Raw genomic sequence first — 113,457 nt, 5'->3', positions numbered from 1 at the left:
GCGCGGCCTCCTGCGCCAGGCCGGCCGTCCAGCCGGTGCCCAGGAAGGTGTACTGCTCGGCCGCGACCAGCTGCTCGGGCAGCTCCTCGGCGAGCGCCGCCTCGGCGTCGGCGACGGCCTGGGCCAGGTCCTCGCCCAGGCCGGCGCGCAGCATCGCGAGCTGCGTGGTGGCGAAGCGGGTCTGGACCACCGACTTCTCGTCGGCGTAGTCGAGCACGACGACCTGGTCGGCCAGCGTCATGATCGGCGTCTCGGGGTCGGCGGTGATCGCCGTTGTGCGCGCCGAGACCCCGCGCAGCAGGTCGAGCACCTCCGTCGTGGTGCCCGAGCGGCTGAGCGCCACGACCCGGTCGTAGGAGCGCGTGGCGAGCGGCGCCTCGGAGGCGGCGAAGGCGTCGGTCTCGCCCTGCCCGGCGCGTTCCCGCAGCACCGCGTACGCCTGGGCGACGAACCACGAGGTCCCGCAGCCGATCACGGCGACCCGCTCTCCTGGCTGGGGCAGCGCGTGGAGGGGCGGGTCGGCCGCGGCCCGGCGCCAGCAGTCGGGCTGGGACGCGATCTCGGCTTCGGTGTGCGTAGTCATGCAGCTTTTATATCAAAAATGAACAGTATTGGGCAGAGGGAGTTTCGCTAGGCTTGCCCCATGGGCCGCTACGACCGGTGGAACGCGATACTCGAACTGCTCGCGCGCGAAGGGCGGCTCACCGTCGAGCAGGCCGCCTCCGAGCTGGGCGTCTCCACCGCGACGATCAGGCGGGACTTCGACCAGCTCGCCCAGCAGCAGATGCTCATGCGCACCCGTGGCGGGGCCGTCGCGCAGAGCGTCAGCTACGACCTGCCGCTGCGGTACAAGCCCGCCCGCCACGCCGACGAGAAGCACCGGATCGCCGCCGCCGCGGCCGAGCTGGTCTCGCCCGGCATGGTGGTCGGCATGAACGGCGGGACCACCACCTCGGAGGTGGCGCGCGTGCTGGCCACCAGCCCCCGGCTGGAACCGGGCTTCACGATCGTCACCAACGCGCTCAACATCGCCGCGGAGCTGGTCGTGCGGCAGCACGTGAAGATCGTCGTGACCGGCGGCGTGGCCAGGCAGCAGTCCTACGAGCTGATCGGGCCGCTGGCGTCGGGCGTCCTGGAGCAGGTGACGCTCGACGTGGCCTTCCTGGGCGTCGACGCGCTCGACGTCGAGCTCGGCGCCTCCGCGCACCACGAAGGCGAGGCCGGCGTCAACCACCTGCTGATCGGCAGGGCCGGCCACGTCGTGGTGGTCGCCGACTCGTCCAAGGTGGGGCAGCGGGCCTTCGCCCGCATCTGTCCTGTCACCGAGATCGACACGCTGGTCACCGACGCGCGCCTGGCCGAGGAGACCGCGGCGCGCTTCGTCGAGGCGGGCGTCAAGGTCATCCGTGCCTAGGGCATGGCGCGGGCGAAACGGGCGGGCGCGGTTACCGGATCCGCGCGCCGGTAGAAAAGGGTAAGTAGTCCTAAGCAAGGCGACAGCCGTACCAGGGGGGATGATGACCGCGCGAACGGGCAGCCGGTTGGGGCCGACCGAGCGCACGGAGGCCCTCGCCGCGATGGCCGCACGCGAGCTCGACGTGGTGGTGGTCGGCGGCGGCGTGGTCGGGGCGGGCATCGCCCTCGACGCCGCGACCCGGGGGCTGGACGTGGGGCTCGTGGAGGCCAGGGACTTCGCCTCCGGCACCTCCTCCAGGTCCTCCAAGCTCATCCACGGCGGGCTGCGCTACCTGGAGCAGCTCAACTTCGAGCTGGTGCGCGAGGCGCTGCGGGAGCGGGCGCTGCTGTTGCAGCGGATCGCGCCGCACCTGGTGCGTCCCGTGCCGTTCCTGTTCCCGATGACCCACTACGGCTGGGAGCGTCCCTATGTGGGGGCGGGCGTGGCGCTGTACGACACGCTGGGCTTCACCGCCGGGCTGACCCGCGGCGTGCCTGGCCACCGGCACCTGTCGCGCCGCCGCGCCCTGCGGCTGGCCCCGGCGCTCAAGCGGACCGCCTTCACCGGCGCGATCCAGTACTGGGACTGCCAGGTCGACGACGCCCGCTACGTCATGACCATGCTCCGCACGGCCGCCGCGTACGGCGCGCACGTCGCCCCGCGGGCGCAGGTCGTCGGTTTCCTGCGCGAGGGCGAGCGCGTCACCGGGGTCCGGGTGCGCGACCTGGAGGGCGGCGAGGAGCTGGAGATCCGCGCCCAGCAGGTGGTCAACGCCACCGGCGTGTGGACCGACGACATCCAGGAGCTCGTGGGCGGGCGCGGCCAGATCCACGTGCGCGCCTCCAAGGGCATCCACCTGGTCGTGCCGCGCGACCGCATCCACTCCCTCACCGGGATCATCCTGCGCACCGAGAAGTCGGTGCTGTTCGTCATCCCGTGGGGCCGCCACTGGATCATCGGCACCACCGACACCGAGTGGACGCTGGACAAGGCCCACCCCGCGGCCTCGCGGGCGGACATCGACTACCTGCTGGACCACGTCAACGCCGTGCTGTCGGTGCCGCTGACCCGCGACGACGTGGAGGGCGTCTACGCCGGGCTCCGGCCGCTGCTGTGGGGCGAGTCGGAGGAGACCTCCCGGCTGTCGCGCGAGCACGTGGTCGCCCACCCGGTGCCGGGGCTGGTGATGATCGCCGGCGGCAAGTACACGACCTACCGGGTGATGGCCAAGGACGCCGTCGACGCCGTCGCCCACGGCCTGGACCAGCGCGTGCCGCCGTCGTGCACCGACCGCGTCCCGCTCGTGGGCGCCGAGGGCTACCAGGCGCTGTGGAACGCGCGCCACCGGCTGGCGCACGAGTCGGGCCTGCACGTGGCCCGCATCGAGCATCTGCTGCAGCGGTACGGCTCGCTCATCCACGAGATCCTGGAGCTGATCGCCGAGGACCCTTCGCTGGCGCGCCCGCTCGGCGGGGCCGACGACTACCTGCGCGCCGAGGTCGTCTACGCGGCCACCCACGAGGGGGCCAGGCACCTCAACGACGTGCTCACCCGGCGCACGCACATCTCCATCGAGACCTTCCACCGCGGCACGGCCGTCGCCCAGGAGGCGGCCGAGCTGCTCGCCGGCCCGCTGGAGTGGGACGACGAGCAGGTCAAGCGCGAGGTGGAGTACTTCACCAAGCGTGTGGAGGCCGAGCGGCGCTCCCAGGAGCAGGACACCGACCAGGAGGCCGACGCGATCCGGCTGGGCGCACCCGAGATCGTCCCCGTGGTGACGCCGGAGCCCAGCCGGGCCGGTGATCCCGGGAGCTAGCCGGGCCGATCAGCCCAGGTCGATCAGCCCAGCTCGACGAACGCCTGCTCGGCCAGCGTCGTGGCGTCGTTGACCTGCAGCCCCTTCTCCGACAGCGTCCACACCGACTCGCCGATGACCATCGAGCGCTGGATGGCCGGCTCGTAGGTGTACTGGTCCTGCCTGATCCGCGGGTGCTTGATCATCCCGACCTTGGTGACGGCCGAGTCGGTGACCTTCAGCACCAGCGCGCCGCTCTGTGCCAGGCCCCTGCCGTTGTCCCAGGTGTTCAGCGGGATCACCGTGAGCCCGGTCTTGGGCCAGTACAGGAAGGCGTGCGGGTCCCACTCGGCCTCGGAGCCGGAGTCCTTCTGGAACATCTGCGACAGCCGCCGCGGGCCGGCCGGGTCGCTGACGTCGAACAGCGAGATCTGTGTCCCCCTGGTCCTGCCCTCCTCGGTGGCCTCCTGGCCGACGCCGATCAGGCGGCCCTCCCCGGCCGGGTGGAGGTAGGCCGAGTAGCCGGTGATCTTGAGCTCGCCCACCGCCCTCGGCGCGGCCGGGTCGCGCAGGTCGAGCGTGTAGAGGGGGTCGACCTGGCGGAAGGTCACCACGTAGCCGACCGGGCCCATGAACCGCACCGAGTAGATGCGCTCGCCCTTGCCGAGCCCGGTGACCTCGCCCACCTTGGCCATGGTGTCGGCCCTGAACACGTAGACGCCGCTGGAGCTGCTGGTCGAGGTGGCCTGCGTGGTCGCCACGCGCAGGTGGCCGTCGTGCTCCGACAGCGAGTACTGGTTCAGCAGCCGCCCGGGCACCTTGCCTGAGGCCACGTAGCGGGGCGCGCCCGGCCGGCTGACGTCGAAGCGGTGCACCTCGGTCTCCTCCGGCGGCACGGCCGGGGTGGCCGAGGACTCCTGCGGCCGGACCACGTCGATCGGGACGGGGAACCACCAGCGCGGGTTGCTCGCCACGTAGAAGCCGGTGCCGTTGCTGTAGACCGTGTCGCCGTCCGCTGCCAGGCCGATCGGGTCGGTGCCGGCGGCGGCCACGTCGCCGGACAGGTCGATGGTGTGCATGGTCAGCATGGAGGTGCCGGTGTAGTCGGAGGGGTGGCTGATCCGCTCGCACTTGACCGTGTCGGTCCTGGAGGCGCCCGAAGCGTCGGTGATCTCGATCTTCGGCAGCCAGGCGTCGACGGGCGCCTGCCGTACCACGGTCTGGTTGATCTTCTTGCGCTCCTCCTCGGAGGCGTTCGTGGTGGTCTGCGGGAAGACGATGGAGGGCTGGCTGCGGGTCACCAGCCGTACGGTCGAGCCGATCAGGCGGGCGTCGACGTGCATGCCCTGGGGCTTGATCGTCGCCAGCACCCTGGGCTCGCCGGACAGGCCGACCACCACGTACACCGGTCGCGACGGCATGGGGGCGAAGTCGCGCTTGTCCTGGACGGGGACGCCGCCGCCGGAGCGGAACACCACCAGGGCCCGGTCGCCCTGCACCAGCAGCTCGCCCGCGCCGTAGTAGGGCGTCTCGCCGCCCATGAGCTTCAGCTGTACGGTGACCTTCCTGGTGGCGGTGTCGACCACCCGCAGGGTGCCGCCCGTGACGGTGAAGACCCGGTCGCCGTCGGTCTTGACGAGGTCCGGCTCGTCGGCGCCGGCCTCGTGAACGTTCGTCGTGGAGTGCTCGGGCGTGGTCTTGGCAGTGGAGTCCTGCGGGACCGCCATCGTGTCGGCGCGCTCCATGGCCATGACCGGGCCGCCGCCGAAGCCCCACGGGCCGACGTTCTGCGCCGCCTTCTCGCGCAGCCCCGCCAGCAGGTCCTCGCAGCTGTCGTAGGCGACGAGGCGGACGTCGGGCAGGCGGGCGGGGCGGCCCGCCGCCGAGGGCTGCTGGCTGGAGGACGTGCACGCGGAACAGGCCAGCGCCAGCGCGGCGACCGCGCCGATCAACGAGGACTTCATGCCCCCTACACGCATGGGGACGTCGGCCGGTTCATCGGGCCGGCGTGAAGACGGGGCTCACGCTCAGGCCCTTGCCGCTCTGCAGCAGCCTGCGCACCAGCCGGCCGTCGAAGCCGACCACCTGCACCTCGTAGCCCCGGCCGTTGTCGAGCTCCCAGCAGTACAGGTGCTGCTCGTCGAACCAGCCGATGACCTTGTCGCAGTCGGAGGCGAAGCGCCGCAGCCGGTCGCCGGAGCGGGTGTCCCAGATACAGGTGGCCCCGTCGTCGCAGGTGGTGGCGAACTGCCGGCCTGAAGGGGAGAACAGCCGGTCGGTGCCGGAAGGCAGCTCGCCCAGGCCCTTGAGCTCCCGGGTGGGCGTGCCGCGCAGGTCGAAGAACCGCAGCGCCCTCGCCCTGGCGTCCCAGCTCACGACGCCGTTCTGGCTGCCGTCCCAGCCGAAGGCGGACAGGCCGCGCGCGTCCTTGACCCTGACGACCGTGGCCTTCCTGGTCCTGACGTCGACGACGACGAAGCCCAGGTGGGACCAGACGCCGCCGACGTCGCGCTCGACGTTGAGGAGGATCCTCCTGCCGTCCCTGGACCAGGCGCGCACGCTGGCGCCGAGCGGCTTCCTGACGGTCTTGACGGTGAAGCGGGCGCCGGTCTCGCGGTCCGTGACGATCACGGGGTCGTAGCCGTCCGGCGTGTAGTTCCTGGCGCGTCCGGCCAGGTAGCGGCCGTCGGGAGAGACCAGGGACTCCCAGTGGCCGGGGTAGGCGGCGAACCGGCCGGTGAGCGAGGCGCGGGCGTAGTCGACCCACTCCTCGTCCTTGCGCACCTCGTAGGAGGTGAGCCTGACCGGGTCGGAGGGGGACTCGAACAGGGTGATCTCGCCGCCGGGCAGGCGCACGGGCGTGACGGCGGGGGTGGCGGTGTGGGTGGACTGCGGGCGGGTGGGCGTGGGGGCGGGGGTGGCGGCGCGCTGCCAGGGGAGGTGCTTCCACGGCGCGGTGATCACGATCAGGCCCGCGGCCAGGACGACCGCGAAGGCCGCCGCCGCGCCGACGACCAGCCCGGTCCTGCCCCGCTTCCCGCCGGGTCTCCGGTACGGCTGAGCCGGGGCGTGGGGCGGCCGGGCGGGAGGCCCCTGCGGCGGCTGGGTGGTAGGTGCAGGGGCGACGGGCGGTTGAGTGAAGGGCGGTTGTCCGGCCGCTGGCTGGGTGGTGGGCGGCGGGGCGGCCGGTTGGCCCGGCGGCGGCGCCAGGCCGGGCATCGGCGTCAGCGGCGGGCCGGTCGCGGCCGCGGCCGCCTCCTGCAGCGGGATCGGCGACCCCAGCGTGGGATGCCGCAGCAGCCGCATGATCACCTGCTCGGCGGTCGGCCGCGCCGCCGGATCCTTGGCCAGGCAGCTCTCCACCACCTCGCGCAGCGGCCCGTCGAGCCGCCCCAGGTCGGGCTCGTGGTTCAGCACCCGGTTGATCACGGCGTGCATGGTGTCGTTGCCGAAGGGCGCCTTGCCGGTCGCCGCGTACACCATGGTGTTCGCCCACGAGAACATGTCCGCCGCCGGCCCCACCAGCTCGCCCATGATCTGCTCGGGCGCCATGTACGACGGGGTCCCGACCGGCATGTTGGTGATGGTCGCGTTGGCGTTCAACGCCCGGGCGATGCCGAAGTCGATCACCCTGGGCCCGTCGGCCGCCAGCAGGACGTTGGCCGGCTTGAAGTCCCGGTGCACGATCCCGGCCTGGTGGATCGCGGCCAGCGCCGTGGCGGTGCCGACGGCCAGCCGGTGCAGCCCGTTGCCGGTGCGCGGCCCCTTCTCCTGCACGATCGCGTACAGCGACGGGCCCTCGATGTACTCGCTGACGATGTAGGGCCGCTCCTGCGCCACGCCCTTGGCCAGCACGGCGGCCGTGCAGAACGGCGCGACCCGCTCGGCGACCTGCACCTCGCGCAGGAACCGGCTGATGCTGACCTCGTCGCCGGCCAGCTCGGCGCGCAGCCACTTGACCGCCACCTTGCCGCCGCCGGGAGCAGTGGCCAGGTACACCACGCCCTGGCCGCCCTCCCCGAGCCGGCCGAGAAGCTCGTAGTCTCCGAGCCTCTCGGGATCCGCTTGCTTGAGGGGCGCGAACTGCGACATAGGCTCCCATTATGCTGCTGCGATGACCGACTTCGACGTGGTCGTCATCGGGTCCGGATTCGGGGGAAGCGTCTCCGCCCTGCGGCTGGCCGAGAAGGGCTACCGGGTCGCCGTCCTGGAGGCGGGACGCCGTTTCGACGAGTCCACGCTGCCCGCAACCTCCTGGGACGTCAAGAACTTCCTGTGGGCCCCGTGGCTCGGGCTGAAGGGCATCCAGCGCATCCACGTGCTGCGCGGCGCCACCGGAGGCAAGGTGATGGTGCTGGCCGGCGCGGGGGTGGGCGGCGGCTCCCTCGTCTACGCCAACACCCTGTACGAGCCGCTGGAGCCGTTCTTCCGCGACCCGCAGTGGGCCTCGATCACCGACTGGAAGGCCGAGCTCGCGCCGTACTACGACCAGGCCAGGCGCATGCTCGGCGTGGTGGTAAACCCCACGCTCACCCCGGCCGACGAGATCATGCGCAGGGTCGCCGCCAAGATGGGCTGCGAGGACACCTTCCACCTCGCCCCGGTCGGGGTCTACTTCGGGGACGACGGCGTCGACCCCTACTTCGGCGGCGCCGGGCCGCGCCGCCGGGGCTGCGTCGAATGCGGCGAGTGCATGACCGGCTGCCGCCACGGCGCCAAGAACATGCTCACCAAGAACTACCTCCACCTCGCCGAGAAGGCCGGGGTGCGGGTCTATGCCGAGGCCACGGTCACCTCGGTGCGCCCGCGGCCCGGCGGCGGCTACGTGGTCACGGCGCGCAGGACCGGCTCGCCGCTGCTCCGCCGTACCTTCGCCACGCGGCAGGTGGTCTTCGCGGCGGGCACGTACGGCACGCAGCGGCTGCTGCACAGGCTCAAGGCCGACGGCAGCCTGCCGCGGATCTCCGACCGGCTGGGCCGGCTGACGAGAACCAACTCGGAGGCGCTGCTGGGGTTCGAGCGGCTGACCTCCGGCGGGCCGCGGCTCAACGAGGGCGTCGCGATCACCTCCTCGATCCACCCCTCGCCGGACACCCACATCGAGCCGGTGCGCTACGGGACCGGGTCGAACGCCATGGGCCTGCTGCGCACCCTGCTGATCGACGGCGGGCAGGTGCGCTGGCGGGCGTTCCTGCGGGAGGCGGCGCGGCGGCCGCTGACCGCGCTGCGCCTGCTGAACCTGCGCAACTGGTCGGAGCGCACCGTCATCGCCCTGGTCATGCAGGCCAAGGACAACTCCATCACCGTGCGCGCCACGCGCTTCGGCCTGCGTGCCGAGCCGGGCCACGGCGAGCCGAACCCGACGTGGATCCCGGCCGGTCACGAGGCGGTACGGCACGCGGCCGAGGAGATCGGCGGGCTGCCGGGCGGGACCTGGCTGGATCTGTTCGACATCCCGGCCACCGCGCACTTCCTGGGCGGCTGCGCCATCGGCGACTCGCCGGACACCGGGGTGATCGACCCCTACCACCGCCTCTACGGGCATGAAGGGCTGCACGTCGTCGACGGCTCGGCGATCTCGGCCAACCTCGGGGTCAACCCGTCGCTCACCATCACCGCCCAGGCCGAGCGGGCCATGGCGTTCTGGCCCAACGCGGGCGAGCCCGACCCCCGGCCGCCGCTCGGCTCGCCGTACCGGAGGATCGAGCCGGTCGCGCCGCGCGCCCCGGTGGTGCCGCAGGCCGCTCCGGGCGCGCTCCGGCTGCCGATCGTGAAAGTGTCGTAGGGGGTGGCTACCGTGGCGGGCATGGCTTACGACGTGCAGATAGTCCAGGACTGCCGCGACCCCCACACCCTGGCCGACTGGTGGGCCGAGGCGCTCGGCTGGGAGGTCGAGCCCCAGGACGAGGCGTTCATCGAGCGCATGGTCGCGGAAGGGCACGCCTCCGAGGCCGACACCACGCGCCACCGGGGGCGGCTGGTGTGGAGGGAGGGCGCGGCCATCCGCCATCCGGAGGGGCTGGAGCGCGCTCCCCGGGTGCTGTTCCAGCTCGTTCCCGAGGGCAAGCAGGGGAAGAACCGCATGCACCTCGACGTGCGGGTGGGGGCCGACAAGCGGGAGGCCGAGGTGAAGCGGCTGGTGGAGATGGGGGCGAGCGTGCTCCACGAGGGACGGCAGGGGCCGCACACCTGGGTGACCATGGCCGACCCCGAGGGCAACGAGTTCTGCGTCGCGTGAGCCGCTGGACAGCCGAGGCGCTGGAGCTGCTGGGGCCGGGCGAGCCGACCCCGCTGCTGGAGGCGCCGCCACCCGAGCGTTTCCTGGAGGCCGGCGACGACGGCATCCGCCTGCTGCTCAAGGACGAATCCCGGCACCCGACCGGCACCATGCGGCACCGCCACGCCAGGGCGCTGTTCCGCCAGGCCATCCTCGACGGCCTGATCAGCGAGGGCACGACCGTGGTCGAGGCGGCCGGCGGCAACTCGGCCCTCGCGCAGGCCTGGTTCGCGCGCCGGCTCGGCCTGCCGTACATCGTCGTGATGCCCGGCGCCCGCACCGAGGAGCGCGCCCGGCCGCTGGAGGCGCTGGGCGCCGAGTGCAGGTTCGTCACGCCCCCGGTGGCCATCTACGACGCGGCGCAGAAGGCGGCGCGGCATCTGGGTGGCGGTCGCCGACCCGGAGAACTCTGCCTACTTCCCCGGCTGGACCCTCGACGCGCCCGACTACGCCACCGGCATGCCGTCCAGGATCGAGGGCATCGGCAGGCCGCGCGTCGAGCCGGGCTTCCGGCCCGAGCTGGTCGAGCTGGTGATCCCCGTGCCCGACGCGGAGAGCTTCGCGGCGGCGCGCTGGATCTGGGAGGCGACCGGGATCCCGGCGGGCCCGTCGTCGGGTACGGCGCTGCGGGCGGCGTGCCGGCTCATCGAGCGGATGCGGGCCCGCGGCGAGACGGGCGTGGTGGTCTCGATCATCGGTGACGCCCATCACCGGCACATCGCGAAATATCCAGACTCATCCGGCGGCTGAGCAAGGGCATGGAGATTCGCTACATCGGCGGCCCGACCGCGACCATCGACTTCGGCGGCGTGCGCTTCCTCACCGACCCGACCTTCGACGAGCCCGGCGACTATCCCCTGGGCGGCGGGCGCACGCTGACCAAGACGGCGGGGCCCGCGTTCGTGCCCGACGCGGCCGACGTGGTGCTGCTGTCGCACGACCAGCACCCCGACAACCTGGACAAGGCCGGGCGCGCCTTCCTGGAGCGGGCGCCGCTGACCCTGTCCACCAGGTCGGCCGCGGAGCGGATCGCCGCGGTGCGGGCGCTGCCCAGGTGGGAGGAGGTCGAGGTCGAGGGCGTGCGGATCACCGCCGTGCCCGCCCAGCACGGCCCCGACGGCACCGAGCACCTGACGGGCGAGGTCACCGGCTTCGTGCTGCGCGGCGAGGGCCTGCCCACCACCTACGTCAGCGGCGACAACGCCTCCCTGGACGTGGTGCGCGAGATCGCCGGGCGGATCGGCCGCGTCGACGTCGCGGTGCTGTTCGCCGGGGCCGCCCGCACCAAGCTGCTCGGGGAGGCGGACCTGACGCTGTCCAGCGCCGCCGCGGCCGAGGCGGCGCGGATCCTGGGCGCCCGCGACGTCGTCCCCCTGCATTTCGAGCACTGGAAGCACTTCACCCAGGGCCGGGAGACGCTGGCGCCGGCCTTCGCGGGGTTCGCCGGCTTCCACCTGCTGGAGCCGGGGGAGCGGATCAGCCTGTCGTGAGCGGGTGGCTCACCCACACGTTGGGCTCGACGTAGACGGCGTGGTCCTGATCGAGGTCCACGTGCACGGGGGAGAGCGCCCCGGGCACCTCGACCGGTCCCGGCGTGTCGAACGCCAGGCCGGTCCAGGACCGCCACTCCGCCAGCGACCCCGAGATCGTCATCGAGTGCGGCGCGACCTTGACCACCCGCCCGCCCGCGCGGACGTGCACCCGCAGCCAGGCGTCGTACGGCAGGCCGTCCTCGCGGGTGCGGAAGGCGTACTCCCCTATGGGCGTGCGCGGCTCCAGGTGCTTCTGGTTGGGCCGCACCGGGGCGACCAGCTCGGTGAAGCCCAGCCGTACGGCGTTGGCCCGCATGGCGGCGAGCATCTTCCCCGACAGCCCGGTGCCCAGCATGTCGGACCGGATGGTGATCTCCAGCGCGGAGATCCGGTCCATCCGCTCGCCGCGCTCGCGCGCCAGCCACGCCCGGCACAGCACGCCGTCCCAGCCGTCGTCGGGCAGCTCTTCGTCACGCATCGTGAACGGCACCGAGCAGGCCCTCGCGACCAGCTTGCCCGGCTCGTCGTCGTCGTCGGCGACCAGGACGTAGTCGGCGTAGTGCCGTGCGCAGACGGGGTAGTACAGGTCCGCCAGCGGGTCGTGCATCATGAACTCCGGCCAGCTGTGAGCCATGTCCCACAGGGCGTCGGCGAGCTCGGGGCGCTCGGCCAGCGTGGTGATGCGAAGTGCCATGGGGGGAGCGTGGCATGGTCGCCGAAGCCCGCTCAACCGGATATGCGAGGCGCCGTTCTGTCAGGCTTGTTTGATGGCGGCGATCAGCTGGGCGTAGTCGTCCAAGGTGAGTTTCAGGACAATGTCGGGTTTGGTGCTGTTGCGTAGGAGAATGACGCTGTGGTCAGGTCGCGTCATCACTTCGACGCAGTTGCCGTTCTGGGCGCACCTGCTGGACTTCTTCCAGAGGGTCGACGGCGGCAGGTTGGACGGCGGCTCGCTGTTTTGCACCCGAGATAGCGTGGCAGCTCAGTGCGGCTGGAGTCTAGCCCTCGATCGGTGACGGGGGAATCCTATCCACGGAGTGTGGAATTTCTATGCTTGAGTATAACGTCTCTTGACGCGGCTTCCGAGAGGGTGCCCTTGCTTAGTTCGTGGAACATCTGTTGATAGAGATGAGCCGGTTCGTCGTCCAGGAAGACCTGGGAGTTCGGCCCGTGCTCCAGGTAGACCACCCGCCGATCGCCCACGCCCAGTTTAAGCAGCATGAAGCTTTCCTCGGCAAGGACGTGACCATGGGCAAGGGGAAATATCCGAATTGATACGTTATTGTCTTCTTCTGATATTTTGAGAAGCTTGTCCAGTTGCTCGCTCATGATCCTGGCTCCGCCGTACGAGCGAAGAAGGACGCTCTCGTCAAGGATGATCGTGTACCAGGGCGGGGGTTGGCTCTTGACGAGTTCCTGGCGCTTCATCCGGGTGGCGAGGCGGTCCTCCACGACCCGGGGGGTGAGGGTGGGGTCGATCAGCCTCCAGCTCGTCAACAGGTGGCGGGCGTAGGCCTCGGTCTGGAGCAACCCGGGCACCACGTTGAGCGACCACTGGTTGACGGACTCGGCGATCGCCTCGGCGTCGAGAAAGGAGACGAAGCCGTCGGGGTGCACGCCAGGGCGCGAGCGCCGGCGCGGCCGCCTGGTCTGGTGCTGGGCGAGGGCCAGCAGGCGCCGGCGTTCGAGAGAGGAAGCCTGATAGGCGTCAAGGAGGCGGATGACATCCTCCTGGGACGCGACAACCCGGGCGGTTTCCACCCGGGAAAGCTTCGAGGTGCTCCATCCGAGGGGCTCGCACACCTCCTCGAGGGTCATGCCGCGGCGTTCTCGCAGGTGACGTAGCTCGGCACCGAGGAGTTGCACCAGGATTGGCGTAGCTTGCGGCTCCATTAGCGAGATGTCCCAATCCGTCTGTATACCCGGCCGTTCGGCGCTCCACTCCCCGACTGGAGCTAGAGAAGTAAGCCTGCATGCAATATTGCACGCAGGCTTTCTCCAGCTCACTATAAGGCTGGGAGGTCGCGATGACCACGAGCCGGCGAAATACGCAAGACAGCTCGGTGCGACGCCTTCCCTATCCCCATGACGGACTACAAGCCGGTGACTCGCGGCCTGGTTCGACACCCCTGAGCCCGCAGGCCGCGCAGAAGGGAGACCGCCATGTCCATCACCGAGACGACCTGTCTGGACGCCATGCCCAACCGGGTGCCGCCGCCACCGCCGCGTCGCCGCCAAGGCGCCGTTCTGTGGTGACCCCGAAGGGGACCTGGGTGGTGGAGTGGCGTGAGCTGCACGTCGGCTACATCCACGACGTGTACATAGCGTTGGTGCGCAGGGAGATCCGGCCGAGCGCGCACTGGATCACCGAGTTCCTGCCCAGGTCGGCCACCATCGTGCTGGCCGAGCCGTACCTGCCGGGCGGGATGGAGTACGCGCTGGCCTGGGACGAGGAGTGCGGTTGGCGCTTCGGGGTCTTCGTCCAGGGCGACGCACGCTGTCCCACGCTGCTGAAGTGGCAGACCTGCATGTGCGGCGATGTGCTGCCGGACCCCGGTGAGGTCGCGGACACGGTGCGCTTCCTCGCCGAGCGGTCGCACGGGCGGCGCCGGCTGCGCCGCCGTACCCGCCAGGCTTGGAGCATGCCGCCGCTCTACCGCTCCTACCGTGATGTCGACGACGGGTTCGACGAACGGCTGCGCGGCCACCTGCCGCCGGACGATCCCGAGTCGTCGATGTGATCATTCCGGCACGGGCCGCTGGACGGGCTGGTGCTCGGTCTTGAAGATCAGCGTGGTCGTCAGGTGCACGATCTCCGGCCGGACCAGGTACTTCTCCAGCGTCAGCCGGCGCAGGTGGTCGGCGTCCCGCACCGCGACGTGGACGAGGAAGTCCTCGGCTCCCGCGACGTGGAACATGGTGATCGTCTCCGGCAGGCCGAGGACGAAGGCGCGCAGCGGGTCGACGAGCTGGGTGGTGTGCGGGCGGACGCGCAGGGCCAGCAGCGCCTCCAGCGACCGCCCGAGCTTGGCCAGGTCCACCTGGGCGCGGAAGGCGGTGATCACGCCGCGGCGGCGCAGGGCGCGCACCCGTTCCAGGGCGGTGGAGGGCGCCACGCCGACCCGGTCGGCCAGCTCCTTGTTGGCCAGCCGTCCGTCGTTCTGCAACTCGGCCAGAATCGCCAGGTCGATCGAATCAAGTTCGGCGTTGTGCGGCATTTTCGCGGGTCCGATTCGGTCGATGTGGTCGCGCCGCTTACGCGGGCGGATATTGAGCCTATGTGGACCATTGAGGAGTTCGTCAAAGCGGCCGGGGTCACCGCCGCCGAGCTTGCCGGTTACGTGGACGACAGCCAGCGCGGCGAGGCGCCGGTGCTGCGGCGGCGACCGCCGCGCGAGCTGGCCGGCCGCTTGGACCTGCGGCGCTGGATCGCCGAGGGCGGCATGACGCCCGAGTCCTACCAGGACTTCCTGCATGCCTATCTGGAGGAGGGGACGCGGCTGCACCACCCCGCCTACCTGGGACACCAGTGCGCCGCGCCGGACTTCCCCGCCGCGCTGGCCGACTTCGTGCACGGGGCCGTCAACAACCCGATGGCGATCTACGAGATGGGCGCCGCCGCGGCGACCGTGGAGTTCGAGGTGCTCCGGTGGATGCTGGCCAAGGTCGGCTTCCCGGAGGGCGGGGGCGTGCTCACCCACGGCGGCTCGCTGGCCAACCTCACGGCGCTGCTGGCGGCGCGGGCGAGAGCCGTACCGGAGGCGTGGGACGACGGGGTGCCGGACGACCTGGTGATCCTGGCGCCGCCCTCGGCCCACTACTCGGTCGCGCGGGCCGCCGGGATCCTGGGCATGGGGCAGCGCTCCATCGTGCCGCTGGAGACCGACGAGCTGGGGCGCATCGACGTCACGCGGCTGCCGGACCTCACCGGCCTGCGGCCGGTCGCGCTCGTGGCCGGGGCGTGCGCCACGGCGACCGGCCTGCACGACGACCTGCGCGCGATCGGGGAGTGGTGCCGCGAGCGCGGCGTCTGGTTCCACGTCGACGGCGCGCACGGCGCCTCGGCGCTGCTCAGCCCCGAGCACCGGCACCTGCTCGACGGCATCGAGCTGGCCGACTCGGTGATCTGGGACGCCCACAAGATGCTGCGGACCTCCTCCCTGGCCGCCGCCGTGCTGGTGCGCCGCGAGGCCGACCTGGACGCCGCCTTCCAGCAGGAGGCCAGCTACCTCTTCTACGGCGACCAGGGGTTCGACCTGATCCACCGCACCGTGGAGTGCACGAAGGCCGCCCTGGGGCTGAAGATCTTCCTCAACCTGGCCTGGCGCGGCGAGCGCGGCCTGGGGGAGTACGTGGCCAGGCAGTACCGCGCCGCGCACCGGTTGTGGGAGCTGGGCAGGCAGCGGCCCGGCTTCGAGTTCCCCTACGAGCCGGAGAGCAACATCGTCTGCTTCCGGTACGGCACTGCCGACCAGGTCGCGATCCGCGAACGGCTGCTGGCCGCGGGCGCCTTCCACCTGACCTCGGCCGAGATCGGCGGCAGGCGCCACCTGCGGGTCGCGGTGATGGCCCCGGCCACGGACGACAAGACGCTGGAGGCCCTGCTGGACGCCGTGGCCGAGGCGGCCGCCTAGCGGGGATCAGATCCAGCCGTCGAGCCCGGCCATGAAGTCCTCGAACAGGTGCCGGTGGATCGTGTGCTCGGCCCCCGCGACGACGCGCACCTCGAACCCCTTCTGCTCCAGCTCCGCGGCGAAGGCGGGCGGCACCAGGAAGCTGGGCTCGGCCAGCTGGACCAGCGAGGGCACCACGGGCGCCGGCGTGAAGTCGGCGCCCGCCGCCTCGCTGAGCGACAGGGCGGTGCGCGGGTCCCACCGCTGGAGCATCTCCACCTCGACGGCCACCTCCTCGGCGGAGAAGCCCGGGTGCATGGCGGCGATCTGCTCGGCCGTCCACTGCGAGGCGGAGGCGAACGTGTCGGTCATGGGCGTGCCGCCCTCCAGCACGGGCAGGCGGAAGGCCGGGTCGGAGTAGATCGCCCGGCCGGGCAGGAGCCGGTCGACCGCGAGGGCGAGGGTGAGCCCGCCCAGCGAGTGGCCGATGGCCAGATCGGGCCGGGCCGGGACGGACTCCAGCACCGAGGAGGCGAACAGCTCGGGCGGGTAGGCCTCCGCCCGGGGGCTCTCGCCGTGCCCGGGCAGGTCGACGGCGATGACGCGGTAGCCGCGCTCGGCCAGCGCGGGACCCACACGCCACCAGCACCGGGAGTCGGCCATGATGCCGTGGATCAGGACGGCGAGCCTGTCGCCGGAGCCCCACTCGCGGGTGTGCAACTGCATGACGCCTCCGTTTATACGTATAACCGCTTGGTAGCATCTCACAGTGACCCGAGAAAGCCAACGCCGGCCGCCCACCAGCGTTGACGTGGCACGCGCGGCCGGAGTGTCGCAGGCCACGGTCTCCTACGTGCTCAACGACAACCCGAACGCCCGCGTCAGCGAGCAGACGCGGGAGCGGGTGCGCGAGGCGGCGGCCAGGCTGGGTTACGTCCCCGACGCCAGCGCCCGCACGCTGCGCACCGGCCGCAGCGGGCTGGTGCTCGTCCCCCTCGCGCCCGCCCGCACCGGCCGCCTGTTCCAGGACTTCCTCGACCGGTTCGGCGACGAGCTGGGCAGGCACGGGTTCACGCTGGTCCAGTACGGCGAGCGCCACCTCAAGGGGGTGCCGGCGGCCAAGAGCTGGGCGGCCCTGCGGCCCGCGGCCGTCCTGGTGGACGTCACCCGCCTGACCAAGGCGGCGGTGGACCTGCTGACCTCGTCGGGGACGCGGGTGGTGATCGGCCTGGCCGACAAGCCGTCGCCCCTGGTGCCGGTCGTCGTGCTGGACCACGAGGCGGTCGGCGCCTGCGCGGCGCGCCACCTCCTCGGCGGCGGCCGGTCCCGGCTGGGCGCGGTCGTCCCCCGCGAGGAGGGCATCGACCTCATGGGCGAGGCGCGGCTGCGCGGAGTCCGCCAGGTGGCGCCCGGCGCCGAGCGGATCGACCTGGCCTTCTCGGAGGAGGAGGCGGCCCGGGTGGCGGCCAGGGCCGACCTGCCCGAGGGGATCTTCGCCTACAACGACGAGTACGCGATGCTGCTGATCAGCGCGCTGCAGGACGCCGGCGTGCGGGTGCCGGACGACGTGGCCGTGGTGGGCGCCGACGACCTGCCGATCGCCACGCTCATGCGCCCGCGGCTGACCAGCGTCCACTTCGACCCCACGGCCACGCCGGGCGAGCTGGCGGCGTTGCTGGAGGAGATCGTGCGCGGCGAGCGCGAGGCCGGGCCGGGCGCGGTCGTCGACCTCTACCGGCCCCGCATCGTGGTCAGGGACAGCGCCTGACGACGCCGGATCGGTGAGCGCGGCCCGGTAACAACTTGGTCGCGCTTCTTGTCAGCCCCGTGGAGCCTGCCTACAGTCCAGAGCATTCATCGGTGATACGTATCACCAATCCGGAAAGGTCTGTTCCATGAGCGCTCCCCCCGGGGTCCTGCCCGCCGCCGGCTACCGGCTCGGCCCGCTCTACCTCACGCTGCCCCTGGCCAACGCCGCCGTCTTCTTCCTGTGGATGGGCGTGGGCGCGTTCGTCCTGCCCGTCCACGTCCAGCGCATCACCGGCATGAACGACGTCGCCGCGCTCGGGCTGGCCAACTCCATCGGCCCGCTGATGGCCACGATCGCCAACCCGATCTTCGGCCAGATCTCCGACCGCACCCGCTCGCGGTTCGGCCGCCGCAGCCCGTGGATCCTGGGGTGCGTCACCGCCGGCATCATCGCCCTGCTCGTGCAGGCCAACGCCGCCGGCGTCCTGATGCTCGGCCTGAGCTGGGCGGTCGTTCAGATGATCATGAACGACTACCAGGCCGCCGTCACCGCCATCCTCCCCGACCGCGTGCCGCCGCACCGCTACGGCACCTTCTCCGGACTGGTCGGCCTGGCCGTCCCGATCGCGACCGTCGCCGGCTCGCTCATGTTCATCGGCTTCCCCCAGCTCGCCGCCGGCGGCGCCTACTACGTCGTCATGGTCGTGCTCGCGGTCGCCGCGCTGCTCATCGTGTTCGCCACCCCGGACAGGTCGTCGCTGGAGATGCCGCGCGAGCCGTTCGACCTCGGCGAGTTCATGAGGGCCTTCATGCGCCCGCTGAGGAGCGCGGACTTCCGCTGGGCGTTCGTGGGGCGCTTCGGCATCATGCTCGGCTACATGGTGATCTTCACCTTCAACCTCTTCCTGCTCGAGGACTACATCAAGATCCCCCGGGAGGAGGTCATCGCCAAGATGGGCATCCTCTCCCTGATCGGGCAGGTCGCCACCCTCGCCGCCGTCCTGGTCATCGGCCCGCTGTCGGACCGCGTGGGCAGGTTCAAGCTCTTCGCGCTGATCTCCGGGGTCGCCTCCGCCGTGACGCTGGCCATCCCCCTGGTCATGCCGACCTTCGAGGGCATGCTCGTCTACAACGTGGTGCACGGCGTCGTCTTCGGCGTCTTCATGGCCGTGGACCTGGCCCTGGTGACCAAGGTGCTGCCGAACCGGCAGGAGGTCGGCAAGGACATGGGCGTGCTGAACATCGCCAACGCCGGTCCCCAGATCGCCGCGCCCGCCGTGGCCGCCTTCGTGGTCTCGCTCGGCGGCTACCCCGCCCTGTTCGCCGTCGGCATCGTCATCTCCCTGATCGCCGCCTTCGCCGTCGTCAAGATCAAGGGCGTGCGGTAGCCGTACCGGCCCGGCGGCCCGTCTGCCTGCATCGGAAGGCGCCGATAGACTGGACCCACCGCACTTCGCCTGCTTGGGGGTCCTCTCGGTGTCTGATTTCGACACAGTGCTCGTGGTCGACTTCGGTGCGCAGTACGCACAGCTCATCGCCAGGCGGGTGCGCGAGTGCCACGTCTACTCGGAGATCGTCCCCTCGACGATGAGCGTCGAGGAGATGCTGGCCAAGAAGCCCAAGGCGATCATCCTGTCCGGCGGCCCCTCCTCGGTGTACGCCGAAGGCGCCCCCGCGGTGCCCGAGGGGCTGTTCGACACGGGCGTGCCCACCTTCGGCATCTGCTACGGCTTCCAGGCCATGGCCCAGGCGCTGGGCGGCGAGGTCGCCCGCACCGGCCGGGCCGAGTACGGCGGCACCCAGCTGGAGGTCGTCCGCGAGGGCGTGCTGTTCGCCGGGCTGCCCACCAGGCAGAAGGTGTGGATGTCCCACGGCGACAGCGTCTCGGCCGCGCCGATCGGCTTCACCGTGACCGCCTCCACCGCCGAGACCCCCGTCGCCGCCTTCGAGCACCCCGAGATGGGCCTGTACGGCGTGCAGTTCCACCCCGAGGTGCTCCACTCCGACCACGGCCAGGCGGTCCTCAAGCACTTCCTCGACGCCGCCGGGTGCCGTCCGACCTGGACGATGCTCAACATCGTCGAAGACTCCGTCGAGGCCGTGCGCCGCCAGATCGGGCCCGAGGGGCGGGCGATCTGCGCGCTGTCCGGCGGCGTCGACTCGGCGGTGGCCGCCGCGATCGTGCAGCGCGCCATCGGCGACCGGCTGACGTGCGTCTTCGTCGACCACGGCCTGCTGCGCAAGGGCGAGGCCGAGCAGGTCGAGCGCGACTTCGTCGCCGCCACGGGCGTCAAACTGCGGGTCGTCGAGGCCGCCGACCGCTTCCTCAAGGCCCTCGACGGCGTCACCGACCCGGAGGAGAAGCGCAAGATCATCGGCCGGGAGTTCATCCGGGTCTTCGAGGACGAGCAGCGCGCCATCATGGCCGACGGCCCGGTGGAGTTCCTGGTCCAGGGCACGCTCTACCCCGACGTGGTGGAGTCCGGCGGCGGCACCGGCACGGCCAACATCAAGTCCCACCACAACGTCGGCGGCCTGCCGGAGGACCTGCGGTTCACGCTGGTCGAGCCGCTCCGGACCCTCTTCAAGGACGAGGTACGGCGCGCGGGCGAGGAGCTGGGCCTGCCCTCGGCCATGGTCTGGCGCCAGCCGTTCCCCGGCCCGGGCCTGGCCATCCGCATCGTCGGCGCGGTCACCCGCGAACGGCTCGACACCCTGCGGGAGGCCGACGCGATCGCCCGCGAGGAGCTGTCACGCGCCGGCCTCGACCGGGAGATCTGGCAGTGCCCGGTGGTGCTGCTGGCCGACGTGCGCTCGGTGGGCGTGCAGGGCGACGGGCGCACCTACGGGCATCCGGTGGTGCTGCGGCCGGTGACGTCGGAGGACGCGATGACGGCCGACTGGGCTCGCGTTCCGTACGACGTGTTGTCGCGCATCTCGACGCGCATCACGAACGAGGTGCCGGAGGTCAACCGGGTGGTGCTGGATGTCACCAGCAAGCCGCCGGGCACCATCGAATGGGAGTGATCCGACGCTACGTTGCGGAATAATGACGTTCCGTGACTTCGCGACCCCCCCACGCGCTTCGGCTACATCGACGAGTCGATTCACGTCCGGCATGGGCTCTACCTCATAGCTGTCGTGTCCGCTGAGCCGGCTTTGGAGCACTGTGTGCGGCGAGAGGTCTCCTCGTGCATACCCGCGCCTCGGCGCCCGCACTGGCACTCGGAGGATGCGGCGACTCGCGACGCCCTCGGTAGGGTGCTCGCCGACATGCCGATCGCGGCGCGAATCTACGGCTGTCGCTTTGAGTCGAGCAGACGGCAGGAGGCCGCACGGGCACGGGCGCTGAGCTGGGCCGCCTGCGAGCTGCCCGACGACACCCGCCACCTGGTGTTGGACCGTCGCCAGGAGCAGCAGAACCTGAAGGACAGGCGCGTGCTCGGCGGGCTGGCCGGGAGGCCGGCGAGGTTCACCTTCGAGCATGCCTCAGCCGACGCGCAGCCCTTGCTGTGGCTGCCGGACATCGTGGTCGGCGCCGCTGCGGCGCACCTGGTCTACGGAGACGACCGGCATCTCAAGACGCTGGAGAAGGTGGTCGAGGTGTGCCTCTGCGAGGATGCCGCCGTCTGACAACGCGAAGACCGGGTGCCCGTCATGCGGCGGGAAGCCCGGCCCCACTTCGCAGCCCTAGTGGGCTACGCGCTCTCCATGATAGTCGCCTCACTGCCTGGGTCAACTCGATTACGGTGAGCGATGCTTCGCCCCAATCGCCACAAGCTCACCACCAGCAACGGCAGCATCAGCATGCCGACGTAGATCGGCGACGCCATGTAGCGGAAGTCCTGCGCCGCGCTGTTGACCAGCACGCTGATCTGCTGACCCGCCACGACGGCCGCCGCGGCCAGCATGGCGCGGTCCCGGCGGGCCAGGGCCGCCAGCCCCAGTGCCGCGTAGGTCACGTAACACCACAGGGCGCCTCGCCACAGCAGCCAGTCCAGCGAGTACGTCCACACCACCCATGCGTCCGCCACGCCGTACAGCCAGGGCCACAGCGGCCGCAGGGTGAAGACCTCGGCCCGGCCGGGGAAGTCGGCGATCTTGCCGGGGCCGACATAGCTGTCGGCGGTGGGGCGGCGCGAGAAGTGGTAGGTCAGCCCGCTGGGCCCCTGGTCGGTGTAGGCCGAGATGCGCCACGCGATGGCCCCGCGGCAGAGCCGGGCGGAGATCAGCTCGCCGGGATGCGTGCGCAGCAGCCGCAGCCAGATGCCCATGAGCTCGCCCGAGAGCCGGTCCGAGGCCGTCCGGTCGAAGTCGGCGCGCCAGATCGTCTCGTTGACCGTGCCGCACTCCCCGGCCTTCCACCACCGGCTGAGCGGCGCCACCTGGGTCAGGACGGCCAGGTCGCGCTGGTCGAACCACAGCGGGTGGCGGCGGTAGACGTACCCGAGGTCGGCGAACGCGGTCTGGTAGGTGGTGGTCGGCGCGGGCGGCTGGATGCCGGCCTTCGGCAGCACCACGGCCGTCAGCAGGATCGGCAGCGCGGTGGCCGCCGCTCCGACGGCCGCCAGCCGTACCCGCCGCCCCCTGACCACGATCAGCAGCAACACCAGCGCGACCCCGGCCACCATGAAGCCGTTGGGCCGGAACAGGCCCACGCCCAGCAGCAGCGCGCCCAGGGCCAGGACGGTCCTGCCGGTCATGGGACGGCACGCGACCGCGCAGGCGGTCATGACGCACAGCGTGAACGGCACGTCCTTCCACAACGTGACCGTGAAGGCCCCCACGGGAGGCAGCAGGGGCAGCAGCACGGCCAGCGCGAGCGTGGCGCGCGGGGGAGCGCCGACGCGGCGCAGCGACACGGCCAGGAACACCAGCGCCGCCGCCATGGCCGTGGTCTGCAGCAACGTCACGGCCGCCAGGTCGCCGGTCACGGTGAAGCTGAGCCACAGCAGCGCGTCGTAGACCCACGAGTGGTCGCTGACCCACGGCCCGGCGACCGTGTGGCTGAGGTACAGCACCGAGTCGCGGCTGAACAGGCCGGGGTGGTAGGCGGCCCACCAGGCCAGCAGGATGGCCTGGATCGCCCCGAAGGCCGCCAGAGTCGCCTTCCTCATCGGCGCCCGGTTACGGGTAGGACTGGCCCGGCTCCAGCTTCCCCTTGCCCGCCAGTGTGGACACCGTCACCAGGTGGAAGCCGCGCTTGCGCAGCTCCTTGATCAGCCCCGGCACGGCCTTGACCGTCTGCGGGACGGTGTCGTGCATGAGGATCACGTCGTCGCGGCCGGACAGCTTCAGCACCGTCTTCTTGATCTTCTCGGTGTCGCGCAGGCTCCAGTCGAGCGTGGTGTCGGTCCACGTCACCTGCGCCAGGCCCGCCTCCCCGGCCAGTGCCAGGATCCGGTCGTCGGTCTTGCCGTACGGCGGGCGGAAGATCTTGGGCGCCGCGCCGGTGGCCTCCTCGATGGCCTGCTGCGCGGCCCGCAGCTCGTTGCTGACCTGGTAGTCGGCCAGCGCGGTCAGCTCCAGGTGGGAGTAGGTGTGATTGCCCAGCTCGTGGCCCTCGCGCAGGGCCCGCCTGGCGAGCTCCGGCCGCTGCTCGACCTGCTTGCCGACGAGGAAGAAGGTCGCCTTGACCTTGGCCTTGGCGAGCGTGTCGAGCAGCTCGGCCGTCTGCCGGCCCGGCCCGTCGTCGAAGGTCAGCGCCAGGCACTTGACCTTCGCGCAGTCGATCTTCGCGGGAGCGGCCGCCTGGAGGGGGGAGGCCGCGAGGAGGAGCGCCATCAAGCCGTGTGCAATCACGGCCATATTGTTTCAATGTTTGCGAGCGCGTAGGAACAAGGTCACTCCGGGCAGGGCGCGGACCGGCAGGCGGCGCTCGACGGCCACGACGGCCGACAGGGCCGAGTTGACCACGCGCGGCAGCCGGTCCAGGTCGCTGCCGGCGGACCGCCGCCTGCGCAGGGCGACGACGGGCCGCAGCAGCACGTTCCAGCTCCAGACCCGCTCCACCGTCAGGCCCGTCTTGGCGATCGTCTGGACCAGGCCGTCACGGCTGTAGCGGCGGACGTGGCCGACCGCCTCGTCGTGGGCCGACCACAGCGCCATGTCGCACGGCACGGCCACCAGCGCCCGCCCGCCGGGCCTGAGCACCCTGGCCAGCTCCTCGGCGACGAGGTGGTCCTCCTCGATGTGCTCCAGCACGTCGAAGGCCGTCACCAGGTCGACGCGGCCGTCGGGGAAGGGCAGCTCGCGGGCGTCGGCCCGGACGGCGGGCAGGCCGCGGTCGCGCGCCACCCGGACGGCCGCCTCGGAGTGGTCGACCGCGGTCGCGCGCCAGCCGTGCCGGAGCAGCACCCGGGTGTTGCCCCCGCCCGCCGCGCCGACGTCGACGGCCCGGCCGGGCGGAAGGCCCCTCAGCTCGCGGGCGAGGATGGCACGCCGCTCGCGGTACCACCAGTGGTCGTCCTCGAGCTGGACAAGACGGTGAATCTCCGATGACTCCATGCGGGGCGCTTCCTCACGATCGGCTGGGCAACCGTATCCTTCCAGGTTCCGGGACGCGGCCGGGAACGAACCCTCCGTTTTCGGCAAAGGCTTGGTTTTCCGCCGGCGGGGCCGACAGACTGCTGTGCTGCCGCACGAGGAGGAGGTTTCGCGATGGCGGAAACGATGGCGGAAACGATGGCGGAAACGCAGTTCTCAGCGCAGATCGCAGTGCAGTTCTCAGCGCAGGTCGCAGTGCAGGTCGCAGCGTCGGCGGTCGTCGGGGAGGGCACCACGGCCTGGGAGCTCTCACAAATCCGGGAAAATGTCGAAATAGGGAAAGGCTGTGTCATCGGACGGGGGGCCTATATCGGCCCCGGGGTAAAAATCGGCAACAACGTAAAAATCCAGAATTATGCGCTGGTCTACGAACCGGCCAGGCTCGCCGACGGCGTCTTCGTCGGGCCGGCCGTCGTGCTGACCAACGACCACCACCCCCGCGCCGTCCAGCCCGACGGCACCCGCAAGCAGGCCGCCGACTGGACGCCGGTGGGCGTGGTGGCCGAGGAGGGCGCCTCGATCGGCGCCCGCGCCGTCTGCGTCGCGCCCGTGGTCCTGGGCCGCTGGTCCATGGTCGCCGCCGGCGCGGTGGTCACCCGCGACGTGCCCGCGTTCGCCCTCGTCGCCGGCGTGCCCGCGCGGCGGGTCGGCTGGGTGGGACGCGCGGGCGTACGGCTGAGCGAGAAGAGCCCCGGCGTGTGGGAGTGCCCCAAGACCGGCGAGCTCTACCGCGAGATCCGGCCGGGCGAGCTCGCCGAACACGACCTACACGACCTACACGACCTACAGGCCTGAGCCGATCACGACCCGCTCGACGCCCTCCCAGCGGGCCGGGTCGGTGACGCGCCGCCCGTCCACGAGCGCGCGCACGCCGGGCAGGTCCGCCGCGCCCAGCGTCTGGTACTCGGGGTGGTCCGCCTGCACGACCGCCGCCGCGACCGGCTCGCCGCGGTGCGGCGGCAGCCCGAGCGCCGCCAGCTCCTCGGCGCTGTAGAGGGGATCGGAGACGTACGGCTCGGCCCCCCGCGCCCGCAGCTCCTCCACCAGCGGGAAGACCCCCGAGAACGCGGTCTCCCGCACCCCGCCGCGGTAGGCGGCCCCCAGCACCAGCACGCCCGCGCCCGCCAGGCTCCCGAAGACGGAGGCCAGCAGGTCGACGGCGTAGCCCGGCATGGCCTCGTTGGCCTCGCGGGCGGCGCGGACCACGGTGGCCGCGGGGTCGTTCCACAGGTACAGGCGCGGGTAGACCGGGATGCAGTGCCCGCCGACCGCGATGCCCGGCTGGTGGATGTGGCTGTACGGCTGGCTGTTGCACGCCTCGATGACCCTCGCGACGTCCACGCCGAGAGCGTGGGCGTGCCGGGCGAACTGGTTGGCCAGCCCGATGTTGACATCCCGGTAGGTGGTCTCGGCCAGCTTGGCCAGCTCGGCCGCCTCCGCCGAGCCCATGTCCCACACGCCGTTGGGCCTGGGCAGGTCCTCGCGCGGGTCGAAGTCCAGCACCGACTCGTAGAAGGCGACCGCCCGCCTGGTGGACCACTCGTCGACGCCGCCGACGAGCTTGGGGTAGCGGCGCAGGTCGGCGAAGACCCGCCCGGTCAGCACCCGCTCGGGGCTGAAGGCCAGGTGGAAGTGCCGCCCGGTCGTCAGGCCCGAGCCCTCTTCCAGCATGGGCGCCCAGCGGTGCCTGGTGGTGCCGACGGGCAGGGTCGTCTCGTAGCAGACCAGCGCGCCGGGCCGCAGCCCTGCGGCGACGGCGCGGGTCGCGGCGTCCAGCGAGCCGAAGTCGGGCCGCCCATCGGCGTCCACGTACAGCGGGACGACCAGCACCACGACCTCGGAGGCGGCCACCGCCGCCGTGGTGTCGGCCGTGGCGGTCAGCAGCCCGGCCTCCACGACGCTCTTGAGCACCACGTCCAGGTCGCGCTCGCCCGGGAACGGCTCGATGCCCTGGTTCACCAGGCCCACGACACGAGGGTCGATGTCCGTGCCGACGACGCGGTGGCCCTTGGAGGCGAACTGCGCGGCCAGGGGAAGACCGATCTTGCCCAGGCCGACCACACAGATTGTCATGGATGTTCCTTCAGGTCGTTCCGTTGGGGGAGGCGGCGAGGCGGCCGAGATCCGCCTCGCCGCACGCCGGCCGCTCCGCCGCCGCGGGCAGCAGGCGCCGGTAGAGCCGGTCGAGCTTGGCGGCCTGCGCCTCCCACGTCCATTCGTCGAGCAGGCCGGGAGCGTCGTAGGCGGCCCGGTACCGCCGCGGGTCGGACAGCACCGCGAGCACGGCCCGGACGAAGCCCTCCAGGTCGCCCACGGGGAAGACCTCGCCGTGGCCGACGCGCCGCACGGTCTCGGCCATCGTCTTCACGTCGCTGACGACCAGCGGCAGCCGGGCGTGCGCGTACTCGAAGAACTTGGTGATCAGCGCGATCTCGTGGTTCTGCCAGCGGTGGATCGGGATCACGCCGGCGTCGGCCCCCGACAGGAAGGCGACGACCTCGTCGTATGCCACGTACGGCAGGACGTGCAGCCGCCCGGCCACGCCGAGCTCCTCGGCACGCCTTTCCAGCCCCACGACGTACGCGGCGGCCGGGCGCGGCACGACGAGGGCCGCGTGGACGTCCGGCAGGTACGGCAGGGCCTCGACCATGATGTCCAGCCCCCGCTGGGGCGCCGCCGCCCCGCTGTAGACGATCAGCGGCGTCCCGGCGTCGACGCCGCACATCTCGCGCAGGCCGGGACCGGTGCGCGCGGTCGGCGTCTCGGGGGCGTTGAGCACCACGGCCGGCCGCTCCCTCAGCCCGTGGCGCCGCACCAGCAGGTCGGCGAGCGTCTCGGAGACCGTCACGACGGCGTCCGCGCAGGCGGCGAACTCGCGTTCGTGCGCGCACTGGGCCGGGTGCCAGCGGGGGCTGTCGTTCCACGGCTTGATGCCGGGCAGGTACTCGTGGACGTCCCACACCAGCTTGACGTCGCGCGCCTTGGCCTGGGCCCGGAGCTTGGCCCGCGCCCCGACTCCGATCATCCGGAAGTCGTGCGCGTGGATGAGGTCGGGCCGGAGCCTGTCGACGACCGGGCCGAAGGCCACCTCGTAGGCCGACAGCTGGGGATCCAGCCGCCGCCAGCAGCGCTCGCCCATCGCCCGCCGCCAGAACGACAGCGCCATGCGGTCCAGCGGCCGGTTCAGCCGCTTGCGCGCCGCCATCAGCGACGCCGTCTGGCTCAGCCGTACCGACACCCAGCGTCGGAAGGCGGCGAAGGCGGTGCGGGCGGCCAGGAGCCGGCCCTGCCGGATCAGCAGCGAGGCGGCCGAGGCGCCCCGCCGGCGTTCCAGCCGCAGCAGCGCCCGCCGGTTGCGCAGCTCGGCACGCCAGGCCTTGAGCTGCTGGCGCCGGTAGCCGGCTATGGGGCCGGGGCGGTAGGCGAGCGGGCGGCGCAGCGGCGCCCACCGGACCTGGTGGGCGCTGACGGCGGTGGGCACCGGCAGCAGGCGCACCCGCGCGTCGCCCAGCCGCCAGGAGCGCCTCCTGCGGTCCGGCGAGCGGCCCAGCAGGATCACCTCCCAGCCGGCCTCGGCCGCCGACCGCGCCGCCTTCTGCACCCGCGAGTCGCCCTCGACGCGGTTGTCGACCAGCATCACCACGCGCCGGTGGGTGGGCTTACGCAACGCTGAGCACCTCTCTCGCGTGGTCGATCGTCATGGCCCGGCCGGTCGCGGCCGACTCCAGGACCGCGGCCGACACCTCGACGGTCCGCACGCCCTGGCGCAGGGTGACGATCTCGCTGGGTTTGCCGAGCAGCGCGTCGCGGAAGTGCTCGTGCTCCACGAGCAGGGGTTCCCGCTTGGCGATGGCGTAGCGGACCATGTCACCCTCCGAGACGCCGCGGAAGGTCCGCAGCGCCTCCCACTCGGTGTCGGCGGCGCCGTTGGCGTAGAAGGTGAGGTCCGCGGTGAGGGTGTCGGCCACGAAGCAGCCGCGCTCGCCGGTGACGATCGTGGAGCGCTCCTTCAGCGGGCTGAGCCAGTTCACCAGGTGGCTGCACATGGTGCCGTCCGACAGGCGGCCGATCACCGCCACCATGTCCTCGTGCGGCCGCCCGCTCTTGGACACCGTATGGGCCGACACGGAGGAGTACTCCCGTCCGGTCACCCAGCTGGTCAGGTCGATGTCGTGGGTGGCCAGGTCCTTGACCACGCCGACGTCGGCGATGCGGTGCGGGAAGGGGCCCTGGCGGCGGGTGGAGACCTGGAACACCTCGCCCAGTTCGCCCAGTGCCAGCCGCGCCCGCAGGTTCTGCAGCGCCGGGTTGTAGCGCTCGATGTGCCCGACCCCGGCCACCAGGTCGCCGGCCGCGAAGGCGGCGACCAGCCGGTGCGCCGCCTCCACCGAGTGCGCCAGCGGCTTCTCGATCAGCGCCGAGACGCCGCGCCTGGCCAGCTCCAGGCCGACCTCCTCGTGCAGCGCCGTGGGGCAGGCGACGACGGCGTAGTCCAGGCCGAGGGCCAGCAGCGCCTCCAGGTCGGGCACCACCGGCGCGCCGTGGACCACGCGCCCCCGGTCGACCGCCGGGTCGGCGATGCCGACGAGCGTGACGCCCTGCAGGTTCTCCAGGACGCGGGCGTGGTTGCGGCCCATCGCGCCCAGGCCGATCAGGCCCGCTCGCAGCTGTCTCACGGCGAGGTCACCGCCTCGGCGACGCGGGCGATCTCGGTGTCGGTCAGCGACGGGTGGACGGGCAGGGACAGCACCTCGGCCGCGGCCCTGTCGGTGTGCGGCAGGTCCCAGGAGCCGCGGTTGAGGTAGGGGCGCAGGCGGTGGATCGGCGTGGGGTAGTAGACGGCGCTGCCGACGCCCCGCCCCGCCAGCCGCGTCTGGAGACTGTCCCTGCCTTCCGGCACGCGGATCGTGTACTGGTGGTAGACGTGCTGGGCGCCGTCGGCGACCCGGGGCGTGCTCACGCCGGTCAGCAGCGAGTCGAGCGTCTTGGCGTTGCGGCGGCGCTGCTCGGTCCATTCCGGCAGCCGCCTGAGCTGCTCGCGTGCGATGGCCGCCGACACGTCGGTCATCCGCATGTTCGCGCCGACGATCTCGTTGGCGTAGCGCTGTTCCATTCCCTGGTTGCGCAGCAGCCGGAGCGTCCTGGCCAGGGCCGGATCGGCGGTGCTGACCATGCCGCCCTCCAGGGCGTGCATGTTCTTGGTGGGGTAGAAGCTGAAGCAGCCCGCCACGCCGAACGTGCCGGCCTGCCGCCCGTGCAGGCTCGCCCCGTGGGCCTGGCAGGCGTCCTCGACGACGGCCAGGCCGTGCCGCTCGGCCAGCGCGCACAGGCGGTCCATGGCGGCGGGGTGACCGTACAGGTGGACGGGCATGATCGCGGCGGTGCGGGGGCCGATCGCGGCGGCCACGGCGTCGGGGTCCAGACAGAAGGAGACGGGGTCGATGTCGGCGAAGACCGGCTCGGCGCCGACCAGCCGCACGGCGTTGGCGGTGGCGGCGAAGGAGAAGGACGGCACGATGACCTCATCCAGCGGCCCGATGCCCAGCGCCAGCAGCGTGAGCTGCAGCGCGGAGGTCCCCGAGTTGACGGCCACGCAGTGCCGGCCGCCCACCCAGGCGGAGAACTCCTCCTCGAAGGCCGCGACCTCCGGACCCTGCACGACCTGGCCGCTTCGCAATACGCGGACCGCGGCTGCGATCTCGGCGTCACCGATGACCGGTTTGGCCAGCGGTATCATCTGGTCCATCAACTGACTCCCTCGCCTCCTGTTCAGCGTTCGGTCCATTACGGACTGTAGACGGCCGTCACTGAACGCAGCCGAGCCATTCGCGGGGGCTTGGGGGAACGTTTACCTCGCTCCGCTTCGCCCCATCAGCCGCCCCAGCACCCCGGCCCGCGGCTTCGGATCGCGCGCCACCGTGAGCATCAGGTGGCCGCGGCTGTTGGCCTTGGTACGCATCAGCCACTTGCGCAGGCCCCGCCGTACCCGGAGGCGCGGCAAGAGGTCCACGGCCGGCACGCCGAAGTCGTACGGCACGCCGGCGATCTCGGTGGACAGGCGCACGGCGTACCGGCCGGGGCGGAACGGCAGCGGCAGCTCGAAGCGGAAGGCCGAGGCCGGCTGGCTGTCCGGCCGCCCGGTGACAGGCTTGTTCTCGTCCGACAACGGGGCCAGCCGGACCGACACGGTGGCCTCGCCCCTCAGGCCGGTCTCGCCGGCCAGCTCCAGGACCTGCCCGCGCCACCGCATTGACGTGACGCGCAGCCCGTCCGCGATCCTCCTGGTCAGGTCGCCGCTCAGCAGCGTGCAGTCGCCCGGGAGATACTCGTGCCCGGGCAGGCATGTGTACGGCAGGCCGTCCCGGACCAGGACGGGCGGCGGCTCGGTCGCCTTGAGCGCCTGGCACAGGGTGTCGATCTCACCGCGCGCGGCCAGCGTGAGCCGGTAGCGATGCAGCCGCGTGAGCTGGGCCCGCAGGTTGTCGGTCAGGTACGCCTCCGCCAGCCGGGCGATCGTCCGGCACACCTGCTCCTGCGTCAGCCGGTCGTAGCCGAGGAAGTTGTCGGGGCGCAGGTGCCTGGCCAGTTCCCAGCTGAAGTGCCTGCGCAGCACCAGGTCCCGGTCCTGCCCGGGCGGGATCAGCCCGGCCGCGAACTCGAAGATGTGCTCGGTGGCGCGCAACTGCTCCAGCGGCGTGGCGCTCTTGGTGATGTTGCTGCCGTCGTCGCGCCCCACCGCGTAATAGAAGGTGTAGTCCGCCAGCACCGACACGCGGCGGGCGTGGAACAGCGCGGCCATGGTGAACGGCTGGTCGCTGTAGAGCGGCATGTGCTCGGGGAAGCGCAGCCGGTGCGCGTCGATGAGCTCGCGCCGGAACAGCTTCGCGTTCGACAGCGCCAGCGGCATCGGCCACTCGAACAGATGCGTGTCGGTACGGCTGGCCGCATAGATCTGCTGGGGGATGTGCCGCCCGTTGACCCCGATCATCTTGCCGAGCACCACGTCGGAGCCGTAGGCGTCGGCCGCGGCCACCAGCCGCTCCAACGCCTCGTCGGCCAGGTGGTCGTCGGCGCCCACGAAGTAGACGTAGCGGCCGGTGGCCAGCTCGAGCCCGAGGTTGGAGGGCGCCGCGGGCCCGCCGGAGTTGGCCTGGTGGACCACGCGGACCGCGCCGGGGTGGCGCTCGGCGAATCGGTCGAGCTCCTCGGCGCTGCCGTCGGTCGAGCCGTCGTCGACCGCGACGATCTCCATGCGGCCCGCCCCGATGCTCTGCCCGGCCAGCGAGGACAGGCATTCACGCAGGTACGGCATCGTGTTGTACACGGCGACGATGACGCTCACATCGGGACGGGCCAGGCCCATGCGCGGACTCCTTCACTGTCGATCTGCGCTTGTCCGTCACGGACTGTAGAGGAGGCTCGCCGTCCGTAGCCGAAGCCTTCAGCGTCGCTTGGGGCAACGTTTGCCAGCCGCAGGACTTCCGCGAATGGTCAAGAAGAGGCATGGACATCTCCTGTTAGTTCCAGAGAGTGCCCACGCAACCTCGCTCCGTCGCCATGCTGGATCCCCATGGGGACCTATTCGCTCGCCGACGTGCAAGCCACACGGAAGCGGCAGGACGCCTGGTGGACCGTGTACATGGTCGACCCGATCGCGTGCCGCCTGGCACTGGTCGCGGCCAACCGCACCCGGCTCACGCCGAACGCCATCACGGCGGCGTCGATGGTCCTCGGCCTGCTGGCGGCCGTCTGCTTCGCCGCAGGCCAGCTGGCTGCCGGGGCGATCGTGTTCTATTTCAGCTTCCTGGTCGACTGCGTGGACGGGAAGATCGCCCGCCTGAAGGGGACCGGGACGCCGTTCGGCGTCTGGCTCGACTTCATCGGCGACCGGGTCAGGGAGATGTGCTGCGCCGCGGGCCTGGCCTACGGGCAGTACGCCGCCACGGGGAACGACGGCTACATCCTGCTCGGCACCGCGATAGCCGTTCTGGACCTGTTCCGCTACGTCAACGCGCCGCAGGTGGCGCGGGTACGGGAGCAGGTGCGCGAGCGGGGCGGGCGGCGGCTCCGGCGCTCCAGGAGCCGGTGGGAGCGGCGGCTGCGGCGGCGGCGGGTGCGCAGCAGGCTGTTCAGCGGCATCGAGTTCCACGCCGCCGTCTTCGTCGTGGCGCCGCTGCTGGGAGCGTGGGCGCTCGCGCCGGCCACGGTGGCCGCCGCCGTGCTGCTGCTGGGCTACGAGGCGCGTCTCGTCTACCGGATGTGGCTCTTCACCAGGCAGGTCGCTCTACGTGTGTGAATCAACGGGGGTCAATCACATGTCCGACAGGCCAGTGTTCGTCGTCGGCTGTCCGCGCTCGGGCACGACGATGCTGCAGCTGATGTTGCACGCGCATCCGCGGATGGCCGTGCCGCCGGAGACGCGGTTCGTCGAGTACGCCTATTACCGTCGCCGCAACCTGGGGGACATGCGCGACCCCGCCAACCGGCGCGCTCTCGCCAAGCGCATCACCGTCGGCAAGGGCACCAGGTTCCACGACCTCGGCATCGACGCCGATGAGTACATCAGGCGCGCCGTGACCGGCCCCGGCTCGCTCGGCTCGGTCATCGGCCTGGCCTTCCAGATGTACGCCGAGCGGTTCGGCAAGGACCGATGGGGCGACAAGCGGCCCAGCTACGTGCGCAAGGTACACCTGCTCAGACGCCTGTTCCCCGACGCCCAGTTCGTCCACCTCATCAGGGACGGCCGCGACTGCGTCGCGAGCCTGAAGGAGATGCCCTGGTACCGCCTCGACTCCTTCCACGCCGCCTCGGCCTGGGCCGAGGCGATGGACGCGGGCAAGCGGCTGCGGCGCAGCCTGCCCGAGGACAGCTACTACGAGCTGCGCTACGAGGACCTGACCGGCGATCCGGCGCTGGAGCTGAAGAAGCTGTGCCACTTCCTGGGCGAGGAGTTCGACCCGGCCATGTGCAAGCCGTACACCGTGGCCGGCGTCGCGGTGCCCACGCACAAGACCTGGCACAGCAACACCCACAGTGAGGTCACCCGCGCCCGCGTCGGCAGCTGGGCGACGCGGCTGGAGGACTGGGAGATCGCACTGTGCGAGGGGGTGCTGGGCGAGTTGCTCAGGGAGCAGGGCTACGAGCTGTCCGGCGCGCCCAGGCCCGCCAAGGAGCACGTGGAGGCCTTCCGCCAGACGCTGAGCAAGCGCAGGAAGCACCGGCTGCGCAAAAGGCTCAAGGACCGGTGGGACCAGCTGCGCGAGCCGGGTCCGGTGGCCTGCCTGCTGACCAGCGGGCAGCACGAGCTTGCGCGGGTGAGCTGAATGGCCGGCCGCTACACGCTCGCCGACGTCCTGGCCACGCGCAAGAGCAGGGACTCCTGGTGGACGGTCTACCTGGTGGACCCGCTGGCCTGCCCGGTGGCGCTGGTCGTGGCCAACCACACCCGCTGGACGCCCAACGGCCTGACGGCCGGCTCCCTGGTCCTCGGCATGGCCTCCGCGGTGTGCTTCGGTCTGGACCAGCTGGTGGCCGGGGCGGCGCTGTTCTACGTGAGCTTCCTCCTCGACTGCGTGGACGGGAAAATCGCGCGGCTGAAGGGCACCGGCACGCCGTTCGGCCTGTGGCTGGACTACGTGGGCGACCGCATCCGGGTGGTGTGCTGCGCGACCGGGCTGGCTTACGGGCAGTTCACGCTCACCCACGACGTGATCTACGTCGTGCTCGGGGCGGTCGTGGCGGTGCTCGACCTGTTCCGGTACGTCAACGCGCCCCAGATGAAGCGGGTGCGCGGGGCCATCCTCGGGCCGCCCGTGCCCGGCCGTCCCGCCAGCCCGCCCGAGGGGCCGCGGTTCATGCCGGGGCTGAACGGCTTCCTGGCCCGCCACCGCGTGCGCGCCCACCTGATCAGCGGCATCGAGTTCCACGCCGCCGTCTTCGTGGTCGCGCCGCTGACGGGGGTGCTGCTGCCCATCGCGGCCGTGGCCAGCGTCCTGCTGCTCGCCAACGAGGTCTTCATCGTGTACCGGATGTGGCTCTTCACCCGCCGTGTCCCGGCGGTTCCCCAGGAGAGCCGCCAACATGCGCTAATCGGGGGTTAGTACCAGATGTCCGATCGACCTATCTTCGTCGTCGGGTGCCCGCGCAGCGGCACCACGATGCTCCAGCTGATGCTCCATTCGCACCCGCGGGTCGCGGTGGCGCCGGAGACCCGGTTCGTCCTGCCCGCCTACCAGAAGCGGCGCGCCTTCGGCGACATGCGCCGGCCCGAGCGCAGGCGCGCGCTGGCCGAGTGGATCGCCACCGACCGCAGCGCCAAGTTCAAGGAGCTCGGCATCGGCAAGGACTCCTTCATCCGGCAGGCCGAGGCGGCGCCCGGGTCCCTGGGCTCGGTGCTGGGCACGGCGTTCGAGATGTACGCCGAGCGGTTCGGCAAGGCCCGCTGGGGCGACAAGCGGCCCAGCTACGTCAAGCACGTCGACACCCTCCGGCGGCTGTTCCCCGACGCCCAGTTCGTGCACCTGATCAGGGACGGGCGCGACTGCGTGGCGAGCCTGAAGGAGATGCCGTGGTTCACGCACAGCAGCTACCACGCGATCTCCACGTGGGCCGAGGCGATCGACTACGGGCGCAGGCTGCGCCGTACCCTGCCCGCCGACACCTACTACGAGCTGCGCTACGAGGACCTGACGGCCGACCCGGCGGGGGAGATGCGCAAGCTGTGCGCCTTCCTGGGGGAGGAGTTCGACCCGTCGGTGGTCTCGCCCAAGGAGGCGGCCGACGAGGTCGTGCCGCTGCACAAGGTGTGGCACGGCAACACCCACAGCGAGGTCACCCGGGCGCGGGTGGGCAGCTGGGCGACGCGGCTGGAGGACTGGGAGATCGCCCTGTGCGAGGAGGAGCTGGGGGAGCGGCTGCAGGCCAACGGCTATGAGCTGTCCGGCGCGCCCAAGCCGGCCAAGGAGCAGCTCGCCCGGCTGCACAAGGTGATGCAGAAGCGGCACCGGTCCAGGACGCGCAAGGCGATGCTGGACCGGCTGGCCCGCCTGCGCGAGCCCGGCCCCGTGGCGGCGATGCTCACCGGCGGGCAGCGGGCGCTGGCCGGGTTCCCGCAGCAGCGCAGCGGGGTCGCGCCGGCCGCCCAGCGCGCGCTCTGACCGGGGCGGCGGGCCTCGGCGTCTCCCTCAGCGCTCGGCGCGCCCTCAGCGTCCTCAGGGACCTCCGCGTCTTCAGGGACCTCCGCGTCTTCAGGGACCTCCGCGTCTTCAGGGTCCTCAGCGCTCGATGTGCGCGAACAGCTCCTCCCAGCGGTCCAGGATCCGCTCCAGCCGGAAGTCCGCGGCCCGCTCCCGGGCGGCGGCGCCCAGGCGGCGCCGTTCCTCGTGCTCCCGCATGAGCAGACGGAGACGGTCGGCGAAGGCCGCCACGTCGCCGGGAGGGACGAGCACCGGCCCGGCCGAGCGGACCCCGCCGGAGACGTCGAAGGCCACCGACGGCACGCCGTGCGCGGCGGCCTCCAGCAGCACCAGCCCCAGTCCCTCGTGGTCGCTGGTCAGCCCGAGGAGGGCGGCCTGGCGGTACTCGGCCGTCATCTGCGAGACCGGCACGCGCCCACGGAACCGCACGCGGTCGGCCACCCCCTCCCGCTCGGCGTGGGCGCGCAGCCAGCCGGCCTCCGGCCCGTCGCCGATCAGGTGCAGCTCCCACGGCGGCTCCGAGGCCATGGCGAAGGCGCTGATGAGCCGGTCGAACCGCTTGACGCCCTCCAGGCGGCCCACGCCGAGCACCCGGGGGGTCTCCAGCGTCGAGGTCTCCTCCGGCCACATGGTGAGCGGGTTCGGCAGCGCCCAGGCGTTGGGCAGCAGCGCCTGCTCGGAGAACCGCCAGGCGTCCTCCTCGCTGAGGAAGACGGCCTGGTCCAGCGCGCCGTAGTTGCGGCGGATCGAGGCCAGGTGCCAGGAGCCGCGCGCGTGCTCGAAGGAGCCGTGGTACTGCCCGATCCGCCGCAGGCCGCGCCCGAGCTCCGCCATCCTGGCCACCACGCTGGGCGAGGTCATCACCAGGTAGCCGGCGTCGGGCAGCGCCCTGCGCAGCCGCCGGTCCGCGACGCGGCGGCGCTCGGCGCCCAGGGGCGCGCGGTTGATCACGTGCCTGCGGTACAGCGGCCGCTCGACGTAGCGGAACGGCTTGTCGGCCGCGTACAGCCCGATGACGTCGACCTCGTGGCCACGCTCGGCCAGCCCCTGGGCGAGGGTGTGGGTGATCTGCTGGATGCCGCCCAGCGTGTCGGCGTCCAGGCAGGCGAAGGCGATCCTCACGGCTGCCTCCCCATGGTCACGGCTGCTTCCCCAGGAAGAACGCATCCACGACTCTGCGGGAGGCGTCGCCGCGTTCCTCGGCGCACCACAGCTCGCGCCAGGCCGCGTACCTGGCCGCGTAGGAGGCGTGGACGGCGGGCAGGTCGCGCAGGCAGGCGACGAGCTCGGCGACGGTCCGCACGCAGGGGCCGGGCGCGATGGCGGGCAGGTCGTGGTAGACGCCCCGCTGGGCGCGCCGGTACTCCTCCCAGTCGTCGATGTAGAAGATCATCGGCTTGCCGGTGATGGCGTAGTCGCTGCTGACCGAGGAGTAGTCCGTCAGCAGGGCGTCCGACAGCAGCATCAGGTCGTTGATCTCCGGGTAGGACCCGGCGGGCGTGACGAAGTGCCGCACGTGCTCGGGCACGCGGTAGCGGTCGGCCGGGTGGGTGCGCAGGATGAGCGCCCACTCCCCGGCCACCTCCTCGGCGAGCGCCTCCAGGTCGACCCGCACCGACTGGCCGGTGTACATGGCCGCGTCCCGGTAGGTGGGCGCGTACAGGAGGATCTTGCGGCCTTCGGGGATCTCCAGCCGCTCGCGCAGCCCCTCGGGCGCGACGCCCCGGACCAGCGCGTCGCAGCGCGGCGTGCCGTACCGCAGGACGGGGCCGGTGTAGCGGTTGGCCGGGAGGAAGACGCGCTCGAACTCCGCGCCGGGCGAGACGAGCGCGTCCCACCGCGCGACCGCCCGCTCCCACCGCTCGCGCGGCTTGGCGAAGTCCGCCCGCAGGTCGGGCGCGTCGAAGCCGATGGACTTGATGCCCTGCCCGTGCCAGGTCTGCAGGTAGCGGGTGCCGGGCGGCTTGGGGAAGTCCAGCGGGAGGCCGTGGCTGTCGATCCAGTAGGCGGCCCTGGCCATGGTCCAGACGTAGCGCCAGCTCATGCGCCGCACGAGCGCGGCGTCCGGAGGGAAGGCGGAGCGGCCGCGCGCCACCGACCAGACCGCGGTGACCGGCAGTCCGCGCCGCCGCACCTCCTCGTAGACGGCGCGCGGGCTGCCGGTGTACCCCTTACCGCAGTCGGCCTCGAACAGCGCGAGGTCCCTCCGGCGGGGCACTACCCGGATGAGGGCCTTGTAGACCTTGAGCTTGACCTCGGGCGTGCTCACCCTGCGCAGCGCCTTCCTGGTCAGCCTGCGCCTGAGCGCGCGCAGCCGGGAGCGCGGCGCCCGCAGGCGCAGGTAGCCCCCGTATCCCTCCGCACTCGCCGTGTAGCCGGAGGCCACGAGGGGCTCCATGGCGGGGTCGACGATGAGCCGGTCCCGGGTGACGCGGCCGTCGGACAGGCGGACGAAGGCGAGGTAGGCGGCGCCTCCGGAGGCGGGGGTGAAGGAGACCTTGCCGACCAGGGTTCCCTCGCCGGTACGGCGGGGCCGCAGCGGCACGCGGGTGCGGCCGATCTCCAGGTAGGCCTTCCACTCCAGCGGCAGCGCGCCGAACGGGTCGTAGGTGCGCACGGTCACGGTGAGGCGGCGGCCGTCGGAGTCGAGCTCGGCGACCTCGTGGCGCAGGCGCGAGGCCGAGAACGGCAGCTCGGCCAGCCGCAGGCGGGTGATGTCCATGCCCGGGCTGACCGTGGTGCCCCAGTACGTGCGGCCGTCCCGCTGGGTGGCGACGCGCGGCGGCGGTTTGGGCCCGGTGAGGGCCTGGCAGGCCACCCGCAGGTCGTCGACCCGGTCCTCCAGGATGAGCTGGACGCAGACCCTCGGCATGGGATCGGAGCGTTCCACGACCTCCTCGGGGATCTCCGCCAGGTACGGCCGGACCACGGCGGCGAACTCCTTGACCCACACGCGGTCGCGCATCGGCAGCGGGTTGAGGTAGACGCGCAGGTCCTGGCGGAGGAAGCGGTGCTGGCGGGCCGGCACGAGGTCGGCCATGCCACGCCGGCGCAGGACCTCGTCGCTGCGCCTGGCGGCCTCGACGCGGTGCCGTACGTTGGCCATCTCCCGGATGTTGGAGGAGATCGAGGCGCGGTGCTCCGCGCGGTGCCAGTGGTAGACCACCCACGGCACGATCGCGAAGCGGCGGGCGCAGGCGTACAGCTCGGCGGAGAAGACGTGGTCCTCGTAGTGGATGTCCTCGGGGAAGCGCAGGCCGTGGGAGCGCAGGAAGCCGGTGCGGTAGAGCTTGTTGGTGGAGAAGCCGTCGAGGAACAGCTGGGGCTCCTGCCGGATGCCCTCGACCGTGCGGCGCCTGGCGAACAGCGAGGGGTAATAGTGTGCGAGGCGGCCGCCGGGTTCGATGTAGCGGGCGATCTGGCCGGAGACGAAGTCCGCGCCGGTCCGCTCGATCTCGGTCAGCAGGCTCTTGCAGGCGTGCCTGGGCAGCTCGTCGTCGCTGTCGAGGAACATGACGTACGGCGAGAGCGCCGCGTCGACGCCGTCGTTGCGCGGCGCCCCGCATCCTCCGCTGTTGGCCGGCCGCCGCAGGTAGCGGACGCGGCCGTCGGCCCGCATGAGCTCCTGGGCGACCTGGGCGGTCCCGTCGGTGCTGGCGTCGTCGACGATGACGACTTCGAGGTCGCGCAGCGACTGGTCCAGGACGGAACGCACGGCCCTGGGCAGGCGGGCCGCGTCGTTGTAGGTGATGACGACGACGGTGCAGTCCGGCATGCCGTCCCCCCGTGTCTCATGGCCGCTTGGGATGAGGCATTCCCGCCTACTTAGGCGAAGTGTCCGGACTTGCCGGTGTTTTTACCGGATTACACGCCTGATCAGCCAAATGATGACCAGGAGAACGGCCAGCGCGCCGACCACGGGCGCCACCCGCTTCAGCAACGGCGCTCCGGCGATCTCCAACAGGTCCAGCGCCTCCTCATCGGCGGTCCGCGAGGTGCGCAGCGGGGTGGCGGGCCGGTCCTCCTGGGGCTCGGGGACCGCGACCAGGCGCCGTTCCCCCTCCTCCGGCGCCTCCTCGCGCCGCACGGCCTCCTCGGTCTTCCCGGCCTCCTCGGCCCGCTCCTCGCCGTGGCCGGTCAGCATGTCCGCCAGGTTCTCCGCGAACCGGTCGAGCAGCCTGCCGCCCACCTCCTGCATGACGCCCCGGCCGAACTGAGCGGGCCGCCCGGTGACGTTGAAGGTCGTCTCCACCTTGACCGCGGTGCGGTCGCCGGCCGGCGTCAGCCGCGCGTCCACCGTCGCGTCCGCGGTGCCCGAGCCCCTCGCCTCGCGCCCGCCCGCCTTCAGCCGCAGGCTGTAGGAGTCCTTGTCGATCTCCTCGAACCTGGCCGAGCCGCGATAGGTCACCGTGATCGGCCCGACCTTCACCTTCATCCTGCCGGTGAACTCCTCGCCCTCGACCGTGTCGAGGGTCGCGCCCGGCAGGCACGGCGCCACCCGCTCCACGTCGAGCAGCACCGCCCAGGCCTGCTCGATGGGGACGGGAACCGAGAACTCGTGCTCGAACCGCATCGCCATGGGGACCGCTTCCCTCCTCGTGACACGTGGGATCGGACAAACCGGGAGAGCCGGGGGCACGGCGCCGCGCCCCCGGCCTTCCCGGATCAGTGGGCTCCGGCCGCGGCGAGCACCGCCCGCCGGGTGAGCACCTGAGCCAGGTGCCTGCGGTAGTCGGCCTGGCCGTGCAGGTCGGACGGCGGCGAGGTGCCCTCGGCCGCCTGCTCGCACGCCTGCCGTACCGCGTCGCCGAGTTCGGCGCCGGCCAGCGCCGCCTCGGTCGCGCTCGCGCGCAGCGGCGTCGGCCCCATGTTCGTCAGGCCGATCCTCGCCTCGGCGACGGCCCCGTCGGAGCGCCGTACGGCTGCCGCCACCCCCACGATCGCCCAGGCCTGGGCGGTGCGGTGGAACTTCTCGTAGTGGTAGCCCCATCCCTCGCCCAGCTTCGGAATGCGCACGCCGGTGAGGATCTCGTCCGGCTCCATCGCGGACTCCAGGTAGTCCACGAAGAACTCGGCCGCCGGGATCTCCCGCCTGGTGGTGACCATGACGCCGTCCAGCGCCAGGATCACGGCCGGCAGGTCGCCGGCGGGGTCGGCGTGGGCGAGCGAGCCGCCGAAGGTGCCGCGGTGCCGTACCGCGGGGTCGGCCACCGTGGCGGCGCCCATCGCCACCAGCGGGCACTCGGCGGCCAGCACCGGGTCCCGCATGACCTCGTCGTGGGTGGTCAGCGCGCCGATGAACACGTGGTCGCCCCGGTCCTGCACGCCGCGCAGCTCGGGCAGGCGGCCGATGTCCACCAGCGTGGAGGGGTAGGCCAGGCGCAGGCGCAGCAGCGGCAGCAGCGACTGCCCGCCCGCGATGACCTTGGCGTCCTCGTCGGCGGCCAGCGCCTGGGTGGCCTCCTCCAGCGAGGAGGCGCGCACGTAGTCGAACTGTGCCGGGATCATGCCTGTGCCCTTTCCCTGAGCGCCCGCCAGATCCGTTCCGGCGTGCAGGGCATCTGGATGTCGTGCACGCCGTGCGGGCGCAGCGCGTCCACGATGGCGTTGACGACGGCCGGGGTGGAGGCGATCGTGCCCGCCTCGCCCACGCCCTTGACTCCCAGCGGGTTGCTCGTAGCGGGCGTCTCCGTCCGGTCGGTGACGAAGTCCGGCAGGTCGGCCGCCGACGGCAGCAGGTAGTCGGCCATCGTCGAGGTGAGCAGGTTGCCCTCCGCGTCGTAGACGGCCTCCTCGTACAACGCCTGGGCGATGCCCTGCGCGATGCCGCCGTGCACCTGGCCCTCGACGATCAGCGGGTTGACGACCCGGCCGACGTCGTCGACCGCCACGTACGAGCGGATCTTCACGTGGCCGGTCTCGGTGTCCACCTCGACCGCGCACAGGTGGGTGCCGTGCGGGAAGGAGAAGTTCTCCGGGTCCAGCGTGGCGTCGGCGTCGAGCCTGGGCTCCATGCCCTCGGGCAGGTCGTGGGCGGCGAAGGCGGCCAGCGCCAGCTCCTGGATCGTCTTCTGGGCGCCCGTCCCCTTGACGCGGAAGACGCCCTGGCTGAACTCCACGTCCTCCGGCGAGCACTCCAGCGTGTGCGCGGCGATCTTCCTGGCCTTCTCCTTGACCTTCTCGCAGGCCGACAGGACGGCCATGCCGCCGACGACCAGCGAGCGCGAGCCGTAGGTGTCCATGCCCCGGTGCGAGATCGCGGTGTCGCCGTGCAGCACCGAGACGTCCTCGAACGGCACGCCGAGCGCGTCGGCGACGAGCTGGCTCCAGGCGGTCTCGTGGCCCTGGCCGTGCGCCGAGCTGCCGGTGACCACCTCGACCTTGCCGGTCGGCAGCACGCGCACCGAGCCGTGCTCCCAGCCGCCCGCGCCGTAGCTCAGGCTGCCCAGCACCCGGCTGGGCGCCAGGCCGCACATCTCGGTGTAGGTGGACACGCCGATGCCCAGCTGGACGGGGTCGCGGCGGTCCCGCCGGTCGGCCTGCTCGGCCCGCAGCTTGTCGTAGCCGAACAGCGCCAGGGCCTTGTCGGTCGCGGCCTCGTAGTTGCCGGAGTCGTAGGTGAGCCCGGCGATCGTGGTGTACGGGAACTCCTCGTGCTTGATCCAGTTGCGCCGCCGTACCTCGACGGGGTCCATGTTGAGCTCCGCGGCCAGCTCGTCCATGGCCCGCTCGATGGCGTAGGTGGCCTCGGGACGGCCCGCGCCGCGGTAGGCGTCGGTCGGCATCTTGGTGGTGAACACGCCCGTGCACGTGAAGTCGTAGGCGTCCATCTTGTAGATGCCGTTGTACATGAACGCGCCCAGCAGCGGGATGCCCGGCGTGACCAGCATCAGGTAGGCGCCCATGTCGACCAGCAGCTCCACCCGCACGCCGCGGATGCGCCCGTCGGACTCGGCCGCGATCGTGATGTGCTGGATCTGGTCGCGGCCGTGGTGCACGGTGAGGTTGCCCTCGCTGCGCGACTCGGTCCACTTGACCGGCTTGCCCAGGCGCTTGGTGAGCAGCAGGCAGACGACCTCCTCGGCGGTGACCTGGAGCTTGGAGCCGAAGCCGCCGCCCACGTCGGGCGCGATGACGCGCAGCTTGTGCTCCGGGATGCCCGTCGTCAGCGCGAGCATGACGCGCAGGATGTGCGGGATCTGCGTCGCGCTCCACATCGTGAAGGTCTCGCCGTCGGTGGTCGCCACCACGGCCCGCGGCTCCATGGCCGACGGGATGAGCCGTTGCTGGATGTAGGTGCGGTCGATGCGCACCGGCGCGTCGCGCAGCGCCGCCTCCATGTCGCCCTGCGCGAACTTCCAGGTGTAGGCCTTGTTGCCGGTCTCGTGGACCTTCGGCGCGCCCTCGGCCAGCGCGTCGTTCATGTCCAGGACGGGCGGCAGGGGCTCGTAGTCGACCTCGATGGCCTCCAGCGCGTCGGCCGCGCGGTAGCGGTCCGTGGCGACCACGCACGCCACCGCCTCGCCGACGTAGCGGACCTCGGAGACGGCCATCGGCGGGTGCTCGGGGATCGCGATGTCCTCGGTCACCGGCCAGGCGCACGGCAGCGAGCCCTGCTCGGAGGCGAGGTCCTGGCCGCTGAAGGCGGCCACGACGCCCGGCAGCTCCCGCGCGGCGGACACGTCCACGCGGGTGATGCGGGCGTGCGCCATCGGGCTGCGCAGAAACTGCACGTACAGCATGCCAGGCAGCTGGATGTTGTCGGTCCACTGCGTCCGCCCGGTGAGCAGGCGCGCGTCCTCCTTGCGGCGGCGTCTCCTGCCGACCTCCCCGTTCGGCGAGGGCTCGGAGACCTGGTCGCTCTCGGCGATCCGCTGGGCGACCATGCCGGCGTCGAGTTCCTCCGTCACGGCGTCCTCACCTCCTGACCGGCCTCCTGGGCCTGGCCCATCTCCTGGGCGCCCCGCCGTACCGCTCTGACGATGTTGCAGTATCCGGTGCACCGGCAGAGGTTGCCCTCCAGCCCGTGCCTGATCTCCTCCTCCGACGGATCGGGGTTCTCCCTCAACAGGTCGAGGGCGGCCATGACCATGCCGGGCGTGCAGTAGCCGCATTGCAGCGCGTGCTCTTCGTGGAAGGCCCGCTGCAAGGGATGCATCTGGCCGTTGCCTGGAGCCAGGCCCTCGATGGTGACGACGTCGCAGCCGTCGGCCTGGACGGCCAGGACCGAGCAGCTCTTGACGCTCTTGCCGTCGAGCAGGACCGTGCAGGCGCCGCAGTTGCTGGTGTCGCAACCGATGGGAGTGCCGGTCTTGCCCAGGCGGTCGCGTAGGAAGTGCACGAGGAGGAGGCGTGGCTCCACGTCCTCCTCGTACCTGATGCCGTCGACGGTGACGGTGATCCGGGGCATTCGTCCTCCCTTGCAGGGATAAGGCGGACAAATGCCAAGCTACGCCCCTGTTACCCAGGGTCAAGGGGTCGCTATCGTCCGCGGAACACCCGCGCGACGATCGCCACCAGCCCCGCCAGTCCCAGACCGGCCACCGTGGCCGACAGCAGGACCACCCAGTCGTGGAGCCGGCCGTTGAGCATCAGGACGCCGAGGGTCAGGAACAGCAGCCCGCTGAGCAGGGCCATCCAGTCGGTGCGGTGCAGGCGGCCGGGCCGCTCCAGGTCACGCGGCACGCTTCACCTCCACGTCGCCCACGCCGCCCCTGATGTGCAGGACGATCGTCGCCGGCGCGCCCTCCGGCGGCACCTCGGGCGGGAAGACCTTGTCCACCTCGACCCCGGTGCCGCCCGACAGCCAGTGGCCGACCTTGATGTCGCCCACCTTGTTGGTGGCGTGCACCTCCAGCGCGACCGTCGGCGGGACCTCCACGACCAGCTCGCCGACCGAGACCGAGGCGCGGACGGTGACCGTCGAGCCGGGCTCCAGCTTGAGCCCGGTGAGGTCGAGGAGGCCCTCGCCGATGCCCACCGCGTACTCCTCGCGCGCCTCCGCCGCGCTCGTCGGCTGCCACGTCACGTCGGAGATCTTCGTCGGCAGGCCGCGGAACAGCAGGCCGAGCGAAGCGGCGACCGCCACGACCGTGCCCAGCGCGACCAGACCGGCGCCCCTGCCCCACCAGGCCGCCACCAGCAGCCCGGCGCCGATGGTGACGAGCATCGCGCCGCCGACGGCGGTCAGGCTCGGTCCGGTTCCCGACGTGGACTGGACGGCCACGACGATCCCTCCCATGATCAAAGCGAGCAGCGTGGTGATCGCCCCGATGAAGGACCTGGGGCGCCTGGGCGCCGCCGCCCGCCCGCGGCGGGACGGGGCGGGGTGGGGCAGCGGCTCGTACGGGCCGGGGTAGCCGTAGGGGCTGTGCTCGTAGGGCTGCTCGTAGGGCTGCTCGTAGGGCTCCGGCGCTCCGTAGCCGGAGCGCTTGCGCGGGTCGAGCGGCCGGTAGGGGCCGTGCGGGGCGAACGGCTCGCCGTACGGCAGGCGCGGTACCGAGGGCGGCGGGCCCTCGGGCGCCTCGAAGACCTCGGTGTGGGGTTCGGGCGCCTGGGGCTCGGGCATCTGGGGCTCGGGCGCGACGGGCTCGAAGGCCTCGGTCTTCGGCTCGGTCTCGGGTGCGGACGTCTCGGCCCGGTGCCCGGCGGGCTCGAAGATCTCCGTGCGGGGCTCGGGGACCTGGGGAGCGTCGGGAACCCGGGGAGCGTCCGCGGCCTGGGCGGCATCTGGTCGCCCGCCCGGCGCCTCCGGCGTACGGACCTGGGTCGTGGGCGGCACGTCGGCGGGTTCGGCGCGGGGCGGCGGGAAGCCGTCGAAGCGGGGCGCGGGAGGGGCGACGTGCGGCAGGTCCGCCGTCCTCCTGCGGTTGAGCCGCTCGGGCATCGACCGGGCCAGCCCCAGCAGATCCACCCCTCTGGCGTGCGCCGTGAGCAGTGCCACGGCCAGCAGCGTGGCGACCACCAGCGTCCCCGTGCCGACCCAGACGGTGGCCAGGTTCACCGTGAGCCCGAAGCCGAGCACCGCCGTCAGCAGCGCCATGACCGTCTGCCCATCGAAGTCGCGGCGCGTCCACTGCTCCACGTACCCGGGGCCGCCCGAGGGTGCCTTCATCAGCAGCCAGGCCGCGACGTACAGGTACACCCCGACGCCGGAGGCGACGACGAGCACCGCGAACGCCAGGCGGAAGACGACGGGGTCGATCCCCGTGTACCTGCCCATACCCGCGCACACGCCCGTCAGGATGCGGCCCTCGCCGCTGCGCGCCAGCGGGCGCGGCGGCGCGGGAGGGGGCGGTGCCTGGTCGGTACGGCCGGGCGGTGCTTCGCTCATGCCACCATCGTGGCCCGGCGCGACCCCGATCGCATCCGGGAGCACCCTGACCCGACCCCGGGGCCGTCCCCTGATGTGCGCGGACCCCGATTCGTGTGACGATTTGCGTGTTATGGCAGACCAGAAGACGAGCACCGAGCCCGTCCCCTTCCCGCGCCTGATGCGGCCGATGGAGGGGCGCCTCGTGGGCGGCGTCGCCCAGGGGCTCGCGCGGCAGCTGCGGCTGGATCCCGTGGTGATCCGGCTGGCCTTCGTGCTGCTCAGCGTGGTGGACGGGGTCGGCGCGGTCGCCTACGCCGTGCTGTGGATGATCACGCCGCGGGAGCCGTACCAGGGGCAGCAGCCGCCCTCGCGCGACTGGAGCCAGCTGGCGGCGTTCACCGCGATCGGCGTGGCGCTGTTCGCCTTCGGCTGGCTGACGGGGGCGTCACGGGGCGGCATCGCCATGCTGCCGTTCGCGGTGGGCGGGATCGGCGCGCTGATCCTGTGGCAGCAGGCCGACCCCGACCGGCGCAAGACCTGGATGAGCGGGGCCACCAAGGGCATCCGCGCGAACCGGGTGCGCACGCTGCTGGGCGTCGTCCTGGTGGTCGGCGGCGCGATCGGGTTCCTGATCTCCGAGGGCCAGCTGGCGGCGGCCCGGCCGGGGCTGCTGTTCACCGCGGTGGTCGTCGGCGGGCTGCTGGTCATCGCCGCCCCGTGGCTGGCCGGGCTGTGGAAGGAACTGCAGCAGGAGCGCAGGGAGCGCATCAGGCAGGAGGAGCGCGCCGAGGTCGCGGCCATGGTCCACGACTCGGTGCTGCACACGCTGACGCTGATCCAGCGGGTCGCGCACGATCCGCGCGAGGTGACGCGCCTGGCCCGCGCCCAGGAGCGCGAGCTGCGCAACTGGCTCTACCAGCCCAAGCAGGACGCCGACGCCACGCTGGCCGCGGCGGTGCGCAGGATCGCGGCCGAGGAGGAGGACGCGCACGGCGTGCCCGTGGAGATCGTCTGCGTCGGCGACGTCCAGCTGGACCAGCGGCTCGACGCGATGCTCAAGGCCCTCCGGCAGGCGCTGGTCAATGCGGCCAAATATTCTGAAAGTCCGGTTATTTCGGTGTATGCCGAAGTAGAGGGGGACGAAGTCTTCATTTCCGTGAAAGATCGCGGCAAGGGATTCGACCTCGACGCGGTCCCGCCGGACAGGATGGGCATCAGAGAGTCCATCGTCGGCAGGATGGAGCGCCACGGCGGCACGGCCAGGGTGCGCAGCGAGCCCGGTGAAGGCACGGAAGTGATGCTGACCATGAAGGTGGAGAAGAAATGATCCGCGTGCTGATCGTCGATGATCACCGCTTGTTCCGCTCAGGCGTGCGGGCCGAGCTGGGGGACAGCATCCAGGTGGTGGGCGAGGCGGAGGACGTCGACAGCGCGGTCAAGGCGATCGCCGAGCTGGAGCCCGACGTGGTGCTGCTGGACGTCCACATGCCCGGCGGGGGCGGGCAGGAGGTGCTCCGGCGGGTGCTCGGCACCGGGTCGCAGGTGCGCTTCCTGGCGCTGTCGGTCTCCGACGCCGCCGAGGACGTGATCGGGGTCATCAGGGGCGGCGCGCGCGGCTACGTCACCAAGAACATCAGCGGGCGCGAGCTCACCGACGCCATCCGGCGCGTGGCCGAGGGCGACGCGGTCTTCTCGCCGCGGCTGGCCGGGTTCGTCCTGGACGCCTTCGCCTCCACCGAGGCGCCGCCGATCGACCCCGAGCTCGACTCGTTGACCCAGCGCGAGCGCGAGGTGCTGCGGCTGATCGCCCGCGGCTACGCCTACAAGGAGATCGCCAAGGAGCTGTTCATCTCCGTCAAGACCGTGGAGACCCACGTGTCCAGCGTCCTGCGCAAGCTCCAGCTGTCCAACCGGCACGAGCTGTCCCGCTGGGCCACGGCGCGGCGGCTGGTCTGACGTCCGGTTCCGCCGGCGCTCTGGCGGGATGCGCGGCTACGTGCGACATTTCAAAATATGGGCAGAGATGTGCCGCAGCTCGTGTTCAGCCGCGAGGACCGCCGGCGGTACCGCGACAAAGTACGGCTCTGCCTCGACGTGTTCGCCCGCATGCTGCGCGAGTCCTACTTCGAGTTCGACCGGCCCCAGGCCGGGCTGGAGATCGAGCTCAACATCACCGACGGCCGCGGCGAGCCCGCGATGTGCAACGCCGCCGTGCTGGAGGCCATCGCCCGGCCCGACTGGGCCACCGAGCTCGGCCAGTTCAACGTCGAGATCAACGTCACTCCCCAGAGCCTCGCGGGCGACGGCGCGCTGCGGCTGGAAAGCGACGTGCGGGCCAGGCTCAACCACGCCGAGGAGCGGGCTAGGTCGGTGGGCGGCCACCTGGCGCTGATCGGCATCCTCCCCACGATCCGCGAGCAGGACCTGGTCGAGGCCAACCTGTCGGCCAACCCGCGCTACAAGCTGCTCAACGAGCAGATCTTCGCCGCCCGCGGCGAGGACCTGCACATCCGCATCGACGGCGTCGAGCGCCTGGACACCTACGCCGACAGCGTCGCGCCCGAGGCCGCGTGCACGAGCGTGCAGCTGCACCTGCAGATCAGCCCGGAGCAGTTCGCCGCGCACTGGAACGCCGCCCAGGCCATCGCCGGGCCGCAGGTGGCGCTGGCCGCCAACGCGCCCTTCCTGTTCGGCAAGGAGCTGCACCGCGAAACCAGGATCGAGCTGTTCCAGCAGGCCACCGACACGCGGCCGATGGAGCTGAAGGAGCAGGGCGTACGGCCCCGCGTCTGGTTCGGCGAACGCTGGATCACCAGCGTCTTCGACCTGTTCGAGGAGAACGTCCGCTACTTCTCCGCGCTGCTGCCCGTCTGCGAGGAGGAGGATCCGCGCGAGGTGCTGGAGCGGGGCGAGATCCCCGAGCTGCACGAGCTGACCCTGCACAACGGCACCATCTACCGCTGGAACCGCCCCGTCTACGCCGTCGTCGAAGGCACGCCGCACCTGCGCATAGAGAACAGGGTGCTGCCCGCCGGCCCCACGGTGGCCGACATCGCCGCCAACGCCGCCTTCTACTACGGCCTCATGCGTGTCCTGCCGCACGCCGAGCGTCCCGTCTGGAGCCAGATGTCCTTCTCCGCCGCCGAGGACAACCTGGCCGCGGCCGCCCGGATGGGCATCGAGGCGCGGCTGTACTGGCCCGGCATCGGCGAGGTCCCGGCCTCCGAGCTGGTGCTGCGCCGCCTGCTCCCGCTCGCCTACCAGGGGCTGGAGCTGTGGGACGTCGACTCGGCGGTGGCCGCCCGCCTGCTCGGCATCATCGAGGCGCGCTGCGTGGAGCAGCGGACCGGCGCCACATGGCAGGTCGAGCGCACGCACGCGGAGACCGGCGTGGACCGGCACGAGGCGCTGCGCCGCATGACCGTGGACTACATCGAACGCATGCACACCAACGAGCCGGTGCACACTTGGGAAGTATGAGACCCCTTGCGCTGCTGCTGGCCGTGGTCCTGCTCGCCGCGTGCGGGGTGGTGCGGCCGCCGTCGCGCAACGCCCAGGCCGACGACTTCCAGGACGACCTCGCCGCGGCCCGCAGCCTCACCGAGGAGTTCTGGAAGCAGCAGTTCCAGGCGATGGGACGCACCTACCGGCCGGTGCGGGGCTTCATCGGCTACTCCGGCGGCGACGGGCCCTCCTGCGCCGGCCAGCGGGCCGTGCCGAACAATGCGTTCTACTGCCCCTACGGGCACTTCATCGCCTACGACCGCGACTGGCTCGAGGCGCTGTGGAACGAGCTGGGCGACGGGTCCACGTTCGTGATCATCCCGCACGAGTTCGGCCATGCGGTCCAGGCCCAGCTGGAGACGTCCTTCTCCTACAACATCGAGATCGAGCTGCAGGCCGACTGCTACGCCGGCGGCACCCTGTCCGGGCTGGTCCAGGCCGGGGCGCTGCGGGCGGAGCCGGGCGACGACGACGAGCTGATGATCAGTCTGGCCGCCGCCGGCGACCCGGAGGAGGACTGGTTCGACCCCCAGGCCCACGGGACGGCCGAGCAGCGCCAGCAGGCCTTCGCACGCGGCTACCGGCAGGGGGTGGGCGCCTGCTGATGTGCTCGGTGTATCCGCGTGTCCGCCCAGAGGATGATGCGGGCCGGGCCGCACGCCTCTAGCGTGGCTGTCATGGGTATCGCCGACGAGGCCGGCTGGCTGCGCAGGGGCGCCTGCCGCAGCAGCGATCCGGAGCTGTTCTTCCCCCTGGCGCCCTCGCGGGCGCAGGAGGCACGGGCCAAGGCGGTGTGCGCGCGCTGCCAGGTGCAGGCCGAGTGCCGCGACTACGCCCTGCGCTCGGGCGAGAGCGAGGGCATCTGGGGCGGGCTGACCCCCGACGAACGCCGCCGCCTGCGCTTCCCGGCGGGCTGGCGCGCTCCCGCGGCGTCGTAGCCTGTCAAGGTGCTGGGCCGATCGATCGCCGTGCTCGCCGCGGCCAACGTGCTGAACAACCGCCTCGCCAAGCGCTGGGCGCCGCTCACCTCGGCCGTGGCCGCCGGGGCCCTCGTGGCCATGGCGCGCCGTGCGGGGGTGTCGTGGCGCGAGATGGGCTTCGAGCGCGGGCGCAGGGGCGCCGCAGTGGGCGGGGCGCTGGCGGCCGGGGTGGCCGCCGCCTACACGGCGGGGATCCTGATCCCGCGCACCCGGGAGCTGTTCCGCGACGAGCGCGCGCTGTCGCTGTCACGGGCGCGGGCGCTGGAGGAGGCGCTGATCCAGGTGCCCTTCGGCACGGTGCTGCTGGAGGAGGTGGGTTTCCGTGGCGCGCTGTACGGCATGCTCCGCCGTACGAGGGGGACGGCCTATGCCACGGCGGTGTCCTCGGCGTTGTTCGGGCTCTGGCACATCCTGCCGGCCGTGGACATGGCGCGCGCCAACCCGGCGCTGGGGGAGCTGACGGCGGGGGACTCCCACCTGGACGTGCCCCGCGTGGTGGCGGGCAGCGTGGTGTCGACCGCCGCGGCCGGGGTGCTGTTCTGCGAGCTGCGCCGCCACGGCGGGCTGCTCACCCCGGCGATGCTGCATCTGGCGACCAACTCGCTGGGTTACCTGTTCGCCCGAATCGCCCCCGGCACACGAGCTCGATCGTGACGAGCACGGCCACCGCCTCGGCGGCCAGCAGCGACACCAGTACCACGAGCTGGACGATCCCGGCCTGGACCGGCTCGGCGCCGCCCAGGAGCATCCCCACGAACGCGCCCGGGAGCGTGACCAGGCCGACGGTCCTGGTCTGATCGAGGGCGGGCAGGAGCGCCTGCGCCGCCCTGTCGCGGCAGACCTCCATGCGGGCGTCCCGGTCAGGGAACCCCAGGGCCAGCGCCGCCTCCACCTCGCCGTGCCGGGTCTGGAGCTCGTCCATCGCCCGCCGCCCCGCCTGCGCGGTGGCCGTCAGGCAGCCGCCGAGGAGGATGCCGGTGATCGGGATGAGGACGACGCCCTGGGCGGGGGCCACTCCGGTGAGCGTGAGGAGGGCCAGGACGGGGAGGGTTCCGGCGGCTATGGGGATCGCGGCCGCCCACGGGCGCCGCCTGGAGACGCGCCTGCCCGCGGTGAGGCCGGCCACGGCGTACATGGCCAGCAGGAAGGCGACCGTCCAGGGGAGGGCCTTCAGGACGGCGGCGATGATCAGGGAGACCGCGGCCAGCTGGAGCGTGGCGCGGAGGCCGGCGGTGAGGACGGCCCGGGCGTGGCCGAGGGAGCGCGCGACCGCGGCCCCGCCCAGGGCGAGGAGGGCGATCACCACCGGTAGGGCGGGGGTGACGGTGAGCATGGGAGAGATTCTCCGGCAGGGGTGAGAGATCTTCACCTCCGGGGTGTGGATCATCCCCCGCGCATTTCTTATCAAGCCTTAAATGGTCGGAATTTCGGATTTGTGAATCGTCTACGCCGGTTTTTCGGCGGCTGTATATCAAAGTCGCTGTTCTTGATATACACTGGGAGGTGCGGAGGTGGAGTGTCATGCGCACAGTGATCGACATCGACAAGGAGCTGCTCCAGGCAGCACAGCAGGAGCTCGGCACGTCGACGATGAGGGAGACCGTCCACGCGGCGCTTCAGGTGGTGGTAGGCCGCGCGGAGGAAAGGGCAAGCGCAATAGAGGCGTTCGAGTTCTGGCGCACGGAGGGGAGCCCGGACCTGCTGGATCCGGAGGTGATGAAGCGCGCGTGGGAGTGACGGGGGTGATCTACCTCGCCGACAAGAGCGCGCTGGCGCGCGTGCGCACCAGCGACCTCGTGGCGGGGGCCCTGTACCCCCTCTTCCGCACGCAGGTGATCGCGACCTGCCCGGTCATCGATCTCGAGGTCTTCTACAGTGCCCGCGACCAAGGGCACTACGAGCGGCTGCTCAAGGCGCAGCGGCAGCTGATCGTCTTGCCGATGACGCCGGAGGTCCATGACCGGGCGCTGGAAGTGCAGCAAGTGCTCATCGCGAAATCCCAGCACCGCGGCATCGGCCCCGCCGATCTCCTGATCGCGGCCTGCGCCGAGGTCCACGGCGCCACGGTCCTCCACTACGACCGCGACTTCGACGTCATCGCCGAGGTCACCGGCCAGCCCGCCCTCTGGGTCGCGCCCCCGGGCTCCATCCCCTGACGCCCCCGGCTCCCGAACCCGGCGGGAGCCGTACCCCTCACTCGGTCGACATCACCTGGAACGCCTCGGCGTACCGGCCCTCGCCGAAGCCCGCGCGTACGGCCAGCTCTCCCCACCGCCCGCGCACGAACTCCTCGAACCCCTCGCGGTGCGCCACCTGGCTCACGTGGCACAGCAGAGCGGCGATCTTGCGGTCCACGGTGTCGGTGATGTCCACGAAGTGGTTCGGCGTCGAGCCTCCGGTCAGCCAGACCTCGCGCACGGTCCACGCCTCCAGCCCCTCCTGCGCCAGCAACTCGGGGAAGGCGTACGGGTTGCGCGCGTCGGGATAGACGGCGTCGAGCGTGGCGCCGCCGACCGCGCGATGGTCGGGGTGGGAGGGCGCGACGAACTGGTAGTTGCGGTCCGGGTGGTGGGTGATCACGAGATCGGGGCGCACCTGGCGGATCACGCGGGCGATGTCGCGGCGCAGCTCCAGGGAGGGCACCACGGTGCCGTCGGCGTAGCCCAGGAAACGCACGTCCGTGACGCCCACGGCCTTGGCCGCCGCGATCTGCTCGGCGCGGCGCAGCTCGGCCATGCCGCCGTTGTCCACCGTGCGCTCGTTGCCCCCGGCGTCGCCGTCCGTCACCAGCAGGTAGGTCACCTCGACCCCGCGGTCGACGAACTTCGCGACCGTGCCGGCGGCGCCGAAGTCCACGTCGTCGGGGTGGGCGGTCACGGTGAGCACTCTGGTGATCTCGTTGTCCGGAAGCATGCCCGTTCCAACCCTTCCCGTACGGCGCGCATTCCGTCGGTGGCGAGCCTTAACCTAGGTGGGTGCCCACCCGAGTCCCAGTCGACCATCCCTTGCTCGAAGGCCTCAACGCCCAGCAGCGCGAGGCCGTGCTTCACCACGGCAGCCCGCTGCTCATCGTCGCGGGAGCGGGGTCGGGCAAGACGAGGGTGCTGACCCACCGGATCGCGTATCTGCTGGCCGTTCGCGACGTGCATCCGGGTGAGATCCTGGCGATCACCTTCACCAACAAGGCCGCCAAGGAGATGAAGGAGCGCATCGACAGGCTCGTCGGCCCGCGCTCCAAGGCGATGTGGATCATGACGTTCCACAGCGCCTGCATGCGCATCCTGCGCCGGGAGGCCAAGCGGCTGGGGTTCCCCTCCAGCTTCTCCATCTACGACCAGGCCGACTCCCAGCGGCTGATGGCCATGGTGTGCCGGGAGATGGACCTCGACCCCAAGCGCTATCCGCCGCGGTCGTTCTCCGCGCAGGTGAGCAACTTCAAGAACGAGCTGATCGACTACGAGACCGCGCTGGGGAAGGCCGGCTCGCACCTGGAGAAGACCCTCGCCGAGGCCTACAAGTCCTACCAGCTGAAGCTGACCGAGGCCGGGGCGATGGACTTCGACGACATCATCATGAACACGGTGACGTTGTTCCAGCTCTTCCCCGAGGTCGCCGAGCACTACCGGCGCCGCTTCCGCCACGTGCTGGTGGACGAGTACCAAGACACCAACCACGCGCAGTACATCCTCATCAGGGAGCTGGTGGGCCGCCCCGAGCTGCGCACCGTCGACGGCGAGCTGATCAGGTCCGGCGACGACCAGTCCGAGCTGTGCGTCGTGGGCGACGCCGACCAGTCGATCTACGCCTTCCGCGGCGCGAGCATCCGCAACATCCTGGAGTTCGAGCGCGACTACCCCGACGCGCGGACCATCCTGCTGGAGCAAAACTACCGCTCGACGCAGAACATCCTGGCCGCCGCCAACGCGGTCATCTCGCGCAACGAGGGCCGCAAGCCCAAGAACCTGTGGTCCGACCAGGGCGACGGCCCCAAGATCGTGGGCTACGTGGCCGACAACGAGCACGACGAGGCCGTCTTCGTGGCCCAGGAGGTCGACCGGCTGCACGACGAGGAGGGCGTACGGCCCGGCGACGTGGCCGTCTTCTACCGCACCAACGCCGCCTCCCGGGTGTTCGAGGAGATCTTCATCCGCACCGGCCTGCCGTACAAGGTGGTCGGGGGCGTGCGCTTCTACGAGCGCAAGGAGGTCAAGGACCTGCTGGCCTACCTGCGGGTGCTGGCCAACCCCAACGACGTGGTGTCGCTGCGGCGCATCCTCAACGTGCCCAAGCGCGGCATCGGCGAGCGGGCCGAGGCGACGGTCGAGGCGTTCGCGTCCAAGGAGCGGATCCCGTTCTGGGAGGCGCTGCGCCGCGCGGACGAGGCGTACGGCCTGGCCCCGCGGTCGCTGAACGCGATCAGGGAGTTCGTCGCGCTCATCGAGGAGCTGATCGCCAAGGCCGAGGGCATGCCGCCGTCGGCGCTGGCGGAGGAGGTCCTGGTGGCCACCGGCTACCGGGCCGAGCTGGAGGGCTCGCAGGACCCGCAGGACGAGTCGCGGCTGGAGAATCTCAACGAGCTCGTCTCGGTGGCCTCGGAGTTCGAGGAGGCCAACCCCGAGGGGACGCTCGTGGAGTTCCTTGAGCAGATCTCGCTGGTGGCCGACGCCGACCAGATCCCCGAGTCCGACGGCGGCCAGGGTGTGGTCACGCTCATGACCCTCCACACCGCCAAGGGCCTGGAGTTCCCGGTCGTCTTCCTCACGGCGATGGAGGACGGCGTCTTCCCGCACATCAGGTCGCTGAGCGAGCCGAAGGAGCTGGAGGAGGAGCGGCGGCTGGCCTACGTCGGCATCACGCGGGCGCAGAAGCGGCTCTACCTCACCCGGGCCGCCGTCCGCAGCTCGTGGGGCGCGCCCTCCTTCAACCCGGCCTCCCGCTTCATCAGCGAGGTGCCGGGACATCTGGTGGAGTGGCGCAGCAGCCCGGAGAAGACCGCCTGGACCGCGGCCACCCGGCGGGAGCCCGCGCCCGCGCCCGCGGCCAAGAAGGGCGGCGGCGGCAAGCAGTTGCCCTCCCTGGCGCCGGGCGACCGCGTGTCGCACGACGCCTTCGGCCTGGGCACGGTGGTGTCGGTCGACGGTGTCGCGGAGAAGACCAAGGTGAAGATCGACTTCGGGAGCGGAGGCGAGAAGACGCTGCTGCTCGCCTACGCGCCGCTGGAGAAGCTTTAGGCGGGCGCCCTCGCCGTCACCGCGACGACGATCGCACGATCTCGGGGTAATCTGCGCCAGGTGAACGTACTCATCAGCGGGGGAGCAGGCTACATCGGCAGCACGATCGCCTCGGCGTGCCTCGACGCGGGCATCACGCCGGTGATCCTCGACAGCCTGGTGACGGGCCGGCGCGAGTTCGCCGACGGGAGGATCTTCTACGAGGGCGACATCGCCGACGGGGCGCTGGTGGACCGGATCTTCGCCGAGCACCCCGGCATCGAGGCCGTCATCCACTGCGCGGCGTTGATCGTGGTGCCCGACTCCGTGGCCGACCCCATCGGGTACTACCGCGCCAACGTCGCCAAGAGCCTGGACTTCATCGACCACCTCATCCGGAACGGCTGCCGCCGCATGATCTTCAGCTCGTCGGCGGCCATCTACGGCGCGGGCGCGGACCTCACGGTCGACGAGGACTCGCCGATCGACCCGCAGAGCCCCTACGCGCGCACGAAGGCGGTCTGCGAGGCCATGTTCGCCGACATCGCGGCGACAGGGAAGATCAGGGTGCTGTCGCTGCGCTACTTCAACCCGATCGGCGCCGACCCGAAGATGCGCACCGGCCTGCAGCTCCCGCGGCCGACCCACGCGCTGGGCAAGATGATCGAGGCATACGAGCGTGGCGTGCCGTTCCACATCACCGGGACCGACTATCCCACCCGCGACGGTTCGGGCATCCGCGACTACATCCACGTCTGGGACCTCGCGGAGGCGCACGTCGCGGCGCTGCGCCGCTTCGACGCGCTGGACGTCTCGGCCGTCAACCTCGGCACCGGTTCGGGCACGACGGTCCGGGAGCTGGCGGAGGCGTTCAACCAGGTGGTGGACCGGCCCATCGAGGTCGTGGAGGCGCCACGCCGGCCGGGCGACGTGGCGGGGGCCTACACGCGCACCGACCGGGCGGAGCGTCTGCTGGGCTGGCGGGCTCGCTACTCGCTTGTGGACGGCATTCGCCACTCGCTGGAGTGGTCGGCGCTGCGGGAGTCGCGGCTGAGTTCCTGAGCCGGTACGGCCCAGCCGTACCGGAAGAGCAGCAGGGGCGGTGCGACGCGCCACCGTCGACCGCCCCGCGACGTACCGTCGACCGACCCGCGACGTCAGGAGCCGACGGAGACGTGGCCGGGGAACGGGACCGGGGGGATGCCGTCGGCGATGTCTCTCAGTTCCTCGATCGTGATGGCCTGGTCCGCGGGAGGCGGGGTGATCTTCACCGTGGCGCCCCAGCCGGTGTAGCGGGTGTCGTAGATCGTGGTGCGGCCGAGGTACGTGTCGACCACCTGGGTGACCAGGCGTGCCGGGAGCCCGCGAGAGTCCAGCGTGAGCCGCCAGGTCAGGATCTCCTGCAGCTGCTCGCGGTCGGGCTTGCCCGGGAAGGACGCGCGAGTCCACGCCGAAGCCTTGCGGAGCTGACCCATGGTGATCTCGCCCTGGTAGCCCGAGGCGGTCTTCGTGCCGATCTTGAGCAACGCCTTGAGCGTGGCCGGTTCGGCGACGTTGATGGGCTGCGCGAACTGGCCGAGGATGCCACCGGCCGGCCTGTCGGCGATCTTGACCCAGCTCTTGTCGTGGGGCAGGACCGTGCTGGTCATGCCGCCCGAGATGTACGCCGTCGACCCGACATAGATCGTGCGCTCCGGCGTTGCCATGGTCTTGCCGAGCTCCGTGGCGTCTTCTGGCAGGTCGCTCGCCTTGATGTTGAGCTTGGCGGTGATGTCGGAGGCGGCGATGCCGCCCTTGCGGAACGCCAGCCTGCCCTCGCGCCGCAGCTGGACATCACGGGTCTTGCCTTCCACGTAGGTGACCCGCTCGGTGAACGACACGCCCTTGCCCGCGGTCTGGATCTTGGCGAGCGCCTCAACGGGGTCGGCGGGGGCGGCGGCCCGGGCGGGCCCGGCCGTGAGGAGTGCGGCGACCATGACGGCGACGCCGGCGAGGATTCGCTTCATCGTGATCCTTGAACAACGAAGGGGGCCACGATCATGCAGGGCCCGGATCACGGAGAGGTCTCGGAGACACGACAGGAGGGCGGCGCCGACGCGGCGCCGCCCTCCCGCATGGCGCGTCAGTTGGTGATGGTGACGTGACCCTGGAACGGGGTCGGCAGCTCGTCGATGTCCTCGTCGAGCTCCTCGGGACGCGCCACCTGGTCGGCCGGAGGAGCGGTGATCTTCACCGTGGCGCCCCAGCCGGTGTAGCGCGTGTCGTAGACGAACGTCGTCTTGCCGTCGGTCCGCTGGCTGACCAGGCGCGCGGGAAGGCCACGCGAGTCGAACGCGAGCTTCCAGGTGAGCACCGACTTCGCCTCCTTGCTGTCCGGCTTGGACGACAGCGAGGCGCGGGTCCACGCCGACGCCTTGTACAGCTGGCCGAGGGTGATCTTGCCCTGGTAGCCCGAGGCGGTCTTGGTGCCGGTCTTGAGCAGCGTCTTGAGCGTGGCGGGCTCGGCCGCGTTGATGGGCTGAGCCGCGATGCCGAAGAACCCGCCCGCGGGCCCGTCGGGGATCTTGACCCAGCTCTTGTCCTGGGGCAGGACCGTGCCGATCATGCCGCCCGAGATGTACGCCGTCGACCCGACGCGAATGGTCCGCTCGGGCGTCGCCAGACCCTTGAGCAGGTCGGGGGCGTCCTCCGGGATGTCGCTGCTCTTGATGTTGAACTTGGCGGTGATGTCGGAGGCGGCGATGCCGCCCTTCTTGAACGCCAGCGTTCCTTCGCGCCGCAGCATGACTTCGCGGGTGCGTCCTTCCACGAAGGTGACCCGCTCGGTGAACGACACGCCCTTGCCCGCGGTCTGGACCTTGGCGAGCGCCTTCGCCGGGTCGGCCGGGGCGGTGGCCTGGGCGGGCCCGGCCGTGAGGAGGGTGGCGGCGACCGTGACGGCGACGCCGACGAGAATTCGCTTCATCGTCATCCTTGAGTGATTGGAGGGGGACGACGATCCTGCAGGATGCGGATCACGAAACGATCTCGGCATGCAGGAGCTAATACGAGACCTTTGTGAAGGTCTCGTGCAACCGGCCCCGTCCACGAAGTGAGATCAGCGTCACATCGTGGAATATCTCCGCCCCGGTGAGCAGGTGGGGTCTTGACAAAGGCTAGGCTTCACTGGCGGAAACGCCCGGTGCGCGGGGTGGGCCGGGCCGTCGAACATCAGTCGGACTAGCAGGAAGTGAACCCGACGCCGCCGAGCCGAGGGTGAGCGACCAGAGGAACAAGGACGGACCCTCGTGGACCTGTTCGAACATCAGGCGAAGGAGCTCTTCGCGGATTACGGCATCCCGGTGCCGCGCGGCATCGTCGCGCACACCGTGGAGGAGGTGCGAGCGGCGGCCGAGCAGCTGACCGGCCGCGTGGTGGTCAAGGCCCAGGTCAAGACCGGCGGCCGGGGCAAGGCGGGCGGCGTCAAGGTCGCCGACGACGCCGACGACGCCGTCAAGAAGGCCACCGACATCCTGGGAATGGACATCAAGGGCCACACGGTCCGCAAGGTGCTCGTGGAGGAGGCCAGCTCGATCGCGGAGGAGTACTACTTCTCCTTCCTGCTCGACCGGGCCAACCGTACCTTCCTCGCGATCTGCTCGGCCGCGGGCGGCATGGACATCGAAGAGGTCGCCCACAACACCCCCGAGAAGGTCGCCAAGGTGCCGGTCTCTCCGCTGACCGGCGTCGACCGCGCCAAGGCCCGTGAGATCGCCGCTGCCGGGCAGCTGCCCGAGAAGGCCCTCGACGGCGCCGCCGAGCTGATCGAGAAGCTGTGGTGCGTCTTCGTCGACGAGGATGCCACGCTGGTCGAGGTCAACCCCATGATCCTCACCACCGACGGCGAGGTGAAGGCGCTCGACGGCAAGGTCACCCTCGACGACAACGCCGAGTTCCGCCAGCAGGACCACGAGAAGTTCGCCGACAAGGCGGCCGAGGACCCGCTGGAGGCCCGCGCCAAGGAGAAGGACCTCAACTACGTCAAGCTCGACGGCAGCGTCGGCATCATCGGCAACGGCGCGGGCCTGGTCATGTCCACGCTCGACGTCGTCGCCTACGCCGGCGAGTCCTTCCCCGGCAAGCCCCGGCCCGCGAACTTCCTCGACATCGGCGGCGGCGCGAGCGCCGAGGTCATGGCCGCGGGCCTGGAGATCATCATGTCCGACCCGAGCGTGAAGTCGATCTTCGTGAACGTCTTCGGCGGCATCACCGCCTGCGACGCGGTGGCCAACGGCATCGTGTCGGCGTTCAAGCTGCTGGAGAGCCGTGGCGAGGAGGTCACCCACCCGCTGGTGGTCCGCCTCGACGGCAACAACGCCCAGCTCGGGCGGCAGATCCTCGCCGACGCGAACCTGCCCAGGGTCGAGCTGGTTGACACGATGGACGACGCGGCCAAGCGGGCCGCCGAGCTCGCCGCGGTAGGTGCGTGACACATGGCTATCTGGCTGACCGAAAACAGCAAGATCATCGTTCAGGGCATGACCGGCTCGGAGGGAACCAAGCACGCCAAGCGCATGCTGGCCTCCGGGGCCAAGGTCGTCGGCGGCGTCAACGCCCGCAAGGCCGGCACCACCCACCTCGACCTGCCGGTGTTCGGCACGGTCAAGGAGGCCATGGACAAGACCGGCGCGGACGTGTCCGTCGTCTTCGTGCCCCCGGCGTTCACCAAGGACGCCGTCAAGGAGGCCATCGACGCCGAGATCCCGCTCTGCGTGGTGATCACCGAGGGCGTCCCGGTGCACGACACGACCGAGTTCTGGGCGTACTGCGTCGCCAAGGGCAACAAGACCCGCATCATCGGCCCCAACTGCCCGGGCATCGCGTCGCCCGGCGCGTCCAACGCGGGCATCATCCCGGCGGACATCACCACGGCCGGGCGTATCGGCCTGGTGTCCAAGTCCGGCACGCTGACCTACCAGCTCATGTACGAGCTGCGTGACCTCGGCTTCTCCACCTGCGTCGGCATCGGCGGCGACCCGGTCATCGGGACCACGCACATCGACGCGCTGGAGGCGTTCCAGGCGGACCCGGGCACCGACGCGATCGTGATGATCGGCGAGATCGGCGGCGACGCCGAGGAGCGGGCCGCGGCCTACATCGAGCAGCACGTCACCAAGCCGGTGGTCGCCTACGTCGCGGGCTTCACGGCCCCGGAGGGCAAGACCATGGGGCACGCGGGCGCGATCGTATCCGGGTCGGCGGGCACGGCGCAGGCGAAGAAGGAGGCGCTGGAGAAGGTGGGCGTCCGCGTCGGCAAGACGCCGTCGGAGACGGCGCGCCTGATGCGGGAGATCATGCAGTCCCGCTGACTCCTACTCTCCTTGAGAGGTCCCGTCCACACGGGGCCTCTCTTTTCTTTCCTCCTGTACGGCGGAGCCGGGTTTCGCCCACCTGCCGCGTTTGTCTTCTTTCCTGTACGGCGAAGCCGGATTTTGCCCACCCGCCGCGTTTGTCTTCTTTCCTGTACGGCGGGGCCGGGTTTCGCCCACCCGCCGCGTTTGTCTTCTTTCCTGTACGGCGGGGCCGGGTTTCGCCCACCCGCCGCGTTTGTCTTCTTTCCTGTACGGCGGGGCCGGATTTCGCCCACCCGCCGCACGGGGCTGGGCCCTGTCCAGGGTGACGCTCACCGGGTGTGCGTGGTCGGCCGCCGTTACGGCGTCTTCTTGGGCGATCGCCGTGGTTCCCACCCTGGGCGCCGTCCTCGTTGCGCCGGGCTCCGCCGTACCCCTTCCCGCCGACCCGGCGCGGGAGAGGGCGGGGAAGAGGGCGGGAGAGTGTCGGCAAGGTGGCGCGGGGGTGCCGGGAAGGTGGCGCGGGGGCGCCGGGAAGACAGCGGGGGCGCCGGGGAGGCGGCGGGGGAGTGTGGGGCGTGAGCGCGTTCGCGGCGCGTCGCCGCAGCCCCGAGCCCGCACCGCGGGCGCGCAGCGACACGCCCGGCGGTTCCCACCCACGAGAGGCCCGATGGCTGCGGAAAGCCGGGAGAATAGGCGGGGACGGGGTGTCGGCACGGGTTCTTGACGGAAAACTTGAGAACATCGAAGACTGTGACGGCCCCGACCCTTCTCGACCAGCTACGGACGGCCCCCCGAACAGTGCTCGCCAGGATTCCCGGGATCACGGGCGACGATGACGAGAGCCGGCGGCCGCTTCCCGTGTCAGGGATGCTCGCCGCCGCGATGACGCTCGGCGTCGGGCTGGCCGCGCTCACGACCCTGACGCTGATCGGGTGGATCGCGGCGCCCAAGGGCACGCTCGGCTCCGGGCTGCCGGGGGTGTTCCGGACGGCCGCGCAGGTGTGGCTGGCCGCGCACCACACCGGGTTCGCGATTCCCGGCGGGCGGGTGGGGCTGTTGCCGCTCGGCCTGATGGCCCTTCCCGCCTTGCTGCTCTACAGGGCCGGCCGGTGGATGGCGCGGGACGCCGACCTGCGGGTGCGGCTGCCGGCGAGGCTGCCGAAGAACAGCCCGCGCCGGCAGGCGACGCTCCGCCGCAGGGCGCAGCTGGTGCTCGTCGCGCAGGCCGGGGTGTCGCTGGCCGCGCCGTACTCGCTGCTGGCCGGGCTCATCGCGCTCGTGGCGCGCAACGACGTCACCCAGCCGTTCATCGGCGAGGCGCTGCTGAGCCACTTCACGCTCGCGTTCGTGTGCGGGGTGCTGGCCACGGCGCGGACCATCGGGCCTTTCCGGTCGATGCTCATGCTGCTGCCCGAGCGGGTGCGCGCGGTGACGGCCGGCACGGCGGTGGCCACGGCCCTGCTGCTGGCCGCCGGGCTGCTCGTCGTGCTCGCGGCCGTCGCGGTCAACTTCGGCCAGGTCAGGGACCTGACGCAGGCGCTGTCGCCCGGCCTGGTGGGCGGGGCGCTGCTGCTGCTGGTCCAGCTGCTGTATCTGGCGAACGCCGTGATCTGGGCGAGCGCCTACATCGCGGGGCCCGGGTTCGCGGTCGGCTCCGACACGCTCGTCGCGCCCACGGGGGTGGACCTCCACGCCGTGCCGATCCTGCCGATCCTCGGCGCGCTTCCGGACAGCGGCCCCGCGCCCGCGTGGGCGATGGCCGTGATCGCCCTGCCGTTCGCGGCCGGGGCGGTGGCTGGGGTGGTCTTGGTGCGGATCGCGCCGTCGCCGTCGTACGAGGGCGCGCCGCTGTGGGGGCTGGCCACGGGCGTGACGACGGGGCTGGCGGCGGGGGCGCTGGCGGCGCTGTCGGGTGGCCCGCTGCGGGGCGGCAGGCTGGCGGTCGTGGGGCCGTCGCCCTGGGAAGTCGTGCTGTCGGTCGCCCTGGAGGTGGGCGTGGCGGCGGGCATCTCCGCCGGGCTGGCCAACTGGCTGCTGCTCAACCGCAAGGCCGGACGGCCGCCGGGCCGGGTGCGCAGGGTCGGCGCGGCCGGTCTGGGCGTGCTGGCGAGGATGGCCGGCAAGGTGGGCCTGGCCGAGACGGACTCCCGGCCGCTGCCGGGACACTGGCTGGACGCGACGGAGGCCGACACGCAGCCCATCCCGGTCATCCGCGACGACTGGATGGACGAGCACGCCTCGGCCGCCGCGGAGGTGCGCGCCCAGTCCAGGCGGCGGGACATCGTCGACGAGACCGACGACCGGGGCGGCCACGTGATCTACATGGACCCCTACGCCTGGGACCGCGACTGACCGCGGACGCCCGGCCGGCCGGAGCGCTCCTCGGGGACGGGCGTAAGCCTGTGGGAAGGAGATCGTAAGGGCCTTCCGCCACAGTGGGGTCATCGAAGCGACCGAGTGACAACCCGGAAGGACGAACCCATGCGCAAGCTCAAGCTCCAGGTCCAGACCACCGTCGACGGCTACATGGCCGGACCGAACGGCGAGCTGGACTGGGCGCTGCATTCGTGGACCGACGACATCAACACCTACATCGACGCGCTCAGCAAGTCGGTCGACACCATCGTGCTGGGCCGCAAGCTCGCCGAAGGCTTCATCCCGGCCTGGGAGTCCGGGCCCGAGGGCGAGACCCAGGAGTCCATCGACTGGATGAACAACACGCCCAAGGTCGTCATCTCCAACAGCCTGACCGAGTCGCCCTGGAAGAACGCCGTCGTGGCCGGCGGCGACCTGGAGGAGACCGTGAACCGACTCAAGGCCCAGCCGGGCGGGGATCTGATCGTGTACGGCGGCGGCACGCTCGTGACGAGCCTGATCGCCAAGAACCTGATCGACGAGCTCTACCTGTTCGTCAACCCGACGGCGATCGGCGCCGGGATGCCCGTGTTCCCCGACGCCGGCGCCTACCACCGCCTCACCCTCGTCTCGGCCCAGCCGTTCGACTGCGGGATCACCGCGCTGCACTACCGGCCCAAGCGCTAGGCCGGGTCGCCGAACCGGGGAGGACGGAACCGGGGAGGACAAGGGCATTGGGCACGCTCGGGAGCCGTAAAACGACGCGGAACCGATGACGGACCCTCTGCTGAGAATGGTGCGGGGCCCGGGGGACTGAACAGGGGTACCGCAGATGATCTTCAATCGACGCTTAGCCGGGCTCGGCGTGGCCGGGGCGATGCTGGCATGGTCGCTGTCGGCCACGCTGTCCGGGCCGGCGCAGGCCCTCGCGAGCAGGGCGATCGCCGACTTCAACTTCGACGGATACGACGATCTGGTCGTCGCCTCGCCGCTGGAGGACGTGGGGGGCGTCCAGGAGGCCGGGGTGGTCCGGATCTTCTACGGAGGCAACGACGGGCCTGGCTCCGGCGGGCTCCAGACGATCACCCAGAGCTCGGGGAACCTGGGCAGCGACCCCGAGCCGGGCGACCACTTCGGCGCGGCGATCGCGGTCGGCGACTTCCTGTTCGGCTCCGGCTCCGAGCTGGTGATCGGAGTGCCCGACGAGGACGACGACGAGATCGCCGGAAACCGGACGGACTCGGGGCTCGTCCACATCCTGACGGGCGGCACGGGGGTGCAGCTCAACGTCAACGCCGCGCTCACGCTGAACCAGGCGGGCGCCCAGCTCGGACTGGCCGAGGTCGAGGCCGGGGACCGGTGGGGCGCGGCGCTGGCGGTGGGCCGGGTCGGGCGGTCCGGGTCGGACCTCGCGGTCGGCGCGCCCGGCGAGGACATCCAGGTCGTGGACGCCGGCGCGGTCGACCTGCTGCACTTCGAGAGCAGCCGGTTCGACGGCGTCCGCAGGCTGCACCAGGACGAGACCTTCGTCGAGGGGGAGGCCGCGGCCGGGGACGGCTTCGGCGCGGCCGTCGCCATGGGGAACTTCGACAACGACGCCTTCGACGACGTGGCCGTCGGGGTGCCCGCGAACCAGGCCAACAGCCTCGACCCGGGCGGCGAGGTCAACGTCTTCTACGGCGGCAACCCCCTGGGGTTCGGCGACGACCAGCTCTGGCGGCAGAACATGCTGGCCGGCGGTCGCGAGGCCGAGGACGACTTCGGGGCGAGCCTGGCCGTCGGCAGCTTCGACGGCGGCTCGAGCGACGACCTGGCGATCGGCGTGCCGGGCGAGAACGGCGACGCGGGCGCGGTCGCGGTGGTGTACGGCACGTCGGCCGGGCTGTCGCCGGCCCGCAACCAGCTCTGGCGGCAGGGCGCGGGCGGTCTTTCCGACATGGCGGAGAGCGGCGACCGGTTCGGCGAGGCCCTCGCGGCCGGCAACTACAACGGCGACGGCCAGGACGACCTGGCGATCGGGGTGCCGCGCGAGTCGAACGCCGGCGCCGTCCACGCCATCTACGGCGAGAGCGACGGCCCGCAGTCGCCCGGCCAGCCCGCGCTCGGCTCCGACCACGAGGACTTCTTCGTGCAGGCCTCGGTGGGCGCGACCGGCGAGCAGGGCGACCGGTTCGGGGCGGCGCTGGCCGCCGGGGACTACGACGACAACAACGAGGCCGACCTGAGCATCGGGAACCCGGCCGAGGACGTGGACGGCGCGACGGGCGCCGACCACGGCCAGGTCATCGTCGTCTTCGGCAAGAACCCGCTGATCGGGTTCGGCGGGCTGGACAAGAACGATCACCGCCTCTTCCAGCGCCCGGCGTTCCCGCAGGCCGGCGGCCAGTTCGGCGCCGTGCTCCACTGATGACGGTGGAGTGAGGGGAAGAGAACACGAGGCCTCGTCCATCCACGGGCGAGGCCTTCGCCCTGCCCGGGCACCCACTCCGCCTAGGGCTGGCCCTCGCCGAGGAACCTGAGCACGCCCTCTGGCAGCTTGCGCTCGGTCGCCTTACGGAACTCGGCGAAGCACTCGCCCTGCGAGGAGACCGTGCCGGCGCCCTTCATGCACTCGGAGTAGGCGGAGTACTCGTCCATCAGGTACAGCTGCAGCGCGGAGGCCGTGGCCGAGATGAGCAGGGCCACCGACGACACCGCGATGCCCGCGACGGCCGTGCCGACCGGCCTGCCGTCGGCCTTGAGCTGCGGCACCGCGCGGATCCCCGCGACGACGGCGAACACCGCCAGCACGAGTGCGGCCGGCGGCAGCATGAACGCCATGACGAGCGCCGCGATCGCCAGCCAGATCGCCCTGCGCCCGGCGATCTCGGCGGGCGCGCGGACCGGGATGGTCACTGAGCCTCCTTTTCGTCGCCGGTGACGATAACCGATACCCTGGCTACCCAACCCCACTCACCCATGGAGCGCTGCGTGTCCAAGGCTGGGCGGCTCGTCGTCCTCGTCTCCGGCTCTGGAACCAACCTACAGGCCCTGCTGGATGCGACGGCCGATCCGTCGTACGGCGCAGCCGTCGTGGCCGTGGGCGCCGACCGCGAGGGTATCGAGGGGCTGGCCCGTGCCGAGCGGGCGGGCGTGCCCACGTTCGTGGAGCGGCTGAAGGACCACCCCACCCGCGCCGGCTGGGACGCGGCGCTCGCGGCGCGGATCGCCGAGCACAAGCCCGACCTCGTGGTGTGCGCGGGCTTCATGAAGATCCTGGGCGCCCCGACGCTGGAGGCGTTCCCCGTGGTCAACACCCATCCGGCGCTGCTGCCGTCCTTCCCCGGCGCGCACGGGGTGCGTGACGCGCTCGCCCACGGGGTCAAGGTGACCGGCTGCACGGTGATGCTGGCCGACGCCGGGGTCGACACCGGGCCCATCATCGCCCAGGAGGCCGTGCGGGTCTTCGACGGCGACGACGAGGCGTCCCTGCACGAGCGCATCAAGACCGTCGAGCGAGGACTGCTCGTCGACACCGTGGGCCGCATGGTTCGCGAAGGCTGGACCGTCACCGGGCGCACCGTCCGGATCGGCAAGTGAACACCAGGAGGGCAAGTCAAGTGACCGAGGGTCTTGGCCGCGTCGCCATCCGGCGTGCGCTGATCGCGGTGTACGACAAGACGGGGCTGGAAGAGCTGGCCCGGGCGCTGGAGGCGGCGGGGGTGGAGATCGTCTCCACGGGCGGCACGGCAGCCGCCATCGCCTCCTACGGCGTCCGCGTCACCAAGGTCGAGCAGCTCACCGGGTTCCCGGAGTGCCTCGACGGCCGGGTCAAGACCCTGCACCCGCGCGTGCACGCGGGCCTGCTGGCCGACATGGCCAACCCCGCCCACGTGGCCCAGCTGGAGGAGCTGGAGGTCGAGCCGTTCCAGCTGGTGGCGGTCAACCTCTACCCGTTCAGGGAGACGGTGGCCTCCGGGGCGGCCGCGGCCGAGTGCGTGGAGAAGATCGACATCGGCGGCCCGGCGATGATCCGCGCCGCGGCGAAGAACCACAGCACGTGCGCGGTCGTCGTCGACCCCGCCGACTACTCCCAGGTGATCAAGGCGCTCAACGAAGGCGGCTTCACGCAGGCCGAGCGCCGCCGCCTGGCGGGCCGGGCCTACGCCCACACGGCCGCCTACGACGTGGCGGTGGCGGAGTGGTTCTCGTCTGTCTACACGCGGGAGGAGGACGCCTGGCCCGAGTTCGCGGGCGAGACGTGGACTCTCAAGACCCCGCTGCGTTACGGCGAGAACCCCCACCAGGAGGCGGCCCTCTACACCCAGGGCGAGGGCGGGCTGGCCAACGCCGAGCAGCTGCACGGCAAGGAGATGTCCTACAACAACTACCTCGACGCCGACGCCGCCTGGCGCGCCGCGTGGGACTTCGAGCGGCCCGCCGTCGCGATCATCAAGCACCAGAACCCCTGCGGCATCGCGGTGGGCGCCGACGTGGCCGAGGCGCACCGCAAGGCGCACGAGTGCGACCCGGTCTCCGCCTTCGGCGGCGTGATCGCGGTCAACCGCGAGGTGACCGAGGAGCTGGCCCGGCAGATCGCCGAGGTGTTCACCGAGGTCGTGATCGCCCCGGCGTTCGCCGAGGAGGCGCTGGCCGTTCTCACCCAGAAGAAGAACATCCGGCTGCTGCGCTGCCCGCAGGGCCCGTCGCGGCCGGTGGAGCTCCGCGAGATCGACGGCGGCCTGCTGGTCCAGACCGTCGACAGGGTCGACGCGCCCGGCGACTCGCCGCTGAACTGGGAGCTCAAGGCCGGGGCGCCCGCCTCCCCCGAGGTGCTGGCGGACCTGGGGTTCGCCTGGCGGGCCTGCCGGTCGGTCAAGTCCAACGCCATCCTGCTGGCCTCCGGCGGGGCGACCGTCGGCGTCGGGATGGGCCAGGTCAACCGCGTCGACTCCTGCCGCCTGGCGGTGACCAGGGCGGGCGAGCGGGCCGCCGGGTCGGTGGCCGCCTCCGACGCCTTCTTCCCCTTCGACGACGGGCCCGAGGTGCTCATCGCGGCCGGGGTCAGGGCCATCGTGGAGCCCGGCGGGTCGGTGCGCGACCAGGACGTCATCGCGGCTTGCGAGAAGGCCGGGGTGACGCTCTACTTCACGGGCACCCGGCACTTCTTCCACTGAGCCGCGTGTCAAGTCACACATTCGTGGCGTTTAGGCAAGCTCCCGAAGCTGGCCAAGCACGGTCCGCAGTCCGCTAACCTGTGCCGACGGCCATGACCGCCAGCTTCGGGAGTCCCCTTGCTCGATCAGATCCTGCACGCCTTCGTGACCGTGTCCGCCCTGTCTTCCCACCCGATCATCCTGGTGATCCTGGGCTTCGTGGGAGCCTACCTCGGTGGGAAGCTCGTCGAGATCATCCCGGCCACGCGGAGGATCATCGAGCGTCGTGAGGCGCAGGCGGCCGAGCGGCAGTAGCCGGGGACGAGTCCCAGGCCAGCTTCGCCGCCCCGGCGAGCCCGGCGCGCACCCCCAGCGCGGTCGGGCGCACCTGGACGGCACGGACGAAGCCGAGTCCCGCGAGGTCGTCGATCGCGCGGGACAACGGCCCGAACAGCACCTCGCCCGCTCCGGCGACACCGCCGCCGATGACCACCGTGGTCAGGTCGACGGCCGCCGTGGCGGAGACCACCATCGCGGCCAGCGCCCGCGCGCCCCGCTCGAACGCGGCCACGGCGACCGGATCCCCCGCCCCGGCGTCCCGCGCGAGCGCCCTGCCGTCCGGCACGCCACCGCCCCCAGCGGCCCGCGAAGCGGACGCGGTGTCCCCCGCGCCGGAAGCGGCGGGGGAGCCGGGGCGCCAGCCGTTCTCCAGCGCCCAGCGCACCATGTTCGGCCCGCTGGCATAGCGCTCGACACAGCCGCGCCCGCCGCACGGGCACCGCTCGCCGTACGGGTCGACGCTCATGTGCCCGACGTGCCCCGCGTTGCCGCTCGGGCCGAGGAGCGGGACACCGTCGATGACGAGCCCGCCCCCGATCCCCGTGGACACCACCACGCCGAGCAGCGCCGCGCTGCCGCGTCCCGCGCCCAGCCAGTGCTCGCCCAGCGCGAAGCACTGCGCGTCGCCGGCCAGCACGGTCGGCAGCCCGGTCAGCTCCCGCACGTGGTCACGCAGCGGGAAGTCCCGCCAGGAGGCGATGTTCACCGGGCTCACCGTGCCCGCCGCCACGTCCAGCGGCCCCGCGCAGCCGATGCCCACCGCCTGCGGCCTGTTCCCCTCGGCGACCCGGCCCACCAGACCGGCGAGCGCGCCGAAGACCTCCCGCTCCGGCGTGGGCGCGGTGCCCGAGCGCAGGATCGCGCCGGATGCGTCGACGAGCGCGGCGGCGAGCTTGGTGCCGCCGATGTCGATGGCCAGAACCGTGCTCGTTGGCGTGCTCATCAGTGCTTGTGGTGGTTGTCGGGCTGACGGGGATCGCCGGGATGCTCCAGTCCCGGCACGAGGTCCACGCGCTCGGCCCGCAGCCGGTCCAGCCACCGCGCGAACCGCCTGCGCCTGGCCGCCTCCACCAGCCCGGCCTCCTCGCCGCCCGGGTGGTCAGCCTCCGGGGCCGGCCGGGCGACCGCGACGTGCCACCCGAGCGCGTCGCGCACCGGCCCCACCAGCCTCCCGTACGGCCCTCGCCGCACCTGTCCGGCGAGGGCCGCGGGCAGCGTGTCGAGTGCGACGGCCCCCAGGTCCTCAAGGTCGTCCTCGTCCACCTCGCCCGGAGGGGAGGCGAACAGCCGATGCCGCACCAGGAACCTCTCCCCGCCCCGGGACGCCGCCGGGACACGCCAGGCCGGCGGCACCTCGGCGTCGGCCGTGACGTGCTCGTACAGCGCCCGCACCCACGGACTGCCGTTGAGCGCGGCGGCGTTGATGGACCCCAGCTCGACGGCCGCGAGCCGGTCCAGCGGCGGCCGTTCGACGGGGGCGAGCCCCAGCGCCCGCGCCTCCTCCTCGCACAGCACCTCGGTCAGGATGACCTGGGTGAGCCAGCGGGCCAGCTGGCGGTCCTCGGCGCTGCCCGGCACGGGGAGCGCGGCGCTCATAGGCCCGTCGCGCAGCTCCCGCAGGCGGCGGTCGAGCGGCGCGCGGGGCACCGGCCGCCCGTTCACCCAGCCGATGACCGGCCCCACGCCGGGCGCGGCGGCCGCCCCGGTCGCGGGCGGGCGCGTGCGCACCGGCTCATGCCCATGCCCATGGCTGTGCCCGTGCCCATGCCCGTGCGTGTGGCTCATCGCGACACCTCCAGCCGGACGACGGGCGCGTACTGACAGCGGCCGAACCACATGACCTTCGCCAGCGCCCACGAGTGCCCGGCGGGCGCGTCGGAGGGCACCTCCACCGGGAAGGACACCTCGGCGGTCTCCCCGGCGCCCACCGTGAAGCCCTGGACGACCGACGGCAGCATCTCCCAGGTGCCCCACGGCGAGGCCAGCTGCGCCTCGCCGCGGATCTCGCCGGAGGTGGTGTTCGCCAGCCGTACGACCAGGCGGGAGCGCTCGCCAGGACGCAGGGACAGCGTGTCGGCGGCGGTCTCCACCACCAGGCCGGTGGCGCGGCCCTCGGCCGCCTTGGTGCCCTGGGCCGCCACGCCGTCCTCGGGCACCGGGCCAGGCACGGGCAGCTCGGGCGCCTCGCCCAGCGCCACGGTCAGCACGTCCTCGACGACCTGGCCGCCCACGGCGGTCCTGGCGGCGACGAAGTGCAGCCCCTGGCCGGGGGTCGGGGTGACGGCGACGGGGAAGCGCACGTGGCCGCCGGGCTCCAGGCGGAAGACCCGCCGCGAGGGGGAGACGGTCCACCCGGCGGGCGCCTCGATCTCGACCACGCCCTCGTGCGGCGCGTCGACCAGGTGCGAGGCCACGACCACCGAGGCCTCGAACGGCTCGCCGGAGGCGACCAGGCCGGGGGAGATCGCGACAGAGACCGGCAGGTACCCCAGCGGAGCCGGGCCCTTGTTGTGGAGCCAGTAGCGGCTGTAGACCGGCTGGGCGGGCTCGCGGGTCGCGCCCAGCTCCTCGCCGGAGCCGGGCAGCGCGGCGGGCGCGAGGTAGGTGGCCACCTGGAAGCCGGACAGCTCCAGGCTGGCCGGGCCGTGCCGCCGCTCCAGCAGGTCGGACGCGACCAGCTCGGCCACCGGCAGCACCGACGAGCGGAGCGAGGCGCGCACGCCCAGCCCCGTGGACTCCACCAGGCGGATCGTCACGCCGTCGCCCGGATCGGCCGACCGGCCGTGCGCGTGCGGGTTGCCGGTGGCCTTGACCGTGCCGAGCAGCACGTCCCGCGCGGGATCCACGCGCAGCAGGGAGTGCGTGGCCGGCAGGTCGCCGCCCGGGCCCTCGACCACGCGGGGCAGCAGCGGGGTGACGTACTCCTGGCCCAGCGCCGGCAGGTTCAGCTCGCGCCAGTCGCCCTCGCCGCCGACCAGGCAATAGCCGAACTCGTGCGTCCAGTGCTGCAGCTGGAAGGCCGACCCGTCGGGGGTGGTACGGCGGGGCGGGTCCAGCCACACCCCGGACGGCCAGCCGGTGCACGAGCGCATGAGCGACAGGTGCAGCGCGCCGGAGGGGTCGACGGCGAAGCCGGGCAGGCCGTAGGTCAGCAGGGCGACCGTGCGGTCCTCCAGCGTCTCCTCGCCCAGCGGGCAGGTGGCCTCGATGCGCGCGTCCGCCAGGTCGGCCACGAGGTCCGCCATCGGCCCCGCCACGACGAGCGCGGGGAGCGCCCGCACGTCGCGCAGGTCGGCGCCGGGCTGCCAGACCTCCTCCAGCGGCTTCTCGGCGGGCACCCACACGCGCCCGGAGGCGGCCAGTTCCTCGGTGAAGGCGTGGTCGACGCGCTCCAGCAGCTCGGCGGCCAGCGGGTTGACCTCGGGGCCGCCGAGGATGATGCGCACGTCGGGCAGGTTGGAGTCGACGTCGAGCCAGCCGTACCGGGAGCCGGGGGCGGAGGAGGTGGTGGCGGTGACGCCGGCCCTGGCCAGCGCCACGACGAGGTCGCGGGCGGCGGGCGCGTCCTGGAGCGTGGGGACGATCACCTCGGCGACGCCGATCGCCCGGCTGCCCGCCTCGCCCAGGTCGACGCGGGCGGTGGCGGACAGGCCGAACCAGGTGTTGGCGGGGTTGTCGAGGGTCCAGGGGTGCTCGGCGGAGTCCACGTCGGGCAGCGCGAAGCCGCGGCCGATCACCGCGCCCGCGACGTCGGAGACGGGCAGCGCGCCGGGGACGCGGGCGGGGAAGCGCACGCGCAGCAGCCGGTCGGCGCCGGTGTAGTCGAGGATCCGGGTGGTGAAGTCGATCCGGTCCGAGCCGGCCCACAGGGTCACGACCTGCTCGTAGGCGACCTCGCCCAGCTCGCCGGTGATGATCAACCGCTGGCCGAGGGGCGAGGTCTCGGCGCGGACCGTCGCGCCGGTCTGGCTGGAGCCGGTCACGTCGCCGTTGGGCATGAGGTGCCAGGGGCCCTCGCCCATGTCGGGGTGCTGGGGGTACTCGCCGTAGAGGCGCAGCTCGTTGCCGGGGCCGGTGAGCAGCTCCCGGCCGGAGGCGAGGTCGAGGACGGAGGCCAGCGTGCCGCCCCTGGCCGGGTCGGCGGTGACGCGCCAGCGCTCGTTCTCGACGGTCAGGCCCTCGGCCGGGGTCCAGCCGGGGGCCTCGCCGTCGACGACGCGGTAGGTGCGCCAGCCCATCGACGGCACCTCGCGGGCCATGAACACCGTGACGCCGTCCTCGGCCAGGCAGGGCACTCCCTCGACGGTCTGGCCGGGGGCCAGCCGTACCCGGACCAGGCCGTCGCGGGCGAAGGACAGCGTGTTGACGACCACGACGCCGCGGCCGTCGGCCGAGACCTGGGCCGTCAGCGCGTCGAGGGCGCGGTCGCGGGCGTCGGCGGCCAGGTCGTAGGCCTCGCGCCAGCCGGTCAGCAGGTCGATGTAGACCTGGTCGGACTCCGAGCCGGTGATCGCGTCGTGGTGGGCGCCGTAGGCCAGCTGCCGCCACACCTTGTCCAGCGCGGCGTGCGGGTAGCGGCCCAGGCCGAGCAGCGCGGCGAAGGCGGCCAGCTTCTCGGCGTCCGTGGCGGCCACCTCGGCGGCCCGCTGGGCCTGCTTGGTGTCGATGTAGGAGACGTCCTTGCCGGTGTAGACGGGGTTCATGTCCCGGGTCTGCGGGCTGAACGCCGAAATCTCGGATCTGACGGCATCGAGAAAGTCTCGCGGCGTTCCGCACACGAATTTCGGCCAGACGTAACGCTCGGCGAAAGTCCGGTGGATGTCGGTGACCCACTTGTTCGGCGGGGTGTAGTCGGTGCCGACCGGCAGCAGGATGCTCTTGGCGGCGGCCACGGGCTTGAGCGCCCGGTAGAGCTCGTAGACGGCCTCGATCGCCTCCTCCAGCGACGCCGAGGAGTCCATCCACCAGCCCGCCGAGTAGTGCGCGGGCATGTAGTGCGTCAGCACGCCCAGCCCCGAGGGCGAGATCCACTCGAACTCGCTGGGGAACTGCATGAGCGTGGCGTCGTTCTTGGCCTGCCTGAAGTTCTTGCTGATCGGGCCCCACTGGTGGAACGGCCCGCGGGCCCAGGCGCTGCCGGTCAGCCCGGCGGCGGCGAGATACCCGGGGAACTGCGGGTCGTGGCCGAAGGCGTCGAGCTGCCAGGCCGTGCGCGGGTCGCCGCCGAGGATGTCGCGCTGGTAGCCGATGCCGTAGACGATGTTGCGTATGGTCGTCTCGGCCCCGGTCAGGTTGGTGTTGGGCTCGTTGTAGGTGCCGCCCATCAGCTCCACGCGGCCCTCGGCCATGAGGCGGCGCAGGTCGGCGCGGCGCTCGGGGTGGGTGTCGAAGAACGGCTTGAGGTAGTCGATCTCGGCGAGCACGAACTTGTAGTCCGGGTCGCGCAGCGCCAGGTCGATGTGCGCCTCGACCAGGGCGAAGGCGTTGCGCTCCCACAGCGGCCGGGTCGTGGCGTCGCCGGAGAGGAACTCCCACGGGCTGGTGTAGGCGGCCTGCGTGTTCCACCACACCGGGTCGTAGTGGAAGTGCGAGACCAGGTACATCGTCCAGCCCGGCTCCTCGGCCGTCACGGTGGTCTCCAGCACCTCGTCGCCCGCGATGACAACGCAGGACACGGCGGTGCCGTACGGCACGCCCACCCGCAGCGGCGCCTCCAGCGTCACGGTCCCCTTCCCGGCCGGCACGGTCACGGGCGCCGCCAATTCCACGCCCTCGCCGCGCACCCGGAGAGGAACCTCCTGCTCGCCCCGCTCGGCGACTACCTTCAGAATCTGGTACGGCTCCGCCTCCGAGCCGGTGAACAGGTCGGTCGACTCGGCGGACAACAGGCGAACGGGCACGGGGACTCCTGACGACGCGGTGACGGCCACCGCAACAGTAGGCCCTCCACCCGCCGATGGCAACGTTGTCATAGACGGTTCAAGGTCATCTGACAGCGGTGTCGCGGTTTCCCGTCCCGGCGCCCGCCATGCCGGGATAACGTTGTCACGTGAACCGTGATCGCCGGCCGACCATGAAGGACGTGGCCGAGGCCGCCGGGGTGGCGCTCAAGACGGTCTCGCGCGTGGTCAACGGCGAGGCCACCGTCGCCCCCGAGACGCTGGACCGCGTCCAGCAGGCCATCCGCACGCTCGGCTACCGGCGCGACGAGGGCGCCCGCCAGCTGCGCCACGGCAGGTCGCAGGCCATCGCCCTGGTCGTGCGCGACATCGCCGACCCGTTCTTCGCCGCCATCGGCCGGGCGGTGGAGACCAGGGCCGAGGAGGACGACCTGGTCGTCATGATCGGCTCCAGCCACGACGACCCCGCCCGCGAGCGCGAGGTCGCCCTCGGCTTCTGCGCCCGCCGCCCCACCGGGCTCATCATCGCGCCCATCGCCAAGCGGCAGGACTACCTGCTGCCCGACATCTCGGCGGGCCTCGCGGTCTGCGCGGTGGACCGCCCGGCCCAGGGCATCCCCTGCGACGCCGTGCTGAGCGACAACGCCGCCGGCGTCAGGATGGCCGTGGAGCACCTGCTCCGGCACGGCCACCGCCGCATCGGCTACCTCGGCGACGACCCGGCCGTCTTCACCGCCCGCGAGCGCGTGGCCGCCTTCCGCGCCACCATGGCCGAGCACGGCGTCCCGGTCGACGAGCACGAGGTACGGCTCGGCGCGCCCGGCCGGGAGTTCGTCGCCGCCGCCCTGCGGACCATGTTCGACCCCTCCGACCCGGTCACCGCGCTGGTCACCGGCAACAACCGGATCACCGCCGAGGTGCTCAGGCACCTGGCCGACGCCCCGCACCGCCCCGCCCTGGTCGCCTTCGACGACCTGGAGCTGGCCGAGCTGCTGCGCCCCGGCCTCACGGTCGTCGCCCAGGACCCCGTGGCCATGGGCGAGGCGGTGATGCGGCTGCTGTCGTCCCGCCTGGCCGACCCCGCCCGCGAGCCGGCCGAGGTGCGCATCCCCGTCCGGCTCATCCCGCGCGGCTCGGGCGAGCTGCGCCCGCGCTGACCCGCCGGCCTCAGTACGGCAGTCCCTTGTCGGCGAAGGCCTTGCGCAGGTACGGCATCTTGAACTTGGGGTAGGCCACCGTCGTCGCGTCGCCGTCGGACGTGTAGCGCATGTCCGGGTTCTTCTGCAGCCAGTCCAGCCAGGCGTGCGAGCAGAACTGCGCGCAGTCGCCCTTGCGTTCCATGGCCTTGATCCGCGGGATGTTCATCGGGTCGAAGGTCACGCTGAACGGCGACTGGCCCGGAGTGTACCCGGCGAGGAAGAGGCCCTTGTGCTCGTAGGAGCCGGCCTTCTGCGCCCACGCCTTCTTGCTGGGGTGGTTGCCGTACGGCAGCGCCAGCGTCACCGGGTCGACGCCGGCCAGCTTCTTGACCTTCCGCTGGATGGAGTCGATCTGCTTGACGACCTCGCGCTGCGGCCTGCCGCGCAGGTTGAGGTGGTCGTGGGTGTGGTTGCCGATGTCGAACCCGTTGTCCTTCAGCCACCTGAGCATCTGGGCCTGCTCCTCGACGGTGGTCTTGCCGAACATGTCGCGGGTGACGTAGAAGGTCGCGACCGGCCGGAAGCCCGGGTTCTGCGCCGCGACCTCACGGAGGATGGCCACGGCGGTGTTCGGCTTGACGGTGCCCAGCTCGTCCAGCGTGAGCTGTGAGGGCGAGGAGTCGTCGAAGGTCAGGACGACGGGATGCTTCCCGGCCGGAATGTCGATCTTGCCGGTGACGTACTCGGCCGCGGTGATCGGGACGTAGCCCTCCCTGGCCAGCCGTTCGAGGTCGGCACGGAACTTCGCCGGCGTGCGGTCGTCGTCCGTATCCGGCTTGTCCACGATCCGGTGGTACATCAGGACCGGGATCTGGCCCAGCTCGTTGGCCTTGACCTTGGCGGCGGCGGCCGCCTTGGCCAGCTTCGCCTGCCGCACCTTCGCCGCCTCGTCCTGCTGGGCGACCGGCTTGACGGCCGGCTGCTGCGAGCCGCATCCGGCCAGCAGAGCGAGCGCTATGACAACCCGCACACGCATGGAAACCCCCCGATTACTCCACGTGCTCGAAGGTGTACCCAACGATGTGCGCTGCCGTACCCAAGAAAACGCAAAAGGGCCGCCCGCGCGGGCGGCCCTTCTCGGGGTGGCGCTCAGGCCATCTTCTTCCTGAGGTTCTCGTCGATCGCGCCGAGGAACTCCTGCGTGGTCAGCCACTTGGTGTCGCCGCCGACCAGCAGCGCGAGGTCCTTGGTCATCTGGCCGCTCTCGACGGTCTCGATGCAGACCTGCTCCAGCTTCTCGGCGAAGTCGACGACCGCCGGGGTGTTGTCGAGCTTGCCGCGGTGGGCCAGGCCGCGCGTCCACGCGAAGATCGAGGCGATCGGGTTGGTGGAGGTCGGCTTGCCCTGCTGGTGCTGGCGGTAGTGGCGGGTCACGGTGCCGTGGGCGGCCTCGGCCTCGACCGTGCGGCCGTCGGGCGTCATGAGCACGGAGGTCATCAGGCCGAGCGAGCCGAAGCCCTGCGCGACGGTGTCGGACTGGACGTCGCCGTCGTAGTTCTTGCACGCCCAGACGTAGCCGCCCTCCCACTTCAGCGCGGCGGCGACCATGTCGTCGATCAGGCGGTGCTCGTAGGTCAGCCCGGCCTTCTCGAAGTCGGCCTTGAACTCGGTCTCGTAGACCTCGGCGAAGATGTCCTTGAAGCGGCCGTCGTAGGCCTTGAGGATGGTGTTCTTCGTCGACATGTACACCGGGTAGTTGCGCGCCAGGCCGTAGCGGAAGGACGCGCGGGCGAAGTCGCGGATCGACTCGTCCAGGTTGTACATGGCCAGGGCCACACCCGGGCCGGGGAACTCGTAGACCTCCAGCTCCATCGGCTCCGAGCCGTCCTTCGGGGTGAAGGTCAGCGTCAGCGTGCCCTCGCCCGGCACCTTGACGTCGGTGGCGCGGTACTGGTCGCCGAAGGCGTGACGGCCGACCACGATGGGCTTGGTCCAGCCGGGCACCAGGCGCGGGATGTTGGAGATGATGATCGGCTCACGGAAGATCACACCGCCGAGGATGTTGCGGATCGTCCCGTTGGGGGACTTCCACATCTTCTTCAGGCCGAACTCCTGGACACGCGCCTCGTCAGGGGTGATGGTGGCGCACTTGACGCCCACGCCGTACTTCCTGATGGCGTTGGCGGCGTCGATGGTGACCTGGTCGTCGGTGGCGTCACGGTGCTCGATGCCGAGGTCGTAGTACTTCAGGTCGACGTCGAGGTAGGGAAGGATCAGCTGGTCCTTGATGAACTGCCAGATGATCCGGGTCATCTCGTCGCCGTCGAGTTCGACGACGGGGCCCTCTACCTTGATCTTGGGCATGCGTGTGGTTCCCCTTCAACGAAATTGTGCAATGAGGCTATCGGACTAGCCGAAGAGCCCGAGAAGGCGCTCCTTGAGCTCGGGGTACTCCAGGAACAGGGCCACCGCCACGAGGCCCAGGCCGAAACCGCCCAAGGTGGCGATGTCGGTCCTGGGCTTGCGGGGGGCCAACAGCCCGCCGTACCCGGCGAAGCGCAGCGCGGCGGCGACGAGCAACACCGACCCCAGGGCGAACGCACCCCACTCCACGTCCACCCAGAAGATCGAGAGCATGGCGAGGGCCGCGCCCGCCAGGATCAGCGGGTACGGCCCCCAGCGCTCATCGTTCGTCAATAGGCTTCCACTTCTGGTCGCGCTCGCCGATGTACTCGCTGTCCGGCCGGATCAGCCTGTTGTCGGCGTGCTGCTCGATGACGTGGGCCGTCCACCCCGACATGCGGCTGACCGAGAACACGGCGGTGAACAGGTCGGTCGGGATGCCGAGGTAGTGGTAGACCGTCGCGGCGTAGAAGTCGACGTTCGGGTACAGGTCCTTGGCCTCGAAGACGACCTCCTCCATTTCCTTGGACATGCGGTAGTAGGTGTCGTCGCCGGAGGCCTCGGCCAGCTCGGCCGACATCTTGCGCAGGTGCGTGGCGCGCGGGTCCTCGGTCTTGTAGACGCGGTGGCCGAAGCCCATGATCTTCTCGCCCGCGGCGAGCTTGTCCCTGACGGTCTGGGCGACCTTGCCGGGCTCGATCGACTCCAGCGTCTTCATGACCTGCTCGTTGGCGCCGCCGTGCAGCGGGCCCTTGAGCGTGCCGATGGCCGCCACGATGGCCGAGTGCATGTCCGACAGCGTCGCGGCGCAGACCCTCGCGGCGAAGGTCGAGGCGTTCATCGTGTGGTCGGCGTGCAGTACCAGGCACTCGTCGAAGATCTCGATGTGGCGCCGCGGCGGCCTGCGGCCGGTGATCTGGAGCAGGAAGTTGCCGGCGATGCTCAGCTCCGGGTCCGGATCCGGTACGGCCGAGCCGGTGCGGGCGTGGTGGTAGCGCGCGACCAGGACGGGTTGCTGGGCGACCAGGCGCGCGGCCTTGCGCAGGTTGGCCTCGGGCGCGATGGAGTCCTTGTCGGGGTCGTCGGCGCCGGCCAGGGAGACCAGCGAGCGCAGCGCCTCCATGGGCTTCTGCTTCTCCGCGATCTCCTCGACGTTCTGGGCGACCAGGGCGCCGAGCTCGCGCCCGTCGTGCAGCTCGGTGTTGTAGTCCGCCAGTTCCTGGCGCGTCGGCAGCTTGCCGCGCTGCAGGAGGTAGGCGGTTTCTTCGAACGTCGCGCGGCCGGCCAGATCGTGGATGTCGTATCCGCGGTAGAAGAGGCGACCGGCCTTTCCGTCGATGTCGCTCAGCGCTGTGGACGCGGCTACGACATCGGCGAGGCCTTTCGTGGGCTTGTCCGCCATGAGTGTTTCCTCCGCTTATCTTCGTCCGAAGTCTACCCGTGAGCAGGGAAAAGGGGTCGCAGAGGTCCAGACCAATTTCAGGCGGGATTCTCCTTACGGCAAAGGCGATTCCCCATCCCTTCGTCTGGGTAAGCCGGAGCTGTAGCAACAGTAACGGCGGGCTACCTGGGGAGGAACTGTCGTGGAGGGGCCCTTCATCCGCATCGAGGACACTGGCGAGGTGGTCCCGTTGCGCCCCGAGGTCACGACGGTCGGCAGGGGCCGGGGTGTGGACATCCGGCTGACCGATCCGAGCGTGTCTCGGCTCCACGCTGAGTTCGTACGCCGCGGACCCTACGTGTACGTCGTTGACCTGGGCCTGTCCCGCAACGGCACGCGCGTGAACGGCAGGCCGATCGCCCGGAGGGTGCTCGACGACGGCGATGTCGTGTCCTTCGGCGCCGCCCGCTGCCGCATCGGCGGCATCCCGCGCGAGGACTTCGTCCCCGAGGTCGAACTCCGCAGGGCCGCGGCTCCCGAGCTCACCAGGCGCGAGGTGGACGTGCTCACCTCGCTGTGCCGTCCGGCGCTGTCGGACGAGGCGTTCGTCGCGCCGGCCACCGCGCGCGAGATCGCCGACGACCTGGTGGTCACCGAGGCCGCCGTCAAGCAGCACCTGCTGCGGCTGTACCAGAAGTTCCGCATCCCGGAGGGCACCAACCGGCGCACCCGCCTGGCCAACGAGGTCGTGGCGCTGGGCCTGGTCAGGCCCACCCCGGTGGTGCCGCCGCAGCGGTCGGCCGGGTCGAGCCAGCAGGAGAGCCAGCCGGCGGGTCGCCGGGCGTCCTGAGGACGACGCGCTCCGGTCCGGCCTCCAGCGGCGCGGGGAGCCGGAGCGGGCCCGCGCCGGGAGTGATCGTGCCCAGCACGCGCGGGCCTGCGGCGCCGGTGCAGCCGGGCACGGTGGCCGGCAGGCCGTGCGCGGTCAGCCAGCCCAGCAACGAGAAGGCGACGGCCTCCTTGACGTCGCGGATCTCGCTGACGACCACCTCGGCGCTCACGCGCTCGCGTAGCATGCGCAGCAACGTGGGGTTGCGCGCGCCGCCGCCCGACACCACGACCAGCTCCAGGTCGTGCCGCCGGATCTCGGCGGCGGCCGTCTCGGCGGTCAGCGCGGTCAGGGTCGCGACCAGGTCTTCCAGCGGGAGATCGGCCTTGACCCGGCCGGCGACGTAGCCGGGCGTGAACAGTTCCTTGCCGGTGGTCTTGGGCGGCTCCCTGCGGTAGTACGGCTCCTTGAGGAGCTCGGCGAGCAGGCCCTCGTCGACCTTCCCCGCCGCCGCGAGCCTGCCGTCCGCGTCGTACGGCGGAGCCGCCGCGTCGATGAGCGCGCATCCCGGGCCGGTGTCGTAGGCGAGGCCGGCGTCGCGCACCGTGAGGTTGGCGATGCCGCCCAGGTTGAGCGCGCCCGCCCGCTCGGGCAGCGTCATCAGGTCGAGGTAGGACACCAACGGCGCGCCCTGCCCGCCCGCCGCCACGTCGCGCGCCCGCAGGTCCGAGACCACCGGCACGCCGGTCCGCTCCGCGATCCAGGCCGGCTGGCCCAGCTGGAGCGTGCCGCGCACCCGGCCGTCCGCCACCCAGTGGTACAGCGTCTGGCCGTGGGAGCAGATCAGGTCCACTGTGCCCGCCGTGGCCGCCGCGCCTGCCACCTCGGCGAAGACCTGGCCGATGAGCGTGTCGAGGGCGCAGACCTCGGCCATGTCGAGCCTGCCGGGCGGGAGCGCCCTGACGATGCGCTCCCGCAGGTCCGGCGGGTAGGGGGTCTCCCCGGCCCGCTCGACCACCCCGGTCAGCACGCCGTCCGCGAGCCGCCAGTCGACGACCGCGTGGTCGACGCCGTCGTGGGAGGTGCCCGAGATCAGGCCGAGGACCCGCATCTAGACGATCACCCGGTGGCCGTTGCTCGGGCGGCTCACGCGGTTGGCCCTGTCCACGGCCAGCGCGTAGTAGTACTGCCCGCGCCTGCCCTCGGGGTCGACCCAGGTGACGTGCCGGTCGCCGGGCACCACGGCCACGAGGTTGGCGGCGTTCTCGAACTGGGCGGCCCGGGCACGCTCGTCGAAGCGGAAGATCGCGAACAGGAAGGGCTCCTTCGGGCCGGTCGCGACCAGCCGTACCCGCACGCCCTCGTCGGTCGTCCTGGCGAGGGCGACCACCGGGCGGTGCGGCTTGGGTCCGGAGGCCAGCCGGGGGAGCACGGGCGCCAGCGCGGGCCTGCCGTAGTGGTCGGCGACGACCGTCGTGACCGAGCCGATCCGGTCGGCGCGCACGTCGCCCGCGCTGAACCAGATGTCGCCGCTCACCTGGGGGTAGTCGCGGTTGAGCGTGAGGTGCTTGGACAGCTCCTTCGGGTCCTGCCACTGCGGCGCGGTCTGCGCGGGGTCGCCCGCCTTGTAGGCCGCCTGGCCGATCCACAGCAGCGTGCCGGTGCCCTGCGCCACGTCCGACCACCAGGGCACGAGCTTGGCGTAGTCGGCGTTGGACTGGCCGATGTACCAGTACAGCTGCGGCGCGATGTAGTCCAGCCAGCCCTTCTTGACCCAGCCGCGGGTGTCGGCGTGCAGGTTGTCGTAGGACTGCCCGCCGGAGGTGTCCGAGCCGAGCGGGTCGGTGGCCTTGTTGCGCCAGATGCCGCTCGGGCTGATGCCCCAGGCGATCTCCGGCTTGGTCTCCAGCACCCGCTGCTGCATCTCCGAGACCATCAGGTCGACGTTGTTGCGCCGCCAGGCGGCCAGGTCGGGGAAGCCCGCGCCGTACTTGGCGAACGCCGCGGCGTCGTCGAAGGCCGTGGTGTTGGTCGGGTAGAAGTAGTCGTCGAAGTGCAGGCCGTCGATGTCGTAGCGGGCGATCGCGTCGAGCATCGCGTCCTGGCAGAACTTGCGCACCTCCGGCAGGCCCGGGTTGTAGTAGAGCCGCCCGCCGAACGCGACGATCCACTCGGGGTGCTTGCGCCCGGGGTGGTCGGGGTGGAGCTTGGCCGGGTCGCCCTGCATCGACACGCGGTAGGGGTTGAACCACGCGTGCAGCGCCAGGCCGCGCTTGTGGGTCTCCTCCACCGCGAAGCCGAGCGGGTCGTAGCCGGGGTCCTGCCCTTGGACGCCGGTGATCCACTGCGACCACGGCTCGTACGGCGAGGGCCAGAAGGCGTCGGCCGTGGGGCGGATCTGCAGGAAGATCGAGTTCAGCTTGCGCTGCTGGGCCAGGTCGAGCCAGGCGAGGTACTCCGCCTTCTGCTGGTCGACCGTGAGGCCGGGCTTGGACGGCCAGTTGATGTTGAGGACCGAGGCGATCCACATGCCGCGCATCTGGTGCAGCGGCGGGACCCACTCGGCGGCCGACGCGGCCGTGGACGCTAACGCGGGGAACGGGACGGCGGTGGCCGCCGCCGTGAGGGCCAGACCGCGCAGGACGGTCCTTCGGGAGGGAGCGCTCATTGCGGGACTCCAGGGGGTGTTGTCATCCAGGGCGACGATGGCAGAAAATTACCTTCCGATCAATATCTGTGAAGGAAACCGTCATGCTCACTGAGGCCCTGACCGTCCTCCAGCCGGGTTTCGACGGCACGACCGCTCCCGACTGGTTGCGCAGGGCCCTGGGCTCGGGACTGGGCGGGGCCGTGCTGTTCGCCAGGAACCTGCCGGGCCCGGCCATCGTGCGCGAGCTGCGGGCGGAGAACCCCGACGTGGTGATCGCCATCGACGAGGAGGGCGGGGTCGTCACCCGCCTGGAGGCCCGGGCCGGCAGCTCCTTCCCCGGCAACTGGGCGCTGGGCGTGGCCGACGACGTCCGCCTGACCGAGCGGGTGGGGCGGCAGATCGGCCAGCTGGTGGGCGAGTCGGACATCACGCTGAACTACGCCCCGACCGTCGACGTCAACGCCGACCCCGCCAACCCGGTCATCGGGATCAGGTCGTTCGGGGCCGACCCGGAGCTGGTCGCGCGGCATGCCGCCGCCTGGGTGCGCGGGCACCAGAGCGCCGGGGTGGCGGCGTGCGCCAAGCACTTCCCCGGGCACGGGGACACCGTCACCGACTCGCACCTGGCCCTGCCGACCGTCCACGCCTCGCTCGACCTGCTGGACGAGCGAGACCTGCGCCCGTTCCGGGCGGCGATCGAGGCCGGGGTGCGGGCCGTCATGGCCGGGCACCTGCTGGTCCCGGCGCTCGACGAGACCATGCCCGCCTCGCTCAGCGCGGCGGCCTACGACCTGCTGCGCACGTCGATGAGGTTCGACGGGCTCGTGGTGACCGACGCCATCGAGATGAAGGCGGTGGCCGCGCAGTACCCCCTCGGCGAGATCGCGGTGCGCGCCCTGGCCGCCGGGGCGGACGCGGTGTGCGTGGGCATCGTCGACGAGGCGGGGCTGTACGGGCTGCGAGACGCCGTCGTCGAGGCCGTCCGCTCGGGACGGCTGCCCGAGGAGCGGCTGGCGGAGGCCGCCGCCCGGGTGCGGACCCTGGCCGAGTGGTACGGCAAGCAGGACCGCACGCGCGTGGCGGACCCGGACGCCGGGACGGAGGCGGCCCGGGCGGCGCTCACGGTCGTGGGCGACGCGCGGCTCACCGCGCCCCCGCTGGTCGTGGAGCTCAACCCGCGGCTGAACGCGGCCGTCGACCCGGCCACGCCGACCGGGCTGACCGCGGTGCTGTCGGACCGGCTGCCCGGCACCTCCCACGTGCGCGTCGCCATGGGGGAGGAGCTGCCGGCCTTCGGCGAGCGGCCCGTGGTGCTGGTCGTGCACGACGCCTCGCGGCACGCCTGGGTACGGCAGGCGCTGGAGCAGGCCGTGTCCCGGCGGCCGGACGTCATCGTCGTGGAGACCGGGATCCCGGACCGGCCCATGGGCGCCGCCTACGTCGCGACGCACGGGATCTCGCGGGTGTCGGCGCAGGCGGCGGTCGACCGGCTGCTCGCCGCATGAAGGCCCTGGGCGACGGCACCAACCCGATCGCCGCGGCGCGCGCCGTCCTGCCCTCGCTGACGCCCGCCGCGCAGGCCATCGTGAAGATCATCATCGCGGACCCGGGCGTCGTGGTGCGCAGCACCATCACCGAGTTCAGCGCCCTGGCCGGGACGAGCGAGGCGACGATCGTCCGCACCGCCCGGGCGCTGGGCTACTCCGGCTACTCGCAGCTGCGCTTCGCGCTCGCCGCCGCCGTCGCGCGCGAGCAGCCCGAGCGGCTCGTCCCCGGCGACCTCGGCCCCGACGACCCGCTCACCGACGTCATCGCCAAGGTCACGCGCGCCGAGTCCGACGCCATCGCCGACACCGCCGCCCAGCTGGACCCCGGCCTGCTGGGCTCGGTCGTCGCCGCGCTCGCCGCCGCGCGCCGGGTCGAGGTGTACGGCGTGGGCACCTCCGGCCTGGTCTCGGCCGACCTGGCGCAGAAGCTCATGCGCATCGGGCTGTCCAGCCGCGCCTACAGCGACGCCCACCTGGCCTCCACGAGCGCGGCGCTGCTGGGCGCCGGCGACGTCGTCGTGGCGGTCAGCTACAGCGGCGAGACGCCCGACGTGCTCTTCCCCGCCGCCACCGCCAAGGAAGCCGGCGCGCTGGTGGTGGCCATCACCAACAACCCGCGCTCCTCCCTCGCCGTCCTGTCGCACCACGCGCTCATCTCGGCGGGCCGCGAGACGTCCTTCCGCCCGGGCGCGCTGGCCAGCCGCATCAGCCAGCTGCTCATCGTGGACTGCCTGTTCGTGGGGCTGGCGCAACGCACCTACGCCACCGCCGAGGCCGCCCTCCGCGCCACCCGCGAGGCCCTGGACTCCTTCCGCACCCGCTAGCGAGGGCCGGGCCCGCTCTTCGCCGACCTCGACCGGCGGGTGTCACCTCAGGGTGGCGAACCTGATGCCAGCCGCGTGGAGGCGCCTGATCAGCGGCTCGCCCATGGCTGAGGCGGTGGTCAGCTGGCCGGCGGCCCGCGGGGTGTCGTCCAGGGCGAGGCACAGCGCCGACTCCGCGAGCATCTTGGCCGTCTCGTCGTAGCCGGGGTCGCCGCCCGACACCCGCGTGATCACGCGCCTGCCGCCGCCCTCGCCGACGAAGGTGGCCTGGAACCAGTTGCGCGCCCGCCGCTGCGGCGAGGGGCCCTCGCCGGGCGGGAGGCGGTTCATGAGCATGCGGCGCGCGGGCGGTACCTGGGCCAGGACCGTCACGGCCGCGGCGGCGGACGCCGCGGCGACGGCGGCGGGCAGGGGACCGGCCGCGTAGTACTGGCGGTAGGCGAAGTCGGGGCCGTAGCGGTCGAGCAGCCGCGCCGACCGGCCCACCACCAGGCAGTCGATGCTCGGCATCGGCAGCGCCCAGCCGCCGGCGTACCGCAGCACGCCGGGCCGGGAGCTGACCCGCCTGCCCGGCGGCCGCGGCTCGGCGCGCCGCCGCCGGAGGGCCGCCTCCACCAGTTGCCGGGGCCGCGACAGGATCGTCAGCGCCGAGGCCAGCGTGCCACCGGAGGCCCGCATGTCGCCGCGCAGGAACCCGCTCACGCGCAGCGGCACGCCCTCGGGCAGCTGGTTGACGGTGTGGAGGACGCCCAGGTCCCAGGGGATGGAGTCGAAGCCGCAGGCATGCACGATCTTGGCGCCCGACCGCCGGGCGACCGCGTCGTAGCGGACGTACACGCGGTCGAAGAACTCCGGCTCGCCGGTCAGGTCGAGGTAGTGCGTCCCGGTCTCGGCGCAGGCCCTCACCAGCGGCTCGCCGTAGGTGACGTACGGCCCGACGGTGGTGGCCACGATCCGCGCCTGCTCGGCCAGCGCGCGCGGCCGCTCGGCGTCGGCCACGAGGACCGGCGCGTCCAGCCCGAGCGCCTCCAGCTTGGCCGGGTCGCGCCCGGCGAGCGCCCAGCTCACGCCGGGCGGGGCCGCCTTGGCGAGGTACTCGGCGACCAGCCTGCCGGTGAACCCGGTGGCGCCGAAGAGCACGATGTCGTACACCCTGCCAGAATGTCATTCTGCCGGCGCGAAAGGAAACGGGGGCGTCCCGGCGGGCACGTGTCCCCGCCCGTGGGCGGATGCGGCGGGGAAGTATGATCGGGGAATTGGCTCGGGGCGGGGACGCCGGCGTTTCAACTCGCTTCTGAACTGTGACGTCACGAGGAGTTAACGGATGCCTGGAGGGAATCTCGGCGTCGTAAAGTTTGGCTCGTCAGGCTTGTGCTTACGTGGGGATGACGAATGCCGCATATCGCGCCTTTGGCGGGGAGCGATCCTCGGCAGCTGGGATCGTTCCGGCTGACGGGGCGCATCGGGGAGGGCGGTCAGGGCGTCGTCTACCTGGGGGAGAACGAGCAGGGCGAGAAGGCGGCGATCAAGCTCCTGCACATCAAGTTCAGCGGCGATTCCATCGCCAGGTCGCGCTTCGCCCGCGAGCTCAAGGCCGCCCAACGGGTGGCGTCGTTTTGCACGGCGCGCGTGCTCGAAGCCGACCTCGAAGGGGACACGCCGTACATCGCGAGCGAATACATCGAAGGCCGCTCGTTGCGCGAGATCGTCGACACCGACGGGCCGCTGCGGGGGACGGCGCTCGACAGGCTGGCCATCGGGACGGCGACCGCGCTCACGGCCATCCACCACGCCTCGATCGTGCACCGCGACTTCAAGCCCGACAACGTGCTGATAGCGGCCGACGGGCCGAGGGTGGTGGACTTCGGCATCGCCAGGATCATCGACTCCACCGGGACGATCACCAGCCGCGCGATCGGCACGCCGGCCTACATGGCGCCCGAGCAGATCTCCGGCGACGAGGTGGGGCCGTACACCGACGTGTTCGCGTGGGGCGCGACCATCGCGTTCGCGGCCACCGGCAAGACCGTCTTCGAGGGCACCTCGATCGCGGTCGTGCTGAACCGCATCCTCAACCACGAGGTCGACGTCAGCGTGATGCACGAGCCGCTGCGCGGCACGGTGCAGGCGGCGCTGTCCAAGGAGCCCGACAGGCGGCCCACGGCCGACCAGATCCTGCTGCGGCTGCTCGGCCAGCCGGATTCGGCGGGGGCGTCCACGGCGCTGCTGAGCCAGGGAGCCGAGCTGGCCGGCGACGACACCTCGCCGATCCCCCGGCAGCGGGTGACGGTGGCCGGGCGGACCGGGCAGCAGCCGTCCGGGCCGCTCACCCAGCCGGCCGTCCACCACGGCCAGCCGGGGGCCGGCCAGTCAGGGATCACCCAGCAGGGAGCCGGCGAGCCGGGAGGCGGCCAGCAGGGGGTCAGCCAGACCCTTCAGGCGGCTCCCGGGCGAGCCCAGGCGCCTTCCTCCGGTTCCTCCGGCCCGGTCCGGGCGCCTTCCGGGCCGTTCCAGGCGCCCCCCGCACCCCCCGCGCCTCCCGCCGAGCCGCCGCGCCGCCGTACCGGACCCTGGATCGGCCTCGGCCTGGCGGTGGTGCTGATCGTGGCGGCGGTGGCCGCGCTCGCCTGGCGGGGCGTGCTGCCGCTCCCGTGGGGCGCCGATCCGTCGGTGGATCCCACGCCGGAGGAGTCGCCCGGGACGTTCACCTCGCTGGTGGACAAGGTGGCCAAGACCGGCAAGATCGTGATCGGCGTGAAGGGCGACCTGCCCAACATCGGCCTGGAGAGCCCCGCCAACCGGTTCACCGGCTTCGAGGTGGAGCTCGGCCGCCGGATCGCCCGCGGCCTCGGCGCGGACCCCGACGGGATCACCTTCGTGCGCGTCTACCGCGACACCCGCGACGACGTGCTGATCAATGGTGAGGTGGACCTGGTCCTGGCGACCTACACGATGGACGACGGCGACGTGCAGTTCGCCGGGCCGTACTACCTCGCCCACCAGGACGTGCTGGTGCGCGAGGGGGAGGGCATCGAGAAGCTGGCCGACCTCGCGGGCAAGAGCCTGTGCGCGCCCCAGAGCCCGTCGGTGGGCAACGTGCAGCGCCGGGTGCCGGAGGTCAAGCTGGTGCGCGCCTCCGACTACGGCGAGTGCATGAACATGCTGAGCGCCGGCACGGTCGACGCGATCCCGGGCGAGGACCTCATCCTGGCCGGCTTCGCCCAGCGTGCGCTCGCCCTCCACCGCGTGCTGGGCGCCAAGCTCACCAACGAGCGGTACGCCGTGGGCATCAAGAAGGGCGACGTGCGGGCGTGCAAGGCGGTCACCGGGATCCTGGCCGAGCTGTGGCGCGACCGGACGATGGCCAAGCTGCTCAAGCAGTACTTCGGCAAGGTGAGCTTCAAGCCCGAGCTGAAGCAGCCCGCCGCCGCGGCGTGCGGCTGACCCCTCCGGGCGGGGCGCAACGGGGAGCGGTAACATCCACAGGTCGTCACCAACGAATCGATCCGCGAGTGAGGGGAAGGCCATGGCCCCCGTCAAGGTAACCGTCACCGGAGCCGCCGGGCAGATCGGCTATGCGCTCCTGTTCCGCATCGCCTCGGGGCAGCTGCTCGGTGCCGACGTCCCGGTCAAGCTGAGCCTCCTGGAGATCCCGCAGGCCGTGAAGGCCGCCGAGGGCACGGCCATGGAGCTGGAAGACTGTGCCTTCCCGCTGCTGTCCGGCATCGAGATCACCGACGACCCCAACGTCGCCTTCAACGGCGCCAACGTCGCCCTGCTGGTCGGCGCGATGCCGCGCAAGGCCGGCATGGAGCGCGGCGACCTGCTGTCGGCCAACGGCGGCATCTTCAAGCCGCAGGGCAGGGCGATCAACGACCACGCGGCCGACGACATCCGCGTGCTGGTCGTGGGCAACCCGGCCAACACCAACGCGCTCATCGCGCAGCGCAACGCGCCCGACGTCCCGGCCGACCGCTTCACCGCGATGACCCGCCTCGACCACAACCGGGCGATCTCCCAGCTGGCCGCCAAGCTGCAGGTGCCGGTCACCGACATCAAGCACATGACCATCTGGGGCAACCACTCCTCGACGCAGTACCCCGACCTGTACCACTGCGAGGTGGGCGGCAAGGTCGCGGCCGAGCTGGTCGACGAGGCGTGGCTGCGCGAGACCTTCATCCCGACCGTCGCCAAGCGGGGCGCGGCCATCATCGAGGCCCGCGGCGCCTCCTCGGCGGCCTCCGCGGCGAACGCGGCGATCGACCACGTCTACGACTGGGTCAACGGCACGGAGTGGACCTCGGTGGCGCTGCCGTCCGACGGCTCGTACGGCGTGCCGGAGGGGCTGGTGTCGTCGTTCCCGTGCCGGTCGGTCAACGGCAAGTGGGAGATCATCCAGGGCCTGGAGATCGACGCCTTCTCGCGGGAGCGCATCGACGCCTCCGTCGCCGAACTCATGGAGGAGCGCGACGCGGTTCGCGAGCTGGGGCTCATCTGACGGTCGCCCCATCGGGGCTCGTCGGGCGCGTTTCGCCGACGTCCCCTCTTGCCGTCGCGCGGCTCCCCGCCTCTGGGGTGCGGGACCAGGGGGAGAAAAATGGTCGTGGTGCGGGGCCGGGGAGTGCCCGGGCGGGTGGTTCCCCGGTTTTGGGGATGTCAAACAGGTTTTGATCGTCGGGCGAAGCGTGTCGAGTGGGCATCAGGCCAGGTCACCGCGTTGAATAGGGGCCCATGGGGTCGTTCCCGGCGAGGGTGTTCGCCGGTCTGCTTGGTGTCGTTGTCTGTACGGTTCCCCCGGCGGTGTGTGCCGACGTGTGGGGTGCGGCGGACCTGTCCGTGAGGGTGGTTCCCCGCCCCGCGATCGCGCAGCCGGGGCAGCGCATCGTCTACCGCGTGCGGGTGACCAACGCCGGGCCCGGTGACGCGGTGCTGCCGGTGTTGAGGGTCAGGATGCCCGCCGAGGTGAAGGTCGTCTACGTCGACGTGGCCGACTGCCGTCCGGGCGGGTCGGCCTCCGAGATCGTGTGCGCCTCGCCGACGGACGTGCTCGCCGGCGGCACGGGCCGGGTGACCATCGTGGGGATCGTCCGCCCGGGCGCCCGCGGCCCGCTGCGGGCGACCGCGAACCTGACGTCCGAGGTCGTCGACGGCGACGAGGCCGACAACACCGACGTGGTGACGACGCGCGTCGACGAGGGTGCCGACCTGGGCGTACGGCTGCGCGCCGCCGGGCGGCACGCCCTGTCCGCGCACGTGCGCAACCGGGGGCCGCGTGCCGTACGGGACGCGGTCCTGTCCTTCACCAGCGGGGCGGCGCGCAGGCTGTCGGTGCACGGGGCGCACTGCCGGCGGCGGGCCGGGCAGCTGGTGTGCCGGCTGGGCGCGGTGCGGTCAGGGGAGCGGGTACGGCTGGACGTGGCCCTGCGGCGCGGGGCGGTCGCGAGCGCGCTGAAGGCCGAGGTGCACTCCGCCAGGCTCGGCGACCGCCACCCGGCCGACAACGTCGCCCGGCTGCGTTAGCGAGCGCGGGACGTCGGGCAGGGCGACGGGGCGGGGGCGGCCGGGGCGGTCGTGGTCGTCGCGAACACCACCCCGGCGGCGGCCAGCAGGCTGCCGATCACGATGAGAACACCGAAGATCAGCTTCGTGACCCTAGGTGAAAAGCTCCTCACGTTTCGGTATCAAACCATACCCAGGCCGGTCATTTCCCGGAAAGCGCGGCGAAGGCGTCCTCGACCATGTCCCTGAGCGCCGCGCGCTCGGGCTTCCAGCCGAGCTCCCGCTGGATCCTCTCCGAGGAGGCCACGAGGATCGCGGGGTCGCCGGGGCGGCGCGGTCCGACCTTGACCGGGATCGGGTGGCCGGTGACCTCCCGGCACACCTCGATGACCTCCTTGACCGAGAAGCCCGCCCCGTTGCCCAGGTTGTAGACCTTGTGCTCGCCGGGCGCGCACGCCTCCAGCGCCAGCAGGTGGGCCCGGGCCAGGTCGGCCACGTGGATGTAGTCGCGCACGCAGGTGCCGTCGGGCGTGGGGTAGTCGGTGCCGAAGACGCTCACCTCGTCGCGCTCGCCGGTGGCCACCTTCAGCACGTTGGGGATCAGGTGCGTCTCGATCGCGTGCCGCTCGCGGTAGGGGCCGTAGGCGCCCGCGACGTTGAAGTAGCGCAGGCTCACCGCTCCCAGGCCGTGCAGGCCGGCGTAGGCGGTCAGGGCGGTGTCGACGGCCAGCTTGGAGGCGCCGTAGGGGTTGGTGGGGCGGGTGGGCGCGTCCTCGGTGATCGGGGTGCGCTCCGGCTCGCCGTACGTCGCGGCGGTGGAGGAGAACACGATCTTGTTGACGCCCTCCCTGCGCATCGCGTCGAGCAGCGCCAGCGTGCCGCCGAGATTGTGCGACCAGTACAGGCCGGGCTTCTCGACCGACTCGCCCACCAGCGACTTGGCGGCGAAGTGCAGGACCGCCTCGACGCCGTCGAGCGGCGGGTCGGCGATGGAGCCCTCGACGAAGCGGGCGCCCGGCGGGACGGCGTCGCGGTGCCCGGTGGACAGGTCGTCGAGCACGGTCACCTCGTGACCCGCCTCGAGTAGCTGGGCGGCCACGACGCTGCCGATGTACCCGGCGCCTCCGGTGACCAGAAGTCTCATGTTCACCTCTGTTGGAATAAGTTTGAATTTGTAGGGCTGCCTTCAGCATACGCCGCCCGAGTACGCTGGCAGCGCCGTGAACGAGCTCGTCGCCAACATCGCCATCGTCCTGCTGTTCATTCTGGTGGGCGGATACTTCGCCGCGGCCGAGATGGCGATGGTGTCGCTGAGGGAGAGCCAGGTCCGCAAGCTGAGCGGGCACGGCCGGCGTGGCGGGCGTGTCGCCAAGCTCGCGCGCGACCCCAACCGGTTCCTGTCCGCCGTGCAGATCGGCGTGACGGTCGCCACGATGCTGTCGGCCGCCTTCGGCGCGGACCGGCTGGCCCGCCAGCTGGTGCCGGTGCTCGAGGGGTGGAACGTCCCGGTGGCCGTCGCGCCGCCGCTGGCCCTGGTGCTCGTCACGCTGGCGATCTCCTACGTCTCGCTCGTGCTCGGCGAGCTCGCGCCCAAGCGGCTGGCCAGGCAGCGGGCGGAGGGGTTCGCGCTGTTCGTCGCGCCGTTCCTGGACTGGATCGCGACGCTGTCGCGTCCGGTCATCTGGGCGCTGTCGAAGTCGACCGACGGGGTGGTGCGGCTGCTGGGCGGCAACCCCGATGCCGACCGGGAGCAGATGACCACCGAGGAGCTGCGCGACATGGTGGTCGGGCACGCCGAGCTCACCGCCGACGAGCGGAACCTGATCGCGGAGGTCTTCGCGGCGGGCAAGCGGCAGGTGCGCGAGGTCATGCTGCCGCGGACCGAGGTGGAGTTCATGGAGGCCGACACGCCGCTGGCCGAGGCCGCCGTGCTGGCCGCCGCGATGCCGCATTCCCGCTTCCCGGTGTACCGGGAGTCCTACGATGAGATCTTGGGATTCGTCCATGTCCGCGACCTCCTGGACCCGGTGCTGACCGGGCGGCTGGAGCCCATCCACGAGGTGGTGCCGATCCGGCCGGTCAAGTTCGTCCCGGCCTCCAAACGGATCCTCACCACGCTGTCGGAGATGCGCGACGAGGGGCACCACCTGGCGATCGTGGTCGACGAGTACGGCGGGACCGCGGGGATCGTGACCCTGGAGGACCTCGTCGAGGAGCTGATCGGCGACATCAGGGACGAGTACGACGTCGAGGGCGACACCGTCGTCCTGCCGGCCGGGGAGATCGAGGTCGACGGGCTGACCAACCTCACCGACTTCCACGCCGAGACCGGGATCCGGCTGCCGGACGGGCCCTACGAGACCGTGGGCGGCTTCGTCATGGCGCGGCTGGGGCACGTCGCGTCGGTGGGGGAGCGGGTGGAGATCCCCGGCTTCGAGATGACCGTGACCGAGATGGACGGACGCCGGATCGCCCGCGTCCACGTGAAGCGACGCGCGGTGATCGAGTCGCACCCCGAGCCGGATTCCTGACACAATCTTCAGCTATGGCCAGACCTCGTGTTCTCTCCGGCATCCAGCCCACCGCGGACTCCTTCCACCTGGGCAACTACCTGGGTGCCGTCCGTCAGTGGGTGGCCTTGCAGGAGACGCACGACGCCTTCTACTGCGTGGTCGACCTGCACGCCATCACCGTGCCCACCGATCCGGCCGACCTGCGCCGCCGCACCCGGGTGGCCGCCGCGCAGCTGTTCGCGTGCGGGCTGGACCCGGAGCGGTCCACCGTCTTCGTCCAGTCGCACGTGCGCGAGCACACCGAGCTGGCCTGGGTGCTCATCTGCCAGACGGGCATGGGCGAGGCCGCGCGCATGACGCAGTTCAAGGACAAGGCGGCCAAGTACGGCGAGAGCTCGGCCAGCGTCGGGCTGTTCACCTATCCGATCCTGCAGGCCGCCGACATCCTGCTCTACCAGGCCAACCGGGTGCCGGTGGGGGCCGACCAGAAGCAGCACCTGGAGCTCACGCGCGACCTGGCCCAGCGGTTCAACCACCGCTTCGGCGAGACCTTCACGCTGCCCGAGCCGTACATCCCCAAGGACGTCGAGAAGATCACCGACTTGCAGGACCCGACGGCCAAGATGTCGAAGTCCTCGTCGTCTCCGGCGGGCATCCTCGACGTGCTGGAGCAGCCCGCGGCGCTGCGGAAGAAGATCATGCGGGCGGTCACCGACACGGGCGCCGAGGTGCTCTTCGACGAGGAGAACAAGCCCGGCATCTCCAACCTCCTGCGCATCCAGTCGGCGCTGACCGGCGTGCCGATCCCCGAGCTCGTCGCCCGCTACGAGGGGCAGGGGTACGGGACGTTCAAGAAGGACGTCGCCGAGGTCGTCATCGAGGCGTTCGCACCCATCCGCGAGCGGACCGAGAAGCTGCTGGCCAACGAGGCGGAGCTGGACCGCCTGCTGGCCGTGGGCGCCGCCCGCGCCCGTGCGGTGGCGCAGGAGACCATGGCCCAGGTCCGCGACCGGGTCGGCTTCCTGGGCGTCTGACGCTTCCTGGCGTCTGACTTTTCCCGAGCGTCAGCGGAACCGCCGCCTGCCCAGCGCCGCGAGCACGGGGCGCAGGGCGTCGGCGGCCTGCCGTACCGTCTCCTCGGGGATCCCCGCGACCACCGCGTCGTGCGCGCGCACGGACACGTCGAGGGCCTTGACCGCCACGCGGCGGCCCTCGTCGGTGAGCTGCACCCAGCGGCTGCGGGCGTCCTCGGGGTTGTCCTCGCGCTCGACGTAGCCCGCGGCCGCCAGGCGCTGCAGGACGTTGCTGGTGCCCCCGGAGGTGAGGAACAGCGACTTGCTCAGCTCGCTGGGCTTCATCCGGTACGGCGGGCCGGACCGGTGCAGCGCCGCGAGCACGTCGAACTCGGCATACGTCAGCCCCAGGTCGGCCAGCCCGGCGCGGAGGGCGTCGTGGAAGACGGCGCCGATCCGGGAGATCCGCTTGCTGAGCTCCAGGGCCGCGATCGTGGGAGCGGGCAGCCCGCTCCACCCCGTCACCAGCGCGTCGACCTCGTCTCGCTCCTCCACGGCTCCAGGGTAATCGCCCGCACATTGCTTTAGGAAAAGCTTTCTCTTAAGCTTGCTGCCATGTTGATCAGAAACGGCATCGTCGTGGATGTGGAAAGCGGCGCGAGCGAGCGGGCCGACGTGCTCGTCGAGGACGGCGTCATCGCGGCGGTGGGGGCCGGCCTCGACGCGCCCCGGACGGGAGAGGTCGTCGACGCGACCGGGATGATCGTGCTGCCCGGGTTCGTCGACACGCACCGGCACACCTGGCAGGCGGACCTGCGCGGCATCCTGCCCACCGGCACCCTGGAGGAGTACGTCCGGCGCGTGCTGGGCGAGGCGGCCTCCCGCTACGGCCCGCAGGAGGTGCACTCCGGCACGCTGAGCGGCGCCCGGGAGTGCCTGGAGTCCGGCATCACCACGCTCCTGGACTGGACGCAGCTGCACCCCACGCCCGAGCACAGCGACGCGGCCCTCGACGCGCTGGGGCAGTCCGGGATCCGCGCGGTCTTCGCCTACCCGCCCGGCGACGCGGCCGAGGCCGCACGGCTCCGCGACCGGACGGGCGGGCTGGTCACCATGGCGGCCGCGGCCCTCGGACCGGACTTCGCCGGAGAGGAGGAGGCGGCGCGCGAGGTGCGGGTCGCCCTCGACCTCGACCTGCCGGTCAGCGTGCACCTGCGCGGCGACGCGGGCCTGGAGCTGTTCGAGCCGGTCGCCTCACGCACCACCTACATCCACGGCGTGCGGATGACCGAGGACGGCTTCAAGCGGATCGCCGACACCGGCGGAGCCCTGTCCCTGTCGCCCTTCAGCGAGGTCAAGCTGCGCATGGGCACCCCTCCGGTGGCCCGCGCGCGTGCCGCCGGAGTGCGCACGGCGCTCGGCGGCGACTCCGTCACCTGCGGACCGGGCGACATGTTCAGCCTGATGCGCGGCCTGTACCTCATGGATCCGGCGCTCACGCCGATCGACGTGCTGCGGATGGCCACGATCGAGGGCGCGCGGACGGTGGGCCTGGGGGAGGTCGCCGGTTCCGTACGGCAAGGCAAGCAGGCCGACCTCGTCCTGCTCAGGATCGACCGCCCGGGCGAGGACCCCGTCACCACGGTCGTGCTGGACGCCGACCGCCGCGCGGTGGACACCGTGCTGGTCGCGGGAGAGGTGGTCAAGCGCGCGGGCGCGGCATAGCAGGCCGCCGACCTGGGCAGTGGTGAACGCATGACGAGCCTGACGGAGCGCGTGGCCGCGATGCGGGCACGCGGGCGCGCCCTGGTGGAGGCCTGGCGGGTGCGGTGGCCGTGGCTCGACCACCTCATCAGGACCGTCCAGCGCTACCAGCTCGTCTTCGGCGACCGGCTCGCGGGCGCGGTGACGTACTTCGCCTTCCTGTCGTTCTTCCCGCTGATCGTGCTGGCCTTCTCCGTGTTCGGGTTCGTCCTGACCGGCAACGCCCAGCTGGAGCACGCGCTCGACACGGCGATCAAGGAACAGCTGCCCGGCCTGGCCGACAAGCTCAACATCGACGCCATCAAGCAGGCCAGGACCGGGGCCGGGATCATCGGCCTGGCCGGTCTGCTCTACGCCGGGCTGGGCGCGCTCGACGCGCTGCGCGGGGCGCTGCGCCAGATCGCCATGACCACCACGCCGCCGCTGAACTTCCTGCTGGCCAAGCTGCGCGACCTGGCCGCCCTGCTGCTGATCGGCGTCACGCTGCTGTTCTCCTCGCTGGCCAGCGGGTTCGCCACGGCCGCCTCCCGGACGGTGGCGGACTTCCTCGGCCTGAGCGCCATCCCGGTGTGGCTGGTCGGCGTGCTGGTCAGCGGGCTGGCCGACTGGGTGATGTTCATGATCGTACTGGGCTGGGAAGGCAAGATCGAGCAGCCCTTCCGCGTCGTGGCCAGGGGCGCGCTGCTCGGCGCGATCGGCTTCCAGGCGCTCAAGCAGCTGGCCACGCTGCTGCTGAGCGGCACGCTGAACAACCCGGTCTACGGCGCCTTCGCCGTCATCGTCGGCCTGCTGGTGTGGATCAACTTCTCGGCCCGGCTCACGCTCTACGTCGCCGCGTGGACGGCCACGGCCGGGCTGTCCCCGCCGCCCGCGCCCACCCCGATGCCGTCGTCCGGCGGGACGGGCCGGCTCGGCGCGGTCCCGGAACCGAAGTCAGAGGCGTGAGCCCGACCGGCGGCGCCGGCGCATGCCGTACAGCAGCCATACCATCCCGAACAGCAGCCCGCCGCCGATGACGACGCCGCCCACCAGCCGGGCGTCGGGGCCGCCGGAGCCCGCGGCGGAGTCCCGGAGCGGCGCCTGCGCGACCGGAGCGACCGGCTGCGCGGAGGAGGATGCGGACGACTGGGGGAACGGCGATGCGGCGGGCTGGTCGGGAAGCGGGTCGACCAGCCGGCCGACGGGAGCGGCCTTGCCGCTGACGGCGAAGCCCCAGTCGAGCAGGTCGGCGACCTCGTCCCAGAAGTAGCCGTCGTGCCGCATGATGGTCACGATGATCGTCTTGCCGTTCCTGGTGGCCGCGCCCACGAAGCTGCCCTGGGCCTTGGAGGTCCAGCCGTTCTTGACGCCGATCATGCCCTTGTAGCGCCACAGCAGCTTGTTGTGGTTGGCGATCTCGTACCACTTCTTGGGCGCGGGGAAGCGGGCGGTCTTCGTGCTGATATAGCGGCGGAAATCGGGATTTTTCAGACCCTCGCGGGCGATGAGGGCCAAATCGTAGGCCGAGCTGCTCTGCCCGGGCTTGTCCAGCCCGCTGGGCGTCTTGGCCACGGTGTCGTACGCCTGCAGCCGCCTGGCCACGGCGTTCATGTCCCGCAGGGTCGTCGCGAGGCCGCCGTTGGTCTCCGCCAGCGCCATCGCCGCGTCGTTGCCCGAGGACATCATCAGCGCGCGGAACAGGTCCTCGACCTTGTAGCTCGTCTTGGTGGACAGGCCCACGGCCGAGCCCTCCTGGTTGACGGCGTTGGCGCTGGGCTTGACCTTGAGGCCGGGATCGAGCTTGGGGATGAGCGTGATCGCCGTCAGCGCCTTGAGCGTGCTCGCCGGCAGGAAGCGCCCGTGGGCGTTCTTCGCGGCCAGCACGTTGCCGGTCTCGGCCTCGGCGACGAGGAAGGACGCCGCGCCGGTCTTGGGCGGCGCCTTGACGCCGCCGGGGACGACCAGTCCCTTCCTGCCCAGCAGCTCCCCGCCGACCGGGGTGGAGACGGGATCGGCCCGGCCCGCCGTGGCGAGGGCCGGGGTCGTGACCGCGAGCGCGGCCAGGCAGGCCGCGGGAACCACCCATGTCATCGGAGCGATCCTAGCTTCGTGCATTCCCCCATGTGGCGACAGATCCCCTGAACCTTCGCCCTCGATACTTGAAGCATGGTGATGACACGAAAGATCGCCGGATTCCTGGTCGCGCTGGCCGCGTTCATGGTCCTCGAGTGGATCAACCTTGGGTTTAACCTGGCCGACGGGCATCCGACCGGCTTCTACGTGGTGCACGGGATCCTGATCGCGGTCAACCTCGTGCTGGCGCTCGTCCTGGGGGCCATCGGCCTGCGGGGGCTCCGGCACGCCCGGTCCGGCCGGAAAGCCCCGCTGCGGTGAGCGCGGCTCAGCAGGCGCACACTCAGCAGGAGCACAGCGCCCGGCGCGTGGCCGCGTGCAGCTCGTCGGCCTCCTCCCGGCTGTCGCCGATGCTCGTGAAGCCCAGCTTGCCGTACTCCGGGACCGCCCCGAGCAGGTGCAACACGTTGCCGGTACGGCGGGCCGGGTCGAAGCCGAGCCCCAGGTCCTCCACGGCCCTGATGACGTCGGCGGGCCGCTTGCCGCGCATGCCGGTGGCGTAGCAGTTGTCCGTGGCCGTGTAGTACTTCGGCTTGCCGCCGGACACCAGCAGCCCCGTGGCCGCGTCGTAGCGGGCGCCGGTGGCCAGCAACGTGGCGCCGAACGGGTGCGTCGTCCCGCCGATGCGCAGGTTGATCTCGCACAGCAGCGCCGCGTATCCCGCGTCGGTCTTCATCGCGAAGAAGTCCATGCCGAAGATGCCCACGACGCCGCGCTCGGCCAGCACCCGGGCGATCTTGCGCGCCGAGGCCGCCACCTCCGCGCGGTACTCCGGCCGGGCCGGGAACCTGCACCCCTGGTAGACGTGCCCGTTGAGCACCTGGTCGTGGGTGGCCACGACGTCGAAGTGGCCGCCGGGGGTGATGCGCGCCAGCGCGCTGGGGCAGTACAGCGGCCGGTGCTCGATGAACTCCTCCACCACGCCGCCCCGGTCGGCGAACTTCTCCATGAACGTGGACCACGTCTCGCCCTCGGCGGAGAAGGTGGCCGCGCTCCAGTCGGCCTTGGGCAGGACCGCGTTGCCCAGGCCGGAGTAGCTGTCGTTGAGCTTGACGATGACCCGCTCGCCGGGCAGCGAGAAGACGGCGTCCTCCAGCTCGGCCTGGGTGCGCAGGTCGCCGAAGCCGCGGGCCATGGGCACCCCGGCCCGCCTGCCGATCTCGCGCGAGCCGCTCTTGGAGCCGTAGTAGGACAGGGCGGTGGCCGGGCCGTAGATGGGCACGTCGAGGTAGGCCGCCAGGCGTTCCTCCAGCTCGCTCATCACGAACGGCACGAGCCAGGCGTCGTCCCCCATCTCGGCCCTGATCCGGTCGACCATCTCGCGGCGCCGCAGGATGGTGCGGGTGAGCGGCTGGGAGTCTGGCTCGTCCATGCTGATCATGCGCAGCCGCGACCTGGCGCCCTCGGGATCGGGGAGGAAGCCGAAGTAGTAGTCGACGACGGCCGGGTCCACGGGCGCGGAGGAGAGGTAGATCACCTTGACCCCGGGCCTGCGGAGCGTCAGCAGCAGGAACAGCAGCCGCTCCTCGTAGTGCCTGGCCCCCGTGATCCGGCGCAGCTCGTCCTGCGGCAGGGAGAGCGAGGGCACGACCACCAGGGTCCCCTCACTCGGCTCGAAGATGCTCAAGCGCGCATGCTTCTCCCCGAACGGGATATTAGTGATCATACGGCGAGTTAAGCACGCAATTTACTCACACACATGGCTCGCCGGAGTGTGATGGCCAGGACGGAAGGTGACAGCATTCGCCTCGGGCCTCTAGTTTGAGGATGGCCACGACGGGTCATGATCTAATGATTCGTTGTGACTATTTCCGGCGTCACCCACGGTGACGACCTGCGGTTACGGTCAGACCAGAGGTCAACTTTCGGTGTAGTTGTCCACGGGAGCACCGCCGGGAGCGATAAAGTCGATGTCATCGCCATCGGGGCTCACAGTCAACCTGCTGACGATCTCACGCACCGAAACGGCAGGTGCGACATGCGAATCTTCGGGAAGTTGCCCTGATCGGGCGGCTGACGCAGTGGTATGGTCTGACTTTTTCGTGGGACGGTGAAAGATGCAGGGACGTGAGCTGCGGGGGGAACTCGACACGTTCCTGGCCGAGCGTGAGCAGGAGCTGAGGGCTTTCCGCCGCGACCTCCACATGCACCCGGAGCTGGCGTTCGCCGAGTTCCGCACGACGCGGCGCATCGCCGAGCGGCTGACGGTAGCCGGCCTGTTCCCCTCCGTGCTGCCCCGCGGCACCGGCCTGATCTGCGAGGTGGGCACGGGCGACGGTCCCACCGTGGCGCTGCGCGCCGACATCGACGCCCTGCCGCTGATCGACGAGAAGGACGTGCCCTACCGGTCGACCGTGTCCGGCGCCTGCCACGCCTGCGGCCACGACGTCCACACGACCATCCTGCTGGGCACCGCGCTGTTCCTGGCGCAGCAGGCCGACGCCGGGCTCCTGCCCGGCCGGGTCCGGCTGATCTTCCAGCCCGCCGAGGAGCTGCCGGGCGGGGCGCTGGAGGTCATGGCGCACGGCGGCATCACCGGCGTCGACCGCGTCTTCGGCCTGCACTGCGACCCGCGCGTCGACGTCGGCCAGGTCGGGCTCAAGACCGGCCCGATCACCTCCGCCTGCGACAAGGTCGCGATCCGCGTCAGCGGCCCCGGCGGCCACACCTCCCGCCCCCACCTGACCGCCGACCTCGTCTTCGCCCTCGCCAAGATCCTCACCGAGCTGCCCGCCGCGCTGTCGCGCCGGGTCGACCCGCGCTCCTCGCTGAGCGTCGTCTGGGGCCGGGTCGAGGCGGGCACGGCGGCCAACGCCATCCCCAACGACGGCGTCGCCGAGGGCACCGTCCGCTGCCTGGACGAGAACGCCTGGCACGCCGCCCCCGACCTGATCAAGTCCCTCCTGGAGTCCGTCGCCGGCGCCTACGGGGTCGAGGCGGCGATGGAGTACACCCGCGGCGTGCCGCCGGTCGTCAACGACGACGTCAGCGTGCAGATGCTCCAGGAGGCCGCCCTCCGTGCCCTGGGCGAGTCGTCGGTCGTGCCGACCCAGCAGTCGCTGGGCGGTGAGGACTTCGGGTGGTATCTGGAGTCCGTCCCCGGCGCCCTGGCCCGCCTCGGCACCCGCGCGCCCGATTCGGGCGTCACCTACGACCTGCACCAGGGGACCTTCGACGTCGACGAGCGCGCCATCGGCGTGGGCGTGCGGCTCATGGCCACGACCGCGCTGACCGCCCTGTGGGAGGGCGCGCGGCCCGACGACGTGACCGAGCCGATGGCCGAGCTCATCTGAGCCGGACCGGCGGAAAAACCACCTGCGGCCAGGTGATCGCGTCCGTTACGGTCGCCACATGCGAGACCGCCCGCGCGACCTGGACGAGGAACGGCTGAGCCGGGCGCTGCGGGCGTGGGGCGTCGAGGCCGCGACGCTCGTCCACGCTCCGGTCGGCTTCGGCGACCACCACTGGACGGCGACCGGGACCGATGGCCGCCGATGGTTCGTCACCGTCGCCGACGTCCCGCACAAGAGCCACTGCGGCCCCGACCCCTGGCGCGGCCTGCGCGACGCCATGGAGACCGCCGTGACGCTGCGTCACGAGCGCGGCCTGGACTTCGTCGTCGCGCCGGTGCGGACCCTCGACGGGCAGACCCTGCTCAGGCTCGGCACCAGGTACGCGGTCAGCGTGTTCCCCCACGTGGCGGCCCCGTCCGGCGACTTCGGCCAAAGGCTCGCCGGCGGCGAGCGCGAGGAGGTCCTGTCGCTGCTCGCGCGGCTCCACCGGGTCGCGCCGCCGCCCACCACGCCCGCCCTCCCGCTGGACCCGGCCGGCCGTGCCCACCTGGAGCGGGCGCTCGGCGAGCTCGGCGTCGTCTGGTACGGCGGGCCGTACGCGGAACCGGCCAGGCAGCTCATGGCCCGGCACGAAAAGGTGCTGCGTGAGCGGCTGGCCGAGCTCGACCGGCGCGCGGCCGGGCTCGGCGGCAGGGAGCACGTCGTGACGCACGGCGAGCCGCATCCCGGCAACCTCCTGCGCCACCGGGACGGCCTGCGCCTGGTCGACTGGGACACCGTGGGCTTGGCCGTACCCGAGAGGGACCTGTGGCACGTCGCCGCGCGCCCCGATGAGCTGGCCCGATACGCCGAGCTGACGGGACGCGAGCCGGACCCGGCCGCGCTGGCGTTCTACCGGCTCCGCTGGGCCCTGGACGACCTCGGCGCCTTCGTCGCGGGCTTCCGCGCGCCCCACGGCAGGACAGCCGACACCGGGCAGGCGTGGCGGGGGTTCGCGGGCACGCTGGCCGGCCTGGACTCTTCGCCAGGTGGCGGCGGTGTCCACACCCGTGCGCGGTCATAGCCCGGTCATAGGCCCGGTCATAGATGGACACAGGGGCAGGCAGCGGCACAGCAAATCACAGAGTGGACTGATGTCCATAACGGACCTGTTGCGGAGCTGTGCCCGAGTGTCGAGCAGTCGAGCTGGACAACTATCTTCCGAGTGAGAGAGTTGCCGTGCGTTCCGCGCGTGCGACGTGAAGTGCGCACGGAGAAGGAGTTCCGCCCTTGTTCCGCAACCGAGTCAGCAAGCTGGCCGTCACCGGTGTGACCGGCGCCCTGCTCATGGCAGCCGCAGCCTGCGGCGGCGGCGGTGACACCGCCGCTCCCTCGCCGGGGAACACCGGCGCGGGCACCGCCGCCCCGGCGGCGAAGATCAAGGTCGGTCTTGCTTACGACATCGGCGGCCGCGGCGACCAGTCGTTCAACGACGCCGCCGCCGCGGGTCTCGACAAGGCCAAGGCCGAGCTGGGCGTGGAGGCCAAGGAGCTCGAGGCCGCGCCGGGCGAGACCGAGGCCCAGAAGGAGGAGCGGCTGCGCCTGCTGGCCAGCGGCGGCTTCAACCCGATCATCACGGTCGGCTTCGCCTACTCCAACCCGGTCAAGAAGATCGCGGCCGAGTTCCCCGACACGAAGTTCGCCATCGTCGACGACTCCGCCGCGACCGGCCCCAACATCAGCAACCTGGTCTTCGCCGAGGAGCAGGGCTCCTTCCTGGTCGGCGCGGCCGCGGCGCTGAAGTCCAAGTCCGGCAACGTGGGCTTCGTCGGCGGCGTGGACGTCCCGCTGATCCACAAGTTCGAGGCGGGCTTCGAGGCCGGCGCCAAGGCCGTCAAGCCGGACATCAAGGTCCAGAAGAAGTACCTGACCCAGGCCCCCGACTTCAGCGGCTTCAACGACCCGGCCAAGGGCAAGACGGCCGCCGAGGGCATGTTCGACGCGGGCGCCGACGTCGTCTACCACGCGGCGGGCGGCTCGGGCGGCGGCGTCTTCGAGGCCGCCAAGGCCGCGGGCGCGCTGGCCATCGGCGTCGACTCCGACCAGGCCAAGACCGCCGACCCGTCGGTCAAGGACGTCATCCTGACCTCCATGCTCAAGAAGGTCGACGTCGCGGTCTACGACTTCCTGAAGTCCATCTCCGACGGCTCGGTGAAGTCCGGCCCGAAGGTCTACGACCTGAAGGCCGGCGGCGTCGACTACTCCACCACCGGCGGCAAGGTCGACGACATCAAGGACAAGCTCGACGAGTACAAGCAGAAGATCATCAGCGGCGAGGTCACGGTTCCCACCGGTTCCTGACCGTCGACGTCCGCCAAGGGGCTCGGTGCGTGCCACCGGGCCCCTTGGACTACGAACGGCAAACGCGGGCACCCGCGTTTCCGCAGTCCGTTGATACCGTCAGTAGTCGGGAAGCGGGGTCGTCCAGTGGGGGAGGCCGACATCAGCAGCCAGCCAGTCGCGGCGCCCGCCGTGGAACTCGTGGGCATCACCAAGAGGTTCCCCGGCGTCGTCGCCAACCGCGACATCCACCTCAGCGTGGCCAAGGGCCAGATCCACGCCATCGTCGGGGAGAACGGCGCGGGCAAGTCCACGCTCATGAAGATCCTGTACGGCATGCTCCGCCCGGACGAGGGCGTGATCAGCGTCGACGGGACGAAGGTGAGCTTCCACTCGCCCGCCGACGCGATCGCCGCCGGCATCGGCATGGTCCACCAGCACTTCATGCTGGCCGACAACCTCACCGTGCTGGAGAACGTGATCCTGGGCAGCGAGCCGCGCAAGAACGGCGTGGCCATCGACTTCGCGGCCGCCCGCCGGAAGATCAGGGAGATCTCCGACGCCTACGGCCTGGGCGTCGACCCCGACGTCCTGGTGGAGGACCTGGGCGTCGGCACCCGCCAGCGGGTGGAGATCCTCAAGGTGCTCTACCGCGGCGCGCGCATCCTCATCCTCGACGAGCCCACGGCCGTGCTGGTGCCGCACGAGGTGGACGAGCTGTTCGAGAACCTCAAGGAGCTCGTCCGCGAGGGCCTGACGGTCATCTTCATCTCCCACCACCTCGACGAGGTGCTCAAGGTCGCCGACGCCATCACGGTCATCCGGCGCGGCACCACCGTGGCCACCGTCGACCCCGGGAGCGTCACCGCCCGCCGGCTGGCCGAGCTGATGGTCGGCAGCGAGCTGCCCAGCCCCGAGACGCGGGAGTCCACGGTCACCGACGTCGTCGCGCTGTCGGTGCGCGGCCTCACGGTGCGCTCGCCCGACGGCCGGCCGGTCGTCGACGACGTCAGCTTCGACGTGCGCAAGGGCGAGGTGCTGGGCATCGCCGGCGTCGAGGGCAACGGCCAGGCCGAGCTGGTCGAGGCCATCATGGGCATGCGCGCCTCGACGGGCGCGATCCTCCTCGAAGGCCAGGACATCTCGCACTGGCCCACGCTGAAGCGGCGCGAGGCGGGCGTGGCCTTCATCCCCGAGGACCGGCACCGGCACGGGCTGCTGCTGGAGTCGCCGCTGTGGGAGAACCGCATCCTGGGCCACCAGACCAAGCGCCCCAACGTCAAGGGCCCCTGGATCGACCGCGCCGGCGCCAGGCGTGACACGCAGCGCATCGTCGAGGTCTACGACGTCCGCACTCCCGGCATCGAGGTCGACGCCGCCGCGCTGTCGGGCGGCAACCAGCAGAAGCTCATCGTCGGCCGCGAGATGAGCGGCGACCCGGTCTTCCTCATCGCCGCCCACCCCACGCGCGGCGTCGACGTGGGCGCGCAGGCGGCGATCTGGGACCACCTGCGCCGCGCCCGCGCCGAGGGCCTGGCCGTCCTGCTGATCTCCGCCGACCTGGACGAGCTGATCGGCCTGTCCGACACGCTCAAGGTGATCCTGCGCGGCCGCCTGGTGGCCGACGTGGACCCGGCGAGCGTCACCCCCGAGGAGCTGGGCTCCGCCATGACGGGCGCCGGGGAGGCGGCATGACCACGACCACCGGCCCGAAGGACACCTTCCTCAACCGGCTGCTGGGCCGCATTCCGCTGACCGGCTGGCTGGCCCTGGCCGCCCCGGTCGCGGCCGTCGTCTTCGCGGGCCTGGTGACCGCGCTGGTGCTGCTGGTCACCGGCAACCCGCCGGTGGAGACGCTGACCACCATGGTCGAGTACGGCACGCAGCCCCGCACCATGGTCCTGACGCTCAACAGCGCGACCATGTACTACATCTCGGCCATCGCGGTGGCGCTCGGCTTCCGCATGAACCTCTTCAACATCGGCGTCGACGGCCAGTACCGGCTCGCGGCCATCCTGGCGGCGGCCGTGGGCGGCTCGGCCGTCCTGCCCGGCTTCGCGCTCACCGTGCTCGTCATCGTCGTGGCGATGGCGGTCGGCGCGGCATGGGCGGCCATCGCGGGCATCCTGAAGGCCACGCGGGGCGTCAGCGAGGTCATCTCCACGATCATGCTGAACACCATCGCCAGCAGCATCGTGGCCTACCTGCTCGTCAACGTCGTCGGCGTGCGGCGCGACAACAACATCGGCACCCGGCCGATCCCCGAGGACTCGTGGGTTCCGGGCGTGGCGCTCGTCCCCGGCACGCAGGCCAAGGTCTTCGGCCTGATCTTCCTGGCGATCGCGCTCGGTATCGGCTTCCACGTGCTGCTCAACCGCACGCGGTTCGGCTTCGATCTGCGCACCACCGGCGCCAACCGGGAGGCCGCCATCGCCAGCGGCGTCAACGTCAAGCGCATGGTCGTGATCGCCATGGTCATCTCCGGCGCGGTGGCCGGGCTCGCGGGCATGCCGCAGCTGCTGGGGGCCTCCTACTCCTACAGCCTCGACTTCCCGGCCGGACTGGGCTTCAACGGCATCGCCATCGCCCTGCTGGGCCGCAACAACCCCATCGGCGTGGCCATCGGCGCGCTGCTGTGGGGCTTCCTGGACAACTCGGCCACCATCCTCGACCTGCAGGAGGTCCCGCCCGAGATCGTGCAGATCATGCAGGGCGTGATCGTGCTGTCCGTGGTCATCGGCTACGAGCTGGCGCACCGCTACCGGATCGCCGCGGAGCAGCGCAAGGTCAGCAGGGAACTGGCCGCTCCGGCCGCAGTGGAAGGGGCCAAGGCATGACGGTCACCACGCAGGCGCCCGCCGCCCCGGTGGCGGCCCCCCGCCGCTTCCGCGTGACCTGGCGGGTGCTCGTGCTGGGCCTGTTCGGCCTGCTGTTCCTGCTGTCGGTCACCCGCGTGGTCAGCGGCGCCGACGACATCACCTCCGGCGGCACGATGGCCGCCGCGCTGGCGCTGGCCGTACCGATCGGCCTGGCCGGACTGGGCGGCCTGTGGTCGGAGCGGTCCGGCGTGGTCAACATCGGCCTCGAGGGCATGATGATCCTCGGGACCTGGTTCGGCGCGTGGGGCGCCCTGGTCAGCGGCAACCCCTGGGTCGGCGTCGTCGCGGGCGCGCTGGGCGGCGCGGCCGGCGGCCTGCTGCACGCCATCGCCACGGTCGGCTTCGGCGTCGACCACATCGTGTCCGGCGTCGCGATCAACATCCTCGGCCTGGGCGCGACGAAGTTCCTGTCCTCGGCGGTCTTCGCCGACATGCGCGGCGGCGGCGACACCCAGTCGCCGCGCGTGCCGTCGATGGGCACCTTCAGCGTCCCGGGCGTCGGCGAGCCGCTGCGCGCGCTGGAGCAGACGCACTGGTTCTTCCTGTCCGACCTGGCCGGGGTGCTGCGCGGCCTGACCCAGAACGTCTCCTACTTCACGATCGTCGCCATCCTGCTGGTGCCGCTGACGTACTGGATCCTCTGGAAGACCGCCTTCGGCCTGCGGCTGCGCGCCTGCGGCGAGCGGCCGGTGGCGGCCGAGTCGCTGGGCGTCAACGTCTACTTCCACAAGTACGTCGCCGTGATCGTCTCCGGCCTGCTGGCGGGGCTGGGCGGCGCGTTCCTGTCGCTGGTGGCGGCCGGCATCTACCGGGAGGGGCAGACCGGCGGGCGCGGCTTCATCGGCCTGGCCACCCTCATCTTCGGCAACTACCGGCCGACCCCGCTGGCGGGCGGCGCGCTGCTGTTCGGCTACACCGACTCCCTGCAGCTGCGCCAGGGCGGCGCCTCGGTGCACGCGCTGCTGTTCACGATGGCGCTGCTGCTGGCCGGGGCGGCGGTCTACCTGCTGCTCGGGCGCGGCCGGAGCAGGGCGGCGCTGGTGACCGGGGTCATCGCCGTCCTGGTCTTCCTGATCTACTGGCAGACCGACAGCGTGCCCGAGCAGTTCACCACCGCCACGCCGCACATCGTCACCCTGCTCGTGCTCGCCCTGGCCTCGCAACGGCTGCGCATGCCCGCCGCCGACGGCCTGCCGTACCGCCGAGGACAAGGATCGTGACCATCCCTTGGGAAGAATTGCGCGAGGCGGCGCGTGAGGTGATGCGCAACGCCTACGCCCCCTACTCGCGGTTCCCGGTCGGCGCCGCCGCCCTGGTCGACGACGGCAGGATCGTCACCGGCTGCAACGTCGAGAACGCCTCCTACGGCCTGTCGCTGTGCGCGGAGTGCGGCCTGGTCTCGGCGTTGCAGGCCTCCGGCGGCGGCCGGCTGGTCGCCTTCACCTGCTGCGACGGCGCCGGGAACCTGCTGATGCCGTGCGGGCGGTGCCGGCAGCTGCTGTACGAGTTCGGCGGTACCGAGCTGCTGGTGGACACGCCCGACGGGCCGCGGCGCATGGCCGAGGTCCTGCCGTACGCCTTCGGGCCCGACGACCTGAACCGGGGGAGCTAGATGGACGTCATCGAGGTCATCGTCCGCAAGCGCGACGGCGGCGAGCTGTCCACCGAGCAGATCGACTGGGTGATCGACGCCTACACCGGCGGCCGGGTCGCCGACGAGCAGATGTCGGCGCTGGCCATGGCGATCCTGCTCAACGGCATGACCCGGCGGGAGATCGCCGACTGGACGCAGGCGATGATCCGCTCGGGCGAGCGCATGGACTGGTCGATGCTCGACCGGCCCACCGCGGACAAGCACTCCACGGGCGGCGTGGGCGACAAGATCACGCTGCCGCTGGCGCCGCTGGTGGCGGCGTGCGGGGCGTACGTGCCGCAGCTGTCCGGCCGCGGCCTCGGCCACACCGGCGGCACGCTGGACAAGCTGGAGTCCATCCCCGGCTGGCGGGCCTCGCTGTCGAACGAGGAGATGCTGGGCGTGCTGCGGGAGGCCGGGGCGGTCATCTGCGCCGCGGGCTCGGGCCTGGCGCCCGCCGACCGCAAGCTGTACGCGCTGCGCGACGTCACCGGCACGGTCGAGTCGATCCCGCTGATCGCCTCGTCGATCATGTCCAAGAAGATCGCCGAGGGCACCGGCACGCTGGTGCTGGACGTCAAGGTGGGCTCCGGCGCGTTCATGAAGTCCGTCGACAGGGCCCGCGAGCTGGCCTCGACCATGGTGGAGCTCGGCACCGACGCGGGCGTGCGCACGGTCGCGCTGCTGACCGCCATGGACCGGCCGCTGGGCAGGGCCGTGGGCAACGCCCTGGAGGTCGAGGAGGCGGTCGAGGTCCTCGCCGGCGGCGGCCCGTCCGACGTGGTCGAGCTGACGGTACGGCTGGCGCGGGAGATGCTGGAGACGGCCGGGGTCTCGGGGAAGGACCCGGCGGACGCGCTCAAGGACGGCTCGGCGATGGACTCGTGGCGCCGCATGATCCGCGCCCAGGGCGGCGACCCGGACGCGCTGCTGCCGAGGGCCGCGGAGACCATGACCGTCGAGGCGCCGGAGTCGGGCGTGCTGGCCAGGCTCGACGCCTACGCGGTGGGCCTGGCCGCCTGGCGGCTGGGCGCGGGCCGTACGCGGAAGGAGGACCCGGTGTCCTTCGGGGCGGGCATCACGCTGCACGCGAAGCCGGGCGACCTCGTGCGGGCAGGACAGCCGCTGATGACGCTGCACGCCGACGAGACGAGCCGCTTCGAGCGGGCGCTGGCGGCGCTGGAGGGCGGTTACGAGATCGGGCCGGCGGCGGCGGAGCAGCTGCCGCTGGTGATCGAGCGGATCGGCTAGCCGTCCAGGTCCTTGAACGGGATCGTCACGGGCAAGGGCTGGTCGAGCACCAGCTCCTTGCGGTGCGTCTCGGCCAGGCGGTAGGACCGGCTTGCCCAGTCGAGCCGATACTCCTGGACGATGTCGACGAAAAGATCGTCGTCCAGGTAGACGATGAGGTAGAGCGGGATGCCCTCGTAGGCGTACTCGGCCTTCTTGTCGACGGGGGCGACGTACTGGAAGCCCGGAGGGACGATCTCGGCGACCATGACGACGTCGGCGGCGGTGAGCTTGCTGTGGCGGTCCAGGCGGCGATGGACGGCCACGTCGGGACGCCTGAAGGAGAGCCGGCCGTCGTCGAAGCGCCGCTTGCTGAAGTGCATCTCGTGGCCGGCGACGACCTCGAGGCACGAATCCTCGGGCAGCGCCGCCTCGATGAGGTTCGCCAGCCGGCGCCTGACCTGGTCGTGCCTGCGGATGCCGCTACGGCAGAGCACCACGACGCCGTCGAGGACCTCGATGGATCTGCGGACCTCTTCTGGCAGGGCGTCGTATTGCTCCTGGGCCAGCAGCAGGGAGTAAGGGTCGGTCGCCCATAGCGGCAAGGCGCTCACGAGGGGATCGTAGCCGCGGCCCTGCCGTACCGGGTCAGGAAACGAGGGAGTCGGAGAAGATCTCGGCGAGGACGGCGCGGTGGGTGGGCAGGGCCTCGGCGTGGAGGGCGCGGCCCTTGTCGGTGATGTGGACGAAGACGCCGCGGCGGTCGTCGGGGCAGACGCCGCGCTCGACCAGCCCGGCCTTCTCCAGGCGCGCGATGACCCGCGACAGGGCGCTCTGGCTGAGGTGGACCTCGCCGCAGAGGACCTGGACACGCAGCTTGGAGTCGTGGTTGACCATGCGGTCGAGCACCTCGAACTCGCTGGGCCCCAGGTCGTGCTTGTCGCCCAGCTCACGCTCCAGCGCGCACATCGCCTTGGCGTATTTGGCGAGCACGTAGTGCCAGGTGTCCAGGACCGGGTCGGTGTCCATGACGCGGAGGTTACCATGCCGCGAAATCCCATGCAACGGAATTAAATGCTGTTGCATTAGATGCGGATGCATGTAATGTTGGGGCCCATGTCCTCTTCCTCATTTCGGTGGGGCGCGCTCGCCGTGCTCTGCGCAGTGATCTTCCTTGACGCGCTTGATGTCTCGATGGTCGGTGTGGCCCTTCCCTCCATCCAGGCCGACCTTGGGCTTTCCACCTCGTCGCTGCAGTGGGTGGTGAGCGGATACGTGCTGGGGTACGGCGGTCTGCTGCTGCTCGGGGGCCGGACCGCCGACCTGCTGGGGCGCCGGAGGGTGTTCCTGGTGGCGCTGGGCGTGTTCGCGGTGGCCTCGCTGCTCGGCGGCATCGTGGACAACGGCGCCCTGCTGATCGCGGCGCGGTTCGTCAAGGGCGTGAGCGCCGCGTTCACCGCCCCGGCCGCTTTGTCGATCATCACGACCACGTTCCCCGAGGGTCCGGTGCGCAACAAGGCGCTGAGCATCTTCACCGCCTCCGGCGCCAGCGGGTTCTCCCTCGGCCTGGTGCTCTCCGGTTTCCTCACCGAGCTCGGCTGGCGGTGGACGTTCCTGATGCCGGTGCCCGTCGCGATCATCGCGCTGGTCGCCGCGCTGAAGGTGCTCGACCGCGGCGCGGAGGAGCGTGCCGCGGGCGGCCACGACATCCTCGGCGCCGTCCTGATCACCGCCTCCATGCTGCTGCTGGTCTTCACCGTCGTCCAGGCGCCGGAGGTCGGCTGGGGCTCCTTCCGCACGATCGGCTCGCTCGCCGTGACGGCGGCGCTGCTGGCCTTGTTCGTGTTCGTGGAGCAGCGGCTGAAGCACCCGCTGGTCCGCCTGGGCATCCTGCGCTCGGCGCCCATCGTCCGCGCCAACGTCGGGCTGGTCATCCTCTTCGGCTCGTACGTGGGCTTCCAGTTCGTGATGATGCAGTACTTCCAGAACCTGCTGCACTGGTCGGCCCTGCAGACCGCGCTGGCCTTCCTGCCCGCCGGACTGCTGGTCGCGATCACCTCGACCAAGATGGGCGACTTCGCCGACCGGTTCGGCACCGGCAAGCTGATCGTGGTGGGCTCGGCCGCGCTCGCTGGCGGCTACACGATCTTCCTGGGCATCGACGGCGACCCCAGCGTGGCCTTCCAGGTACTGCCCGGCATGCTCCTGCTCGGCGTCGCCTTCGCCCTGTCCTTCCCGGCCCTCAACATCCAGGCCACCAACGGGGTCAAGGACGACGAGCAGGGCCTGGCCTCCGGCCTGCTCAACACCTCCGGCCAGGTGGGCGGCGCGGTCGTGCTCGCCGCGGTCACCGCGGTGCTCACCTCCCAGTCCACGGGCGGGCTGAGCATCGAGGCGCTGCGTGCGGCGGTCGTGGTCTCGCTCGTCCTGGGCATCGCAGGCCTGGCGATCTCGGCGACCGGCCTGCGGGTCCGCAAGGCTCCCCCGGTCGTGGAGACGGAGAAGGTCCTCGAGACCGTCTGATCACGTTTCGTGGAAGGGCCCTCGGCCGAGGGCCCTTCCGTCATTCCACCCGCCCGAACACCACGTCCGGGCTGAACTCCTCGTCCGGAAGGTCGTGCCCTTGACGTGCTCCCCGGCATGAATGCCGGGGATTCAGCCTGTGCCGCGCGTGCGGCACTTCTGCGGCTTCCTGTTTCGCTGGGTCCTGCCCTCCGCTAAGCGGCGGGTCTTACGGTCCCTCCACAGGCGTTTAGCCTCTCCGCCCGTCCGGCGGCGAGGATGTTGATCGCGGCGTTGACGTCCCGGTCGTGGCGTGCGCCGCACGGGCACTCCCACGACCGGACATTCAGCGGCATGGCCACGGCCATCGTTCCGCACGACGAACACAGCTTCGAGGACGGAAACCAGCGGTCGATCTTGGCGAAGGTGCGGCCGTACCGTCGCGCCTTGTACTCCAGCATGGCGACGAGCTGCGACCATCCGGCGTCGTGCACGCTCTTGGCCAGCCGGGTGCGCCCCAGCCCGGACACGGCAAGGTTCTCCACATACACCGCTTGGTTGTCGCGGATGATGCTCGTGGAGAGCTTGTGTGCCCAGTCCCGGCGCGCGTCGGCCACCTTCGCGTGCGCCTTGGCGAGTTTCGCCTTGGCCTTGGCCCGGTTGGCCGACCCCTTCGCCTTCCTGCTGAGGGCCTGTTGCGCCTTGCGCAGCCGGCGTTCGGCCCGCCGCAGAAACCGCGGGTTGTCGATCTTCCGGCCGTCCGACAGCACCGCGAAGTGCGACAGGCCCAGGTCGATACCCTCCTCCGACACCGCCTCAGGCAGCGGCTCGGCGCCCACCTCGACCACGAACGACGCGAAATACCGCCCCGAGGCGTCCAGGATCACCGTCACGCTGGACGGCTCGGCGGGCAGGCGGCGCGACCACCGCACCGGCACGTCCCCGATCTTCGGCAGCCGCAGCTTGCCGCCCGCCGTGACCGCGAACCGGGCGTTGCGGGTGAAGCGGATCGCCTGCCGCCGGTCCTTCTTCGACCGGAACCGGGGCGGGCCGACCTTCGGCCCCCGGCGCGCGCCGGACAGCGAGGCGAAGAAATTCCGGAACGCGGCGTTCAGGTCGGCCAGCGCCTGCTGCAACACCACTGCCGACACCTGGGAAAGCCAGGCCCGATCCGGTGTCTGCTTCGCCTGGGTGATGACCCGCTTGGCCAACTCCCCATCGCCGATGTACGGCAAGCCCTGCTCGCGGGCTTCCTGCCGCAGTCGCAGCCCGTCGTTGAACACCACCCGCGCGCACCCGAACGCTTTGGCCAGTGCTTGGCGTTGACCCGGCGTCGGGTAGAGGCGGAAGGTGTACCGAAGCTGCACGCCAAGATCTTACCATTGGCCTATGGCCGAATATGGGGATATCAGGACCGGCAGACACTGCGTTTTCGTGCTGCACGCCCACTTGGTTTTCGTGACCAAGTTCCGCCACAAGGTGTTCAACGGAGCGCACCTGGAACGGATGGAAGAGATCATGCGAGACGTGTGCGCCGACTTCGAAACCGAGCTGCGCGAGTTCAACGGCGAGGCCAACCACGTCCATCTGCTGGTGACCTTCCCGCCCAAGGTCGCGCTGTCCAAGCTGGTCAACTCCCTCAAGGGCGTCTCCTCGCGCCGGATGCGGACCGAGTTCCCCGAGCTGGCCCGCC

At 71.6% G+C, this 113,457-nt stretch carries 103 protein-coding genes and 1 pseudogene (1 of these 104 only partly in view); 58 read left to right on the top strand and 46 right to left on the bottom strand.

The window, feature by feature from the left end; genetic code table 11:
* Window positions 1-583, bottom strand: the 5' portion of a protein-coding gene (locus tag BSB02_RS23105; RefSeq protein WP_084961744.1) for an SIS domain-containing protein. Its footprint begins 293 nt before the window's first position; 583 of the gene's 876 nt are visible here — the first part of the coding sequence; its start codon is at window positions 581-583; the stop codon falls past the left edge of the window.
* Window positions 584-643: 60 nt separating this feature from the next.
* Here BSB02_RS23105 and BSB02_RS23100 point away from each other — a divergent pair, with 60 nt between their 5' ends.
* Window positions 644-1,414 carry a DeoR/GlpR family DNA-binding transcription regulator gene (locus tag BSB02_RS23100; RefSeq protein WP_084961742.1) on the top strand — a complete coding sequence of 257 codons (771 nt, stop codon included), beginning with the start codon at window positions 644-646 and terminating at the stop codon, window positions 1,412-1,414.
* Between the two features lie 103 nt (window positions 1,415-1,517).
* Window positions 1,518-3,272, top strand: a complete 1,755-nt coding sequence (locus tag BSB02_RS23095) for a glycerol-3-phosphate dehydrogenase/oxidase (protein ID WP_084961740.1) — start codon at window positions 1,518-1,520, stop codon at window positions 3,270-3,272.
* Between the two features lie 23 nt (window positions 3,273-3,295).
* On the opposite strand, the gene BSB02_RS23090 is transcribed toward BSB02_RS23095, so the two are convergent.
* Window positions 3,296-5,215: a beta-propeller domain-containing protein gene (locus BSB02_RS23090; protein WP_084961738.1), complete on the bottom strand. Its 1,920-nt coding sequence runs from the start codon at window positions 5,213-5,215 to the stop codon at window positions 3,296-3,298.
* Window positions 5,216-5,246: 31 nt separating this feature from the next.
* Window positions 5,247-7,343, bottom strand: a complete 2,097-nt coding sequence (locus tag BSB02_RS23085) for a WD40 repeat domain-containing serine/threonine protein kinase (RefSeq protein WP_084961736.1) — start codon at window positions 7,341-7,343, stop codon at window positions 5,247-5,249.
* Window positions 7,344-7,365: 22 nt separating this feature from the next.
* Between BSB02_RS23085 and BSB02_RS23080 the strand changes: the two genes are divergently transcribed.
* From BSB02_RS23080 to BSB02_RS23065, 5 genes and pseudogenes are all read left to right on the top strand, one after another.
* A complete protein-coding gene (locus tag BSB02_RS23080) occupies window positions 7,366-9,036 on the top strand; it encodes a GMC oxidoreductase (RefSeq protein WP_084961734.1) in 1,671 nt (556 codons plus the stop codon).
* Between the two features lie 21 nt (window positions 9,037-9,057).
* Window positions 9,058-9,489, top strand: coding sequence for a VOC family protein (locus BSB02_RS23075; RefSeq protein ID WP_084961732.1), 432 nt, complete (start codon window positions 9,058-9,060; stop codon window positions 9,487-9,489).
* Window positions 9,486-9,851, top strand: a pseudogene (locus BSB02_RS42425) (pyridoxal-phosphate dependent enzyme); the annotation flags it as partial. The gene BSB02_RS23075 and the pseudogene BSB02_RS42425, both read left to right, overlap by 4 nt.
* Before the next feature lie 61 nt (window positions 9,852-9,912).
* Window positions 9,913-10,278 carry a pyridoxal-phosphate dependent enzyme gene (locus BSB02_RS42420; RefSeq protein ID WP_240506609.1) on the top strand — a complete coding sequence of 122 codons (366 nt, stop codon included), beginning with the start codon at window positions 9,913-9,915 and terminating at the stop codon, window positions 10,276-10,278.
* 8 nt (window positions 10,279-10,286) lie between these two features.
* A complete protein-coding gene (locus BSB02_RS23065; protein ID WP_084961730.1) occupies window positions 10,287-11,018 on the top strand; it encodes an MBL fold metallo-hydrolase in 732 nt (243 codons plus the stop codon).
* On the opposite strand, the gene BSB02_RS23060 is transcribed toward BSB02_RS23065, so the two are convergent.
* The 3 genes from BSB02_RS23060 to BSB02_RS23050 form a co-directional block, all read right to left on the bottom strand.
* A complete protein-coding gene (locus BSB02_RS23060; RefSeq protein ID WP_084961728.1) occupies window positions 11,005-11,754 on the bottom strand; it encodes an N-acetyltransferase in 750 nt (249 codons plus the stop codon). The two genes, BSB02_RS23065 and BSB02_RS23060, sit on opposite strands and share 14 nt — an antisense overlap.
* Window positions 11,755-11,814: 60 nt before the next feature.
* Window positions 11,815-12,024, bottom strand: a complete 210-nt coding sequence (locus BSB02_RS23055) for a DUF397 domain-containing protein (protein ID WP_084961726.1) — start codon at window positions 12,022-12,024, stop codon at window positions 11,815-11,817.
* Between the two features lie 62 nt (window positions 12,025-12,086).
* Entirely contained in the window at window positions 12,087-12,953 is an 867-nt protein-coding gene (locus tag BSB02_RS23050; RefSeq protein ID WP_084961724.1) for a helix-turn-helix domain-containing protein, read from the bottom strand.
* A 356-nt stretch (window positions 12,954-13,309) separates the two neighbouring features.
* Between BSB02_RS23050 and BSB02_RS23045 the strand changes: the two genes are divergently transcribed.
* Complete coding sequence (locus tag BSB02_RS23045) at window positions 13,310-13,801, top strand: DUF6292 family protein (RefSeq protein WP_143591035.1); 492 nt, start codon at window positions 13,310-13,312, stop codon at window positions 13,799-13,801.
* Here BSB02_RS23045 and BSB02_RS23040 read toward each other — a convergent pair whose 3' ends face one another.
* A complete protein-coding gene (locus BSB02_RS23040; RefSeq protein ID WP_084961720.1) occupies window positions 13,802-14,278 on the bottom strand; it encodes an Lrp/AsnC family transcriptional regulator in 477 nt (158 codons plus the stop codon).
* A 60-nt stretch (window positions 14,279-14,338) separates the two neighbouring features.
* On the opposite strand from BSB02_RS23040, the gene BSB02_RS23035 reads away from it, so the two are divergent.
* Window positions 14,339-15,694 carry a pyridoxal phosphate-dependent decarboxylase family protein gene (locus BSB02_RS23035; RefSeq protein WP_084961718.1) on the top strand — a complete coding sequence of 452 codons (1,356 nt, stop codon included), beginning with the start codon at window positions 14,339-14,341 and terminating at the stop codon, window positions 15,692-15,694.
* Between the two features lie 6 nt (window positions 15,695-15,700).
* On the opposite strand, the gene BSB02_RS23030 is transcribed toward BSB02_RS23035, so the two are convergent.
* Window positions 15,701-16,399 (bottom strand): alpha/beta fold hydrolase, encoded by a 699-nt coding sequence (locus BSB02_RS23030; RefSeq protein WP_084961716.1) that lies wholly within the window; start codon window positions 16,397-16,399, stop codon window positions 15,701-15,703.
* A gap of 43 nt (window positions 16,400-16,442) precedes the next feature.
* Between BSB02_RS23030 and BSB02_RS23025 the strand changes: the two genes are divergently transcribed.
* The 4 genes from BSB02_RS23025 (at window position 16,443) to BSB02_RS23010 (ending at window position 21,055) form a co-directional block, all read left to right on the top strand.
* Window positions 16,443-17,441, top strand: a complete 999-nt coding sequence (locus tag BSB02_RS23025) for a LacI family DNA-binding transcriptional regulator (protein ID WP_206184842.1) — start codon at window positions 16,443-16,445, stop codon at window positions 17,439-17,441.
* Window positions 17,442-17,568: 127 nt separating this feature from the next.
* The gene (locus BSB02_RS23020) at window positions 17,569-18,810 is read left to right on the top strand and encodes an MFS transporter (protein WP_084961712.1); all 1,242 of its coding nucleotides are present in this window, start codon (window positions 17,569-17,571) and stop codon (window positions 18,808-18,810) included.
* An 88-nt stretch (window positions 18,811-18,898) separates the two neighbouring features.
* On the top strand, window positions 18,899-20,449 hold the full coding sequence (gene guaA, locus BSB02_RS23015; protein ID WP_420855880.1) for a glutamine-hydrolyzing GMP synthase: 1,551 nt from the start codon (window positions 18,899-18,901) through the stop codon (window positions 20,447-20,449).
* A 246-nt stretch (window positions 20,450-20,695) separates the two neighbouring features.
* A complete protein-coding gene (locus BSB02_RS23010) occupies window positions 20,696-21,055 on the top strand; it encodes a hypothetical protein (protein WP_206184841.1) in 360 nt (119 codons plus the stop codon).
* 65 nt (window positions 21,056-21,120) lie between these two features.
* Here BSB02_RS23010 and BSB02_RS23005 read toward each other — a convergent pair whose 3' ends face one another.
* Genes BSB02_RS23005 through BSB02_RS22995 form a run of 3 tightly spaced genes read right to left on the bottom strand, consistent with a single transcriptional unit; the run spans window position 21,121 to window position 23,929 of the window.
* Window positions 21,121-22,539, bottom strand: coding sequence for a hypothetical protein (locus tag BSB02_RS23005; protein WP_084961706.1), 1,419 nt, complete (start codon window positions 22,537-22,539; stop codon window positions 21,121-21,123).
* A 10-nt stretch (window positions 22,540-22,549) separates the two neighbouring features.
* Window positions 22,550-23,224 (bottom strand): polysaccharide deacetylase family protein, encoded by a 675-nt coding sequence (locus tag BSB02_RS23000; protein WP_158088706.1) that lies wholly within the window; start codon window positions 23,222-23,224, stop codon window positions 22,550-22,552.
* 12 nt (window positions 23,225-23,236) lie between these two features.
* Window positions 23,237-23,929, bottom strand: coding sequence for a class I SAM-dependent methyltransferase (locus tag BSB02_RS22995; protein ID WP_084961702.1), 693 nt, complete (start codon window positions 23,927-23,929; stop codon window positions 23,237-23,239).
* A 153-nt stretch (window positions 23,930-24,082) separates the two neighbouring features.
* On the opposite strand from BSB02_RS22995, the gene BSB02_RS22990 reads away from it, so the two are divergent.
* Window positions 24,083-24,763: an acyltransferase gene (locus tag BSB02_RS22990; protein WP_240506600.1), complete on the top strand. Its 681-nt coding sequence runs from the start codon at window positions 24,083-24,085 to the stop codon at window positions 24,761-24,763.
* Here BSB02_RS22990 and BSB02_RS22985 read toward each other — a convergent pair.
* The 5 genes from BSB02_RS22985 to BSB02_RS22965 all read right to left on the bottom strand — a co-directional run bounded on the left by BSB02_RS22985 (window position 24,752) and on the right by BSB02_RS22965 (window position 31,331).
* Window positions 24,752-26,041, bottom strand: a complete 1,290-nt coding sequence (locus tag BSB02_RS22985) for a nucleotide sugar dehydrogenase (protein ID WP_084961700.1) — start codon at window positions 26,039-26,041, stop codon at window positions 24,752-24,754. The two genes, BSB02_RS22990 and BSB02_RS22985, sit on opposite strands and share 12 nt — an antisense overlap.
* 10 nt (window positions 26,042-26,051) lie before the next feature.
* A complete protein-coding gene (locus BSB02_RS22980; protein ID WP_206184840.1) occupies window positions 26,052-27,635 on the bottom strand; it encodes a glycosyltransferase family 4 protein in 1,584 nt (527 codons plus the stop codon).
* Complete coding sequence (locus tag BSB02_RS22975) at window positions 27,628-28,644, bottom strand: Gfo/Idh/MocA family protein (protein ID WP_143591033.1); 1,017 nt, start codon at window positions 28,642-28,644, stop codon at window positions 27,628-27,630. The genes BSB02_RS22980 and BSB02_RS22975 overlap by 8 nt, the downstream gene beginning before the upstream one ends.
* Entirely contained in the window at window positions 28,641-29,714 is a 1,074-nt protein-coding gene (locus BSB02_RS22970; protein ID WP_084961698.1) for a DegT/DnrJ/EryC1/StrS family aminotransferase, read from the bottom strand. The genes BSB02_RS22975 and BSB02_RS22970 overlap by 4 nt, the downstream gene beginning before the upstream one ends.
* Window positions 29,715-29,816: 102 nt before the next feature.
* Window positions 29,817-31,331 carry a glycosyltransferase family 2 protein gene (locus tag BSB02_RS22965; RefSeq protein WP_084961696.1) on the bottom strand — a complete coding sequence of 505 codons (1,515 nt, stop codon included), beginning with the start codon at window positions 31,329-31,331 and terminating at the stop codon, window positions 29,817-29,819.
* Window positions 31,332-31,538: 207 nt separating this feature from the next.
* Here BSB02_RS22965 and BSB02_RS22960 point away from each other — a divergent pair, with 207 nt between their 5' ends.
* The 4 genes from BSB02_RS22960 to BSB02_RS22945 are packed head-to-tail and all read left to right on the top strand — an operon-like array spanning window position 31,539 to window position 35,124.
* Window positions 31,539-32,264 (top strand): CDP-alcohol phosphatidyltransferase family protein, encoded by a 726-nt coding sequence (locus BSB02_RS22960; protein WP_084961694.1) that lies wholly within the window; start codon window positions 31,539-31,541, stop codon window positions 32,262-32,264.
* A 19-nt stretch (window positions 32,265-32,283) separates the two neighbouring features.
* Window positions 32,284-33,291 (top strand): sulfotransferase family protein, encoded by a 1,008-nt coding sequence (locus tag BSB02_RS22955; protein WP_084961692.1) that lies wholly within the window; start codon window positions 32,284-32,286, stop codon window positions 33,289-33,291.
* Window positions 33,292-34,068: a CDP-alcohol phosphatidyltransferase family protein gene (locus tag BSB02_RS22950; RefSeq protein ID WP_084961690.1), complete on the top strand. Its 777-nt coding sequence runs from the start codon at window positions 33,292-33,294 to the stop codon at window positions 34,066-34,068.
* A gap of 6 nt (window positions 34,069-34,074) precedes the next feature.
* The gene (locus tag BSB02_RS22945; protein ID WP_084961688.1) at window positions 34,075-35,124 is read left to right on the top strand and encodes a sulfotransferase family protein; all 1,050 of its coding nucleotides are present in this window, start codon (window positions 34,075-34,077) and stop codon (window positions 35,122-35,124) included.
* Between the two features lie 117 nt (window positions 35,125-35,241).
* On the opposite strand, the gene BSB02_RS22940 is transcribed toward BSB02_RS22945, so the two are convergent.
* The 8 genes from BSB02_RS22940 to BSB02_RS22905 all read right to left on the bottom strand — a co-directional run bounded on the left by BSB02_RS22940 (window position 35,242) and on the right by BSB02_RS22905 (window position 45,496).
* Window positions 35,242-36,285 (bottom strand): glycosyltransferase, encoded by a 1,044-nt coding sequence (locus tag BSB02_RS22940; protein WP_240506599.1) that lies wholly within the window; start codon window positions 36,283-36,285, stop codon window positions 35,242-35,244.
* 16 nt (window positions 36,286-36,301) lie between these two features.
* Entirely contained in the window at window positions 36,302-38,938 is a 2,637-nt protein-coding gene (locus BSB02_RS22935; RefSeq protein WP_084961683.1) for a CDP-glycerol:glycerophosphate glycerophosphotransferase, read from the bottom strand.
* A gap of 81 nt (window positions 38,939-39,019) precedes the next feature.
* On the bottom strand, window positions 39,020-39,742 hold the full coding sequence (locus BSB02_RS22930) for an SRPBCC family protein (RefSeq protein WP_084961681.1): 723 nt from the start codon (window positions 39,740-39,742) through the stop codon (window positions 39,020-39,022).
* 86 nt (window positions 39,743-39,828) lie between these two features.
* Window positions 39,829-40,671, bottom strand: a complete 843-nt coding sequence (locus tag BSB02_RS22925) for an FAD binding domain-containing protein (RefSeq protein ID WP_084961679.1) — start codon at window positions 40,669-40,671, stop codon at window positions 39,829-39,831.
* On the bottom strand, window positions 40,668-43,049 hold the full coding sequence (locus BSB02_RS22920; RefSeq protein WP_084961926.1) for a xanthine dehydrogenase family protein molybdopterin-binding subunit: 2,382 nt from the start codon (window positions 43,047-43,049) through the stop codon (window positions 40,668-40,670). The genes BSB02_RS22925 and BSB02_RS22920 overlap by 4 nt, the downstream gene beginning before the upstream one ends.
* A 20-nt stretch (window positions 43,050-43,069) precedes the next feature.
* Window positions 43,070-43,573, bottom strand: a complete 504-nt coding sequence (locus tag BSB02_RS22915) for a (2Fe-2S)-binding protein (RefSeq protein ID WP_084961677.1) — start codon at window positions 43,571-43,573, stop codon at window positions 43,070-43,072.
* A gap of 71 nt (window positions 43,574-43,644) precedes the next feature.
* Entirely contained in the window at window positions 43,645-43,848 is a 204-nt protein-coding gene (locus BSB02_RS22910; RefSeq protein WP_084961675.1) for a hypothetical protein, read from the bottom strand.
* Entirely contained in the window at window positions 43,838-45,496 is a 1,659-nt protein-coding gene (locus tag BSB02_RS22905; protein WP_084961673.1) for a PspC domain-containing protein, read from the bottom strand. Before BSB02_RS22905 ends, BSB02_RS22910 begins: the two co-directional genes overlap by 11 nt.
* 112 nt (window positions 45,497-45,608) lie before the next feature.
* On the opposite strand from BSB02_RS22905, the gene BSB02_RS22900 reads away from it, so the two are divergent.
* The 6 genes from BSB02_RS22900 (at window position 45,609) to BSB02_RS22875 (ending at window position 50,616) form a co-directional block, all read left to right on the top strand.
* Window positions 45,609-46,805 (top strand): ATP-binding protein, encoded by a 1,197-nt coding sequence (locus tag BSB02_RS22900; protein WP_084961671.1) that lies wholly within the window; start codon window positions 45,609-45,611, stop codon window positions 46,803-46,805.
* Window positions 46,802-47,434 carry a response regulator gene (locus BSB02_RS22895; RefSeq protein ID WP_084961669.1) on the top strand — a complete coding sequence of 211 codons (633 nt, stop codon included), beginning with the start codon at window positions 46,802-46,804 and terminating at the stop codon, window positions 47,432-47,434. The genes BSB02_RS22900 and BSB02_RS22895 overlap by 4 nt, the downstream gene beginning before the upstream one ends.
* Window positions 47,435-47,491: 57 nt before the next feature.
* On the top strand, window positions 47,492-48,958 hold the full coding sequence (locus BSB02_RS22890) for a glutamate-cysteine ligase family protein (RefSeq protein WP_084961667.1): 1,467 nt from the start codon (window positions 47,492-47,494) through the stop codon (window positions 48,956-48,958).
* Window positions 48,955-49,587, top strand: a complete 633-nt coding sequence (locus BSB02_RS22885) for a neutral zinc metallopeptidase (protein WP_084961665.1) — start codon at window positions 48,955-48,957, stop codon at window positions 49,585-49,587. Before BSB02_RS22890 ends, BSB02_RS22885 begins: the two co-directional genes overlap by 4 nt.
* Before the next feature lie 72 nt (window positions 49,588-49,659).
* Window positions 49,660-49,920 (top strand): WhiB family transcriptional regulator, encoded by a 261-nt coding sequence (locus BSB02_RS22880; RefSeq protein ID WP_084961664.1) that lies wholly within the window; start codon window positions 49,660-49,662, stop codon window positions 49,918-49,920.
* Between the two features lie 9 nt (window positions 49,921-49,929).
* Window positions 49,930-50,616 carry a CPBP family intramembrane glutamic endopeptidase gene (locus BSB02_RS22875; protein ID WP_084961662.1) on the top strand — a complete coding sequence of 229 codons (687 nt, stop codon included), beginning with the start codon at window positions 49,930-49,932 and terminating at the stop codon, window positions 50,614-50,616.
* Here the strand turns inward: BSB02_RS22875 and BSB02_RS22870 are convergent.
* Entirely contained in the window at window positions 50,531-51,295 is a 765-nt protein-coding gene (locus BSB02_RS22870) for an ABC transporter permease (protein WP_084961924.1), read from the bottom strand. The genes BSB02_RS22875 and BSB02_RS22870 overlap by 86 nt on opposite strands.
* Window positions 51,296-51,483: 188 nt before the next feature.
* Here BSB02_RS22870 and BSB02_RS22865 point away from each other — a divergent pair, with 188 nt between their 5' ends.
* On the top strand, window positions 51,484-51,699 hold the full coding sequence (locus tag BSB02_RS22865) for a type II toxin-antitoxin system VapB family antitoxin (protein WP_084961660.1): 216 nt from the start codon (window positions 51,484-51,486) through the stop codon (window positions 51,697-51,699).
* Window positions 51,690-52,118 carry a PIN domain nuclease gene (locus tag BSB02_RS22860; RefSeq protein WP_084961657.1) on the top strand — a complete coding sequence of 143 codons (429 nt, stop codon included), beginning with the start codon at window positions 51,690-51,692 and terminating at the stop codon, window positions 52,116-52,118. The genes BSB02_RS22865 and BSB02_RS22860 overlap by 10 nt, the downstream gene beginning before the upstream one ends.
* 37 nt (window positions 52,119-52,155) lie before the next feature.
* Here the strand turns inward: BSB02_RS22860 and BSB02_RS22855 are convergent, their stop codons facing one another.
* Entirely contained in the window at window positions 52,156-52,875 is a 720-nt protein-coding gene (locus BSB02_RS22855) for a PIG-L deacetylase family protein (RefSeq protein ID WP_084961655.1), read from the bottom strand.
* A 92-nt stretch (window positions 52,876-52,967) separates the two neighbouring features.
* Here BSB02_RS22855 and pcrA point away from each other — a divergent pair, with 92 nt between their 5' ends.
* Both pcrA and galE (BSB02_RS22845) read left to right on the top strand, forming a co-directional pair.
* Entirely contained in the window at window positions 52,968-55,193 is a 2,226-nt protein-coding gene (gene pcrA / locus BSB02_RS22850; protein WP_084961653.1) for a DNA helicase PcrA, read from the top strand.
* A 60-nt stretch (window positions 55,194-55,253) separates the two neighbouring features.
* Entirely contained in the window at window positions 55,254-56,234 is a 981-nt protein-coding gene (gene galE / locus BSB02_RS22845) for a UDP-glucose 4-epimerase GalE (RefSeq protein ID WP_084961651.1), read from the top strand.
* A gap of 95 nt (window positions 56,235-56,329) precedes the next feature.
* Here the strand turns inward: galE (BSB02_RS22845) and BSB02_RS22840 are convergent, their stop codons facing one another.
* Together BSB02_RS22840 and BSB02_RS22835 are read right to left on the bottom strand one after the other, a co-directional pair.
* On the bottom strand, window positions 56,330-57,178 hold the full coding sequence (locus tag BSB02_RS22840; RefSeq protein WP_084961649.1) for a hypothetical protein: 849 nt from the start codon (window positions 57,176-57,178) through the stop codon (window positions 56,330-56,332).
* A 116-nt stretch (window positions 57,179-57,294) separates the two neighbouring features.
* The gene (locus tag BSB02_RS22835; RefSeq protein ID WP_084961647.1) at window positions 57,295-58,137 is read right to left on the bottom strand and encodes a hypothetical protein; all 843 of its coding nucleotides are present in this window, start codon (window positions 58,135-58,137) and stop codon (window positions 57,295-57,297) included.
* 322 nt (window positions 58,138-58,459) lie between these two features.
* Here BSB02_RS22835 and sucC point away from each other — a divergent pair, with 322 nt between their 5' ends.
* From sucC to BSB02_RS22810, 5 genes are all read left to right on the top strand, one after another.
* Window positions 58,460-59,641, top strand: coding sequence for an ADP-forming succinate--CoA ligase subunit beta (gene sucC / locus BSB02_RS22830; protein WP_084961645.1), 1,182 nt, complete (start codon window positions 58,460-58,462; stop codon window positions 59,639-59,641).
* Between the two features lie 3 nt (window positions 59,642-59,644).
* The gene (gene sucD / locus BSB02_RS22825; protein ID WP_084961643.1) at window positions 59,645-60,520 is read left to right on the top strand and encodes a succinate--CoA ligase subunit alpha; all 876 of its coding nucleotides are present in this window, start codon (window positions 59,645-59,647) and stop codon (window positions 60,518-60,520) included.
* A gap of 852 nt (window positions 60,521-61,372) precedes the next feature.
* Window positions 61,373-62,857: a cell division protein PerM gene (locus BSB02_RS22820; protein ID WP_240506598.1), complete on the top strand. Its 1,485-nt coding sequence runs from the start codon at window positions 61,373-61,375 to the stop codon at window positions 62,855-62,857.
* Between the two features lie 129 nt (window positions 62,858-62,986).
* Window positions 62,987-63,547 (top strand): dihydrofolate reductase family protein, encoded by a 561-nt coding sequence (locus BSB02_RS22815; RefSeq protein ID WP_084961640.1) that lies wholly within the window; start codon window positions 62,987-62,989, stop codon window positions 63,545-63,547.
* Between the two features lie 145 nt (window positions 63,548-63,692).
* Window positions 63,693-65,267 carry an FG-GAP repeat protein gene (locus BSB02_RS22810; protein WP_084961638.1) on the top strand — a complete coding sequence of 525 codons (1,575 nt, stop codon included), beginning with the start codon at window positions 63,693-63,695 and terminating at the stop codon, window positions 65,265-65,267.
* An 83-nt stretch (window positions 65,268-65,350) separates the two neighbouring features.
* On the opposite strand, the gene BSB02_RS22805 is transcribed toward BSB02_RS22810, so the two are convergent.
* The gene (locus BSB02_RS22805; RefSeq protein ID WP_084961636.1) at window positions 65,351-65,755 is read right to left on the bottom strand and encodes a DUF4190 domain-containing protein; all 405 of its coding nucleotides are present in this window, start codon (window positions 65,753-65,755) and stop codon (window positions 65,351-65,353) included.
* Window positions 65,756-65,830: 75 nt separating this feature from the next.
* On the opposite strand from BSB02_RS22805, the gene purN reads away from it, so the two are divergent.
* The 3 genes from purN (at window position 65,831) to BSB02_RS41105 (ending at window position 68,310) form a co-directional block, all read left to right on the top strand.
* The gene (gene purN, locus BSB02_RS22800) at window positions 65,831-66,439 is read left to right on the top strand and encodes a phosphoribosylglycinamide formyltransferase (protein ID WP_240506597.1); all 609 of its coding nucleotides are present in this window, start codon (window positions 65,831-65,833) and stop codon (window positions 66,437-66,439) included.
* Between the two features lie 20 nt (window positions 66,440-66,459).
* Window positions 66,460-68,016 (top strand): bifunctional phosphoribosylaminoimidazolecarboxamide formyltransferase/IMP cyclohydrolase, encoded by a 1,557-nt coding sequence (gene purH, locus BSB02_RS22795; RefSeq protein ID WP_084961632.1) that lies wholly within the window; start codon window positions 66,460-66,462, stop codon window positions 68,014-68,016.
* A 117-nt stretch (window positions 68,017-68,133) separates the two neighbouring features.
* On the top strand, window positions 68,134-68,310 hold the full coding sequence (locus BSB02_RS41105) for a hypothetical protein (RefSeq protein ID WP_169729420.1): 177 nt from the start codon (window positions 68,134-68,136) through the stop codon (window positions 68,308-68,310).
* Here the strand turns inward: BSB02_RS41105 and BSB02_RS22790 are convergent.
* From BSB02_RS22790 to BSB02_RS22780, 3 genes are read right to left on the bottom strand one after another with little or no spacing between them, the layout of a single operon-like run.
* On the bottom strand, window positions 68,270-69,277 hold the full coding sequence (locus tag BSB02_RS22790; RefSeq protein WP_084961630.1) for an ROK family protein: 1,008 nt from the start codon (window positions 69,275-69,277) through the stop codon (window positions 68,270-68,272). The genes BSB02_RS41105 and BSB02_RS22790 overlap by 41 nt on opposite strands.
* Window positions 69,277-70,119, bottom strand: coding sequence for a DUF7158 domain-containing protein (locus BSB02_RS22785; RefSeq protein ID WP_240506596.1), 843 nt, complete (start codon window positions 70,117-70,119; stop codon window positions 69,277-69,279). The genes BSB02_RS22790 and BSB02_RS22785 overlap by 1 nt, the downstream gene beginning before the upstream one ends.
* On the bottom strand, window positions 70,116-74,234 hold the full coding sequence (locus BSB02_RS22780; protein WP_084961628.1) for a glycoside hydrolase family 38 N-terminal domain-containing protein: 4,119 nt from the start codon (window positions 74,232-74,234) through the stop codon (window positions 70,116-70,118). The genes BSB02_RS22785 and BSB02_RS22780 overlap by 4 nt, the downstream gene beginning before the upstream one ends.
* A 149-nt stretch (window positions 74,235-74,383) precedes the next feature.
* On the opposite strand from BSB02_RS22780, the gene BSB02_RS22775 reads away from it, so the two are divergent.
* The gene (locus BSB02_RS22775; RefSeq protein ID WP_240506595.1) at window positions 74,384-75,391 is read left to right on the top strand and encodes a LacI family DNA-binding transcriptional regulator; all 1,008 of its coding nucleotides are present in this window, start codon (window positions 74,384-74,386) and stop codon (window positions 75,389-75,391) included.
* A 10-nt stretch (window positions 75,392-75,401) separates the two neighbouring features.
* Here BSB02_RS22775 and BSB02_RS22770 read toward each other — a convergent pair whose 3' ends face one another.
* From BSB02_RS22770 to BSB02_RS22755, 4 genes are all read right to left on the bottom strand, one after another.
* Entirely contained in the window at window positions 75,402-76,409 is a 1,008-nt protein-coding gene (locus tag BSB02_RS22770; RefSeq protein WP_084961624.1) for a polysaccharide deacetylase family protein, read from the bottom strand.
* Window positions 76,410-76,522: 113 nt separating this feature from the next.
* Window positions 76,523-77,737: an NADP-dependent isocitrate dehydrogenase gene (locus BSB02_RS22765; protein WP_084961622.1), complete on the bottom strand. Its 1,215-nt coding sequence runs from the start codon at window positions 77,735-77,737 to the stop codon at window positions 76,523-76,525.
* A gap of 45 nt (window positions 77,738-77,782) precedes the next feature.
* Entirely contained in the window at window positions 77,783-78,070 is a 288-nt protein-coding gene (locus BSB02_RS22760) for a DUF3017 domain-containing protein (protein ID WP_084961620.1), read from the bottom strand.
* The gene (locus tag BSB02_RS22755) at window positions 78,057-79,178 is read right to left on the bottom strand and encodes a citrate/2-methylcitrate synthase (protein ID WP_084961618.1); all 1,122 of its coding nucleotides are present in this window, start codon (window positions 79,176-79,178) and stop codon (window positions 78,057-78,059) included. Before BSB02_RS22755 ends, BSB02_RS22760 begins: the two co-directional genes overlap by 14 nt.
* Before the next feature lie 181 nt (window positions 79,179-79,359).
* Between BSB02_RS22755 and BSB02_RS22750 the strand changes: the two genes are divergently transcribed.
* Complete coding sequence (locus BSB02_RS22750) at window positions 79,360-80,007, top strand: FHA domain-containing protein (protein WP_084961616.1); 648 nt, start codon at window positions 79,360-79,362, stop codon at window positions 80,005-80,007.
* On the opposite strand, the gene BSB02_RS22745 is transcribed toward BSB02_RS22750, so the two are convergent.
* Window positions 79,922-81,097, bottom strand: a complete 1,176-nt coding sequence (locus BSB02_RS22745) for an anhydro-N-acetylmuramic acid kinase (protein WP_084961614.1) — start codon at window positions 81,095-81,097, stop codon at window positions 79,922-79,924. The genes BSB02_RS22750 and BSB02_RS22745 overlap by 86 nt on opposite strands.
* Entirely contained in the window at window positions 81,098-82,654 is a 1,557-nt protein-coding gene (locus BSB02_RS22740; protein ID WP_084961612.1) for a glycoside hydrolase family 10-like protein, read from the bottom strand.
* Window positions 82,655-82,737: 83 nt separating this feature from the next.
* On the opposite strand from BSB02_RS22740, the gene BSB02_RS22735 reads away from it, so the two are divergent.
* Window positions 82,738-84,141, top strand: coding sequence for a glycoside hydrolase family 3 protein (locus BSB02_RS22735; RefSeq protein WP_084961609.1), 1,404 nt, complete (start codon window positions 82,738-82,740; stop codon window positions 84,139-84,141).
* Window positions 84,138-85,007 (top strand): MurR/RpiR family transcriptional regulator, encoded by an 870-nt coding sequence (locus BSB02_RS22730; protein ID WP_084961607.1) that lies wholly within the window; start codon window positions 84,138-84,140, stop codon window positions 85,005-85,007. Before BSB02_RS22735 ends, BSB02_RS22730 begins: the two co-directional genes overlap by 4 nt.
* 42 nt (window positions 85,008-85,049) lie before the next feature.
* Here BSB02_RS22730 and BSB02_RS22725 read toward each other — a convergent pair whose 3' ends face one another.
* Entirely contained in the window at window positions 85,050-86,159 is a 1,110-nt protein-coding gene (locus BSB02_RS22725) for a saccharopine dehydrogenase family protein (RefSeq protein WP_084961605.1), read from the bottom strand.
* A 240-nt stretch (window positions 86,160-86,399) separates the two neighbouring features.
* On the opposite strand from BSB02_RS22725, the gene BSB02_RS22720 reads away from it, so the two are divergent.
* From BSB02_RS22720 to BSB02_RS22710, 3 genes are all read left to right on the top strand, one after another.
* Window positions 86,400-88,451 (top strand): serine/threonine-protein kinase, encoded by a 2,052-nt coding sequence (locus tag BSB02_RS22720; RefSeq protein WP_084961603.1) that lies wholly within the window; start codon window positions 86,400-86,402, stop codon window positions 88,449-88,451.
* Between the two features lie 82 nt (window positions 88,452-88,533).
* Entirely contained in the window at window positions 88,534-89,505 is a 972-nt protein-coding gene (locus tag BSB02_RS22715) for a malate dehydrogenase (RefSeq protein ID WP_084961601.1), read from the top strand.
* A 338-nt stretch (window positions 89,506-89,843) separates the two neighbouring features.
* Entirely contained in the window at window positions 89,844-90,527 is a 684-nt protein-coding gene (locus BSB02_RS22710) for a DUF11 domain-containing protein (RefSeq protein WP_143591031.1), read from the top strand.
* 181 nt (window positions 90,528-90,708) lie between these two features.
* On the opposite strand, the gene galE (BSB02_RS22705) is transcribed toward BSB02_RS22710, so the two are convergent.
* Window positions 90,709-91,650 carry a UDP-glucose 4-epimerase GalE gene (gene galE / locus BSB02_RS22705; RefSeq protein WP_084961920.1) on the bottom strand — a complete coding sequence of 314 codons (942 nt, stop codon included), beginning with the start codon at window positions 91,648-91,650 and terminating at the stop codon, window positions 90,709-90,711.
* Window positions 91,651-91,726: 76 nt separating this feature from the next.
* On the opposite strand from galE (BSB02_RS22705), the gene BSB02_RS22700 reads away from it, so the two are divergent.
* Complete coding sequence (locus BSB02_RS22700) at window positions 91,727-93,037, top strand: hemolysin family protein (protein WP_084961597.1); 1,311 nt, start codon at window positions 91,727-91,729, stop codon at window positions 93,035-93,037.
* A 14-nt stretch (window positions 93,038-93,051) separates the two neighbouring features.
* Window positions 93,052-94,053, top strand: a complete 1,002-nt coding sequence (gene trpS, locus BSB02_RS22695; protein WP_084961595.1) for a tryptophan--tRNA ligase — start codon at window positions 93,052-93,054, stop codon at window positions 94,051-94,053.
* Between the two features lie 30 nt (window positions 94,054-94,083).
* Here trpS and BSB02_RS40690 read toward each other — a convergent pair whose 3' ends face one another.
* Complete coding sequence (locus BSB02_RS40690; protein WP_158088705.1) at window positions 94,084-94,587, bottom strand: MarR family winged helix-turn-helix transcriptional regulator; 504 nt, start codon at window positions 94,585-94,587, stop codon at window positions 94,084-94,086.
* Between the two features lie 60 nt (window positions 94,588-94,647).
* Here BSB02_RS40690 and BSB02_RS22685 point away from each other — a divergent pair, with 60 nt between their 5' ends.
* Together BSB02_RS22685 and BSB02_RS22680 are read left to right on the top strand one after the other, a co-directional pair.
* Window positions 94,648-95,757 carry an amidohydrolase family protein gene (locus tag BSB02_RS22685; RefSeq protein ID WP_084961593.1) on the top strand — a complete coding sequence of 370 codons (1,110 nt, stop codon included), beginning with the start codon at window positions 94,648-94,650 and terminating at the stop codon, window positions 95,755-95,757.
* Window positions 95,758-95,787: 30 nt separating this feature from the next.
* On the top strand, window positions 95,788-96,741 hold the full coding sequence (locus BSB02_RS22680; protein ID WP_084961591.1) for a YihY/virulence factor BrkB family protein: 954 nt from the start codon (window positions 95,788-95,790) through the stop codon (window positions 96,739-96,741).
* On the opposite strand, the gene BSB02_RS22675 is transcribed toward BSB02_RS22680, so the two are convergent.
* Complete coding sequence (locus BSB02_RS22675) at window positions 96,730-97,866, bottom strand: D-alanyl-D-alanine carboxypeptidase family protein (RefSeq protein WP_084961589.1); 1,137 nt, start codon at window positions 97,864-97,866, stop codon at window positions 96,730-96,732. The two genes, BSB02_RS22680 and BSB02_RS22675, sit on opposite strands and share 12 nt — an antisense overlap.
* Window positions 97,867-97,941: 75 nt before the next feature.
* Here BSB02_RS22675 and BSB02_RS22670 point away from each other — a divergent pair, with 75 nt between their 5' ends.
* Window positions 97,942-98,169, top strand: a complete 228-nt coding sequence (locus BSB02_RS22670; RefSeq protein WP_084961588.1) for an SCO4848 family membrane protein — start codon at window positions 97,942-97,944, stop codon at window positions 98,167-98,169.
* A 22-nt stretch (window positions 98,170-98,191) separates the two neighbouring features.
* Here BSB02_RS22670 and BSB02_RS22665 read toward each other — a convergent pair whose 3' ends face one another.
* Window positions 98,192-99,535 (bottom strand): peptide ligase PGM1-related protein, encoded by a 1,344-nt coding sequence (locus BSB02_RS22665; RefSeq protein ID WP_240506594.1) that lies wholly within the window; start codon window positions 99,533-99,535, stop codon window positions 98,192-98,194.
* A 430-nt stretch (window positions 99,536-99,965) separates the two neighbouring features.
* On the opposite strand from BSB02_RS22665, the gene BSB02_RS22660 reads away from it, so the two are divergent.
* From BSB02_RS22660 to BSB02_RS22625, 8 genes are all read left to right on the top strand, one after another.
* Window positions 99,966-101,201, top strand: coding sequence for an amidohydrolase (locus tag BSB02_RS22660; protein WP_084961584.1), 1,236 nt, complete (start codon window positions 99,966-99,968; stop codon window positions 101,199-101,201).
* Window positions 101,202-101,259: 58 nt separating this feature from the next.
* Entirely contained in the window at window positions 101,260-102,264 is a 1,005-nt protein-coding gene (locus BSB02_RS22655; RefSeq protein WP_084961582.1) for a phosphotransferase, read from the top strand.
* A gap of 206 nt (window positions 102,265-102,470) precedes the next feature.
* Window positions 102,471-103,541 carry a BMP family lipoprotein gene (locus BSB02_RS22650; RefSeq protein ID WP_206184837.1) on the top strand — a complete coding sequence of 357 codons (1,071 nt, stop codon included), beginning with the start codon at window positions 102,471-102,473 and terminating at the stop codon, window positions 103,539-103,541.
* Between the two features lie 126 nt (window positions 103,542-103,667).
* Window positions 103,668-105,215, top strand: coding sequence for an ABC transporter ATP-binding protein (locus BSB02_RS22645; RefSeq protein WP_143591027.1), 1,548 nt, complete (start codon window positions 103,668-103,670; stop codon window positions 105,213-105,215).
* Window positions 105,212-106,357 (top strand): ABC transporter permease, encoded by a 1,146-nt coding sequence (locus BSB02_RS22640; RefSeq protein ID WP_084961580.1) that lies wholly within the window; start codon window positions 105,212-105,214, stop codon window positions 106,355-106,357. Before BSB02_RS22645 ends, BSB02_RS22640 begins: the two co-directional genes overlap by 4 nt.
* Window positions 106,354-107,619 (top strand): ABC transporter permease, encoded by a 1,266-nt coding sequence (locus BSB02_RS41560; RefSeq protein ID WP_084961578.1) that lies wholly within the window; start codon window positions 106,354-106,356, stop codon window positions 107,617-107,619. Before BSB02_RS22640 ends, BSB02_RS41560 begins: the two co-directional genes overlap by 4 nt.
* Window positions 107,616-108,011, top strand: a complete 396-nt coding sequence (locus BSB02_RS22630) for a cytidine deaminase (protein WP_240506593.1) — start codon at window positions 107,616-107,618, stop codon at window positions 108,009-108,011. Before BSB02_RS41560 ends, BSB02_RS22630 begins: the two co-directional genes overlap by 4 nt.
* Window positions 108,012-109,283, top strand: a complete 1,272-nt coding sequence (locus BSB02_RS22625) for a thymidine phosphorylase (protein ID WP_084961576.1) — start codon at window positions 108,012-108,014, stop codon at window positions 109,281-109,283.
* Here the strand turns inward: BSB02_RS22625 and BSB02_RS22620 are convergent.
* Both BSB02_RS22620 and BSB02_RS22615 read right to left on the bottom strand, forming a co-directional pair.
* The gene (locus BSB02_RS22620) at window positions 109,280-109,876 is read right to left on the bottom strand and encodes a Uma2 family endonuclease (protein ID WP_084961574.1); all 597 of its coding nucleotides are present in this window, start codon (window positions 109,874-109,876) and stop codon (window positions 109,280-109,282) included. The genes BSB02_RS22625 and BSB02_RS22620 overlap by 4 nt on opposite strands.
* A gap of 34 nt (window positions 109,877-109,910) precedes the next feature.
* The gene (locus BSB02_RS22615) at window positions 109,911-110,291 is read right to left on the bottom strand and encodes a MarR family winged helix-turn-helix transcriptional regulator (protein ID WP_084961573.1); all 381 of its coding nucleotides are present in this window, start codon (window positions 110,289-110,291) and stop codon (window positions 109,911-109,913) included.
* Window positions 110,292-110,351: 60 nt separating this feature from the next.
* Between BSB02_RS22615 and BSB02_RS22610 the strand changes: the two genes are divergently transcribed.
* Complete coding sequence (locus tag BSB02_RS22610) at window positions 110,352-111,785, top strand: MFS transporter (RefSeq protein ID WP_143591024.1); 1,434 nt, start codon at window positions 110,352-110,354, stop codon at window positions 111,783-111,785.
* Between the two features lie 194 nt (window positions 111,786-111,979).
* On the opposite strand, the gene BSB02_RS22605 is transcribed toward BSB02_RS22610, so the two are convergent.
* Entirely contained in the window at window positions 111,980-113,131 is a 1,152-nt protein-coding gene (locus BSB02_RS22605; protein ID WP_084961568.1) for an RNA-guided endonuclease InsQ/TnpB family protein, read from the bottom strand.
* 22 nt (window positions 113,132-113,153) lie between these two features.
* Here BSB02_RS22605 and tnpA point away from each other — a divergent pair.
* On the top strand, window positions 113,154-113,457 hold a 304-nt coding region (gene tnpA / locus BSB02_RS22600), incomplete at its 3' end, for an IS200/IS605 family transposase (protein WP_084961910.1).

The sequence above is a fragment of the Thermoactinospora rubra genome, from assembly GCF_002093975.1.
In the GTDB taxonomy this organism is placed as follows: domain Bacteria; phylum Actinomycetota; class Actinomycetes; order Streptosporangiales; family Streptosporangiaceae; genus Nonomuraea; species Nonomuraea rubra_A.
Note: the sequence above shows the minus strand (reverse complement) of the source record. Positions and strands in the feature narration are given on the sequence as shown.

Coding starts and splice junctions, on each gene's coding strand:
- BSB02_RS41560 (WP_084961578.1), top strand. CDS start 106,354: ATGACGGTCACCACGCAGGCGCCCGCCGCCCCGGTGGCGGCCCCCCGC.
- BSB02_RS22970 (WP_084961698.1), bottom strand. CDS start 29,714: ATGGACCAGATGATACCGCTGGCCAAACCGGTCATCGGTGACGCCGAG.
- BSB02_RS23080 (WP_084961734.1), top strand. CDS start 7,366: ATGACCGACTTCGACGTGGTCGTCATCGGGTCCGGATTCGGGGGAAGC.
- BSB02_RS22890 (WP_084961667.1), top strand. CDS start 47,492: ATGGGCAGAGATGTGCCGCAGCTCGTGTTCAGCCGCGAGGACCGCCGG.
- BSB02_RS23050 (WP_084961724.1), bottom strand. CDS start 12,953: ATGGAGCCGCAAGCTACGCCAATCCTGGTGCAACTCCTCGGTGCCGAG.
- BSB02_RS22740 (WP_084961612.1), bottom strand. CDS start 82,654: ATGAGCGCTCCCTCCCGAAGGACCGTCCTGCGCGGTCTGGCCCTCACG.
- BSB02_RS23090 (WP_084961738.1), bottom strand. CDS start 5,215: ATGAAGTCCTCGTTGATCGGCGCGGTCGCCGCGCTGGCGCTGGCCTGT.
- BSB02_RS22880 (WP_084961664.1), top strand. CDS start 49,660: ATGGGTATCGCCGACGAGGCCGGCTGGCTGCGCAGGGGCGCCTGCCGC.
- BSB02_RS23040 (WP_084961720.1), bottom strand. CDS start 14,278: ATGCCGCACAACGCCGAACTTGATTCGATCGACCTGGCGATTCTGGCC.
- BSB02_RS22810 (WP_084961638.1), top strand. CDS start 63,693: ATGATCTTCAATCGACGCTTAGCCGGGCTCGGCGTGGCCGGGGCGATG.
- BSB02_RS22655 (WP_084961582.1), top strand. CDS start 101,260: ATGCGAGACCGCCCGCGCGACCTGGACGAGGAACGGCTGAGCCGGGCG.
- BSB02_RS22625 (WP_084961576.1), top strand. CDS start 108,012: ATGGACGTCATCGAGGTCATCGTCCGCAAGCGCGACGGCGGCGAGCTG.
- BSB02_RS22730 (WP_084961607.1), top strand. CDS start 84,138: ATGAAGGCCCTGGGCGACGGCACCAACCCGATCGCCGCGGCGCGCGCC.
- BSB02_RS23005 (WP_084961706.1), bottom strand. CDS start 22,539: ATGAGGAAGGCGACTCTGGCGGCCTTCGGGGCGATCCAGGCCATCCTG.
- BSB02_RS22930 (WP_084961681.1), bottom strand. CDS start 39,742: ATGGCGATGCGGTTCGAGCACGAGTTCTCGGTTCCCGTCCCCATCGAG.
- BSB02_RS23085 (WP_084961736.1), bottom strand. CDS start 7,343: ATGTCGCAGTTCGCGCCCCTCAAGCAAGCGGATCCCGAGAGGCTCGGA.
- BSB02_RS22935 (WP_084961683.1), bottom strand. CDS start 38,938: ATGCCGGACTGCACCGTCGTCGTCATCACCTACAACGACGCGGCCCGC.
- BSB02_RS23065 (WP_084961730.1), top strand. CDS start 10,287: ATGGAGATTCGCTACATCGGCGGCCCGACCGCGACCATCGACTTCGGC.
- BSB02_RS22840 (WP_084961649.1), bottom strand. CDS start 57,178: ATGAAGCGAATCCTCGCCGGCGTCGCCGTCATGGTCGCCGCACTCCTC.
- BSB02_RS22640 (WP_084961580.1), top strand. CDS start 105,212: ATGACCACGACCACCGGCCCGAAGGACACCTTCCTCAACCGGCTGCTG.
- BSB02_RS23035 (WP_084961718.1), top strand. CDS start 14,339: ATGTGGACCATTGAGGAGTTCGTCAAAGCGGCCGGGGTCACCGCCGCC.
- BSB02_RS22955 (WP_084961692.1), top strand. CDS start 32,284: ATGTCCGACAGGCCAGTGTTCGTCGTCGGCTGTCCGCGCTCGGGCACG.
- BSB02_RS22660 (WP_084961584.1), top strand. CDS start 99,966: ATGCAGGGACGTGAGCTGCGGGGGGAACTCGACACGTTCCTGGCCGAG.
- BSB02_RS22785 (WP_240506596.1), bottom strand. CDS start 70,119: ATGAGCCACACGCACGGGCATGGGCACGGGCACAGCCATGGGCATGGG.
- BSB02_RS23030 (WP_084961716.1), bottom strand. CDS start 16,399: ATGCAGTTGCACACCCGCGAGTGGGGCTCCGGCGACAGGCTCGCCGTC.
- BSB02_RS22835 (WP_084961647.1), bottom strand. CDS start 58,137: ATGAAGCGAATTCTCGTCGGCGTCGCCGTCACGGTCGCCGCCACCCTC.
- BSB02_RS22870 (WP_084961924.1), bottom strand. CDS start 51,295: ATGCTCACCGTCACCCCCGCCCTACCGGTGGTGATCGCCCTCCTCGCC.
- BSB02_RS22770 (WP_084961624.1), bottom strand. CDS start 76,409: ATGCGTGTGCGGGTTGTCATAGCGCTCGCTCTGCTGGCCGGATGCGGC.
- BSB02_RS22615 (WP_084961573.1), bottom strand. CDS start 110,291: ATGGACACCGACCCGGTCCTGGACACCTGGCACTACGTGCTCGCCAAA.
- BSB02_RS22685 (WP_084961593.1), top strand. CDS start 94,648: ATGTTGATCAGAAACGGCATCGTCGTGGATGTGGAAAGCGGCGCGAGC.
- sucD (WP_084961643.1), top strand. CDS start 59,645: ATGGCTATCTGGCTGACCGAAAACAGCAAGATCATCGTTCAGGGCATG.
- BSB02_RS23075 (WP_084961732.1), top strand. CDS start 9,058: ATGGCTTACGACGTGCAGATAGTCCAGGACTGCCGCGACCCCCACACC.
- BSB02_RS23060 (WP_084961728.1), bottom strand. CDS start 11,754: ATGGCACTTCGCATCACCACGCTGGCCGAGCGCCCCGAGCTCGCCGAC.
- BSB02_RS22675 (WP_084961589.1), bottom strand. CDS start 97,866: ATGACATGGGTGGTTCCCGCGGCCTGCCTGGCCGCGCTCGCGGTCACG.
- BSB02_RS22865 (WP_084961660.1), top strand. CDS start 51,484: ATGCGCACAGTGATCGACATCGACAAGGAGCTGCTCCAGGCAGCACAG.
- BSB02_RS22885 (WP_084961665.1), top strand. CDS start 48,955: ATGAGACCCCTTGCGCTGCTGCTGGCCGTGGTCCTGCTCGCCGCGTGC.
- BSB02_RS23100 (WP_084961742.1), top strand. CDS start 644: ATGGGCCGCTACGACCGGTGGAACGCGATACTCGAACTGCTCGCGCGC.
- BSB02_RS22745 (WP_084961614.1), bottom strand. CDS start 81,097: ATGCGGGTCCTCGGCCTGATCTCGGGCACCTCCCACGACGGCGTCGAC.
- BSB02_RS22965 (WP_084961696.1), bottom strand. CDS start 31,331: ATGGGCCTGGCCCGTCCCGATGTGAGCGTCATCGTCGCCGTGTACAAC.
- BSB02_RS22915 (WP_084961677.1), bottom strand. CDS start 43,573: ATGCCCCGGATCACCGTCACCGTCGACGGCATCAGGTACGAGGAGGAC.
- BSB02_RS22815 (WP_084961640.1), top strand. CDS start 62,987: ATGCGCAAGCTCAAGCTCCAGGTCCAGACCACCGTCGACGGCTACATG.
- BSB02_RS22755 (WP_084961618.1), bottom strand. CDS start 79,178: ATGGCGGACAAGCCCACGAAAGGCCTCGCCGATGTCGTAGCCGCGTCC.
- BSB02_RS22905 (WP_084961673.1), bottom strand. CDS start 45,496: ATGAGCGAAGCACCGCCCGGCCGTACCGACCAGGCACCGCCCCCTCCC.
- BSB02_RS22995 (WP_084961702.1), bottom strand. CDS start 23,929: ATGGAGTCATCGGAGATTCACCGTCTTGTCCAGCTCGAGGACGACCAC.
- BSB02_RS23020 (WP_084961712.1), top strand. CDS start 17,569: ATGAGCGCTCCCCCCGGGGTCCTGCCCGCCGCCGGCTACCGGCTCGGC.
- BSB02_RS22765 (WP_084961622.1), bottom strand. CDS start 77,737: ATGCCCAAGATCAAGGTAGAGGGCCCCGTCGTCGAACTCGACGGCGAC.
- BSB02_RS22920 (WP_084961926.1), bottom strand. CDS start 43,049: ATGGTCGCCCAGCGGATCGCCGAGAGCGACCAGGTCTCCGAGCCCTCG.
- trpS (WP_084961595.1), top strand. CDS start 93,052: ATGGCCAGACCTCGTGTTCTCTCCGGCATCCAGCCCACCGCGGACTCC.
- BSB02_RS22950 (WP_084961690.1), top strand. CDS start 33,292: ATGGCCGGCCGCTACACGCTCGCCGACGTCCTGGCCACGCGCAAGAGC.
- BSB02_RS22960 (WP_084961694.1), top strand. CDS start 31,539: ATGGGGACCTATTCGCTCGCCGACGTGCAAGCCACACGGAAGCGGCAG.
- BSB02_RS22895 (WP_084961669.1), top strand. CDS start 46,802: ATGATCCGCGTGCTGATCGTCGATGATCACCGCTTGTTCCGCTCAGGC.
- BSB02_RS22990 (WP_240506600.1), top strand. CDS start 24,083: ATGGCGGAAACGATGGCGGAAACGATGGCGGAAACGCAGTTCTCAGCG.
- BSB02_RS22790 (WP_084961630.1), bottom strand. CDS start 69,277: ATGAGCACGCCAACGAGCACGGTTCTGGCCATCGACATCGGCGGCACC.
- BSB02_RS22900 (WP_084961671.1), top strand. CDS start 45,609: ATGGCAGACCAGAAGACGAGCACCGAGCCCGTCCCCTTCCCGCGCCTG.
- BSB02_RS23095 (WP_084961740.1), top strand. CDS start 1,518: ATGACCGCGCGAACGGGCAGCCGGTTGGGGCCGACCGAGCGCACGGAG.
- galE (WP_084961920.1), bottom strand. CDS start 91,650: ATGAGACTTCTGGTCACCGGAGGCGCCGGGTACATCGGCAGCGTCGTG.
- BSB02_RS22820 (WP_240506598.1), top strand. CDS start 61,373: ATGCTCGCCGCCGCGATGACGCTCGGCGTCGGGCTGGCCGCGCTCACG.
- BSB02_RS22855 (WP_084961655.1), bottom strand. CDS start 52,875: ATGCTTCCGGACAACGAGATCACCAGAGTGCTCACCGTGACCGCCCAC.
- BSB02_RS22735 (WP_084961609.1), top strand. CDS start 82,738: ATGCTCACTGAGGCCCTGACCGTCCTCCAGCCGGGTTTCGACGGCACG.
- BSB02_RS22925 (WP_084961679.1), bottom strand. CDS start 40,671: ATGATCCCGGCACAGTTCGACTACGTGCGCGCCTCCTCGCTGGAGGAG.
- BSB02_RS22985 (WP_084961700.1), bottom strand. CDS start 26,041: ATGACAATCTGTGTGGTCGGCCTGGGCAAGATCGGTCTTCCCCTGGCC.
- BSB02_RS22715 (WP_084961601.1), top strand. CDS start 88,534: ATGGCCCCCGTCAAGGTAACCGTCACCGGAGCCGCCGGGCAGATCGGC.
- BSB02_RS23010 (WP_206184841.1), top strand. CDS start 20,696: ATGCCGATCGCGGCGCGAATCTACGGCTGTCGCTTTGAGTCGAGCAGA.
- BSB02_RS22720 (WP_084961603.1), top strand. CDS start 86,400: ATGCCGCATATCGCGCCTTTGGCGGGGAGCGATCCTCGGCAGCTGGGA.
- BSB02_RS22680 (WP_084961591.1), top strand. CDS start 95,788: ATGACGAGCCTGACGGAGCGCGTGGCCGCGATGCGGGCACGCGGGCGC.
- BSB02_RS22945 (WP_084961688.1), top strand. CDS start 34,075: ATGTCCGATCGACCTATCTTCGTCGTCGGGTGCCCGCGCAGCGGCACC.
- BSB02_RS22610 (WP_143591024.1), top strand. CDS start 110,352: ATGCGGATGCATGTAATGTTGGGGCCCATGTCCTCTTCCTCATTTCGG.
- BSB02_RS22670 (WP_084961588.1), top strand. CDS start 97,942: ATGGTGATGACACGAAAGATCGCCGGATTCCTGGTCGCGCTGGCCGCG.